This window comes from Sulfitobacter sp. SK025 (assembly GCF_003352105.1).
Taxonomy (GTDB): domain Bacteria; phylum Pseudomonadota; class Alphaproteobacteria; order Rhodobacterales; family Rhodobacteraceae; genus Sulfitobacter; species Sulfitobacter pontiacus.
Genome location: NZ_CP025808.1, coordinates 544016 through 657433 on the forward strand (window position 1 = coordinate 544016; position 113418 = coordinate 657433).

Below are 113418 nucleotides of genomic sequence, written 5' to 3' on the forward strand. Positions count from 1 at the left end.
TTGCGACTGGCTGACTTCGTTGAATTTCCACGACCAGTAGACGAACCAATAGGCGTAGTAGGTGAAATACCACGCAATCGCCGCGGCAAGGCCGAAGCACCATATTTCAAGCAGCCGTTTCGGGCCTGCGGGCAGGGCGTTCAGCAGCACCGACACGCGGATATGCGCGCCACGGTTCAGCGCGTTGGCGAAAGCGAGGAAGCTGGCGGCGGCCATCGCATAGCCGGCATAGCTTGCCGCACCGGGGAAAACCTCGCCGGTCCAGCGGGCAACCATCTGCACCACGATCAGCAGTAGGATCGCGACAAGACTGACGGCTGCCAGGGCACCAGATGCGAAATAGATGAAATCAAGCAGGCGTCGCAGGATGTTCATGGGAAAGGTCTCCGGATTGGCGGATCGAACGTCAAACGGCGGCACCTGTGTGGGACGCCGCCGTTCGTTGATTTACTGCATGGATTTGTAGCTATCGACGATCGCCTGACCGTCCTCGCCCGCATTCTCCAGCCATTCGGAGGTCATGGTGCCGCCAATGTCGCGCAGGCCGGACATCAGCTCTTCGCTCGCGGGTTCCACGGTCATGCCGCCTTCGCGCAGCCCGTCATAGGTGAACTGCGTATAGTCCTTGGAGGCTTGCAGCCCGCGCGTTTCCGCCTCGCTGGAACAGGTGGTGATGATCGCCTTGTTCTCTTCCGAGACATCGTTCCACACGTCATTGTTGATCATGATGTAGTTGCGCGGCAGCCAGGCGTCGACCTCGTAGAAATGGGTCAGGCTTTCCCAGACTTTCTGGTCATAGCCGGTCGCACCGGACGAGATCATGGATTCCGCAACGCCAGTGGCGAAAGCCTGGCTTAGCTCGGCGGCTTCGATGGTGACGGGCAGCATGCCTGTCAGCTCTGCCAGACGGCTGGTGGCGTTGTTGTAGGACCGGAACTTGACGCCCTTCATGTCCTCGATCGTCTTGACCTCTTTCTTGAAGTACAGGCCCTGTGGCGGCCACGGCACGTTATAAAGCAGTGTCAGGTTCTGCTCTGCCAACAGCTCTTCGATCTTGGGTTTCGCGGCTTTCCACAGCTTGTCGGACGCCTCGAAGGACGGCGCGAGGAAGGGGATGGAATCAAAGCCGAAGATCGCGTTTTCGTTCTGGTGCCCCGACAGGATGCGTTCGCCCAGCTGGACCTGACCGGTCTGGATTGCGCGTTTGATGTCGGCACCCGCGATCAGCGACCCGCCGGGGTGCACGGTGATCTCGATCTCGCCCGCGGTGCCTTCGGTCACGCAGTTGGCGAATTCAACGCCGTTCTCGGAATGGAAGTTCGACGCCGAATAGGCCATCGGCATGTCCCATTTTTCAGCCGCGAAAGCGGGCAGGGCGGTGGTAACCGTCAGGGCGGCGGTTGCGACGCCTGTCATCAATGTGGTGGTCCGTTTCATGTGGTTCTCTCCTTGTTGGTATGTCTTTGGTTTGCGGGGTTAGCCCCTGCTAAACCGTTGTGGTGCATAGGGCTGCAGGTCGGTGTTAACGGGTTGCCCCATAACCAATCCTGCGACGAGGCGGCCTGTTTTGGGCCCGCCTGTCAACCCGATGTGGTGATGCCCGAAGGCGGTAAAGACCCGGCTTGTGCCAACCTGTCCGATCAGGGGCAGGCTGTCGCTGGGGGCAGGTCGGTGCCCCAGCCATTCGATTTCACGCGTGGCAGTCAGCTGTGGAAAGGCCGCCTTGGCCTGTCGCCGCAGCAGCGCCAGCGGTGCCTTGGACGGGGCTGCGTCAAGCCCGCCGAATTCCAGAATACCCGCGCAGCGTAGGCCCTGCGCCATGGGGGTGGCAACGAATTTCCCGCTGGCGATCATCACGGGGCGCGCGGGCCCGCCCGTCGCCCCCTCGAATATCACATGATAGCCGCGTTCGCTTTCCAGCGGGACGTTCAGCCCCAGCTTGGCCATCAGCGGTTTCGACCAGACGCCGGTGGCCAGCACGATATCGTCACAGGCCACGCGGCCTTGGGTCGTCTCTACCCCGGAAATCGCGCCGCCGGACAGGTCGAAATCCTTGACCTCGGCCTGCAGGATCGTGCCGCCGCTTTGTTCGAACGCCCGCGCCAGCGCGCCGACATAGCCGCCGGGGTCGCGGATAAAGCCGTGGTCCTTCATGGTGGCAAGCAGGTGTATGTCCGGCCCGAGCGTCGGTTCATACTCGTGTATCTGCGGCCCCTCGATCAGCTCTGGAGCGAACCCCGCCTCCGCTCGCAGCGCCCAGGTGTAGGCTTCGGCGTCAAACGCGGCGCGGTTGCGGTAGGCGAAAACATAATCGCTGTCACTTACCCAGTCGGACAGGCCCAAATCAGCGGTCAGGCTTTTGTGTTGGTCCACACTGTCGCTGACAATAGGCGCGAGCCCCTGCGCAATCCGGCGGGTGTCACGGTCGTTCGCGACCCGCAGATACTTTGCCAGCCAAGGCAGCAGACGCGGCAGATAGGGCAGGCGCAGGTAAAGCGGCACATCCGGGTTCAGCAGCATCGCGGGGGCTTTGGCGATCAGGCCGGGGGCGGTGACGGGTGCCACGGCGCAGGCCGCCAGCACGCCCGCGTTCCCATGCGACGTGCCTGTCCCCGGTGCCGCGCGGTCAATGATCGTGACCTGCGCGCCTGCGCGTTGCAGCCAGATCGCCGATGACACACCGACGATACCCGCCCCCACGACGACGACATGGCGCGTCATGGGCGACCCTTTGGATGAAAGCAAAGACGGTTCGACATGGTTCTTGATTCCTTTCCGCTCACTTTGGCAGGGAAAAGCAATACGTCAACAAAATGTTTACAAATTGTCATCGTTGTTGCCTGCGCAGGCATGTACCGCCAATTCGTTCATCGAAACGGGGTGGGTTAACGAAGCCAGCCGTCTTCGAAGGCGATCTGACTGACGCCTGCCAGACGGATGATGCGGGCCAGCTCTGCCTCAAAGGCGGCTTGTTTGCCTTTGCCCCAACGGCTGCCCGGCTCTGGCCAAAGGGCGCGTACCACCAGCGTATCGCGGTCACGATGCGCTTTCATATCCACCCGCGCGATGATGCTGTCGCCCTGCAGGATCGGAAAAACATAATAGCCATAGACCCGTTTGGGCGCGGGCACGAACATCTCTATCCGGTAGCGGAAGCCGAACAGACGTTCGGCGCGTTTGCGATCGCGCAAGGCCGGGTCAAAGGGGCTGAGCACGCGCAGCCGTGCGGTCGGAGCCATGTCTATCGCGGGGTCGCTTGCCAGTCCGGGACGGGCAAAGCTGCGATGGACTGTGCCGTCGGCGCCCGCGATCTGCACCGGCTCGACACGTCCAGCGGCCTGTTCACGCTGGACCCATGCCTTCGCCTCTGCCGGAGAGATATGCGCCCAGAATGCCGCCAGTTCCCCCGGCGTGGCAAAGCCCAAACGATCCAGCGCGCCGTTGCAGCACCAATCGATGGACTGCGCCGCATCCGGTGCCTGCGACGGGTCGCATAGCGCCGCGTCAATCACCCGCTCTGTCAGGTCATAGCGTTTCTGGAAGCCGTCCCGCCCCACGACGCAAAGCGCTCCGGCGCGCCACAGATATTCCAGCGCGGTTTTGGAGGGATGCCAATCCCACCACCCGCCATTCGAGCGCGGTTCATCCTGCCCGACATCAGACGACGACACCGGCCCCTGTGCGCGGATCTGGTCCAGCACGCTCTGGAACCGCCCCTCGAAATCATGTTGGTGCCAGTTCTTGTACCGCTGGCGCAGCATCTGCGCGTCCCGCTGGCGGCGCAATTCCCAATGGGGATAGTATCCCATCGGGATCACCGCGGCGTCATGGGTCCAGTGTTCAAACAGCGCCCCATCGCGTTCATACAGCGTCTTTAACGCTTGCGGGCGATAGCGTTGGCGGCGCGAGAAAAGGATCAGGTCATGCGCCCGCGCCACGGTATTGATGCTGTCCAACTGCACAAAGCCCAGGCCCTGGATCAGCTGCAACAGGTCGTCCCCACTGGCGGGCCCCTGGGGTGCATCGCTTAGTAGATGGCGATGCAGAAAGATGCGACGCGCGTCGCGGTTGCCGATCAGCGGCAGGGTCATACCTTGCGGTTGCGGCGCAGCGTGTCCCCTAGCGACAGGGTCGGTGTCAGGGTAATCTGCGTTTGCAGGTCGGGGTCCGGTTCATCCAGCGTATCGTTCAGAATGATACGCGCCGCGGCCTGTCCGATCTCGAGCCGACAGGCGTCCATCGTGGCAAGCTGACGGGGCAAGCCCTGCAGCAGTTCGACGTTGTTGAAACCGGCAAGGCCGATCTGGCCCGGAATATCGATGCCCTGATCGATCAGATACAGCAATCCGCCCGCGCCGATCATGTCGTTCGAATAATACAGGAAATCCAGCTCGGGCGACCGCTCAAGCATGTCTTGCGTCATCTCGCGCCCCTTGGCCAGCGCAGAGCCGCCAGAGTAGAACGCGCGGTCCTCGATCTCTATCCCGGCTTTGGCCAGCCCTTCGGTAAACCCTTCGAACCGTTTGCGGGCGCGGTGGTCAAGCGGCATCTTGGTGCCCATGAAACCGATGTGCTCATAGCCTTCCTTGAGGATCGCCTTGGCCATTTCCTGCCCCGCACGGCGGTGCGAGATTCCGACCATCGCATCAATCGGGCGCCCGTCAACATCCATGATCTCGACCACGGGGATGCCCGCGTTCTTGAGCATGGCACGCGTCGCATCGCTATGTTCCAGCCCCGCGATGATCACGCCCGAGGGCCGCCACGACAACATTTCATAGAGAACACGTTCTTCTTTTTCGGGCATATAGTCGGTGACGCCCACGACCGGCTGCAGCGGCGTGTCTTCAAGCACCTGATTGACGCCGTTCAGCACCTCGGGAAAGACCATATTCGACAGCGACGGGATAATCACCGCGACAAGGTTCACCCGTTGGGACGCCAGCGATCCGGCAATCTGGTTGGGCACATACCCCAGCTCTTTCGCCGCAGCCAGCACTCGCCGGCGCGTCGCTTCGGACACGTCGCCGCGTTTTCGCAGAACCCGGCTGACCGTCATTTCCGACACCCCGCAGGCATCGGATACATCACGAAGGGTCAACGGGCGTTTCGGAGGCTGTGTCAAAGGCGCTTGTCCTGCTTGAAAGTGGTATTCTATCAACAGCGTAGTGCGTCGGTCGGGCGCAGGCAATCACCATATCAAGCCCCCCATCACAGCGCCGCCATACCACCGTGCAGTGTGGCTGGATCACCACCCCGTTTTGCGCTAAGCCAAACCCGTGGCCCCGTGGCTCAACTGGATAGAGCAGCCCCCTCCTAAGGGGCAGGTTGCAGGTTCGAATCCTGCCGGGGTCACCATTCCTGCCTGAGAGCGTGGCTTATTTGCGGGGAAAGCCGAACGCGTGGAGGTAAGGGGGCGGCCTGGCTGTATTGGCCAGCTGGATGTATGCGACACGGCGTGCAGCGATTGCGCATTTAATGATGGCAAAGATGCGAGACGTTCTTACGGTCTGCGCGAAACCGGACCTCCACGCCATCAGCGGCGAAGGTCCGGTTCGACCCTTGTGAGCAGGCCGTGCCTTATGCAGGCTGTAACCTGTGCCTCGTGAATGTCAGTCTGCGATTGTCACGCCGATCTTGCCCATATGCGACTTTTCCAGAAATGCCTTCTGCGCCGCGTGCAAGTCAGCCAAGGGATAGGTTTCGGCGACCACGGGCTTGATCTCGCCTGCTTCGATGTAGCTGACCAAATCACTGAATACGCGTGGGTCTTGCCGGGTGCTCCCGATGAGGGTCAGGTCCTTGAGGTAGAGCGTCCTCAGATCAAGTTCGACGATCGGACCGGCAATCGCGCCAGACGTGACGTAGCGCCCCCGTGGCACCAAAGCATCAAGCAGTTCGGGCCAGTGCGGCCCCCCTACAAGGTCGAGCGCGACGTCGAAGGCATCATTCGGATAAGGCTCATTGCGGTCGATCACCGCATCCGCGCCGAGGGTTTTCAGCGCCTCCATTTTCGCCGGGCTGGTAGAGGCCGTGACATGGGCACCGCGCCGCTTGGCCAGTTGCACCGCCGCCGATCCGACGCCGCCGGATGCGCCTGTGATGAGCACACGCTCGTCCCCCAATCCGGCGCGTTGGATCATGCCTTCGGCGGTGGAGAATGCGCAAGGGAAGGACGCGAGTTCGACATCCGAAAGCGGGCTTTCGATCCGTAATGCGTGTTCGTCGCCCACGGTGGTGTATTCCGCAAAGCCGCCATTGCGCTCCGAGCCGAAGGTCACCAGCGCATCTGGTCCGGCACCGGCCGGACGATGCATCGGCCGCACCAGCACGCGCTGACCAATCCGCGCCGCGTCCACTCCGTCACCGACCGCAACGATCTCTCCGCAGCAGTCCGCGCCCTGGATGCGCGGAAAGCTGAGCGCACCGGACCATGCGCCGTCGGCGTCAGAGGCCCCCGCGTAACCCTCGGTTGCGGCCGACCCTGTGTCGCCCCGCACCGCTTTCGAATACCAGCCGGTTCGGGTGTTGACGTCGGTGTTGTTCACCGCCGATGCGCCCACACGGATCAAGACCTCGCCAGCGTCGGGTTGCGGCACCGGAGCGTCGTCACACCATTCAAGCTTGTCCAGCCCGCCATGGCCGGTGAGGCGTACAGCTTTCATCGTTTCAGGAAGCGTCATAGGGGAAAACTCCGATGTAGAATGATTGCTCTACTTGCGTAGGTAGAGGGATCGTTCTACATCGTCAAGCATGACCGATATGATGAGCAAGATATCCGCAGGGCTTGAACGCGCCTTTGCCAATCGGGGCTTTGCCGAGCCCAGCGTCGAAGACCTGCGGGATTCTGCGGGCGTGAGCCTTCGCACGCTTTACAAATACACGCCGTCCCGGGCGGAAATGGTGCTTGCTGCGTTGGAGAACCGGCATCAGCGCTATCTCGCCCGCGTGTTTGATGACCTGCCAGAGGACCCGAGCGAGGCGCTTGATACGATACTGACCCGCGTTGGAAACTGGATGGCGACCGAGAGCGCGCATGGCTGCCTCTTTCATGCTGCAGTGGCCGCTGAACCGGGCAGTCAGCCGCTGCGCGACTTACTGGAACGTCACAAGGCAGAGGTCGCGGAAAGGGCCGCAGCGGCGACCGCGTTGAAGGGGGCCGATACCGCGCTGTTGTTGATCATCGAAGGGCTGACGCAAGCGTGGCCCCTGCATCATGAGGCCGCGCTGGATGCGGCCAAGCGATTAGGTCTGTCGCTGCTGCCACCGGATCATTGACGGCCCACAGCCGGATGTCGTGATGGTCCCACATTCCGGCCCGCGGGTGGGCTGCCCGTAGCTCTGGTGTAAACCTGAATGGCTGGCACCGCTGTGGTCGAGCGACTGTTTTATTCTGCACAACAGATTGGCACATGCGTTTTTTCTGCTCGCTGTTTGGGCTAAGCATGTCGTAAGCCGCTGGCGCACGAGGGATGCCGGATTGAAGTTGCACCGATGATCGCGGATCAAAATGCATGAATGCAGATCTGCGTATCCTGGTTGTAGAGCCAAACCCCGAACGCGTGCGTGACATCGTGGATGCACTGCGCGAAGCGGGTTGGTCTGACGTCAAGGCTTTGCTGCAGATGTCGGAACTGAACCAGACGGTGAGGGAATTTTCACCGGATATCGTTCTTATCGACCTGACAAACCCGGACCGCGATACGCTTGAACATATCTCTCACGCGACCGAGACGACCAAGCGGGCGGTCGCGCTGTTTGTGGACCAGACCGATGAGAACCTGACGCAGGCGGCGCTGAATGCCGGGGTCAGCGCTTATGTGGTGGATGGTCTTCAGATGGACCGGATCAAACCCGTGCTGCAAACGGCCATCGCGCGCTTCAAAATGATGCGTCAATTCCACTTCGAACTGAATGCTGCCAAGCAAGCGCTGGAGGATCGCAAGACGATCGACCGCGCAAAGGGGATCCTGATGCGCCAACGCGGCATGTCCGAGGATGACGCCTATAAGCTGCTGCGCACCACCGCGATGAGCCAGAATCGCAAGGTCATCGATGTGGCACAAGCATTGGTGACGGCAGCGGATCTGTTGTCATGAGCGAGGTTGTTCTGAACTGTGGCTATGTCCCTTTGGTTGATTGCGCCCCGCTGGTCATCGCGAAAGAGCTGGGATTTGCTGCCGAGCAGGGTCTCGCGCTTAATCTTTTGCGTCAGCCTTCGTGGTCCGCGCTGCGCGATATGCTGGCACTGGGGCATCTGGATGCCGCGCATATGCTGTCGCCAATGCCGGTGGCCATGTCCATCGGGATGGGCGGATTACCCGCGCGGGTAGATGCGCTGATGGTCTTATCCGTGAACGGCACGGTGTTCGGCGTCTCTAACGCTGTTGCTTCCGCATTGGAGGATGTGCGCTTTGGGGACACGACTGCATTGCTGTCGGGGCTCAGCGCGCGCGGTGCCAAACCGCTGCGTGTGGGTATCCCCTTCCACTATTCCATGCACCGGTTGCTGCTGTCCTATTGGGCCGCGCAAGCGCCTGACCTGCAGATCGAGGAAGTCACCGTGCCGCCGATGCGTATGGCGGATGCCGTCTCGGACGGGTTTGTCGACGCCTTCTGGGTGGGCGAGCCCTGGGGCGGTGTGGCCGTGCAGAATAATGTGGCCAAGCTGATGATGGCGGGCCGCGATGTCTGGCAGTTCGCGCCGGAAAAGGTGCTTGCCGCGCGCCATGAGTGGGCCTCGCAGAACGAAGACAGCGTGCGTCGCCTGATGCGGGCGATATACCAGGCGTCGGCCTGGCTTGATGCGCCGGGAAACAAACCGCTGGCGGTCGAGATTTTGGGGCGCAGTGAACACCTGAGCATGTCGCCCGATTTGATCGATCCGGCGCTGACCGGGCATATCGTCCCCCGAACGGGGGCCTCTCCGATCACGGTGGATCGTTTCTTGCAGTTCCACAGCCATGCCGCCACTTTCCCGTGGCGCAGTCAGGCGGCGTGGATCGCGCATCACCTAGGTGCCGATGCCGCGGGAATCGAGAAAGCCAAAACCTGTTTTCGCGCCGATCTTTTCCGCCAGAATCTGTCTGATATCGGCGCTGATATGCCCCAATCCTCCGAGAAAACCGAAGGGGCGATGACGTTGCCAACATCTGTAGCATCCGCGCGGGGAGAGATGATTCTTTCGCCTGACGCCTTTTTTGACGGCAGAACGTTTGATTTCACCGCAACTGTGCGATGAATTCTTAAGCGGCTTCTGCATGGGCCTCTGAAAAGCTGCCGCAATGCAGAAAATTCGTTGCGTGAAGCTGCGTCTATGAGCCACCCTTGATGCCAAGGGACAACGTTGTCCGACCTATACCGCTGACCAATGCTGGTCGCACATCACTCAGAGCAATGCCGCTCGTACGGAGCACGGATTTCTTCCCCGTGAACCATACGTGCGGCTTTTTTCGTTTCTGCCCTCCGGGGCCATGAAAGGACATGACCCATGAAAAATACATTCGCACTCCTGCTCGCCTCGACAAGTCTGATGGCGACCGCGGCGTCGGCCGAAATGCTGGCGCTTGAGAAAGAGGAGCTGACCTTTGGCTTTATCAAGCTGACCGATATGGCACCTTTGGCCGTGGCCTACGAGCTGGGATACTTTGAGGACGAGGGGCTTTTTGTCAGACTTGAGGCGCAGGCCAACTGGAAAGTGCTGCTGGACGGCGTGATCGACGGCCAGCTGGACGGAGCGCATATGCTGGCGGGCCAACCGCTGGCGGCAACGATCGGCTATGGCACCAAAGCGCATATCATCACGCCCTTCTCGATGGACCTGAACGGCAATGCGATCACCGTTTCCAATGACATCTGGGACGAGATGAAGCCGAACGTGCCCACGATGGACGATGGTCGGCCGCAGCATCCCATCAGCGCCAGTGCTTTGGCTCCGGTGGTCGAGGGCTATAAGGACCGCGGCGAGCCGTTCAATATGGGCATGGTCTTTCCCGTTTCGACCCACAACTACGAGATCCGGTACTGGCTTGCGGCGGGCGGACTGAAACCCGGCTACTATAGCGCGCAAGATATTTCCGGCCAGATTGATGCGGATGTGCTGCTGTCCGTGACGCCGCCACCGCAGATGCCTGCGACAATGGAAGCGGGGACGATATCGGGCTACGCCGTGGGTGAGCCTTGGAACCAGCAGGCGGTTTTCAAAGGGATCGGCGTGCCGGTGATCACCGACTACGACATGTGGAAAAACAACCCCGAGAAGGTCTTTGGCATTACCGCCGAATTTGCCGAGGACAACCCCAACACCACGCTGGCCCTGACCAAGGCACTGATCCGCGCGGCAATGTGGCTTGATGCCAACGACAACGCCAACCGCGAGGAAGCGGTGGAGATGTTGTCGCGCTCTGAATATGTGGGCGCGGATGCGGATGTGATCGCCAACTCCATGACCGGCTTTTTCGAGTTCGAGAAAGGGGATGTGCGCCCCGCCCCCGACTTCAACGTCTTCTTCCGCTACAATGCGACCTATCCGTTCTATTCAGACGCGATCTGGTATCTGACCCAGATGCGTCGCTGGGGCCAGATCGACGAGACAAAGCCGGATGAATGGTATTTCGAGACGGCTGCAGACGTGTATCGCCCGGACATCTACCTACAGGCCGCAAGGCTGCTGGTGGACGAGGGTATGGCCGACGAAGCGGCGTTCCCTTGGGATAGCGACGGCTTCAAAGCACCGACACCGGCTGCCGATATCATCGACGGGATCAGCTACGACGGACGCGCGCCGAACGCCTATATCGACAGCCTGCCCATCGGTCTGAAGTCCGGTCAAACGGTCGTCGACAGCAAGGTCGAAGGCTAAACCCCGCCCCCGCGCTTTGCCACACCGCAAAGCGGAAGGGGGAGGGAGCCACTTTCATCAAAAGCAGCAATTGGACAGCCGATATGACCGCGATTGACACAAACACACTCGATATCGAAGCCCGCCGCGCGCGGCGCTTTGCCCGGATCAACAAGGCCGATGCATGGTTCAGCGTCTTTGGCCTGTCTTGGATGACACCGATCCTGAAGGCCGCTGCGGGGGATAATCCGCGCGCGCAGGCGGGCGAGATCTGGCGGCTTCTAGGCGTGCCGCTCTTGGCGATTGCGATCTTCCTGACCCTCTGGGCAAGCTTGGCCCCCAAGGTTCAAACCTCGCTCGGGGCTGTGCCCGGCCCTGCCCAAGTCTGGGAGCAGGTGGGCGAGTTGCATCAGGACGCCATCCGAGAGGGCGAACGCGAAGCCGCATTCTACGAGCGGCAAGAGGCGCGCAACGCCAAGCATATCGCAAGTGGCAACACAGATCGTGTGCGTGATCGCGCCTATACAGGCAAGCCAACCTACTACGACCAGATATGGACCTCGATCAAAACGGTGCTTTTCGGTTTTCTCATTGCGTCGATCGTTGCGATCCCATTGGGCATCGCTGCGGGCTTGTCTGTAACAGCGAATGCGGCGCTGAATCCGCTGATACAGATCTTCAAACCGGTCTCGCCACTGGCATGGCTGCCCATCGTGACCATGATCGTATCAGCCGTCTATAGCACCAATGACGGTATGTTCTCCAAGTCGTTCCTCATCTCGGCGATCACCGTGACGCTCTGCTCGCTCTGGCCCACGCTGATCAATACATCCCTTGGCGTCGCCAGCATCGACAAGGATCTTGTCAGCGTCAGTCGCGTGCTGAAAATGAATACCTATACCAAGATCACCAAACTGGTGCTGCCCTCGGCGCTGCCATTGATCTTTACCGGGCTGCGGCTGTCGCTTGGTGTGGGCTGGATGGTTTTGATCGCGGCGGAAATGCTGGCGCAGAACCCCGGGCTTGGAAAATTCGTCTGGGATGAATTCCAGAACGGCAGCTCGCAAAGTCTGGCGCGGATCATGGTCGCGGTGCTGACCATCGGCATCATCGGCTTCCTTCTGGACCGTGTGATGTATGCGCTCCAGTCCATGTTCACCTTCTCGAATAACCGGTGATCGATATGGGTATCTTGAACTTCAACAATGTCACCAAAACCTATGGCACCCAACCCGTTCTCAAGGACATCTCCCTTGAGGTTGCCGAAGGTGAATTCGTCGTCATCCTCGGGTTCTCGGGCACCGGCAAGACCACGTTGATCAATCTGATGGCGGGGCTAGAGCAGCCGACCTCGGGCAGCGTGACCTACAAGGGAAAGCCCATCACCGAACCGGGCCGCGAACGCGGTGTGATCTTTCAGAACTATTCTCTGATGCCGTGGCTGACCGTGCAGGGCAACGTCAGGCTTGCTGTCGATACGATGTTCCCTGATCTCTCCAAACTCGAACGGGCGGCCAAGGTCGATCACTATGTCAACATGGTGGGCCTGTCCCATGCGGCCACGCGCCGCCCTGCTGAATTGTCCGGTGGGATGCGCCAGCGGGTCAATGTGGCACGCGCCCTGGCGATGGACCCCGAAATGCTGCTGCTGGATGAGCCGCTGTCGGCGCTCGACGCCCTGACCCGCGCCAATCTCGCGGATGAGATCGAGGCGATCTGGGACGAAGACAAGAAAACCTGCGTCCTGATCACCAATGATGTGGATGAAGCGATCATTCTGGCGGATCGGATCATCGCCCTTAATCCGGACGGCACGCTTGGGGACGCATTCAAAGTCGACATTCCGCGCCCCCGCGACCGGATTGCGATGAACAATGATGCGGCATTCAAGGCGCTGCGCGGACAGGTCACGACCTATCTGATGGACATCGGCATCGCCGCGAAAGTCGAAGAAACGCGTATGCTGCCCAATGTCATGCCGATCCATTCAGTGCCCGCGGCAGTCTCCAAGGCGCAGGAAGGTGCCATCCAGGAAAAATTCCTGAATTTCTCGCAGCTCGACAAGGTGTATCCGACGCCGAAAGGGCCGCTGACCGTGGTCGAGAACTTTGATCTCAAGATCAACAGGGGCGAATTTATCTCGCTGATCGGGCATTCGGGCTGCGGTAAATCCACTGTGCTGACGATGGCTGCGGGGCTGAACCCGATCTCGAAAGGTGCGATCCGTCTGGACGGGTGGAACGTCCAAGGTGCAGACCCCGAACGCGCCGTCGTGTTCCAGTCGCCCAATCTGTTCCCGTGGCTCTCGGCCAAGGAGAACGTCGCCATTGGTGTCGACAAAGTCTATCCCCGCGCGTCGCAGGCGGAACGTCAGGATGTGGTGGAATACTACCTTGAACGTGTCGGGCTGGCAGACAGTATGGACAAGAATGCCGCCAGCCTGTCGAACGGGATGAAACAGCGCGTCGGCATCGCCCGTGCCTTTGCCCTATCGCCCAAACTGCTGCTGCTGGATGAACCTTTCGGCATGCTCGACAGTCTGACCCGCTGGGAATTGCAGGAAGTGCTGATGGAAGTCTGGTCGCGCACCAAAGTGACGGCGATCTGCGTGACCCATGATGTGGACGAGGCGATCCTGCTGGCCGACCGCGTGGTGATGATGACCAACGGACCCCAAGCCACCATCGGCAAGATCACCGACGTAAATCTGCCGCGTCCACGCACCCGCAAGGCGCTGCTCGAACACCCCGACTATTACAGCTACCGGCAAGAAGTGCTCGATTTCCTCGAGGAATACGAACACGGCAATGCGCCGAAATCACCTGCCTCCGGCGGGACACCGAAACCCAAAGCAATCGCGGCGGAGTGAGACCATGAAACAGAAACTTGTCGTTATCGGTGCCGGTATGGCCTCCGGTCGGGTGCTGGAGCACCTTCTGGAACAGGACCGCGATGCCTATGACATCACCCTTTTCAACGCAGAGGCACGGGGCAACTACAACCGCATCATGCTGTCCCCGGTCCTGTCGGGAGAGAAGACCTATGCCGACATCGTCACCCATGATGATGGATGGTACGCCGAAAATGACATCACCTGCCGTTTTGGCGAAAAGGTGCTGGAAATAGACCGCGCAGCAAAGACGGTAACGGGCGAGAATGGCACGGTGTCCTATGACAAGCTGGTTCTGGGCACCGGATCGAACCCCTTTATGATCCCCTTGCCGGGTCACGATCTGGACGGCGTCATCGCCTACCGCGATCTGGAAGACACCGAACGGATGATGGGGCTGGGCGAAGGCAACAAATGCGTCGTGATCGGCGGCGGGCTGCTAGGGTTGGAGGCGGCGGCAGGCATGGCGGCCCGCGGCGTCGACGTGACCGTTGTGCACATCATGGGGCATTTGATGGAGCGGCAATTGGACGAGGCCGCAGGCTATCTGCTGCGCCGCGCCCTGACGGATAAGGGCATCACCGTCAAATGCGCCGCAAACTCCAAGCAGATCCTGGGCGAGAACGGAAAGGTCCGTGCCCTGCTGCTGGATGTCGGGACGGAACTGCCCTGCGATTTGCTGGTCATGGCCGTGGGCATCCGCCCCAACGTGGCCCTCGGGCAGGGCGCAGGCTTGGCCGTTGGAAAGGGCATCCATGTAGATGACCAGATGGTGACCTCCGACCCTGACGTGCTGGCGGTCGGGGAATGCGTGGAACATAATGGCGCGCTGTTCGGTCTGGTGGCACCGCTGTACGATCAGGCAAAGGTGGCGGCGCAGACCCTGCTGGGGCAGTCATCGACCTTTGTCCCGAAAGAGCTGTCGACCAAGCTCAAGGTGACGGGCTGTGATCTGTTCAGTGCGGGCGATTTTGCCGATGGCGAGGGGCGCGAGGATATCGTCTTTCGCGATCCGGCGCGGGGTGTTTATCGCCGTCTGGTGATCAAGAACAACGTGGTGATCGGGGCGGTGATGTATGGCGACACCGCCGACAGCAACTGGTTCTTTGGCCTGATACGCGACAAGACCGACATCGCGGACATGCGCGATACGCTGATTTTTGGCCCGGCCTACCAAGGGGGGACCCCCCTGGACCCTTTAGCAGCTGTTGCAGCCTTACCGCGTGACGCGGAGATCTGTGGCTGCAACGGTATCTGCAAAGGACAAATCGAAGACGCCATCGCGGCGGGTGCCTCTGATCTGGGCGCGATCAAAGCGACGACCAAGGCCAGCGCATCCTGCGGGACGTGCACCGGGTTGGTCGAACAGGTATTGGCGGTCACGCTGGGGGATGATTTCGTCTTGCCTGCCGCAGCGTCGATCTGCGGCTGCACCGACATGACCCACGAAGACGTGCGGCGGATGATCAAGTCGCAGCGACTGACCTCGATGCCGGCGGTCTGGCAGGAATGCGGGTGGAAGACGCCCGACGGCTGCCATGTCTGCCGCCCCGCGTTGAACTTCTATCTGCTTGCTGATTGGCCGCTGGAATATCGCGACGATCCGCAATCGCGTTTCATCAACGAACGCAAACACGCCAACATCCAGAAGGACGGCACCTACAGCGTCGTGCCGCGCATGTGGGGTGGGATCACCACGCCCGACGAACTGCGTGCCATTGCCGATGCGGCGGATAAATACATGGTGCCGACGGTCAAGGTCACCGGCGGGCAGCGGATCGACCTATTGGGCGTAAAAAGCGAGGATCTGCCCGACATCTGGGCTGATCTGAACGCGGCCGGCATGGTGTCGGGACATGCCTATTCCAAAGGGCTGCGCACGGTCAAAACCTGTGTCGGCACGGATCATTGCCGCTTTGGCACCCAGGACAGCACCGGACTGGGTATCCAGCTTGAGAAAGAACTCTGGGGGGCCTGGACGCCGCATAAACTGAAACTCGGGGTGTCGGGCTGCCCGCGCAATTGCGCAGAAGCGACCTGCAAGGACATCGGGGTCATCTGTGTCGACAGCGGATACCAGATCAGCATCGGCGGGGCGGCCGGTATGGACGTGAGGGAAACCGAATTGCTGATCCAGGTGCCGACCGAGCAAGAGGCGATCAATGTGATCAAGGCGGTGACCCAGCTATATCGCGAGAATGCCAAATACCTTGATCGCATTTACAAATGGATGGCCAAGGTCGGTCTGGACTGGATCAAGGAACGGGTTGCTGCCGAAGGCGACGCTTTGGTTGATCGCTTCGAGCTGAGCCAGACGATTTACCGCAAAGACCCGTGGGCCGAACACGTGACCCAGCTGGCCGAGCGCTACAAACCCCTTGCAACCCTGTCACTGGAGGCTGCGGAATGACCAGCTGGATCGATATCGCAGCACTTGATGATGTGCCACAGCGCGGTGCGCGGATGATCAAGACCACGCTTGGCTGTGTCGCGGTGTTCCGCACGGCCGAGGATGAGGTCTTTGCGCTTGATAATGCCTGTCCGCACAAGGCGGGGCCATTGGCCGAAGGCATCGTGCATGGCAAATCCGTGACCTGCCCGCTGCACAACTGGGTATTCTCTCTCGAGACCGGAGAGGCGCAGGGCGCGGACGCGGGCCGCGTCGCGACCTATCCGGCGCGGGTGGAAGGCGGGCGCATCCTGTTGGACCGGACGTTCCTGCAAGCGCGGAGCGCCGCATGACCCTCACGCGCACCACTTGCCCTTATTGCGGTGTAGGTTGCGGTGTGCTGGCGGCCGCCGATGGTACAATCAAGGGGGATCCGGATCATCCGGCCAACTTCGGGCGGCTCTGCTCCAAAGGCGCTGCCTTGGGGGAAACCATCGATCTGGACGGGCGGCTTTTGCATCCGCAGATCAACGGGGTGCGGGCAGACTGGGATGCGGCGCTGGATATGGTGGCGCAGAGGTTCAGCGATGCCATCGCGCAGCATGGGCCGGAAAGCGTCGCCTTCTACGCCTCGGGCCAGATGCTGATCGAAGACTATTATGTCGCCAACAAGCTGATGAAGGGGTTCATCGGGGCGGCCAATATCGACACGAATTCACGTTTGTGCATGGCCTCCTCTGTCGCGGGTCACAAGCGTGCCTTCGGCACCGATACCGTTCCCGGCACCTATGAAGATCTGGAGCAAGCCGATCTGGTTGTGCTTGTCGGGTCCAATCTGGCGTGGTGCCATCCGGTCCTGCACCAGCGTATTGCCGCCGCAAAACAGGCGCGCCCCCATATGCGGATCGTCAATGTCGATCCGCGCCGGACGGCGACCACCGATCTGGCGGATGTGCATCTGAGGATTTCCCCCGACGGGGATGTTGCCTTGTTCAATGGGTTGCTGGCGTATCTGGCAGAGACCGGAAAACTCGACACGGCCTATACGGAAAACCATGTGAACGGGCTGGACGCGGCGCTGGCGGCGGCACAGGCCAGTGATCCGGCGGACAGCGGGTTGAACGCTCGGGAATTGGCTGATTTCTATGCGCTTTGGGCAAACACGCCCAAAGTCGTCACCGCGTACTCCCAAGGCGTCAACCAATCGGTCTGTGGCACGGATAAGGTAAACGCGATCCTGAATTGCCATCTTGCCACAGGGCGCATCGGCAAGGCGGGGATGGGCCCTTTCTCATTGACCGGCCAGCCCAATGCCATGGGAGGACGCGAAGTGGGCGGTCTGGCCAATATGCTGGCAAACCACCTAGAGATCGGGGATGAAGCGCACCGCAGCGCGGTGCAGGGATTCTGGCAAAGCCCGACGATCTGCACCAAACCGGGACTGAAGGCTGTCGATCTGTTCGAGGCCTGTGCCGACGGGCAGATCAAGGCACTGTGGGTGATCTCGACCAACCCCGCGGTGTCGTTGCCCGATGCCGATGGCGTGGCGGCGGCAATTGCAAACGTGCCCTTTGTTGTTACGTCTGACATCATGGAGAAGACGGATACCAACGCTTTGGCTGACGTCCTGCTACCCGCCACCGGTTGGGGTGAAAAAGACGGCACCGTGACCAATTCCGAACGGCGCATTTCGCGCCAGCGCGCCTTTCTGCCCGCCCCCGGTGATGCGCGGCCCGACTGGAAGATCATCAGCGACGTGGCCACGCGTATGGGGTTTTCGGATGCCTTTTCCTATGGCTCATCCGCGGATGTCTTTGCCGAATATGTCGCGCTTGATCAGGCTGCTTCGGCCTTCCCGCGCGATCTTGATCTGAGCATTTTTGCCGATGCGGATTACGCGACAATGGTGCCGACCCAATGGCCGCGCAATGGGGCGCGTTTCTTTGCGGACGGGCAATATTATCATCCTGACGGCAAGGCGCAGATGGTTGCCGTGACATCCCCTGTATCGCTGAATTCACGCTTTACGCTCAATACCGGACGGAACCGCGACCAGTGGCACACGATGACGCGCACGGGCAAATCGGCGCGGCTTGGGGCACATCTGGCCGAACCGTATGTAGAGATGAACCCAGTTGATGCCGCCGCATTGGGGGCGCTCCCCGGGGCGTTGATCGCGCTGCAAAACAGCCGTGGTCGCGTTTTGATGCGGGCGTTGATCACCCCGCGCGTCGCCCAAGGCGCGTTGTTCGCGCCAATGCACTGGACACGTCAGCGCAGCACCGCGGGCACGGTCAATAGCGTCATGACGCCGCTAACCGATCCGATTTCAGGTCAACCCGCCTTGAAGGCCAGCGCTGTCACTGCCGAGGTTTTCAAGGCGAAATGGTACGGCTTTCTGGCAAGCGTCGCGGAACCCGCGCCGCACACCACCTATGCCGCCGTGGCCCGCACCAATACCGGCTGGCAGGCAGAGCTGGCGGGCAGCAAAAACCCCGAGGATTGGGAGGCCGAGGCCCGCCTTCTGACGGGGCAGGCGGAGGGTGATCTTTCGCTCCAATCCGACGCGGCGACCGGTGGCGTGCGGATTGCGATAACCCAAGGTGGGCGGATCACCGGGCTGCTTTTCGTATCCCCCAATCCGGTGGTTGTTTCGCGCAGTGCGATTATCGCGCTGATCGGGACGGACACATCGGCGTTGGCGGCGCTCGCCGGGCGCAATGCCGCTGACCGGCCGGACCCGGGTGCTACGGTCTGTGCCTGTTTTGATGTGGGGCGCAACACCTTGCTGGCGGCTATCGCTGGCGGGGCCTCTACCGTCGCGGCCTTGGGCGACGCCACCTGCGCGGGGACAAACTGCGGGTCGTGCAAACCCGAACTCGCCGCCTTGCTGGATCAGACCTTGCAACGGATGGCCGCAGAATGAACCTGGCCCCCTATGTCCGGATCGTCGCGCGCGGCAAGGGGCGTGCCCGCGCGATGACCTTGGCCGAAGCTCAGGACGCGATGGCGCTGATCTTACGCGGTGATGCTGCCCCCGAAGCGGTCGGCGCGCTGTTGATGGTCATGCGTCTGCGCGGCGAAACCCCCGAAGAGATTGCCGGTTTCACCGCAGCATTGCGCGCACATGTGGTGGGCAAACTGCCCAAAGCGGATCTGGACTGGCCGTCCTATGCCGCAGGCCGCAGCCGGGGGGTGCCGCTGTTCTTGCTTGCTGCGCGGCTGGTGGGGCAGGCCGGTTACAGCATTTCGATGCACGGGTGGAATTCGCATCAATCGGCCAATGCATCGGTGCGCGAGGTCATTGATCTTGCCGGGCCGCAGGTGGCCTATACCCCGCTAGAAACCCTAAGCCCTGCGGCTTTCGGCATCTTGAACCTGCGCGATACGCTCGGCCTCAGATCGTGCTTCAATACGGTTTTGCGGATGTGGAACCCGTCCGAGGCCCCGGCGACGGTGCAAGGCGTGTTCCACCCGTCCTACCGCAGCCTGCAGGCCCAAGCCGCGCAGCTGTTGGGCCAGCAGGATCTGAGCATCATCAAAGGGGGCGGCGGCGAATTCGAGCGACATCCCTCCAAGGACATCGCCCTGTTCGGCCTGCGCGACGGGGCGCATATCCAGCAGACCGCCGCGTCAATCCTGCATGACACCCGGCGTTTGCATGAAACAGGCGATGTCATCGACCTGCATGGCCTGTGGCAGGGACGCGTGGACGACCCTTTCGCAATCGCCACGGTGACCGGCACTGCGGCACTTGCGCTGTGGACGCTGAAGGCGTCTCCGACGCTCTCTCAAGCCGACCAATTGGCGCGCAGCCTTTGGGACCAGCGACACCAGTCAAAGGAGCAATCCGCATGAAGACATTTCCAATGTTCCTGCAAATGGCGGGCCGCCGCGTCGTGATCATGGGGGGCGGCGAGCAGGCCGCCCAGAAGGCGCGACTGATCCTGAAAACCGAAGCGACGGTCGAGATCTGGGCCGCTACATTCGATGCCGAACTGTCGGACCTTGCTGCATCGGGCCGTGTCACACTTCACGACGGTCCAATCACCCCGAATAGCTTTTCAGACACCGCGCTGGCCTTTATCGCCACTGGCTGCCCTGGTGCGGACATGGCGCTGCATGTTTTGGCCAAAGAGGCCGGGGCGATTGTTAACGTGGTCGACCAGCCACAGCTTTGCGACGCGATCACGCCTTCCATCGTGGACCGTGATCCGGTGGTCGTAGCCATCGGTACCGAGGGGGCAGCCCCGGTGCTGGCCCGCCAGATCAAGACGAAAGTAGAGGAAATGCTGGAGCCGCGGCTGGGGGATCTAGCTGCACTTGCGGGCCGGTTGCGGGGGAAAGCGTCTGCGCGCCTTGATCCGCGCGCGCGTCGCGATCTGTGGCGTTGGGTTTTCAACGACAGCCCGCGCTGGATGTTTGCCGCCGGTGCCGAACGCGCGGCGGCCAAGCGTATCAAGTCGGCCATTGAAACGGGCGACTTCGGCACCGCTGCGGGCGGCAGCGTCAGCCTTGTTGGCGCAGGACCGGGGGCGAAGGATCTGATCACCCTGCGCGGCGTGCAGCGTCTGCAAGAAGCGGATGTGATCTATTATGACCGGTTGCTTGACCCTGAAATCCTTGAATTGGCCCGTCGTGACGCCGAGCGCATTTACGTCGGCAAGGCTCCGGGCTGTCACAGCTGGCCGCAAGAGAAAATCACGCAGACCCTGGTGATGGCTGCCAAACGCGGCCAGCGCGTTGTGCGTCTGAAATGTGGTGATCCGGGGGTGTTCGGGCGCAGCACAGAGGAAGTCGATGCGCTGAAAGCCAGCGGTATCGCATTCGAGATCATTCCCGGCGTCACCGCCGCATGCGCCGCGGCCGCGAGCATCGGTGAAAGCCTGACGGATCGGGGCAAGATCGACACCGTGGTGCTGACGACCGGCCATCGCCAAGATGGATATACGGTGCCCGAACCGATCAAGGATATCAGACCCGGCACATGCGTGGCGCTTTACATGGCCGTGGGGGCTGCGCCACAGATTGTGGATCACCTAAAGACAGCGCATCCGGGGGTTCAGTTCGACCTGCAAATCGCCGCGAAAGCGCAGCGCAAGGATCAGAAGATTTTGCGGTGCTCCCTTCAAGATCTGGAAGCGACGCTGAGCGCTAATAGGATCGCAGGCGAGGCCATGCTGTTCATCCGGTGGCCTCGGGAGGCCCATCAGGCCGATATGCCCTCGGTGCAAAGCGCAGTGGGGCGCGTCGTATCGATGGTGCAAGACTGACCCTTGGTGACGATCCCCGCGGGGATGTTGCGGAATTGACCTATCCGAGTAAATTTGTCAGAAAATGGTTTCAGAATTCTGGAGCTGTCTCAGCGCGTCGTCATGTCATCCGGCCCTCTATCAAAATCCTATGTGCCACAGGTTTTTGTCCCTCGTATGGAGGCGCAGACCCGCAACCTGCGCACGATCAAGCCCTTACGGTTTCGGCCCTTGTCGGGGGCTGTCGCAGATGTCTGGCATGTCGACGGGGACCAAGGGGGCGGCGGGTATTACACCGCGCCGGATCCGCGCCTTGTCGTCTTTCTGGATGACACCCCGCCGCTGATCGCGCTTTGAACGGGCGAGGGGACGACGGCCCAATTCGGAACGCGGGCTTTCTTTGTACCGGCAGGCACCCCGTTGTGGAGCAAGCTGGGCAAGGCCCAAAGGCTCAGCCATATCGATTTCCATTTTGACGCAGCTGCATTGCAGACACGGCTTGGTGCGATCGGTGTATCAGAGCTGCCCCGCCGCGTGATGTTTGCGCCGGAGGATAGCGTGCTGCTGACCCTTGGCCGTCTGGCGGCCCGCGAAGTGGAGACCCCTCAACGCGGGACGATGGTCTTGGAAGGCCTGCTGCAATCGCTTTTGGGCGCAGTGATGGACCCGGCGTCGCAAAACGCCCTGCCTGCGTCCGGCGGGCTGTCGCCTCAGCATATGACGGCGGTTCGGCAGTACATGGCGCAGAATATATTTCGCCCCGTCGGTGTGGGAGAATTGGCCGATTTGGCGGGGCTCTCCGAAAGCTGGTTCAGCCGCGCGTTCAAGCAAACCTCGGGTCTGTCGCCGCAACGCTGGATCGCCGAGTGTCGCGTCGTCGCCGCCAAGGAGATGATGGCCGACCCCGGACGCCCCCTTGCCGACATCGCGGCGGCAACCGGTTTTTCCGATCAAGCCCATCTGTCACGGGTCTTTCGCCGGTCTGTCGGGGTGCCGCCATCGCAGTGGCGACGCGATATTCAGTGATACGTTTACAGCGGATTGGGACAAATGACGGCGGATGCGTTCAAGACGCCGCCTTATAACTGAGTTAAATACTCGGAAAAATAAACAGCGGGACGTATATCCATGAAGTTCACCTTTTTCTTGATGCTGGGGACCAGCGCGCTGGCCCTGTCTGCCGGTGTGGCGATGGCGCAGGACGCCGTTGATCTGGGCGAGATCATTATCCAGTCCGAAGAAGACCCGACCGGCCCGGTGGTGGGCTATGCCGCGGGCACCACGGCGTCGACCAAAAGCGGGCGGTCCTTGCTGGAAACGCCGTCCTCCGTCACGGTGGTCACCACCGACCAGATCGAGGATACGGCCGCCAACAATCTGTCAGAGGCGCTTGGCTATGCGGCGGGTGTCGTGACCGAAGCCTATGGGGCGGACCCGCGGTTTGATTCAATTTCGGTCCGCGGGGCGGACCTGCAAAACCAGATTTACCTCAACGGGTTGCAATTCAGCCGCTCTACGCGCCCGAACTATGGCGCGCCCTCGCTTGATCTTTACGGCATGGAACGGGTGGAGCTTCTGCGCGGCCCCAATTCGGTGCTATACGGGGCAGGGTCGCCCGCCGGGCTGGTGAACCTGATCCAGAAACGCGCGCAATCTGATGGCGACACGACCGAGCTGGGCCTGCATGCGGATGGCAACGGGTCCTATTATGTCTTTGGTGATGCCAACCGCGTGGTCGATGACCGCTTTGCTTACCGCATCGTCGGCAAGGCGGGCAATCGCGTTCTGGGGATCGATGAATACGACAACCCCGGGGCCTATCTGGGCTTTGCCGCGAAATACCACGCGACCGATGCAACGACGGTAGAATTCCTGCTGTCCTATCAGGATGACGACCCGGATTCCCCCTCGGGCGTGCCCAACGGGCTGGTCGGCACCCGTTCCGACGAAGACCTGCGCGACTTCTACTTCGGCAATGAGGCATTGGAGTACGGCGACCGCAAGGTGCTTAATCTGGGCGCGCAGGTCACCCACACGTTTGATAATGGCTGGCGGCTGGTCAGCAACACGGGCGTGACGAAATTCGACTGGTCCTATTCCAACCTTTCTGTCGGCGGCGTGACCGGCCCCGATGTGGCGCGCACACAGCTGTTGCAAGACGAAGATGTGACGTCTTATGCCACGGACCTGCGGCTTGAAGGCTCGGCGCTGACCGGCGATGTGCTGCATAATCTCGCCTTTGGTATCGATGCCAGCCGGTTCGAAGAATCCGCGCTCAGCGTGTTTTACTATGGTCAGGACAGCATTGATGTTGCCGCGCCAGACTACAGCCCGATCACGCCGGTGCGCGACGGGGCAAGCTGGTATGCGAACAAGAATGTGACCGTGGAACAGGTCGGCATCTACGCCAGCGACGAAATCGAATATGGCAATTGGCGCGCTGGTCTGGCCCTGCGCCATGATCGCAACCAATCCGAAGGGCAGTCCAACACGCTCTACACCGTTCCGGGCTCTGGCGGCACGCCCGGCACCGTTGATCTGACACGCGACGACAGCGCCACCACCGGTCAGGCAAGTCTTGGCTATGTCTGGGACAATGGCGTGTCGGCCTACCTGTCCTATGGCACCTCGTTCCAAAGCTTTGCAGAACCGGGCGATACGGGCACAGCGCTTGACCCGACCACGGGCGAGCAATGGGAAGTTGGCGCGAAATACCTGCCCGCCACCCTTGATGCGTATCTGTCGGCTTCGGTCTATCAGCTCGAAGAAAAGAACCGCCCCGTCTATGTACAGAATGGGGCCGGTGTGCGGGCCTATGATCAGGTCGGCAAATCCCGCATCCGCGGGCTAGAGCTGGAAGGCCGTGCCAATCTGGCCGACGGCTGGAGCGTGACGGGCGGCTACTCCTTTACCGACAGCGAGATCATCGGCGGTGACAACAATGGCAACGAACTGGGGCTGACCCCGAAACATACCTTCAAGCTGTGGGCATCAAAAGAGATACAGGGCGGGCCGCTTGCCGGGCTGACCGTGGGCGCAGGCGCGCGGTTCATCGGAGAACGCTATGCGTTCAACGCCAATGCCAATCAGCTCGACTCTGTGACGCTGCTGGATGCGGCCGTGTCCTATGACTTTGACGACGGCACGGAACTGCAGGTCAATGTGACCAACCTGACAGACGAGGCCTATGTGTCGTCGGTGGGCTATTTCTCGACCTACTATGGCGACGGGCGCACGATCTCTGCGACGCTGTCCAAGAAGTGGTAAAGCCCATCACCCTGACGCGCCGCGCGATCATTGCCACAGGAGCCTGCGCTCTTGTGGCATCTCGCGCGCGCGGCGCACGCGGTTGGGGGGGATCGCGCCTCGCCGCGATTGACTGGGCGATGGCGGAAACCGCTGCCGCCCTCGACCTGCCGTTGGTTGCCGTGGCAGAGAAACGTCAATTCCTGCGCGGTACGGCGGTGACGCTGCCCCCGGGCTGTGCGGATGTCGGGTTGCGCGGCAGCCCCAACCTCGAAGCGCTGAGCCTTGTCGCCCCTGACCTGATCCTGTCGTCGAATTTCTACAGTTTCGTTGAACCGCAGCTGGGACGTATCGCACCGGTGTTCACGCAAAATATGTTCATCCCGACCGTACCGGCGCTGCCCAAGGCGCTGTCGGGGCTGGAGACATTGGCCATACAGCTGGACCAAGGAGAGGTTGGCCACCTGGTGCGTCAGGACTTTGAGACCGCTTTCGATGCGCTGCGCGCACGGGTGACAAGCTTTGCCGCGCGCCCCTTTGTGGTGATGACGGTGGGGGATGCGCGTCATGTGCAGATCTATGGCAGCGACAGCCTGTATGGCGGGGCGCTTCGCCGGATCGGCCTGACGAATGCCTGGGACGGCGATACTGAATTCGGATTCAATGCCCCCGTCCCTCTGTCCAGATTGATCGATTTTCCGCAGGCGCATCTGGTCATCGCGGGCGCTTTGCCGGTCACTGCACGGCGCGCGATTGGCCAAAGCGCGCTTTGGTCCGCGCTGCCCCCCGTGCGGGCGGGTCGCGTGTCGTATCTACCCGATCAGATGCCCTTTGGCGGGGCGCCTTCCGGGCTGCGTTTTGCGTCCCATCTTGTGACGGCGCTGGAAGCCGCATGATCCGTCCGCCCTTTTTGACGCTGCCCCTTGTGGCCGCCATCGGCGCGGCGTGCCTATGGACCATCGCAGCCCTTGCCGCCCTGCCCGCGGCGCAATGGGTGCTGCCTATCGCAGGGCCGCAAGACCTGTCGCCCGAACAGATCCTCTTTGCCTTCGGGTTGATGCCGCGGGCGGTGATTGCCCTGCTGATCGGGGCGCTTCTGGGGCTGTCGGGCGCCTTGATGCAGGCGGTGCTGCGCAATCCGTTGGCTGATCCGACGACCCTTGGCGTGGCCTCGGGTGCACAGCTGGCGCTGGTCTGCGCCACGCTGCTATGGCCGAATATGCTCGCCCTTGGTCCCGGCCCTGTCGCATTGGTCGGAGGCGGGCTTGCAGCGCTGATTGTCATGGCGCTTGGCGCGCGGCGTAGCTTTGCGCCTGTTACGGTCACCATCGCGGGGATGCTGGTGGGCATGCTTGCCTCGGCCATCTCTACCGCTCTCACATTGGGGCAGGGGCATTACCTGCTGTCGCTGGTGATCTGGAACGGCGGATCGCTTTCACAAGACAGCTGGCACGGGGTGATCCGACTGACTGTGGTGCTGGTGCTGGGGGCGGCGGGGGCCGCCTTGCTGGTGCGGCCACTGGTGGTCCTAAGTCTTGGCGGAGCCACGGCCAAGGCGCTTGGGACGCAGGTCGGGGCGATACGGGTCGCGGCGCTTGCGTTGGCGGTGTGCGTCTCGGCCATGGTCTCTGCCGAGGTGGGACTGGTCGGGTTTGTCGGGCTGGCGGCACCGGCCTTGGCACGGCGTTTTGGCGCGCGCAGCGTGGCGCAGGTTCTGCTGGCCGCACCACTGGCGGGCGCGCTGCTGCTGTGGCTGGTGGACAGCGCGCTGCTGGCGCTTGCTGCCTTTGGGCTGCCAGAACTGCCGACGGGCGCGCTGACCGGGCTGATCGGCGGGCCGCTTTTGATCGCTTTGCTCCCGCGGTTGCGCAACATTGTCCCGCCTGAGGCCGAGCGTAACGACAGTCTACCACCGCGGGCGCCGCGCCCGTGGCGGCGGGTTGCTCTGCTGGCCTGCGCGACGGTCGCCTTTGCCGTGCTGAGCCTGTTTGGCACCCGCGGGCCTGATGGCTGGGGCGTGATATCGGGCGCGATTGCGGCGAGTTTCGTGCCATTGCGGGCCACGGCCATTCTGGCGGCTGCCGCTGCCGGAGCGCTGCTGGCGCTTTCGGGCGCCGCCCTGCAACGGGTGACGGCAAACCCGATGGCCGCGCCCGAGGTTCTGGGCGTGACCGGTGGTGCCGCGCTTGGCTATGCGGCGACGCTGTTCCTGCTGCCTACCCCGTCGCCCGTGGCGCTGGCGCTCGGGTCTTCTGGCGGGGCGGCGGCGACGCTGATCATCCTGTCCGCCTATGCGGCGCGCAGTGATATGGCATCGGCGCGGCTGTTGCTGGCGGGACTGGCGATCGGAGCCTTCGCCTCGGCCCTGCTGGCGGCGATTATGGCGTCAGGTGATCCCAGAGCATGGTCCTTGCTGGGGTGGCTTGCGGGAAGCGCGACACGGGTCACGGTCGCAGGGGCGATGGCGCTTTCCGCGATGGCGGTGGCGGCGCTTGGCGCGGCGCTTTTGCTGTCGCGCTGGTTCGACATCCTGCCGCTGGGATCGGGTGTCGCGCAGGGTCTGGGGGTGCCGCTTGGCGTCGTGCGGCTTGCAGTTGTGCTGGCGGCAGGGCTGGCCACCGGCGCGGCAAGCGTGCTGGTCGGCCCGGTCAGTTTCGTTGGCCTGATGGCCCCGCATATCGCCCGCAGCCTTGGCCTGCTGCGCCCTGCGCCGTTTCTGGCTGCCAGCTGGTGTCTGGGTGCATTGCTCATGAGCCTCGCGGCCTTTGGCGCGCGCACCGCCAGCTACCCCTACGACCTGCCGCTGGGGCTTTTCGCGACGCTGATCGGCACGCCCTGGCTTTTCATTGCCCTGCTCGGACGGAGACACGCATGACCCTCTTTACGCTTGAAAATGTCTGCTTTGACGTGCCCAAGCGGCGGCTGGTTGATCACCTTTCCTTGGCGATCAAGCCCGGGATCACGGCGCTTGTCGGGCGCAACGGGTCGGGCAAATCAACGCTGCTGAAAATGCTCGCTGCGCAAACCCGGCCGAGCGCCGGAACCATCCACTATGGCGGCCAAGATCTGAGGGACTGGAAGCCGCGGGATTTTGCCCGCGATCTGGCGTTTCTGCCGCAGGTGACGCCCCCGACCGAAGGGCTGTGGCTGGAGGAGCTGGTCGCGCTTGGCCGGTACCCGTGGCGCGGAGCCTTGGGTCGATTGGGCCCCGAGGATCGCTTTATAATTGATACGGCGATTGCGCAATGTGGTCTGGAGCACAAGCGCGGCCAGATGGTCGACACCATGTCGGGCGGGGAAAAACAACGGTCGTGGATAGCGATGATGCTGGCGCAGGGGGCGCGTAGCCTGCTGCTGGATGAGCCGATCTCGGCGCTGGATGTGGCCCATCAGATCGAAGTGCTGGGGCTGCTGCGTGAAACGGTCAACGCCGGGTCGTTTTCTGCCGTGGTGGTGCTGCATGACGTGAATATGGCGGTGCGCTTTTGCGACCATGTTATCGCGCTGGATGCCGGGCGCGTGGCGCTTGAAGGCGCGGCGCACTGCCTGCTTGACCCGGACGCGCTTCAGCGGATCTACGGACTGCCCATGCAGGTCATCGACACAAAGCCCAGCCCGGTCGTTCATCCGATTTGACCCCGACCATATTCATCCGAAAGCCAGCCTTATGCTCCGCCAATTTTTCGAATACTATCGTCCCCACACGCGCCTGTTCTGGGTGGACTTCGGCTCTGCTGTGCTGTCCGGCTTGCTGGAGCTTGCCTTCCCGCTTGCCATCACCGCCTTCATCGATCACCTGCTGCCGCTTGGCGACCTGAGGCTGACCATACTGGCCGCGATTGGGCTGTTGCTGGTGTATCTGGTCAATACCGCGCTGATGGGGGTGGTGATCTATTGGGGGCACCGTCTGGGGATCGAGATCGAGACCGAGATGCGCCGCCGCGCTTTTTCGCATCTGACCCGGCTGTCTTGGCGCTGGTATGACCGTGCGCGTACCGGCAAGCTTGTCGCCCGCGTGACCCGCGATCTGGAAGAGATAGGCGAGGTCGCGCACCACGGCCCCGAAGACCTGTTTATCGCGGTGGTCACTTTTGTTGGGGCGTTTGCGTTGATGATCAATCTGCATGTCACGCTCGCCCTGATTACGGTCGTGATCGTGCCGCTGATGATCTGGGTCGTGGCCGTTTACGGGGCGCGCATGACACGGTCCTGGCGCGATATCTATGCGCGTGTGGGGGCCTTTAACGTGCGCCTGGAGGAAGCCATCAGCGGCATCCGGGTCTTGCAGGCCTTTGCCAATGAAGGTCACGAAGAAACGTTGTTCGCGCGTGACAACGCAGCCTATCGCAGGACCAAACTGTCGGCCTATGCGATCATGGCGAAGGCCAGTGCGATTCATTACATGGGCCTGCGTTTCGTGCAGGTTGTGGTGATGGTGGCGGGTGCGGGTTTTGTGCTGGAAGGGTCGCTGACCACGGGCGGCTTTGTCGGCTTCCTGCTGCTGGTCAGCGTCTTTTTCCGCCCGCTGGAGAAAATTGCCGCTGTGATTGAAACCTATCCCCGCGGTATCGCCGGTTTCCAACGCTACACCGAATTGTTGCAGACCGACCGCGATGTCAGCGATCGGCCGGATGCCGTCGCAGTGACCGTCACGCAAGGCGAGGTCGCTTTTGAAGATGTGTCATTTGCCTATGACAGCCCGTTGCCCATTCTGCACAACGTCACCTTGACCGCCAAAGCCGGTGAGACAGTGGCTTTCGTCGGGCCGTCGGGTGCAGGCAAGACAACGCTTCTGGCATTGCTCCCGCGGTTTTACGACCCTTCCGGCGGGCGGATCACGATTGATGGGATCGACATTGCGGATATGACCCTGAACAGTCTGCGCTCTCAGATCGGGTTGGTCTCTCAGGATGTGTTCCTATTCGGGTCCACCCTGCGCGAGAATATCCTGTACGGCAAACTCGATGCCACGGCGGCGGAACTGGATGCCGCGGTCGAGAATGCCCAGTTGTGCGCGCTCGTCTCCGCACTGCCCGAGGGGCTGGAAACCATCGTGGGTGAGCGGGGTGTCATGCTGTCGGGCGGGCAGAAGCAGCGCGTCGCCATTGCCCGCGCTTTCCTGAAAAACCCGCCGATCCTGATCCTGGACGAGGCAACATCGGCGCTGGATCGCGAGACGGAGCGTGACATCCAGCAGGCGTTGGAGCGGCTTTCAAAGGGCCGCACCACGCTCATTATCGCGCATCGGCTTGAGACAGTGAAACATGCCGACCAGATCATCGTCATGGAGGCAGGGCGCAAGGTCGAAGCCGGAACACACGACAGCCTGCGCGCGCGCAATGGCCTTTACGCGCGGCTGACCTGACACGCATTTTACAACGCGTGGGTCGGTCGGGCGTGCTTCTGGATCAGTTGGGGAAAGTCACCTTAGGCCGTTCGTCGTCTCGGGCAGGCGCAAGACGGCGGCGAAACCGCGCGGGCTCAGTTCCCGGGGTACGTAAATTTCAAGTTGGCATCCGGACTGGGCGCATAGATCTTGTATGATCGACAGTCCCAGCCCGTATCCATCTGACAGCGCGCCACGCCGGTTGAACCGCTGCTTTATGCGGTCGAGGTCCGCGGGTGAGAGAGGGGCGCAATCGTTCACGACGGCAACTCTCCCCGATTGGCTGGCGTCTACAACCGTGGGCAAAGGGCCGCTAGCGTGCTTCAGGGCGTTGTCGAACATATTGTTCAGGATGATCCCAAGGGCATCCGGATCAACGCGCGTTGAAAAATGTGTTTCGGGAAACTTCAATTCGATCTTTTCCGGGGTGCGGCTTCGGCTGCGCATCTCGGACATCAAAAGCGTGATCACCGGGGAAACATCCGTCGCGACCGCATTGAGGCCCAGTCCTGATTGCGCCCTTGATAATTGCAATAGGCGCTCGATCAAGCGCTCAAGCCGCTTCAGACCGGTTTCGATTTCGACGATATTGTCGATCTTTGCGGGGTCGCTCAGCTTTGCCCGCAGCCGCTGCGCCTGCGCCAGACAAATGGCAACGGGGGTGCGCAATTCATGCGCGGCATTCGTGGCAAAGGCACGTTCTGCGGTGATGGCGCGGTCAAGTCGCCCCATGAGCCCGTCAAGCGTATCAATCGCCGGGGTTATTTCGGAAAAGACATTCTCGCGTTCAATCGGGGAAAGGTTGTGTTCGTTCTTTTCTGCGATGTTCCGGCTGAGCTCGGCAATCATCGCGACTGATCGTCGAACCGCCCAGAAGGAGGATAACGCAAATAGCGCCCCCAACAGGCCAAAACCGATCGCCACAGCGATCACCACATCGGTTATCGCCTCATTGCGTTCCACCATCGGCTCGGCCACAACGACGCTGCCCGTCTCGGGCTGATCTGAACGGAGCATGATAAAGCGATGCCCGGCGGCGGTGCTTAGCCCCGTGGCCAATGGCGTGGGAAGCGCAAAAGCACCAACGCTTTTTGACTGCGCGTAGACCTGACCATCCGGATCCAGATACCACATCAACGCGCGTTCATCCGGCTTACGCAGTTTGCTTTCAAAATCCAGCAAGCCGCCCACGTCAAAGCCCGCGTCGCCTTGGGTCGTTTCGATGAACTCCACCAAGAGATGCGCCTTGCCAATCAGGCTGGCGTCAAGCAGCTCGTCATACTCGTCCTTGAAGATATGCTGGACGATCAAAACGCCAATCACCATCACCGCCAGCCCGGGCACAAGCAGCGACCCAAGCAGCGACTGAACCAGACTTTTGTGGCGGAGTGTCATGAGGTCAAGGCGTAGCCTAAACCACGGTGCGTGGCGATAAGGTCTTTGCCTAATTTCGTGCGCAAACGGCTGATATGTGCCTCGATCGCGTTGCTTTCGACTTCTTCGCCGTAGTCATAGATGGCAGCTTCAAGGCTCTCCTTCGGCACGATCTGGGGTTTGCGGCGCAGTAGCGTTTCGAAGACGCCCCATTCCTTAGCGGTCAGACGTACGGGCTGCTCAGCGCGCATGACGGTGTGATCGGACAGATTGACCACCACATCGTGCAGCTGAACCGTTTGGGCAAACTGGTTGGCGCTGCGTCGACAGACGGTATGGATGCGCGCTTTGACCTCATCTAGGTCAAAAGGCTTGATCACATAGTCATCAGCACCTCTGTTCAACCCCTCTATCCGGTCCGACACCTTGTCGCGGGCGGTGAGAATGAGGATCGGCGTGCGTATGGCCTTTGCCCGCAGTTTGCTTAGAAAATTCAACCCGTCGCCATCAGGCAACTGCAGGTCCAGAAGTACGACATCATAGGATAGCGTACGCAGCGCGGCGTCTGCCTCGTCCAGGGTGCAGAACCATTCGACAATGTGGCGATCCGCCTCCAGATGCTCTTTCAGCGGCCGCGCCAAAGCTTTTTCATCCTCGATCAAGAGTATGCGCATAATGTTACTGTCCAGTTCCGAGACGCGGCTTAGCCAATTCGGCTGCCGCTGACATGATCATAGTTTCAGGCTTGGGGCATTCTATTTTCTGCGACCGGCTCATCGGCATATCTCAGGCCATCCCGAAATAGCGCAAAGCGACCACAGCCATGAAAAAACCGTTCGCGAAAAGCAAGCACATGGTTGCGAGCGAACCAAGGTCTTTGGCGTCACGGGCGAAAACCTCCCACTGTGGAGCGAGGTGGTCGACGATACATTCGATCGCCGTATTCAGAGCCTCGACCGCGACAAGAGCCGAAAAGAGGACCAGAAAGACCAGAAAATCAGCGACACCCGCATCCATGATGTAGAGCAGAACACTACCGATTGGCAGCGCCACAATGATATGCCTGAACGCGGTTTCCATCCAAAGACGTCGCAGCCCGCCAATCGAATAGCCCGCAGCGGCAAACAGATGGGCGACCCCCGTAACGCGTTCGGGTTTCTCAAGCGGTTTGATAATTTCCGGCTTCATATCTTGGCCACCTCAGCATTTGTTTTGCAGGAATCGAAGATATCCAGATCGGGGTTACGCTCTGCGGTGTTGATGTCGAGCATCCCAAGTAGGGAATGGAACAGGTTGTCGTGTGACAGCGGCTTGTCCTTCTGTTCCGCCACACAGCTTTCATCGATGCCAAAGCGGGTTCGGAATGCGTCTGACATCCATAGGAGCATCGGAACATGGGTCTGCGTGTCCGGGGCCATGAAATAGGGTGCCCCGTGCAAATACAGCCCGCGTTCGCCAAGCGATTCACCGTGGTCGGACACATAAAGCAGTGACGTGGCCAAAGCTTCATTCGCGGCAAGCATTTTTATCGTCTGGGCAAGGATCTGATCCGTATAGGCGATGGTGTTATCATAGGCATTGGTGATCTCCTGCGGGGTGCATTTCTTGAACTCCGCCGTACGGCATGCGGGTATGAAGCGTTCAAATGCCGCCGGATAGCGCTGATAATAGGTCGGCCCGTGACTGCCGATCTGGTGCAGAACCAGGACCGTGTCCTGCTTGATCGATGCGATGTAGTCTTTCAACGGCTCAAGGAATATGCCGTCGATACATTCACCCGTTGCACAGAACTCCGGGTCGGTCAGATCGTTGAATCTGCGTGTCTTGAACCGTGCGGCAATCGCTTTGTCGCCGGTGTTATTGTCCCACCATTCGACCTGCAGCCCGGCATGCCCGAAGACATCTAGCACATTCTCGGTCGAGGTGCCTTTTTCAAAGCTGTAGTCATCTCGGCTGTATTTTGAGAACATACAAGGCAGTGACACCGCCGTGGCAGTGCCACAGGACTGGATATTGCTGAAGTTGATAATTGGCAGCTTGGACAGCTCTGGGTTCGTGTCGACGCCGTATCCGTTCAAGCTGAAATTCTGCGCCCGCGCGGTTTCCCCCGCAACGACAACGGTCAGCATAGGCTTTTGCGGCGCGTCATAGGCAGAACCGCCCCTTGCATCCGTTCCGGTGCTGGTGAGGACCAGATTGGCCGAACGCGACATCATCTTGGCGTATCGGATCGCGCCTACCAACGGGGCACCGGGCTGGTAGCTGCTCATGAAATCCTTCCGCTCGCGCAGGATCGACGCATAGGATTTCAGGTCTGACATCAGCAATCCTGCGGCCAATGCAAGGCTGACAACAAAGGTCACTATCGGCGTTACAGCCGCCCTGATCCGCGTCTGGGGTCGAATTGGCACCCAGATCACGATGAGCGCGGGCAACACACCGAAGCCAATAATATGGGTGATGTAGCCAGGTGTTATCAGATGCCGGGATTCCGCGACGGTGGTCACCATGACATTTTGGATCATGTCGCGGTCAACGATAATGCCAAGTGTATCGACGTAATAAGACGTCATGGCGGCCAGTATAAGCATCGAGACCAGAAACGGTTTAACCGTCCACGGGTATGCGAACAGGCTGAAGGCGGCCAGCGTCAAACAGAACACAGCCCCCATAAAACCCGCGAGCGACAATAGGTGGCCCGAGAAGACATCCCTTGAGATGTTCCAGAATGTGCTATTATCGACACTGAACACGAATGCGATGGAAAGAACGGTCAGCAGCACGGGGGAGATGCTTATCCGTTCACGCAGAACGGCTAGCCGGGATAAAAGGGTCTTCACAGAGGCCATAATAGAGCTTTCGCAGATTTAGATGCGTGCTCATGACCAGCGTAAGCTTACGAAAAGCTTACGATCGGAATTTTTCATTTCTAAAAGGTAAATTGTACATGGAGAACGAAATCGGCGACGCAGCAGTTCGAGAAAGGCCCGGGCTCGTGCGCCTCCTTGCGTGGTACGCGATATTTGGCTGCATCCTGTTTTCGGGGATGATCCTGATCGCGGATTTTGTTGTTCCGGGCCACGACTGGATCGCCGACACCATCAGCGATCTTGGTGCGGGTGAATATGAATATATCGTCGATATCGGCATCTATGGGTTTTCGGCTTCACTGATATCGGTCGCTTTACTTGCCGCGCATATTCATCTGGGCAATTGGCGCTGGAGCGTCGGGATCGTGGGCTTCACCGTCTTGGGGCTGATTGTCTTCCTTGTTGGCGCGCGGAATGAATACGGCGACAACGACAGCGATGGCGTCGTGATCCATAGCTACCTGGTCTATGCTCTTGGCCTTCTTATGGCGATCCTGCCGTGGTCCATGTCAGACGGGGCGCGCTGCTGCGGTGCGATATACGGCAGACTCCTTGTCGGTCTCTCCGCGCTCTGGACCGTCTCGGCACCGGTCTTTTTCATGCTACCCACCGATGTCGACGGTCTTTACGAACGGTATCTCGGTGTGATTGCCATGGCGACGGTGATCACTCTGGCGGTATTGTTTCTGCGCCGGCAGGGACGCGGATAGGGTCACGGCTGCTGCATTCGCTTATGCCCGCTTCAACGGACGTGGCTGCGGCATGCTGCAGCGCCTGATGCGTCTGGCGAAAGCAAAGCAGCCCCGCCGGTCATCCGGCAGGGCTGCGCTTTATGTCTTACAGGCTCGCGTCCAGGGCGGCGAGGATCGCGTCGCCCATTTCGGAGGTCGAGATGGGTGAGCCGCCTTCGGGGCCCATCAGATCCGCGGTGCGTGCCCCATCGGCCAGCACTTTTTCAACGGCTTTTTCCAGACGCGCGGCTTCATCGCCCTGGTCGAAGGAGTAGCGCAGCGCCATTGCAAAGCTGAGGATACAGGCGATGGGGTTCGCCTTGCCTTGACCCGCGATATCGGGGGCAGAGCCGTGGACGGGCTCGTACAGCGCTTTGGGGCGGCCATCGGCATTGGGCGCACCCAACGAGGCAGAGGGCAGCATCCCCAGCGAACCCGTCAGCATCGCGGCACAATCGGACAGGATATCGCCGAACAGGTTGTCGGTGACGATCACGTCGAACTGCTTGGGCGCGCGCACCAGCTGCATCGCGCCGTTGTCGGCGTACATGTGGGACAGCTCGACATCGGGGTAGTCTTCGTCATGCACCTTCTGCACGACTTCGCGCCACAGGATGCCGCTTTCCATGACATTGGCTTTCTCCATCGAGCAGACTTTGTTGCCCCGACGACGTGCCAGTTCAAAGGCTGACCGCGCGACACGGTCGATCTCGGATTCGGTGTAGCGCTGTGTATTGATGCCGACGCGTTCGTTGCCTTCCTCGAAAATACCGCGGGGTTCGCCAAAGTAGACACCCGATGTCAGTTCGCGCACGATCATGATGTCGAGCCCGGCAACGAGGTCTTTCTTCAGCGAGGAGAAATCCGCCAGCGCGTCAAAACACTGTGCCGGACGCAGGTTCGAAAACAGGTCCATTTCCTTGCGCAGGCGCAGCAGGCCGCGTTCGGGTTTCACGGAGAAATCAAGCTCGTCGTATTTCGGCCCGCCAACGGCACCGAGCAGAACAGCATCCGCCGCCAGCGCTTTGGCCATCGTGTCGTCATGCAGGGGGGTGCCGTGTTTGTCATAGGCGGCACCGCCGACCAGATCGTGATCCACGTCAAAGGCCAGATCGCGCTTGTCGCCAAACCAGTCGATGATGCGAACAACCTGGCCCATGACCTCGGGGCCGATGCCGTCACCGGCGAGGATTAGCAATGTGGGGTTGGCCATGCGATGTCTCCTGAAAAATACGTTGATAGCGGGGTAGCGCGGGGAGGCAGAGGGGTCAAGAACGGCTAGCGGTCAAGATCGACCCAGACCACGCCATGGCGGCTGGCAGCAGGGTCGCGGGCCACGCCAGCGGCGACGACGCGCCAGTCGGTTGAGGGCAGCAAATAGTCGACACGCATATCGCCCAAACCGTCGAAGGTGACGGTGGGCTGACCCTTCAGCGGGTCTTGCAGCGCCGGGTGATCCAACAGCGTCTGGATCGCGACGCGCAGCCCTTCGCCTTTCGCCGGATCAAGATTGGCATCCCCCAGCAGGATAAAACGGTCTGTTGGCGGCGGGTCGAAGCTGCCTGCCAGATAGTGGTCCCAGAACAGGACTTCATCATGGTTGCGTTTGCCGTTGCGGTCCTCTGGTCCGTCGAACACAGGGGGCGTCGCATAAAAGGTCAGCAGGGTCAGGGGCGCTTGGTCCGGGATGTCGAGGGGCACGACCCATGCCCCGTGCGAAGCGAGCCGCTGCACCTCTTGCGCCGCGGCAGAGGGGAAGGGGGCACCGTCCGTCTGCGGCAGCAGCGCATCGGGCAGGTCACGCCACAGAAAATCGCTGTAATCCTGAACATCGGTGCGCAGCACGGGATAGCGCGACAGGATCGCCATCGCGCCCGCGCCGAAGAAGCGGCCATAGCCCTGACCATCGCGCGCGCCGCCCGTTTTACCGTCGCCGTCCATATCCAAACCCGTGGGCCGTCCCGCATTCGGGGGCAGCGCGAAACGGTAGGGGTAGCTGGGGCCAGCCTCGCCAACCCTGTCCGCCAAAGCGCCAAGCGTTGTGCCGCCAAGATCGTAATCCACCCCCTGCAGCACGATGATATCGGCAGCAACATCCGCCAGCAGGCGCGTCACAGCGGTAATCTGCGGGTCCGACCCTTTGGCAATGTCGCGCAGCAGCAGACCCGGTCCGGCCCGCGATAATTCGGTGTTGAAGGTGGCGATGCGCAGAGGCTCTGCCACCGCGGGGGATGCGGCCAGCAGGACGCCTGCGATCAGGCTGGCTGCAAGCCGTGATCTTTCTCCGCCTCGTCGGCATAGGCGCGACGGCGTTTCTCTTCGATCATCTCTGCGATCTTGCCCATGGCAATGCCGCGCATGATGATGCTGGCAGGAAGGAAGGCCCATGCGGCGACTGTCCAGATCTGGGTATGCGGGTTTTGCAGTGTAATCGGGTCTAGCAGATCGGCCGCCGCTTTGACTACTGCGGGGATCAGGAAGGGCAGAAGGAAGCCAAGCGCGATATTGATGCGTGCGTCCCGTTGCAGACGATAGATGACATCGCCGCCCGCGGTCGGGTCGAACAGGGGCAGGTTCACCCAGACGTTAAAGGCCCCCTGACGCACCGGCCAATTCATGATGCGCACCAGCACCAGAAACGCCCCCATCGAGATCAGCGAGATCAGATAGGCCATGCCCGCGGACGTACGGACCGATGTCACCAGCGCGTCGCTGGCGCTTTCGGGCAGCATCAGGACAATCATGCGCACCGGCGAAAAGGGGAAATCCATCGCATTGCCAAGAATCGTCCCGATAGAGGTCATGGCACCGCCCAGAACCGAGGGGCTGACCTTTTGCTTCAGGATCAACGTCAGCAGGATGATGGTGACCAGCAGGCAGACATAGCGCAGCCGGTTGAAGGGGGCCGCGTCGCGGAATTCGATGATGCTGGGGAAGTTCGAGTTGTATTCGATGAACGTGAGGAAACAGGCGATCAGCGCTACCAGCATTGTGATCTGGCTGGAATCGTTCAACGCATCGGGTAACATGAGGGCGGGCGTTGCAATCAACAATGCCACCAGAATGCCACGCGCTGCCGCGCCGGATATACGTGCAATCACAAAACTACCCTTCCAAACTGGCCAGCCACGATTCTTTGCCGCGTGCTTGTTCCAACTTGATGCCCTCGGGTGTCGAAGGCCTGCCTCAGAATTGCCTCAATTGTGTCTTCTTTCGCCACATTCCTCAAGCCCGTTCCTGACGATGCGCGCGGATCTGAGACATTTTGAGCGCAGGTGTGGTGCGATATTGCATCATAGCTGCGGCGAAAATGACGCAACCCGCGGTCTGTTGTGGGCAACAAGGCGGTGCCCACAACCATGTATAGAACTCAACCCGTGGTTAGGTCAAGCGCGCCAGCCCGTCGGGCCGGGCCCGTGGGGGTCAGACCCAGGGGCGTGCCTGTGCAGCGGCAGATTCGAAGCTGTCGATAGAGGCCGCTTTTTCCAGCGTCAGACCAATATCGTCGAGCCCGTTCATCAGGCAGTGCTTCTTGAACGCGTCAACCTGGAAGCTGATGACTTCGCCGTCAGAGCTGGTGATCGTCTGCGCTTCAAGATCCACTTCGATCCGCGCGTTAGAGCCTTTTTCGGCGTCTTTCATCAACAGGTCCACCTGCTCTTGCGGCAGGGCGATCGGCAGGATGCCGTTCTTGAAGCAGTTGTTGTAGAAGATGTCCGCAAAGCTGGGCGCGATGACACAGGTGATGCCGAAATCGGCGATGGCCCATGGCGCGTGCTCCCGCGAAGAGCCACAACCGAAGTTATCGCCCGCCACAAGAATCTGCGCGTCACGGTATTGCGGTTTGTTGAGCACGAAATCCGGTACTTCGTTGCCGTCGCGGTCATAGCGCATCTCGTCAAACAGGTTCACGCCAAGGCCCGACCGTTTGATCGTTTTCAGGAACTGCTTGGGGATGATCATATCGGTGTCGATATTCACCATCGGCATGGGGGCCGCGATCCCGGAAAGTTTGTCGAATTTGTTCATGGTTTTGTTGTCCTTTGATCTGCTGGCCGCTTACGCGTCGAGCTTGCGGATATCGGTCAAACGTCCGGTAAGAGCGGCAGCGGCAGCCATCGCGGGGGACATCAAATGGGTGCGCCCCTTAAAGCCCTGACGGCCCTCGAAGTTGCGGTTCGATGTCGATGCGCAGCGTTCGCCCGGCGCCAGCTGGTCGGGGTTCATCGCCAAACACATGGAGCACCCCGCAAGGCGCCATTCGAAACCGGCATCCTTGAAGATATCGGCAAGCCCTTCTTCCTCGGCCTGCGCCCGCACAAGGCCGGAGCCCGGGACGATCATGGCGCGCATGCCGTCCTTGATCTTCTTGCCTTTCAGAACCGCCGCCGCAGCGCGCAGGTCTTCGATGCGGCCGTTGGTGCAGGATCCGATGAACACGGTATCGATCTCGATATCGGTCAGCGCCATGCCTTCGGTCAGGCCCATGTATTCGATCGCGCGTTTCGCCGCGTCGACCTTGCCGCCGGTGAAGTCGGATGCCGCGGGTACTTTGGCGGTGATGGGCAGAACATCCTCTGGCGAGGTGCCCCAAGTCACGGCTGGCGCGATGTCTTCGCCCTTGATCGTGATGACCTTGTCCCAATGGGCGTCGTCATCGGAATACAGTGTTTTCCACCAATCCATCGCGGCTTCCCACTGGGCACCTTTGGGCGCGTGGGGGCGGCCTTTGCAATATTCAAACGTCTTGTCGTCCGGCGCGATCAGGCCAGCGCGCGCGCCGCCCTCGATGGCCATGTTGCAGACGGTCATGCGGCCTTCCATCGACAGGTCACGGATCGCTTCGCCGCAATATTCGATGACATAGCCGGTGCCGCCCGCCGTGCCGGTTTCACCGATCACGGTCATGGTGATGTCTTTGGCGGTCACACCGGGGGAAAGTTTGCCGGTGATCTCGACCTTCATGTTCTTGGATTTCTTCTGGATCAGCGTTTGCGTCGCCAGCACGTGTTCCACCTCCGAGGTGCCGATCCCGTGGGCCAGCGAGCCGAAGGCACCATGTGTCGCGGTGTGGCTGTCGCCGCAGACAACGGTCATGCCGGGCAGGGTCCAGCCCTGCTCGGGGCCGACGATGTGCACAATGCCCTGACGCACGTCGGACACGGGGTAGTAGTGCAGGCCGAATTCCTTGGCGTTTGTATCAAGGGCGGCCACCTGAACGCGGCTGTCTTCGGTCATCGTCGCGGTGTTGGCGCGGTCCAGCGTGGTCGGCACGTTGTGATCGGGCACAGCGATGGTCTGGTCAGGGCGGCGCACGGTGCGGCCCGTCATCCGCAGCCCTTCAAAGGCTTGCGGGCTGGTCACTTCGTGGACGAGGTGACGGTCGATGTACAGAAGGCAGGTGCCATCGTCGGCCTCGTGCGCGACATGGGCATCCCAGATTTTATCATAGAGCGTTTTGGGGGACATGTGGTCCTCTCCCGTATGTTATGTAAGCGAAGAATAGGGGTGTACGAAAGACGAGCGCCAAGGCGCGGGCGGGCGTTTATAGTCGCGCCAGCACGGTGTGGGTTGCCCCGAAAAAGCGTTCGCGCAAGCGGGCGCGGTCGCAAATGTTGAACAGATCGTCTGAAACATGTGTCATAGCGGCTTAGCTAGACGCTTTCGGTCATGTGATCAAGGATTCTGACGGTGTGCGGTGGTGGCGCGGCTGCATCGGATCACGTGGTTGTGCGTGGGCGCGGGTATCCCTTCTTGCGCGGTGCGCGGGATTGTCCCACCATTGAAGCCCTGTACAAGTTTCTTGCCTTGAAAGTTCATGATGACCCCAGACCCCTTTGCCCATTTCCTTGAGAGTATCCAGGCGTTGATCGCAGGGGGGGGTCGGATTGGCAGAAAGCCTGATGCAGCCCGGCTGGCGTCAGTACCAGATGTTCATCCTGCTCGGGCTTGCGCTGATATCATGGGGGCTGCATCACGCCACGGGCAACTGGCTGCAAAACTGGGTCCGCTCGCGCGAGGGGTGGTCCAAGTGGCAGCTGCGCATGGTGGTGCAGGTCAAGCGGCGTCTGGGGCTGATGTGGTTCGCCCTGCTGGCAGGGACGGTCTATCTGGTGATGCAGAACATCACCTGGCCGTCGCGGTCCTATCTGATCGGCATATTCGCAACGCTGGTGGCGGTTTGGGTCTGTATCGCCTTTGCGGCGCGGCTGGTGCGCAACCGCCCCATGCGGCGGCTGGTGACATGGGGTCTGTGGATCTACGCCACGCTCTATGCGCTGAATGTGGTCGATGATGTCTCGGCGTTTCTGGATTCGGTGGCGCTGTCGATCGGGGATTTCCGGCTGTCGCTGCTGACGGTGATCACCGCGCTGGTGGTGATCGGTCTGTTCTTTTCTGTGGCGCGGATCATCAGCCAGACCAGCGCTGCCACGATCCGCAAGAACGAAGACATCAGCCCCTCTATGCAGGTGTTGGCGGTGAAGGGTGTACAGCTGACGCTTTATGGCATCGCGTTCTTTATGGGGGTCAAGGCCGTCGGAATTGACCTTACCGGGCTTGCGGTGCTGTCAGGGGCGATTGGTGTGGGCCTTGGTTTCGGCCTGCAAAAGGTCGTATCGAACCTTGTGTCGGGGATCATCATCCTCATCGACAAATCCATCAAGCCGGGGGATGTGATCAGCCTTGGCGATACGTTTGGCTGGATCCAGACCTTGGGCGCGCGCTATGCCTCTGTCGTGACGCGGGACGGGAAGGAATATCTGATCCCGAACGAGGACCTGATCACCGGTCAGGTGGTGAACTGGTCCCACTCCAACGATTTTGTGCGGCTCGATATCTATTTCGGCACGGCTTACGGGGATGATCCCCATGTGGTGCGCAAGCTTGCGGTAGAGGCCGCAAGCGGGGTCGAGAGGGTGCTGAGCTTCAAGGCTCCGGTCTGTCATATCGTGGGCTTTGGGGATAGCAGCGTCGATTACATCCTGCGCTTCTGGATCAAGGACCCGACAGGCGGTCTGACCAATATCAGGGGCAATGTTTATCTAGCACTTTGGGATGCGTTCAAAGAGCATGGCATCTCGATCCCCTTCCCGCAGCGCGAGGTCAAGGTTCTGGACGACAGCAAACTCGCCCTGTCCCGCGCCGTCGCAGGTGCCGGATCAACACAGGAATGAGTGGCGGGAATCAGCGGGGCCGTGAGCCTGTCGTGACTGCACCCGAACCGCCATATCCCCCTGTCGCGGGCGCATGGCAGCTTTGTGACGCTGTAGCACGACTGCCAACCCGAGCCGGACAGATGGCATATGCGCCTATCGGCCAGACCTTCATGGCGCTGCGAGGAGGGTGGTCGTCGTACCCCCTGACAACGCCAGTGTCGTCAGCAAAAATGCACAGCGGACAAGAGTTTGCCCGTCAGGGTATGCCATTCTCTCGCCACGTTACGGGCGGCCCGTCAAAGCGGTGGTGTCGCGGCTCTCGGAACGGCCCCGACTGGCGCGCGCCGGTAAATGCCGGTCATGGCCGCTTGTCATTGAAATTTCACTTCGGCGTGCCTATTCTAGGACATCCCCAGCGCCGGGGGACTGTCGGCGCGTCTAAAGGAGGACAATGTCCTGTCAACGCTTTCAAATGCAGTTCCGACTGCTACCCCGCAGGCAGCCCTGATGACTGCTGAACAAAACACAGCCACAAGCGACGCTCTGCTGGCTTCAATCCTTTCCCAACTTGACGACGACAAAGCCGAAGAAGTTGTGCAGATCGATCTGCGCGGCAAAACGGCGATTGGCGACTACATGGTTGTGTGCTCCGGCCGGTCTTCGCGTCAGGTTTCGGCAATCGCTGAAAAGCTGGCCCAGATGGTCAAGGACGACTATGGCCGTTCGCCCAAGGTCGAAGGCAAGGAAACCGGCGACTGGGTGCTGATCGACACAGGCGATGTGATCGTTCACGTGTTCCGTCCGGAAGTCCGCGAATTCTACCAGCTGGAGAAGATGTGGATGACCACAGAAGCCCCAGCCGTGATGCCGCATTAAGCTGCCTTTCAGGCAGGGATCATGCGTGTTCACATCTGTGCGGTCGGGCGTTTGCGCGCCGGACCGGAAAAAGACCTCATTGATGATTATCTGAATCGGTTCGATCGAACCGGTCGCGCGCTGGGCCTTGGGCCCGCGCGCGTGATTGAGGTTGAGGATAAGAAAAATGGCGGTATGCCCGCCGAAGCCGCGCTGTTGCGCCGTGCCATTCCTGCGGGGTCGTTGATCTGTGTGATGGACGAACGAGGCAAGGTCGAAACCTCACCGGATTTCGCCAACCGCCTTGGGGGCTGGCGCGATCAGGGGCGGGGGGATCTGTGCTTTGTCATCGGCGGCGCGGATGGCATCGACAAAGAGCTACGCCGCGAGGCGGATCATGCGCTGTCATTCGGTAAGATGGTCTGGCCGCACATGCTGGTGCGCGTCATGCTGGCAGAACAGCTGTATCGCGCCGCCTCGATCCTGTCGGGCGGCCCATACCACCGCGTATAAATCCGTCAGGTCTGACGTCCGGCAGGGCCCAAACCTTACTTGATCTGGACCTTCTTGATCTCTTTCCCCCAACCGGCCTGCGTATCGCGGGCCTGAATGCCGACCTCTGTCGTGCCTGCGGGCAGCTCAACGCCGGACAGGGAACGAGTCAGCGGTTGTTCGTCCACGTGGGGGTGGATCAATTCGCGGATCGCCAGCTGGTTGCCATCGGCATCCAGAATGCGCCACGCGTCCGAAAAGTGGTCCCAGCCGGTATCATTATGGCTGATCGTCACGTCGAACTTATAAAGGCCGCCCTCTTTCGACACGCGCACCGAGTTGATGGAGGTCGGGTCTGCCGCAGCGACCTGTGCTGCAACCAGCAGCGGAATGGAAAGGATCAATTTGTACATGAATACACCAATGTCTGAAAACAGACATATAGACTAGCCTTGCTCATTTTCCAATAGAATGCGCCGTGACAGTGACGTGAACTCGCGCCGCCAGATGATGATAACAGTGACCATAGCGGCGATGGTGAGGGGGATCGGGCCGACGATCCAGCCCAGACTGGCCAGCGCAAAATAAAGCGATCGCAACCCCCGATTGAAACTGCGCGCGGCGGTGATGTTGATCTCTGCCGCCTTGGATGCCAGCGGGGGTGCGCGGCGGTCCTCGGGGTCATTTGGGACGGCGGCCATGAGCACCGAACAATAGCCAAACAGCCGGTTTGACCAGACGAATTTCAGAAAGCCGTTGGTCAGAAAGAACAGTGGCAGCAGCATTTTGAATTCCCACACCACGGTGGGCAGCTCGGTCAGGGCAAGGTCTTCGACCACCGTCGACAGACGCTCGCTGTTGCCCAAAAGCGCCAGTGTCCCGCCCAAAGCGATCATGCTGGTAGAGGCGAAGAAAGCCGTGCTTTGCCGCAGGGTGCTGATCATCTGCGAATCAAAGATACGCGGCTGACGGGTGATCATCTGGGTCATCCATTCGCGCCGGTATTGCGCCATGATCAGCGACACAGAGGGCTTCGCGGGGTTCGGGTGTTCGATGCGCCAGCCAATGGCCAGCCAGGCGCAAAAGATTATCGCCAAAGCGGCATAATCCAGCGGTTGAAACAGGGCGATGCGATCCATCCAAGTCATGCTAAGCTGCATACGCCGACTGGTTCTATGTTGCCAATGTCTTTAATTGGTCATATTATTTTACCAAACTGGAGGTTCGCCATGGAAATGCCCATTCCCAGCCAAGCCGTGATCGCGCGCAAGACACGTGTGGTTGATCGGCTGCGTCAGGTTTTGCCGGCTGATGCTGTCATCTCGGATGAGCGTGAGACGCGGGCCTATGAATGTGACGCGCTGACCGCCTATAAATGCGCGCCGATGCTGGCGGTGTTGCCCTATACCACACAGCAGGTGTCGGACGTGTTGCGCATCTGCCACGAAGAAGGCGTGCCCGTCGTGCCGCGCGGGTCCGGTACGTCGCTGGCGGGGGGCGCGCTGCCCACGGCGGACTGCGTGATCCTTGGCGTGGCGCGAATGAACGAGGTGATCGAAACCGACTACGCCAACCGCATCATCAAGGTGCAAACCGGACGTACCAACCTGAGCGTCACAGGCGCGGTCGAGGAAGACGGTTTCTTTTACGCGCCCGACCCTTCAAGCCAGCTGGCCTGTGCCATCGCGGGCAATATCGCGATGAATTCGGGCGGGGCGCATTGCCTGAAATACGGCGTGACGACCAACAACCTCATGGGCGTCACGATGGTCTTGATGGATGGCGAGGTGATCGAGGTTGGCGGCGCGCATCTGGATGCGGGCGGGCTGGACCTGCTTGGGCTGATCTGCGGCTCTGAAGGGCAGCTGGGGGTCGTCACCGAAGCCACGCTGCGCATCCTGCACAAACCCGAAGGCGCGCGGCCCGTGTTGATCGGGTTCGACGATAACGAGGTCGCGGGGGAATGTGTCTCTGACATCATCAAGGCGGGTGTCTTGCCCGTCGCCATCGAATTCATGGACCGCCCCTGTATCGAAGCGACGGAGGCCTTCGCCAAGGCTGGTTATCCCATGTGCGAGGCACTGCTGATCATCGAGGTCGAAGGCTCCGACGCAGAGATTGACCACCAGTTGGGTCTGATTTCCGACATCGCGCAGCGGCACAGTCCGGTGGAGCTGCGGCAATCCAAATCCGCAGAGGAAAGCGCCAAGATCTGGCTGGGTCGAAAATCGGCCTTTGGCGCGATGGGGCAGATCAACGACTACATGTGTCTGGATGGCACCATCCCGGTGTCCTCGCTGCCCTTCGTGCTCAAACGCATCAAGGAACTCAGCGATCAGTTCGGGCTGAAGGTCGGCAATGTGTTTCACGCAGGCGACGGTAATATGCACCCGTTGATCCTGTTTGATGCCAACAAACCGGGCGATCTGGAGCTGTGCGAGGAATTCGGGGCCGAGATCCTCAAGCTCTGCGTCGAGGTGGGCGGCTGTCTGACCGGCGAACATGGCGTCGGGATCGAGAAACGCGATCTGATGCATGTGCAATACGCCCCCGACGATCTGGAGGCGCAGATGGCGGTGAAGGATGTGTTCGACCCCGCATGGCTGCTGAACCCCGCCAAGGTCTTTCCGCTGGACGCGTCAGAGACACGCCGCGCCGTGGCGCTGGCGGCGGAATAACCCGCGCCAGATTAACTGCTGATCTTCAACAGATCACACGCACGACGAAGGAGCCGAGATATGGCCATCACATCCGAAGAGGCGCTGATCGAAGCGGTCAAAGGTGCCGCTGGCCCGATCTCGGTTCAGGGGGGCGGCACGCGCGGCCTGCCCGCGACAGGGCAGATCATGCGCGTCGCGGGGCTGCAGGGGATCACGCTGTATGAACCCGGTGCGCTGACGCTGGTCGCGAAACCCGGCACCCCCGTGGCCGAGATCGAAGATGCGCTGGCCGCCGAAAACCAGCGTCTCGCGTTCGAACCGATGGACCATCGCGGATTGTTGGGCACCAGCGGCACGCCGACGATCGGTGGGGTGATGGCAGGCAATATCAGCGGACCGCGGCGGATCTCGGTCGGGGCGGCGCGGGACTTTCTGCTGGGGGTGCGCTTTGTCGACGGGCGCGGTGCCGTGGTCAAGAACGGCGGGCGCGTGATGAAGAATGTCACCGGCTATGATCTGGTCAAGCTGATGGCGGGGTCTTACGGCACTTTGGGTGTGCTGAGCGAGGTATCGATGAAGGTGCTGCCACGCCCTGAAACGCAGGCGACCTTGGTGTTGCACGGGCTGGACGATGGGGCCGCTGTGGCCGCGATGGCCCGCGCCCTTGGCAGCCCGTTCGAGGTGACAGGTGCCGCCCATGACCCTGCCACCCGCGAAACCGCACTGCGCATCGAAGGGTTCGAGGCATCGGTCAGCTACCGTCTGAGCCAGCTTCAATCGTTACTCGCCGGCGCGGGAGGCGAGGTCGAGCAACGCGATGCAGCAGCCACGCAGGCGCTTTGGTCCGGCATCCGTGATGTGGCGGCGTTTCACGACGGGCAGGGTGATGTGTGGCGCGTGTCGTGCAAACCCTCTGACGCGCCGGGAATCGCGGCGCGATCGGGAGCAGAGCGCTGGACCTATGACTGGGCGGGCGGGCTGATCTGGCTGCGCAGCGCCGCGGGCCATGATCTGCGCGCGGCCATCGGGCCGATGGATGGGCATGCAACGCTGGTACGGGCCGATGCGCAGACCAAGGCGCGCTTGGGCGTGTTCCACCCCGAACCCGCCGGTGTGGCGCGGCTGACAGCGGCCCTGCGGGCGCAATTCGATCCCAAGGGCATCTTCAACGCGGGCCAGCTGGACCGCGCGGCATGAGCTTGCTTGCGGTCTTCCTTGTTGTCTTTATCGGCGGGCCGTTGGTGTTCCGCCTCTTGACCCGTGGCAAGCCTGACCGGCGCAGCCTGCGTGCGCTGGTGCTCTTGGCTTTTCTCTGTGCCGTGGCGGGGATGGCGATACGCTATGGCGTGGCGCAGTATTGGGGCGAGAGCCTGCTGGCGTCGATGGGGGCGATTGCCTGTATCTGGCTGGGCTGGATCGCCGTTCTGGCCTTTGTCGCGCAGGTGTTGCGCCGCGCCTATCCCGGCCCCGTTACGCAGCGCTGGACCAATGTGCTGGGGATCTTGGCCACCACGCTGCCCTGGTTCGGCCTGATCTGGGCCAGCACCGTCGCCGCTTAACTCTTTACCTCGTCAGGGTCTCGTGCCCACAACGCCGGAGCTTTCATGCAAACCACATTCACCGCAGAACAGTTGAAAAACCCCGCGACGGCGCGCAGCAACGAGATCCTGCGCGCCTGTGTGCATTGCGGCTTTTGCACCGCCACATGCCCCACGTATCAGGTGTTGGGTGACGAATTGGATAGCCCGCGCGGGCGTATCTATCTGATCAAGGACATGCTCGAGAACGACCGCGATCCGGATGAAAAGACGGTCAAACACATCGACCGCTGCCTGTCCTGTCTGGCGTGTATGACGACCTGCCCCTCGGGCGTGCACTATATGCATCTGGTGGATCACGCCCGCGATTACATCGAAAAACGCTACAAACGGCCCTTCAGCGACCGTGCCCTGCGGTGGATTCTGGCGCGTATCCTGCCCTATCCGACGCGGTTCCGGTTGGCGCTTCTGGGGGCGAAGATCGGGCGGCCCTTCGCGCGGTTGATGCCCGACGCGCGGTTGCGTGCGATGATTGAGATGGCCCCCAAGACGATTCCTCCGGTCAGCCGCAACGACGACCCGCAAAGCTTCCCCGCGCAGGGGGCTCCGCGCAAACGGGTGGCGCTGATGACGGGCTGTGCGCAAAAGGCGCTGAACACCGACATCAACGACGCCACCATCCGCCTGCTGACACGGCAGGGCTGCGAAGTGGTCGTCGCCGAAGGCGCGGGCTGCTGCGGGGCGCTGACCCATCACATGGGCAAAACCAGCGAAAGCCACGCCACCGCGGCGCGCAACATCAAGGCATGGTGCGCCGAGATGGACGGGCAAGGGCTGGACGCCATCGTCATCAACACCTCGGGCTGTGGCACCACGGTGAAAGACTACGGCCATATGTTCCGCAACGACCCGCTGGCGGCAGATGCGGCGCGGGTGTCGGCGATCGCCAAGGATGTGTCCGAGGTGCTGCACGATCTTGCGGGGAACGCAGACCCAGACGCCATGCCCAACCCCGCCAAGGGGAATATCGCGGGCATTGATGCGCCAAAGGCCCCCGCGCCCGCCCATCACGGCCTGACCGTGGCCTATCATGCAGCCTGTTCCCTGCAACACGGCCAGCAGATCAAAAACTACCCCAAGGATTTGCTGAAACGCGCAGGCTTTACCGTGGTTGAGCCTGCGGATTCACACCTGTGCTGCGGGTCGGCGGGGACGTATAACCTGATGCAGCCCGAAATCTCTAAGCAGTTGAAAGACCGGAAGGTCAGAACCCTGCAGGCCAAGAACCCCGACGTGATCGCGGCGGGCAATATCGGCTGCATGATGCAGATCGGATCGGCGGCGGGCGTGCCCGTGGTGCACACGGTAGAGTTGCTGGATTGGGCGTCGGGTGGGCCGAAGCCTCCGGCGTTGTCGCAAGAAAAAGGCGCAAATTTGCAGATTCCTCGCCTCCGCTAGGGTTTTCGCCGCATTTTCGCCTTATCTCGCGGCTAGGAGAGGCTAAAGACCAGACCTCACCGAAGTAGGAGCGATATCCGTGCGCCGTTGGGTAGCCATCTCTATCATGTGCCTGACCGTCGCGACGGCCGGGCTTGCTCAGGATGCGCGGTTGCGCAGGCTGGACACGGGGGTGGATGCCGGTGCGTGGGAGGCCGTGGGCCGTCTGGATATCGGCGGTAAGGGGTTTTGCACCGGCGCGTTGATCGCGCCCCGTTTGGTGCTGACGGCGGCGCATTGTCTGTACGACAAGGAAAGCAAGCAGCGCATTGATCATGGCGAGGTAGAATTCCTTGCCGGTTGGCGTAACGGGCGGGCGGGGGCCTATCGCAATGTGCGCCGTGCGGTGGTGCATCCCGATTATGTCTACGACGGCGTCGTATCCTCGGACCGTGTGCGCAACGATCTGGCCCTGCTCGAACTTGACCGGCCGATCCGCAATACCACGATCAAACCTTTTGACACCGCCCGCCGTCCGCGCCGCGGCGACCAGTTGGGGGTGGTGAGCTATGCCAAGGACCGGTCAGAGGCACCGTCCCTGCAAGAGGTCTGCAGCGTGCTGGCCCGCCAAGAAGGCGTGCTGGTGACCACATGCTCCGTCGATTTCGGGGCCAGTGGTGCGCCGATCTTTACCTTTGAAAACGGGGTGCCGCAGATTGTGTCTGTCGTATCCGCCAAGGCCCATGTCGAGGACAAAGAAGTGTCCCTTGGTACCGCGCTTGGTGCGCCGCTGGCGCGGCTTCAGGCGGATCTGGTGGCAGGCAAGGGGGTGTTCCAGGGCGGAGGTGTTGTAAGTAAGCGCATCACGTCAGAGGATCGCCGCCGCACCACCGGCGCGAAATTCGTCAAACCCTGACCTTGTCATCAGGGGTGATTTTGTCCCCTTGAAACGCGATTTACCCATCCCCACATGCATGTCACCGAAACGCCTGTTGAGGGTTCCGGTAGACAACCCAAGGTCTGTCCATGGTGGAAGGCCTGAATGATTATCGCTCAAACGAGGATGAATACCTATGCGTAGTTTTGATTTTGCACCGCTGCACCGTTCGACTGTCGGCTTTGACCAGATTGCCAATCTGATGGATCGCGTGATGGCCAACGACGCACCGCAGCCAAGCTATCCCCCTTACAACATCGAAAAACTGGACGATGATTCCTATCGTATCAGCATCGCCGTCGCCGGCTTTACCGAAGGCGACCTGAGCGTTGAAGTCCGTGAAAAATCGCTGATCGTCTCGGCGCGTAAAGCTGATGAGGATACGGACAAGACCTATCTGCATCGTGGTATCGCGACCCGCGCGTTCGAACGCCGCTTCCATCTGGCGGATCACGTGCAAGTGACCGGCGCGGCCCATGCCGACGGTATGCTGCACATCGATCTGGAACGTCAGGTGCCCGAAGCGCTCAAGCCGCGCCAGATCCAGATCGCGCGTGCGCCAAAGGCGATTGAAAAGGATGTGGTTGACGCGAACACCGTTAACTAAGCGACATCACTCTGACAGACGAAGCCCGGTGCATTCGCGCCGGGCTTTTTTGTGCGCGCATGGGGGCTAGGTCACAGTTGTTGACTTAAAATAGCGCAATGGGCACAGTGCCCCGATCCAGTCGGGGGAGGAACGCCGGATGTCACTGCAGGAAATATTTGCCACACGCGCCAATCGCATGAAGGCGTCGGAAATTCGCGAGCTGCTCAAGCTGTTGGACCAGCCGGATATCATCTCTTTTGCCGGTGGTATCCCTGACCCTGATCTGTTTCCAAAAACGGCGTTTCAGAACGCTTTTGCCGAGGCGCTGAACGGGCCGATGGCGGCGCAGGGGTTGCAGTATTCCACCAGCGAGGGGCACAAACCTTTGCGCGTCTGGATTGCCGCGCAGATGCAGGCGATCGGTGTTCCCGCGACGCCGGACAACATCCTGATCACCTCGGGCTCGCAGCAGGCGCTGGATTATCTGGGCAAGCTGTTCCTGTCGCCGGGGGATACCGCGCTGGTGGGCTGGCCGACCTATCTGGGGGCTTTGGGCGCCTTTAACGCCTACGAGCCGCGCTATGACAAGCTGGACCCGCTGAGCAACCGCAGTGGTGCTGATTATACCGCCGCCGCGAAAGAGGCAGGCGGCGCGGCCAAGTTCGCCTATCTTTCCGTTGATTTTGCCAATCCGACAGGGGCCACGGTCAGCCGCGCCGCGCGCGAGCGGGTGATTGATCTGGCCGAGGAAATGGACATCGCCGTGATCGAAGACGCGGCCTATCAGTCGCTGCGCTTTGACGGTGACGCGATCCCGCCGATCCTCGCGCTTGAGGCCGAACGCCGGAACGGTGATCTGGAAGCCTGCCGGACGATCTATTGCGGCAGCTTTTCGAAAACACTGTCGCCCGGGCTGCGTGTGGGCTGGGTCTGCGCCGCGATGCCGGTGATCTCGCAACTCGTGTTGATGAAACAGGCGGCGGATCTGCACAGTGCCACATTGAACCAGATTGCCGTGGCCACGGTCGCGGAACAGCAGTTCGACAGCCACATCGACACGATCCGAAGCGCCTACCGTGCACGTCGGGACGCCATGCTGGAAGCGCTGCAGGCACATATGCCCGAAGGGGTGAGCTGGACCAAACCCGAAGGCGGCATGTTCATCTGGGTGACACTGCCCGATACGCTGGACGGGGCCGATCTGCTGAAACAATCGCTGGAAAGCGAACGGGTCGCCTTTGTACCGGGGCACGCGTTTTTCGCGGACGGGTCGGGGCGCAATACGTTGCGGCTCAGCTACTCCACCTCGACCGAAGGCAAGATCGCGGAAGGGATCGAACGCTTGGGCCAGTTGATCACCCGCGCGCTGAACGGCTGATACGAAAACGGGCGGCAGGATGATCCCGCCGCCCGTTTCAAATACCGGATGATCCGCAGGTCAGACCGACATGCAGATGTATTTCATCTCAAGGTAATCTTCGATCCCGTGGTGGCTGCCTTCGCGGCCCAGACCGGACTGCTTGACGCCGCCAAACGGCGCGACCTCGGTCGAGATGATCCCGGTGTTCACACCCACGATGCCATATTCCAGCGCCTCTGCGACCTTGTACACGCGGCTTAGGTCTTTGGCGTAGAAGTAGGACGCAAGACCAAAGATCGTGTCATTGGCCATCTCGATCACGTCGTCTTCGTTATCGAACTTGAACAGCGGGGCGAGCGGGCCGAAGGTTTCCTCTTTCGAGACTTTCATATCCTGCGTCACACCGGTGATGATGGTCGGCGCGAGGAAGTTGCCCTCCATCTTCTCTTCTTTGCTGCCCAGCAGGATTTCGGCACCTTTCGACACCGCGTCCTCGACATGTTCTTTCACCTTCTCGGAGGCATCGCCGTTGATCAGCGGCCCCAGCTCTACGCCGTCTTCAAAGCCGTCGCCGACCTTCATCTTTTCAACGCGCGCTTTCAGCTTTTCAGCGAAGGCGTCATAGACACCGGCCTGCACATAGATGCGGTTCGCGCAAACACAGGTCTGGCCGTTGTTGCGGAACTTGCACAGGATCGCGCCTTCGACGGCGGCGTCCAGATCGGCGTCGTCAAAGACGATGAACGGCGCGTTGCCCCCCAGCTCCATCGAGCATTTCATGACCTGATCGGCAGCCTGTTTCAGCAGGATGCGGCCCACTTCGGTTGACCCGGTAAAGGTCAGTTTACGCACGGCGGGGTTTTCGCAGAACTCCTTGCCCACGGCAGAAGAAGAGGACGACGGCAGCACGTTGAACACGCCTGCGGGGATGCCCGCGCGTTCGGCCAGCACACCCATCACGATCGCCGACAGCGGTGTTTCCGCAGCGGGGCGCGCCACAAAGGCGCAGCCAGCGGCCAGCGCGGGCGCGGCCTTGCGGGTGATCATCGCGTTGGGGAAGTTCCAGGGCGTGATCGACGCGGCCACGCCGATGGGCTGCTTGATCACGGTGATCCGCTTGTCGCGCTGGTGGCCGGGGATGGTCTCACCGTGGACGCGCTTGGCCTCTTCGCCGAAGAATTCGATAAAGGACGCGCCATAGGCGATTTCGCCTTTGGCCTCGCCCAGAGGCTTGCCCTGTTCAGCGGTCAGGATGGCCCCCAGATCGTCTTGGTTTTCCATCATCAGGTCGAACCATTTGCGCATGACGCCGGCCCGTTCCTTGCCGGTCCAGCTGGCCCATTCCTTCTGTGCCTTTTCCGCCTGGGCGATGGCACCGGCCACCTGCGCACGGCTGAGGTTGGCGACCTTGGCAATCACATCGCCGCGGGCGGGGTTCACCACATCAAAGGTGCCATCGTCGCCATCAACCCATTCGCCACCGATATAGGCGCGGGTCTCTAGCAGGCTTGGATCCTTGAGCATTGATTTCAGGTCAGTCTTTGCGTCAGTCATTTTGATCTCTCCGCTTTTGTCTGTGGTTACCCAAAGCAACAAACGCTATGATTGTCTAGTTCCAGTTCGTATCGGGACGCTGACGGAGGACCACATGCAGCTAGACGACGCCTATGCCAACGCCGCTTATATCGATAACGCAGAGGCATATCCGCCCCGCTGGAAAGACGCCGCAGCGGCATTCCGCAAGAAGCTGGGGTTTCGTGCGCAAAAGAATATCTCTTACGGGCCGACCGACCGCGAAATCTATGATCTGTTTGAACCCGAAGGCGTGTCGCGGGGCACGGTGGTCTTTGTCCACGGTGGCTATTGGAAGGCGTTTGCCCCTGCCGATTGGTCCCATCTGGCGGCTGGTCCCCTGGCGCGCGGCTATGCGGTTGCGATGGTCGGCTATGACCTGTGCCCCGATGTGCGGATCAGCCAGATCACCGGACAAGTCGCTCGCGCCATTTCCGAGATCGCCAAACGCACCCAAGGTGCGCTGGCGCTTGTCGGCCATTCCGCGGGTGGGCAGCAGGTTGCCCGCATGACCGACCCGCTGATCCTGTCCGGCGATGTCCGCGACCGGATCGAGAATATCGTGTCCATTTCGCCCGTGGCAGACCTGATGCCGCTGTTGCAGACCTCTATGAACGACATTCTTCAGCTGGACGAAGCCGAAGCGACGGCGGAAAGCCCCGTGAACATGACGCCGCCCCATGGGGTGAACGTCACGATCTGGGTCGGGGCCGATGAACGTCCCGCCTTTCTGGAGCAGGCCGAGCAATTCTCGCGCGTGTGGGGGGCCAAGCAGTTCGTCGTCGAGGGGCGGCACCACTTTGACATTATCGACCTGCTGGAAGACCCCGACAGCGATATGGTGAAAGCGCTGCTTGGCATAAAGTGAGCCTTGATCGGGCCGCGCAAATCGGCGAGACAGGGGGCGGGTTGGGACGATGGCGTCGTCCTGCGTTTCACGGCCCTTGCGTCCTGCACGCCGGGACCTTTCTGAGAAGGAGGGTCTGATATGACCAATACATCCAAAACCGCCCGTCCCGATATGTACCGTTTCCATAACGGCACGAAGTCTCCGCTGCCGTTTGACACCGCTGAATACGAAGCGCGTCTGGAAGAGTTGCGCGAACGGATGGATGCAGCCGGTGCGACGGCGGCGGTCTTCACGTCGATGCACAATATCGCCTATTATTCGGGCTTTCTGTATTGCGCCTTTGGTCGCCCCTATGGGCTGGTGGTGACCGAGACAGACTGTGTGACGATTTCCGCAGGCATCGACGCCGGTCAGCCGTGGCGCCGCAGCTTTTGCGACAACATTACCTATACTGACTGGCAGCGCGACAATTACTGGCGCGCCGTCGCCTCGGTTACGGGCAAGGGCGCGGTGATCGGCTATGAAGGGGACCACCTGACACTGATGCAGCGCGACAAGCTGGAGGATTTCCTTGAGCCGGTGGTGATGATCGACCTGTTCGAGACGACCATGCGCCAGCGGATGCACAAGTCTCCGGCAGAGATTGCGTTGATCCGTCAGGCCGCTCAGGTTGCTGATGTGGGCGGCTATGCGATCCGCGATGCGGTCAAGATCGGCGCGCGCGAGATCGACATCGCAATGGCAGGCCGCGATGCGATGGAGCTTGAAATCGCCAAGCGGTTCCCCGACGCCGAATACCGCGACACCTGGGTGTGGTTCCAATCCGGCATCAACACCGATGGTGCGCATAATCCGGTTACCGCACGGCAGCTGGAGCGCGGCGATATCCTGTCGCTGAACACCTTCCCGATGATCTCGGCGTATTACGTGGCGCTGGAACGCACCATGTTCGCCGGAGAGGTGGACCCCGCCAGCCTAAAAATATGGGAGGCCAATGTCGCTGCCCATGAATACGGGATGAGCCTGCTGAAGCCCGGTGTCAGCTGCGCCGACGTGACCCACAAGATCAACGCCTTCCTTGAAGAGCGTGACCTGCTGCAATACCGCACCTTCGGCTATGGTCATTCGTTCGGCGTGCTGTCGCATTTCTATGGCCGCGAAGCAGGGCTGGAGCTGCGCGAGGACATCGACACGGTGCTTGAACCCGGCATGGTCATCTCGATGGAGCCGATGCTGACCCTTCCCGAAGGTCAACCCGGCGCGGGCGGCTACCGCGAACACGATATTCTGGTGATCACAGAAGACGGTAACGACAATATCACCGGCTATCCTTATGGCCCTGATTTCAACGTCGTAGGCTGATTGCGCTGCCCCCTTTACGGGGGGCAAACGCCCTTTTGGCGGTTGGGGGTGACTGCGAGTACAAACAGGGAGTATGGCTTGACGTACCCTGTCACGTCGATATCTTGACGCATCGCTGTCGCGGGATGGGGGTGTCAGGCCATATCCGTGCCTATCGCCTGCATCCTTAGTCTTGTTAAAAGTGCTTTCCGCACGCTGTTTCGTGAGTGTTCCCGATGAAAGCATCCTTGATAGAACAAGAAGAAATGCGCCTCGCGTTGCTGCGGGGATATAATATTCTGGATACCGCCCCCGAAGAAGGGTTCGACGACATCACGCGCCTCGCGGCAGAGATTTGCGAGGTGCCGATCGCGCTGATCTCTTTGGTGGATGAAGACCGCCAGTGGTTCAAATCCAAGGTCGGGCTTGAAATTGACGGCAGCGACATCACCGACAGTATTTGCGCCCATGCCATCGCGGGCGATGACTACCTGGAGGTGACCGACACCACCGCCGATCCGCGCACCGCTGACAATAATTTCGTCACTGGCGAGGATTCGATCCGGTTCTATGCCGGTGCCTTGCTGGAGGATGACAAGAATCTGCCGCTCGGGACGCTCTGCGTGCTGGACAAGAAACCGCATCAGCTGAATGATTTTCAACGCCGTGCGCTCAAGGTGCTGGCGGGGCAGGCGATGCGGCAGATCGAGCTGCGCAAGGCACTGGCCGATGCCGAGGTGCTGCGCAAAGAGGTCGACCACCGCGTGAAAAACTCGCTCCAGTCCCTAGAGGCATTGATCCGCATCCAGATCCGCAGCGAAAAATCCCCCGAAGCCCGCGCCGCGCTGGACACCATTCAGGGCCGCCTGTCGACCATCAGCAGCCTGCATGAAGCGTTGTACCTGACTGAAACCGGAGCCGCGGTGGATATCGCAGCCTTCCTGAAGAAGGTCGCCCATTCCACCAGTGAACAATTGCCCGACGGGGTGCAGGTGAACATAGAGGTCGATCAGGCGCATCTGTCGTCCCGCTCTGCGTCATCCGTGGGGATGATCGTGAACGAGGCGATGACCAACGCTGCGAAATACGCCTATGAGGGCCGCAAACGCGGGACACTCGACCTGCGCGGCGAACGCAAGGGCGGCTTCTACCACCTCAGCTGCATTGACGACGGCCCCGGTATTCCCAAAGATCGGACCACGGGCACGGGGCTCGGCATGCGCATCCTGCTTGCCGCCGCGCAGCAATTGGGCGGAGAGCTGGAAACCCCAGACCGTGAAAGCGGCGGCGAGATCAAGATCGTCTGGCCCGTCACCGACTGACACCCGGCCCGGGGCACAAGAGAGGTGCAGGGATTATGTTGGCTTTGTTAAGGTTGATCGTCATCGGGTTCGTCGTTCTAACGATCATCTATATCGCCCTGTCGATCTATTCGCGTCGGGTGCGGCGCGGCAAGCTCTACCAGAAGTGGGCGGACGGGCCGCGTCTTGTGGATCGCGATATTTTCGTGCAACGAGGGCTTAAACGATATGACGGGTCGATCCGTCGCAAGTTGATCCTTGGGGTCTATATTGTCCCGGTGGGGCTGGTCATCCTGACCGTCTACCTCACCAACTTTAACTAAGGGGTAACGCCGATGGCGATCATCAAATGGACCTTCTGGGGTGTGATCTGGCTGATCATTGCCGCGTTCTTTCACTATACGCTGCCTCAGGTCGATATCGTACGGATCACCGACACCTATGAAAAGCGCATCGACTTTGGCGAGAACTCGATCTTCTGGTCGCATGCGGATGTGGGCAACAGCACCGCCTTGGGCAACCGCGATGTTTTCTTCATCCAGACGCGTCGCGCCAAAGGCGACGTCATGGTTTATCGCAACGAGGATACCGGCTGGGGCTGGCCGCCGTATTTCAAGTTCGACACGACCAACCTGCAGGCCGAGGCATCTGATCTGAAGTCCGCTGCCGGTACGCCGCAGTATGTCGCGGTCAAGCATTACGGTTGGCGCAACGAGTTCCTGTCGATCTTCCCCAACGCGGTCTCCGTGCGCGTGGTGGACGGCCCGGATGCCAGCAAGGGCATCCCGTTCCTGAATATCATTATCCTGACCCTGTTTGCGGCCGTGGTCTATGCGATCTGGGTCCGCTGGCGTCGGTTCAAACGCGCGCGCATCGATCCGACGTTAGAGCGGCTGGAAGATGACATCGCCGAAAAGCAGGGCCGTTTCGCGCGCTGGCGGGCGGGTCGCAAAAACAAATAAGCGCGGCGCAAGATCACGCCGCGCCTTTTGCGCACTGATTGATGTCCTGACGGGTTAGCTGGGGCGCGCCACCATGCGCCCCATGGGCCGACCGCCCAGAATATGCACATGCAGGTGCGGGACTTCCTGAACCCCATGCGCGCCGGCATTGGCGATCATGCGAAACCCTTCGCCCGCGTCCAATGTAACCCCTTCGGCTTTGCAGACTTCCGAGATGGCGCGTACATAGCCGACGATTTCGGCATCGCTTGCCTCTGCCGCGAAGTGGTCAAAGCTGATGTAGGGGCCCTTGGGGATCACCAGCACATGCGTCGGCGCTTGGGGTTCGATATCGCGAAAGGCAAGCGCGTGATCGGATTCATATACCGTGTTGTTCGGGATTTCGCCGCGCAGGATTTTGGCAAAGATGTTCTGGTCGTCGTAGCTGTAAGCCATGTGATGTCCTTAATCGGTGAAAAGATAATGTGTGTCGGCAATGGGCTGCGCCTGTTCCGGAGAGATGCGCAGGAAAGCGGCCAGCGCCTCGGCATTGTCCTGCGCCGAGGCTGTTTCGCGCATCCGGGCGTAGTTTTCAAACTGCGCGTCGCGGATGCGGTCGGATTCAAGGGTCAGGTCGTTCCGGATGGTGGGCAGCAGCCGTTCCAGCGTGTCAGCCGAGGTGCGTTCGCCCGCCAGCCCCACGCGCATGGCGTGGCCGACCAGGTAGTCATCCGAGAACTGGCATTCGATCTCGAGAACCCGTGTCATCGACCGGTCAGAGGCAAAGTCGTTCAGCAGGTCGATATCGCCGGGGTCCATGCAGACGATCAGCCGGTCGGCCTCGTAATAGTCGAACAGCATCCGCATCAGGGACCGCCGGTGGCGGGTGCGCTTGCCCAGACTGTTCTGGATGCCGCCAAGATCGGGCAGGGGGGTGTCCTGTTCGCTGAAAAGATATTCGATCGCGGGCAGATTGGTGACCTGACGCATCTGCTCTAGCACGCGTTTGGCGACATGCCACTTTTTGCACACGACAATCAGCAACTCGCGCTCGCGCCCCAGCGTGCTCTCCGTCTCCCAGAAACGGGTAGAGAACCGCCGCCCGATCCGACCCCGACCGGTCAGGAACTTGAACAGGTTGCGCCCTTCGTTGCTGATCTGCAGTTCGACATCCTTGGCCGAGTAAAGCAACCCCAACCGGCGCTTGAGGTCCGTCGCCTCGCTGCTGATCTTGCGTGCGAATAGATAGTCTTGGGCCAGCAGCAGATCGTAGTGGTCGTTATAGAAGGTCACCGGCATGCCGTAGTCGGTAAACATCAGGAACGTCAGCGTGCGCGCACGAATTTCATTGTCGGGCACGATATGGCGCACAATGGTCTGAAAAAACGTCTCGTCCGGAATCCAGGTGGTCCTGAAAAACCGCATCACGTCTTTGCGTTTGCGGGTGAAGGCCATCACCGCCTCTATGGTCTGGCGGCGCAGGCACCACCACTGGCTGCCGATCTGGATTTGCAGGTCCGCAGGAATGTCGCGCGTCAGGCCAAGGCGTTTCTGCAGCTCGAACATGCCGTAGAACCGCTTTTTCTGGGTGCGCTCGTTGAACCAGTGACGGTAGATCAGCCGCTCTTCCTTCCAGCCGGTCTTGATCCAGTCGCTTTCGAAGTAGTCAAAGCTTTCGATGAAATCGACGTCGTTATCATCAAGGTAGTCGTGGATGTATTCGGCGGATTTGATCGCCATGCAATCGCCCGACAGCATGTAGAAGTGTGTGGCACGCGGAAAGGCATCAATCGCGCTTTCGACGGCGTTCAGCGTCGCCTGTACCAGCGACCATTCTCCCCAACCGCAGCGGATGCGTTTGCTTGCGAAGGTCACATTGGGGTTCTTGCCAAGCGCTTGGGTGATCTGTGCGAAATCGGTCGGGCTGGCCGAGGCGTCAAAGTGGATCGACATGTAATCGCCAGACGCCGTCAATCTCTCCGCCTGCTTGATGATTGCAACGGGGTCTTTGTGACACAAAAGGATATAGGCAATTCTGGCCATCGCGAAACACGCATCCCCTCTGCTCTGGACGAGTTTGTTAGATAAAGGCGAACAGCGATTGAATAAACCGCGAATATTTGCTTTTTCTATATTTCAGGCCATTCTGTCGCCATAAATGGCAGCATAAGTGCGAAAAAATTTAGGAGGCAGAGCCGATTATGGGTTTTCCAGGGACATGGATGACAGAAAGCGAAAGCGTGGTATACCGCGTGGTGCCCAAATGCGCCTGTTCGACGATCGGGCAGATCATGTTCTATTCGGACCATGGCGAATTCTTTGACGGCGACATCCATGACGCGAAATCGGGCATGCACAAATGGGCGCATGACGACTCTCAGCCGTTGATTACGCGCAATGTGGAAAACCACAAATCCTACGCCTTCACCTGCGTGCGCAATCCATATACCCGCATCCTCAGCTCTTTCTTCGACAAGATTTGCGGCATCCAGCGCAACGGCCGGCGGTATCGCGGCAATCTGGTGCCGCTGCTTGTGCAAAAATACGGGATCGAGGTCGGCGGCGATGACGGCAAGCAAGAGTTTGACCAGATCGCCAGCTTCCGCCGTTTCCTGCTGTTTGCCCGCGACACCATCCGCTGGCGTCGGCCCATGGACCCGGACATCCACTGGTCCGCGCAATCGGGGCATGTCAGCACGTTCATCGTGAACGGCGGCACCTATGACAAGATCATCTGGACAGAGAAGTTCAACGACGGCATGCAAAGCGTGCTGGATGCCATCGACACGCCCCATACGGTGAACCTGTCCGAAATTCCGCGGTTTAACGAATCCGAAGGCCACGGCCCCAAGCGCGCCCACCCGGTAGAGGATTACTTCGACGATCTGTCGATGCATCTGATGCGCGAGATCTTCAAAAAGGATTTCGAGCTGTTCAAATACGATTTCGACAATCCGGCAAACAAGATGCCCACGGGCGAGATCGACCTTGCCGAAGTGCACGCCAAGCTGGGCGACTAAGCGGGCAGGGCCGGCGCGCCCCGCCTGACGGTCCATGCGGTTATGCCCGCTGCGGCATCTTGCGCGCAGGGCCGCAACGCCCTACATCCTTGGCATGTCACAGGTTAAATCATCTTCCAAATCCGACCCGAACTACAAGGTCATCGCCGAAAACCGCCGCGCGCGGTTCGATTACGCGATCGACGATGATGTCGAATGCGGCATCATTCTTGAAGGGTCCGAGGTCAAATCCCTGCGCAACGGCGGTGCCAATATCGCCGAAAGCTACGCCGCCGTGGAAGATGGCGAGCTGTGGTTGGTGAACTCCTACGTCGCGCCTTACACGCAGGCCAAGACCTTCACCCACGAGGAACGCCGTCGCCGCAAGCTCTTGGTGTCCAAGAAGGAGCTGTCGAACCTGTGGAATGAAACCCAACGCAAAGGCATGACGCTGGTCCCGATGGTGATGTATTTCAATCACCGTGGCATGGCCAAGATCAAGATCGGCATCGCCAAGGGTAAAAAGCTGCACGATAAACGCGAAACCGCCGCCAAGCGCGACTGGTCCCGCCAAAAGCAGCGCCTGCTGAAAGACCACGGCTGACGCCCCGTCCCGCTCTCGGGGTCTGAACGGAACACAATATGCCCATTTCCGGCCTGTGCTGCATGCGCACAGTCGCGGGCTCTTGCTTGCGGGGGCCGTCGCGGGTAGGCATTGAAAAACCTGTTCTAAAAGGGGGTGGACCCATGGCTGACAACCCGAAAACGCTTGTTTCAACCGATTGGCTGGCGCAGCACCTCAAGGATCCCGACCTGCGTCTGCTGGACGCGTCATGGTATCTGCCCGATGCAGGACGCGACCCCAAAGCCGAATATAATCAGGCGCATATCCCCGGCGCCCGCTTTTTCGACATCGATGAAATCTCTGATGGGCGGTCGGATATGCCGCATATGGCCCCGCCTGCTGAAAAGTTCATGTCGCGGATGCGCGCTATGGGTGTGGGCGACGGGCATCAGGTGGTGGTCTATGACGGGGCCGGCTTGCTGTCGGCTGCGCGTGTGTGGTGGCTGTTCCGTCTGATGGGGCAGGAAAATGTCGCCGTGCTGGATGGGGGGCTGCCCAAATGGGTCGCCGAAGGTCGCCCCACCGAAGACATGCCCCCGATCCCCCGCGACCGCCACATGACCGTGCGTTTCCAGAACCAACTGGTGCGTGATGTGACGCAGGTCGCTCAGGCGTCCAAGCTCAAGGCACCGCAGATCGTTGATGCCCGCGCAGCGGCCCGCTTTCGCGGCGACGCGCCCGAACCCCGCGAAGGCCTGCGCGCCGGCCACATCCCCGGGTCGCGCAACCTGCCCTACACAGAGCTGTTGAACGACGACAAAACACTGAAATCCGTAGCCGAGACCAAAGCGGCTTTTGAAGCGGCGGGCATTGACCTGTCGCACCCTGTGATCACGACCTGCGGGTCCGGCATCACTGCGGCGATACTCGCGCTGGCACTGGAACGGATGGGCCATACCGATTGGTCCCTTTACGATGGATCTTGGGCAGAATGGGGGATGTTCCCCACCGTGCCCGTTGCGACCGGAGACGCATAATGTTCGAAACCCTACAGGCGCAGCCCGCCGATAAAATCCTTGCCTTGATGCAGATGTACAAGGATGACCCCCGTGAGACCAAGATCGACCTTGGCGTGGGCGTGTACAAGGATGCCACGGGGCTGACGCCCGTCATGCGCGCGGTCAAGGCGGCTGAACACCAACTGTGGGAAGCCCAGACCAGCAAGGCCTATACCGGTCTGGCGGGCGATCCTGCCTTTGGCGATGCGATGGTGCAGATGGTGCTTGGCGATGCGGTCCCCCGCGCACAGGTTGCCGCCGCCGCGACCCCGGGCGGGACCGGCGCGATCCGTCAGGCGTTCGAGCTGATCCAGATGGCCCGCCCGCAGGCGCGGGTGTTTGTGTCGAACCCGACATGGCCGAACCATCTGTCGATCCTGAAATATCTGGGGATGGAGATGGTCCCCTACCGCTATTTCGACGATGAAACCCGTGGCGTCGATTTTGACGGCATGATCGCCGACCTCAAGACCGCGCAAAAAGGCGATGTGGTCCTGCTGCACGGCTGCTGCCACAACCCGACAGGGGCCAACCTGAACGCCGCCGAATGGGACGCAGTGATCAAAGTGTTGCAAGACACCGGTGCCACCCCGATGATCGATATCGCCTACCAGGGCTTTGGCGACGGGCTTGACGCAGATGCGGCGGCCACGCGCAAGGTCGCGGCGGCGGTGCCTGAATGTCTGATCGCGGCAAGCTGCTCCAAGAACTTCGGGATTTACCGCGAACGCACCGGCATCCTGATGGCGCTTTCGGCAGACACCTCGGCGCAAAAGCTGAACCAGGGCACGCTGGCCTTCCTCAACCGCCAGAACTTCAGCTTCCCACCAGATCACGGTGCCCGCATCGTCACCACCATCCTGAACGATAACGCCTTGCGCAGCGACTGGATGGCCGAACTCGAAGACATCCGCAACACCATGCTGGGCCTGCGCAGCCAGCTCGCGGGCGAACTTCAGCGTCTCTCCGGCTCTGACCGCTTCGGTTTCCTTGCCGAACACCGCGGCATGTTCTCGCGCCTCGGAACCTCGTCTGACATGGTCGACAAGCTCCGCGAAGACCACGGCATCTATATGGTGGGTGACAGCCGCATGAACATCGCGGGGCTGAACGCCGAAACCGTGCCGATCCTCGCCAAGGCGATCATCGAGGTCGGCATCTAACCCCGCCGCTTCACCCTTTCAAAAATACTCAAACCGCCGCGCTGGCATCTGGCGCGGCGGTTTTTGTTTGGGTGCATTGCCAGTCCTGCCCAGCATAACACGCGCGCAGCAAAAAGCCCGGGCGCGAACGCCCGGGCCTCTGCCTGCCTGCAGGAGTTTGGACCTTAGCTCTTGGAGAACTCAGGGTAGGCTTCCATGCCCAGTTCGGACACGTCCAGACCAGCGATCTCGGCTTCTTCGCTGACGCGGATGCCGGTGGTGGCTTTCAGGATCATCCACACAATCAGCGACACGATGAAGACAAAGGCACCGATTGAGGCAAAGCCGATGATCTGCGTCACAAAGGATGTGCCGTCGGTGTAGACGGGAACAACCAGCGTGCCCCAGAAGCCTGCGATCAGGTGAACCGGGATCGCACCGACCACGTCATCAATCTTGAGCTTGTCGAGGAAGGGCACCGCGAAGACCACGATCGCACCGCCCACAGCACCGATCCAAAGCGCACCGAAGAGCGTCGGGTCAAGCGGGCCAGCTGTGATAGAGACCAGACCGGCCAGCGCGCCGTTCAGCACCATTGTCAGGTCGGGCTTTTTGTACAGCATCTGGGTCAGGACCAGCGCGGCGATGGCACCGGCAGCAGCAGCCATGTTGGTATTGGCAAAGATCTGCGCAACAGCATCAGCGTCGATCATCGACCCCATGGCCAACTGCGAGCCGCCGTTGAAGCCGAACCAACCCAGCCACAGGATAAACGTGCCCAAAGTGGCGAGCGGCAGGTTCGAACCCTGCATCGGGATCACGCGACCGTCTTTGTATTTGCCGATACGGGGGCCAAGCACCAGCGCACCTGCCAGAGCCGCAAAGCCGCCCGCGGCGTGGACCAGAGTGGAGCCCGCGAAGTCGCTGAAGCCCGCGTCAGACAACCAGCCTGCGCCCCACTGCCAGCTTGCTTCGATCGGATAGATAAAGCCGGTCAGCACGATGGTGAAGATCAGGAAGGGCCACAGTTTGATACGCTCGGCCAATGTGCCCGAAACGATGGATGCGGTGGTTGCGCAGAACATCAGCTGGAAGAAGAAATCCGACGCGTTGGAATAGCCGCCCGCGTCAATCGCCGTCTTGATGTCCTTGGTTGCAAAAGTGCCGAACACGCCGGGGATGATCCACGCGTCGCCGGGGTACATGATGTTATAGCCGACCAGCCAGTAGAGAATGGCGGCCAATGCGAAAAGCGCGATGTTCTTGGTCAGCTGGGTGGTCACGTTCTTGGACCGCACCAGACCGGCTTCGAGCATGGCAAAACCCGCCGCCATCCAGAACACCAGAAAGCCGCCGATCAGGAACAGGATCGTGTTGAAAATGAAAGCAGTATCAGCCGCAGTCGCATACTCGGCCTCCTGCGCGAAACCCAAGGACGGCAGCAGCGTCGCTGCGGCAGCAAGGGGAATAAGAAGTCGTGATGTCATGTCGTCAATTCCTCGGACGTGGGGGTCAGATGGCGTCTTCGCCGGTTTCGCCGGTGCGCACGCGCACGGCTTGTTCAACGTCGAGGACAAAGATTTTGCCGTCGCCGATCTTGCCGGTATGTGCGGTGCGGGTGATCGTCTCGACCATCTGGTCGGCCAGCGCATCTGCGACCACCAGTTCAAGCTTCACCTTGGGTACGAAGTTCACGACATATTCAGCGCCGCGGTAGATTTCGGTATGGCCGGATTGGGCACCGAAGCCCTTGATCTCGGTCACCATCAGGCCACGCACGCCCGCTTCGGTCAGTGCTTCGCGCACCTCCTCGAGCTTGAATGGCTTGATTGTTGCGATAATGAGTTTCACCTATAATCCCTCTTCCAGATGGCAGGTACTTCCTGCGTTATGCCTTGGATAAAAGAGCGGCCGGTGCCCCTTGAAGGAAGGGTGCATCGCGCTTAGTCCCTCTCTGGGCGGGCGTGTTTGCCCGATTATTGGGCGTTGTGGGGGATGTGCCTAATTATTGGGCGTTAATTAGATGGCGCAGCGGGGCGTCTGCGCTAAACAAACCGCGCCGTGCAGGATAGAGTGCGAAAAAAAAGAATGGTTCAGCGAGCAGCATATGAGTGATTCATCCAAACGGAAGCGGCCCTTGGTTGCCGATAAACGCACCGCGGGCAAAGGCGGCAAACCGCCCCGCAAGCCGGTCGCGAAAAAGGCTCCGGCCAAGCGCAAGCCGGCACGTCGTGCGCCTGCGCGCCCCAAGGGGCCTATTGGCTGGCTGGCCGCGCTGGTGCGGTGGGTCTTCCGTTTGATCTGGACGATCGTCTGGCGGGTGACTGCCGTGGCGGTGCTGATGGTTGCCTTGGCCGTCGGCTATTTCTACACCACGCTGCCGCCGCTCGAGGCGCTGCTGGATGGGCGTGCGCGAGGGTCTGTCACGCTCAAGGATCGCTATGGTGATGTCTTTGCATGGCGCGGGGATCAGTTCGGCGGCGTCGTCACCGCAGACAGCGTATCCCCCGCCCTGAAGAACGCGGTGATCGCGACAGAGGACAAACGCTTCTATCGTCACTTTGGTGTCAGCCCGCGCGGTATCGCTTCGGCGGTCAAGATCAACCTGAGCGAGGGTCGCGGGCCCTTGTCCGGTCACGGCGGTTCGACGATCACGCAGCAGGTGGCCAAGCTGCTGTGTCTGGGTGAACCCTATGATGCGTCGTCGGGGCAGACGGAAAAGGAATACGAAGCCGAATGTCGCCGGTCCTCGCTGTCGCGCAAGGGCAAGGAAGCCCTGTTCTCGATGGCGATGGAAGCGAAGTATTCCAAGGATGATATCCTGTCGATCTACCTCAACCGCGCCTATATGGGCGGCGGTGCCTTTGGGGCCGAAGCTGCGGCGCAGCGTTTCTTTGGCAAACCGGCCGCCGCGTTGAAGCCTGCCGAGGGCGCGATGCTGGCGGGTCTGTTGACCGCACCGACCACCCTGTCACCGACCAATAATCTTGATCGGTCGCAAAGCCGTGCGGCAACCGTGATCCGCCTGATGGAGGATCAGGGCTATCTGTCAAAGGTCGAAGCGGATAACGCCATTGCCAACCCCGCCGAGCTGTCAGAAGCCGCAGAGGCCGAGGCGGGTGGCTATTTCGCGGATTGGGTGATGTCGTCTGGGCCGGAGTTCTTTACCCGCAACACGACCGAGGATGTGGTGATCAAGACCACCCTTGACCAAAAGATCCAGCGCGCCGCCGAGGAAGGTCTGAGCTGGGTGTTCGAAAACAAGGTCCGCGAAGGGTCCAAAGCGCAGGCGGCTGTGGTGATCATGTCTGCTGACGGGGCCGTGCGTGGCATGGTCGGTGGGCGCAAGACCAAGGTCGCGGGGGCCTTTAACCGCGCGACACAAGCGATGCGCCAGACTGGCTCTGCCTTCAAGCCGTTTATCTATGCAGCGGCGCTGGATCTGGGGTATTCGCCCAACGATCTGATCGAAGACGCGCCCTATTGTCTGAACGTGCCCGGGTCGGGCGAATGGTGCCCGAAGAACTATACCAACAGCTTCAAGGGTAACGTGACGCTCACCACCGCGCTCAAGGATTCGCTGAACATTCCGGCGGTCAAAGTCTCGGAGAGTGTCGGGCGCGATGTGGTCAGCCAGGTGGCAGAGCAATTCGGCATCAAAAGCGATCTGGCCGTCGGTCCGGCGCTGGCGCTTGGGGCGTCCGAAAGCACGTTGCTTGAAATGACAGGTGCCTATGCCGGCATCCTGAACGGCGGGTCATCGGTCAAACCCTACGGGCTGATTGATCTGACGTTGCAGGGCGACACTGATCCGGTGATGGGCACGGGCGGCGGTATCGGCGAGCGGGTCATTCAGGAAGATGCCGCGCTGCAATTGGTCTATATGATGGAAAAGGTGGTGTCCGAAGGCACGGGGCAGCGGGCGCAATTTGGTGGTCGTGAACTGGCCGGTAAGACGGGCACGACACAGGCCAACCGCGACGCTTGGTTCATCGGTTTCTCTGCCGACTATGTGGCCGGTGTCTGGATGGGCTATGACGACAACACGCCGTTGACCGGTGTATCGGGGGGCGGGTTGCCCACCGAGATCTGGAAGCAGGTCATGATGCGCGTTCACGAAGGGCTGCCGAATACGCCGCTGCCGATGATCGTGCCGGAACCGCCAGTGGTGCAAGCCCCGCCGCAGCCTCAGCAACCGGCGCAGCCGCAGCGAGTGCCGCGTCAGGACAACCCATTGGGCGTCATCGACAGGGTGCTGCGCGATATCTTTGGCGGGTAAAGGCCCTGCCTCTGCCGCAGCACGATGTTTTGGAAACGAAAGAAGGGAGGCCGGATTATTCCGGCCTCCCTTCCTTTTGTCGCATCCCCGAGGGCGGTACGAGGAGACCCGCCCCCGGGGGTTTGACGGTCTGGCTTAGAAGCCCAGAACCAGCGACACACCCAGGGTGTTGTCAGTGGATTTCAGGCCCGCAACCGGATCGGTGTTGTAGTCGGTACGGTAGCTTACGCGTGTCGACAGGTTGTCGGACATCTTGTAGTTGATGCCAGCGTCGTTCGACACGATGGTGTTCACATCAGAGCCGACAATGTCGGTGTCCATGGTGAAGGATACGATGTCGTTGAACGCGTAGAAGTAGCGCGACGAGGCGATAAAGCCGACTTCGGTTTCGGAGGTGCCGGTTGCGTCTTTAAAGTAGCGTACACCGGGGCCCGCTTGAACGCGCCATGTGTTGTCTTCTTTATTGATCGCGCGGTAACCCGGACCAAAGCCCAAGAATGCATCTGTTTCGGAACCGTCAACGGCTGCACCGGATGTGTCGGTCAGGTAACCGTCATATTGGTAACGGGCCAGGCCGAACGTATAGAACTCGGGTGTGAAGTAGCGGCTACCTTCATAGGTACCAAAGAACTTCTCTTCGCTCTTTGTGCCGTTTGCTTCGCCGTATTCTACCGCAAAACCAACCAGGTGGTTCCAGTCGCCGACACCGTATGTCAGGCGGCCAGCGCCCGATACTTCGCCGTTGTCTGTGTTGCCGCTGGTGCCCGATGCGGACAGGGCGAAAGACCCGCGCCAGCCTTGGGCAACGCCATTGGCGCCATAACGTTCTGCGTCGGTGCCGCGGGCCAGGTCGGTGTTCACGTCATCGGTGATGTCTTCGATCTGGTCGTTCAGCGTTTCAATGCCAAGCGCACGTTGCTGCGCGAAAACTGGAGCAGCAGCCAAGAGTGCGATTACGGAAACCGCGGACGCTTTAAGTACTGTATTCATTGGGGAATCCTTTCCCTTAGAAGTGACCCGCCTCGTTGATTGAGGCGAGAGCATCTCTGCTGAGAATGGATTTAAGATAGGGGGTCAGATAAGTGAAATTCGAATAAATCGTGCATGAAGCAAGTATTGCTCGTGTTAACTGCCCTTGAAGCGGAATTAAGGCGTCTTTTGCCCGTTGTCCAAGCTCTCGATCAGGATATTCTGTTGATTTTCAGCCGCTTGAGCGAGCTCCATCAAACTACGCCGTGCGATCGACAGCATCTCGGGGTCCAGATCTTCGCGCCAGACCACCCATGCGGGGTACGCAAAGCGTGGGGAATTTGCCACAACATGCAGTTTTCCAACGTCGAGATACCGTTGCACTGCCCGTGCGGGCAGGTAGGCAGCGGCGCGACGGTTGACGATATAGTCGGCCGCAAGCCCGCCAAGGGCCAATGATCGCCCCGAATTGGTCAGATGGGGCAGGGCGCTGGCGTGCATATGCGTAAACTCCGGCCCCCAGTCGACCGCGACATATTCTTTGCCAAGGTCTTTGACGTCCGTTTCAAAGGACGCGACGAGAATCAGTTCTTCCTCCAGCACGGGTTCGACGCGCAAACCGGGGCGCAGCTGCGGGGTGTAAAGCAAGGCGGCCTGAATAACCCCTTCGACCAGAAACCGCGTCAGCCGGTCGGACATGCCCATTTCGGCGTGAATACTAAGTTCGGGCATCATCGCTTGCATCGTGTCGATCCAGCGAAAGCCAAGCTTGTGCCACAGCGCGTGCTGTGCGCCGAAAGAAAAGCTGCGGCTGTATCCTTCGGGGATCGCGATCTGCTGGCGCGCTTCTTCCCATATCTTGAGAAGGCTCAGCGCGTATGAGGTAAACTGTTCGCCTTCCGAGGTCAGCACCGCCCCCGCTTTCGATCGTTTGAACAGCGGGTGGCCTAGGCTGTCCTCAAGCCGTTGCACGCGCAGGCTGACAGCGGATTGGGTGACAAACAGCCGTTCGGAAGCAGCGACAAAAGAGCCGGTGTTGGCGACTTCGATAAAGGTTTTGATCAGGGTGATATCCATGCCCTGATCATGATCCTCCGCAGGCCCGTTGCCAAGCTGACCTGAATCGCGCGCCCCTATCCGAAAGAGACCGGAAAGGAGGCGCGTGTTATTTGATACTTAGTCAACCATGCGCGGGCCGGTGGTGGCGGCGATGCTGGTGGGGCGCGCCAGATCGGCACGGCGCTTTTGCAGATAGTCCTGACGTGCCTGGGCATAGCTGTCGCCCGATGCGGAGATCGGCACTTGCTTGCCATTCACGATGCGGCGGTTTTTCTCGAATGCGCTATCGGCATAGCCGGTGACGGTGCCGACATAGCTTTCGGGGCTATCAAGCGTATAGGACAGCGGTTTGGTGAACAGGTCCACCACGCGGCCGGCGGTGTCGCGGCGGGTCGATGGGCCGATCAGCGGAAGTTCGATATACGGGCCTTCGCCCACACCCCAGACATACAGTGTTTCGCCAAAGTCGGTATCATGCTCGGGCACTTTGAATTCGCTCGCGACGTCGAACAGGCCGCCCATCCCAAGCGTGCTGTTTACCAAGAAGCGGTAGGTCGACAGGCCAAAGCCCGCGAGATCCGCCTGCAAGGCGCTGTTGACGGCAGCTTGCGGCATCGACAGGTTCTCGGAGACGTTATGCACGACCGTCTGGAATTCGATCGGCACCGCCCCCAGCACGCGGTTGGGTTTGCCCGATCCGCCGATCTTCTGATTGAAGGCGTGGACCTTGCGGTTACCGGCCTCGTGCGGGTCATTGACCCCTGCGGGCTGGGTCCGCGATGCACCGCTACAGGCGGCAAGACCTGCAACCAAAGTGACACCCACAAGGGCGCGCAGCGATGTGGAGAGGGTCGTGGCCTTGAACATGGTATAAATCCCGAAAACGCGTGAAAAACATGGTTTGTTATGCGCAGCGTCCCCGAAATACGCAACATGAGTTTCCTTGGGCATCTCGCGTTGGGGGCAGGTGTTGCAGTTCCTCCCTCTTGGGTCTTTTCGTTTCGCCGTCGCATCGCTATCGTCCCGCCAAAGGCATTCATTCCAAGGAAGTCCCCCATGAGCATCACCAGCCGTCTGAACGATCTTGGCGTCACCCTGCCTGACGCACCTGCCCCTGCGGCGAACTATGTGCCCTTCGTGAAAACCGGCAACACGGTCTATGTTTCGGGCCAGATCTCGAACGGGCCGGACGGGTTCATCACCGGAAAACTGGGCGCGGATATGGATGTCGCCGCGGGTGCCGAAGCCGCCAAGACCTGCGCGATCAGCTTGCTGGCGCAAGTCAAAGCCGCATGTGACGGCGATATCGAACGGCTCAAGCGGGTGGTGAAGCTGACGGCCTTTGTGAACTCCACCGCCGACTTCACCGACCAGCCCAAAGTGGTTAACGGGGCCTCTGACTTCCTTGTCGAAGCTTTGGGGGATGCGGGGCGTCACGCGCGCTCGGCCGTTTCTGCCGCGTCCTTGCCGCTGGGTGTCGCGGTCGAGATCGAAGGCATCTTCGAAATCGAATGACCCTACCGCAGGCGTTTTATACGACCCCTATCGCGCATCGCGGTTTTCATCACCGCGATGCCGGTCGGCCCGAAAACAGCTTTGCCGCCTTTCAGGCCGCGATTGATCGGGGCTATGGCATCGAGCTTGATGTGCAACTGTCACGCGATGGTGTGGCGCTGGTGTTTCACGACTATGCGCTGGATCGCCTGACAGGCCAGACCGGTGCCATCCGGCAACGCGATGCGGATGACCTGTGCCAGATTACGCTCACCGGCGGCAGCGACACTATTCCCACCCTGCCGCAGGTGCTGGAACTGATCGCAGGACGCGTCCCGCTGCTGGTCGAGATCAAGGATCAGGACGGTGCAATGGGGACGGACATCGGGCCGCTGGAAGATGCGGTGGCCGAAGCCCTGCGCGACTATGCGGGCGATGTGGCTATCATGTCGTTCAACCCCAACAGCGTCGCGCGGATGGCAGAGCTGTTGCCGGATGTGCCGCGTGGATTGGTGACCAGCGCCTATCGCTATGTCGAATGGCCGCTGCCCAAAGCCACCTGCGACCGCCTGCGCGAGATCCCCGATTACGACCGCACCGGCGCGTGTTTCATCAGCCACGAGGTCGACGATCTGCCCCGCCCCCGCGTGGCAGAGCTGCGCGAGGCAGGCGCGATGATCTGCTGCTGGACCGTGCGCAGCCTTTCAGTTGAAAACGGCGCACGCGAATTTGCGCATAATATCACCTTCGAAGGCTATGACGCGCCGCTGCAAGGTTGAACCGTCCGGCTTCGGCCACAGATAAGGCCTATGACAACGGGACATCCAGTATGAACGCGCGCGACGTCGAAATCAGAATTGCCTCGCGCATCGCGCAAATCGGTCAGGCGGAATGGGATGCCTGTGCCTGCCCCGAAGCCGCCGGGGGCGCGCGCCCCGCGGACCCTTTCACCACCTTTCGTTTCCTTTCAGCGCTAGAGGAAAGCGGCAGCGTCGGCCCCGGTACGGGGTGGCAGCCACAATACCTCAGCGCTGCCATTGACGGTCAGATCATCGCGGTCGCGCCGATGTACGCCAAGTCACACAGTCAGGGTGAATACATCTTTGACCACAGCTGGGCCCATGCGTTCGAACGGGCGGGCGGGCGCTATTACCCCAAGCTGCAGATCGCCGTGCCCCATACCCCTGCCACGGGTCGCCGTTTCCTGACCCGTCCGGGGTTCGAAGAGACGGGTACCGCGGCCCTCATCCAGGGGGCGGTCCAGCTGACCGATTCAAACGGGCTGTCGTCCTTGCACATTACCTTTTGTACCCAAGACGAGGCCGCCGCGGCAGAGCAACTGGGCCTGCTGGCCCGCAAAAGCCAGCAGTTCCACTGGCGCAACGCGGGCTTTGAGGACTTCGATGGGTTCCTTGCCACGCTCAGCTCGCGCAAGCGCAAGAACATCCGCAAGGAACGCCAGCAGGCACAGGCCTTTGGCGGAGAGATAGAGGTGTTCACCGGTGACGATCTGCAGCCCGAACATTGGGATGCCTTCTGGCAATTCTATCAGGACACAGGTGCGCGCAAATGGGGCACGCCCTATCTGACACGCGCATTCTTCGACATCGCCCAGGACCAGCTACGCGACGACATGGCACTGGTGCTGGCCAAACGGGATGGTGCATGGGTGGCGGGCGCGCTGAACTTTATCGGCGCAGATGCGCTTTATGGGCGCTATTGGGGCTGCACCGAACATCACCCGTTCTTGCACTTTGAATTGTGCTATTATCAGGCCATCGATATCGCGATCAAACTGGGCCTCTCTACCGTCGAGGCAGGTGCGCAGGGGGAACACAAGCTCGCGCGCGGTTACCTGCCACAGGCGACGTGGTCGCTGCATTGGATGCGGGACGAGGGTTTTATGCGCGCTGTTGAAGACTATCTTGTACAGGAACGGGCAGCCGTTGACGAAGAGATAGACATTTTGACAGATTACGGCCCATTCAAAAGGGTCGAGGTTGAGGAACAGGAATGAGCGAAAGATTAAGCGAAGAGACGCGCAAAACCGTATTGGCCCCCTTGTTCAGCACAGGCTGGGCTATGGTGGAGGACCGGGATGCGATCGTCAAAACCTTCAAGTTCAATGATTTCGCGGATGCTTTCGGCTGGATGACCCGCGCGGCGATCTGGGCCGAGAAATGGAACCACCATCCAGAGTGGGAGAACGTCTATAACAAGGTGATCGTCACACTGACGACCCATGACGTGGATGGCCTAAGCTCGCTTGATGCCAAGCTGGCGCGCAAGATGGATGGATTGATGGGCGAAGTCAAAGCGGGCTAAGGCACCATTAACCGTCGCATTATCCAACAAAAACGCAGCCGCAGGGGCACCGCGGCTGCGTTTTTCATTTTCAGGGTCGTGCCGGATTACATGTTGTCCAGCAGCGCCTCGCCGCCCGACATGTCGCAGACACCGGGTTGGACCTCGGCTTGGAACAGCGTGACCTTGCCGTCATCCACCAGCATCGCATAGCGCTTAGAGCGCGAGATCAGCCCCGCGGGCTCGGCCGAGAATTCCATGCCGATGGCTTTGGTAAACGCGCTGTTGGCATCGGCGAGCATGGTGATGCCAGCCGCCGTCGCGCCTGTCGATTTACCCCAAGCGGCCATAACAAAGGGGTCATTGCAGGACACGCAGATGATCTCGTCCACGCCTTTGGCGTCGAACTGGTCCTTGGTGCGCACAAAGCTGGGCACATGGGCGGAATCGCAGGTGGGCGTATAGGCACCGGGCACGGCAAAGACGACGACCTTGCGGCCCTTTAGCTTGTCGGCCATCTGCACAGGCTGCGGGCCGTCCGGCCCCATTTGCACCAGCGTTGCATCGGGCAGCGTGTCGCCTTGGGAAATCGTCATATGCGTGACCTTTCGTGTCATTGCGTTTGTCTTCACGGAAGATATAGGCTTTGCACGCAGGCAGGAACACGGTTTTTTCGAAAGGGGCAAGGATGGGTCATGTGGTGGTGATCGGGGCAGGGCAGGCGGGGTCATCCTGTGTGGCCAAGCTGCGCAACTCCGGCTTTGAGGGAAAGATCACGTTGATCGGGGCCGAAACCGTGCCCCCCTACCAGCGGCCGCCCTTGTCCAAGGCCTATCTGCTGGGCGACATGGCGCTTGAGCGGCTCTATCTGCGGCCCGAGAGTTTTTACGCCGACCACGGGATTGACCTGATGCTGGGCACCACGGTCGACAGCATCGATCCGGCGGCGCAGACCGTGCGGGTCAACGGCGGGGATATGGCCTATGACGATCTGGTGCTGACCACCGGATCGTTCCCGCGTCGTCTGCCCGCGCATATCGGAGGCGATCTGGAGGGCGTGCATGTGGTGCGCGACCTAAGGGACGTAGATACGATGGGCCCGCGCTTTACCAAAGGCGCGCGGGTGCTGATCGTCGGCGGTGGCTATATCGGGCTAGAGGCCGCCTCGGTCGCGGCCAAGCTGGGGTTGCAGGTGACACTGGTAGAGATGGGCGACCGCATCCTGCAACGGGTCGCGGCCCCGCAGACCTCTGACTTTTTCCGCGCGCTGCACGAGGCGCATGGCGTCACCATCCGCGAAGGCGTCGGGCTTGAGCGTTTGACAGGCGACACCCATGTCACCGGCGCTGAACTGTCGGACGGCACGACGCTGGACGTGGACTTCGTGATCGTCGGCGTTGGCATCGGGGCGGCGACGGCGCTGGCCGATGCGGCGGGGATCGTGAATGACAACGGTATCATGACCGACACCCACGGGCGCACTTCTGCGCCGCATGTCTGGGCTGCAGGCGATTGCGCGTCCTTCCCTTATCGCGGCGGGCGCATCCGGTTGGAATCTGTGCCAAACGCCATTGATCAGGCCGAGCTGGTCGCGGAAAACATCATGGGTGCGGATAAGGAATATGTCGCCAAGCCGTGGTTCTGGTCGGACCAGTATGACGTGAAACTGCAGATCGCGGGGCTGAACATGGGCTATGATCGCGTGATCACCCGACGCAGCGACGCCGATAGCGTGGCCTTCTGGTACTATCGCGGGGACGAGCTCTTGGCGGTGGATGCAATGAACGATCCGCGCGGCTTCATGATCGGGCGCCGGTTGATCGAGGCGGGCAAATCCCCCGCACCTGCGCTGATCGAAGACCCGAGCACAGATTTGAAGGCACTGCTGAAGTCATGAGGATCATCGCTGGCAAACACCGTGGCACCCAACTGGCCGACGTGGGCAAGGGCGATGCGGATGCGCATTTGCGTCCTACCTCTGACCGCGTACGCGAGAGCCTGTTTTCCATGCTGACCCATCACAATGTGATCAACGGCGCCCGGGTGCTTGACCTGTTCGCGGGCACCGGTGCCCTTGGGCTAGAGGCGTTGTCGCGCGGTGCGCGCGAGGTGGTGTTTATCGAGAACGGGCGCGTCGGGCAAAAGCTGATCACCGAGAACATCAAGAAGCTGCGGGCCGAGGGCGCGACCACGCTGATGCGCTCCGACGCGACGGCACTTGGGGGTTGGATCGCGGCGCCGTTCGATCTGGTCTTTCTCGATCCGCCTTATGGCAAGGGGATGGGCCAGACCGCCTTGGTCAAGGCGCGGGCGGGCGGCTGGCTGACACCCGATGCCATGATCGTCTGCGAGGAAAACGCCCCGCTTGATCCGCCCCAAGGGTTCACGCGCGAGGACAAGCGCAAGTATGGCGACACCTGGATCACCCTGCTGCGCCAGGACTAGCCCAGTGCCCATCAACAGTTGCCGCTTTGCATTCGCTGCGCTGCGGCCTATGTGCTAACAAAGACGTAAAGGAAAGTAGACCGCCATGAGCCTGAGCATGACCAGCACCTTCATCAAGCCGATGCACCCCGAGGGGCGCAAGTTCGTGGCGATCTTTGCCGCGATCACGCTGGTGCTTTTTATCATCGCTGAACCACTGGGATGGCTGGGGGTGGGCGCAACCGTCTGGTGCTACTACTTTTTCCGTGACCCTGAACGGGTGACACCCAAGGGCGATAACCTTGTTATCAGCCCTGCCGATGGCATCGTATCGCTGATCGAACCTGCCGTGCCGCCGGCAGAGTTGGGGATGCCTGACACGCCGCTGACACGGGTTAGCGTGTTCATGAACGTATTTAACTGTCACGTGAATCGCGCCCCCGTCGCGGGCGAGATCACCGAAATCGCTTACCGTCCCGGCAAGTTTTTCAACGCCTCGCTGGACAAGGCGAGCGAGGATAACGAACGCAACAGCCTGCGCATCAAGATGGCCGACGGCCGCGAGGTCGCCGCCGTCCAGATCGCCGGTCTGGTAGCGCGCCGTATCGTGTGTTTCACCAAGAAGGGCGCGCATACGCAGGCGGGTCAACGCTTTGGTCTGATCCGCTTTGGGTCGCGCGTCGATGTCTACCTGCCCGAGGGGGTCACCCCGCGCGTCAGCATCGGTCAGACGATGGTCGCAGGCGAAACCGTGCTGGCAGAGCTTTCCTGAGATGACCGATCAGCCCCCCGTCGCGCCGGATAAGACGAAAACCGAATTCTCGTTGCTGCAGCTGTTGCCCAACATGCTGACGATTGCCGCGATCTGTGCCGGTATTTCCGCGATCCGTTTCGCCGCCGAGGGGAATATCGCGCTGGCTGTGGCACTGATCACTCTGGCGAGTATCCTTGACGGGATGGACGGGCGCACCGCGCGCTATCTGGGCTTCAACAGCAAGATCGGGGCCGAGCTCGACAGTCTTGCGGATTTTGTGAACTTCGGTGTTGCCCCGCCTTTGGTGGTGTATTTCTGGGGGCTGCAGGATTCCTACCGCGCGGGCTGGCTGGCGGTGCTGGTCTTTGCGATCTGTTGCGTCATGCGGCTGGCGCGGTTCAACGTCGATTCCCGGACCAAAGACCCGCTGGACGATGGCGGCTATTTCACCGGTGTGCCGTCGCCTGCTGGTGCGATGCTGGTGATGCTGCCGATCTATCTGCCCTATGCCTTCGGCCCCGGTGCCGCGCTGCCCGACGTTGTATCCAGCCTGTATATCGTGCTGGTCGGCTGGGTCATGGTCAGCCGCATCCCCACGTGGTCGTTCAAATCGGTCAGCTTCTCGCGCGCCAACGTGACCTATTTCCTGATCTTCTTTACCGGCTTTATCGCCTGCCTGGTCAGCTTCCCCTGGGCCACATTGGTGATCTGCTGCTTTGCCTATGCAGGCAGCGTGCTGTGGGCCGTGATCGAGCTGAAGCTGGCCAAGCGCCGGGGCTGAGGATCAGCCCTGGCTATAGGTCGGGTGGAACATACCGGCGGGGGATTCGGTAAAGATCTCGTATCCGGTTTCGGTCACGCCGATAGAGTGTTCAAACTGCGCTGACAGGGATTTGTCGCGGGTGACCGCTGTCCAGTCATCGGCCAAGACCTTGGTCTCTGCGCGGCCCAGATTGACCATCGGTTCAATGGTAAAGAACATGCCGGGTTCCAGCACCGCACCGGTGCCGGGGCGGCCATAGTGCAGCACGTTTGGCGGTGCGTGGAACACGCGGCCCAGCCCGTGACCGCAGAAATCTGTCACAACGCTCATCCGGTGGGATTCCGCGAAGGTCTGGATCGCATGGCCGATGTCGCCAAAGGTATTGCCGGGCTTCACGACCTCGATCCCGCGCATCAGCGCGTCATGGGTTACGTTGATCAACCGCTCTGCCTTGCGCGACAGCTTGCCTGCGACATACATCCGCGAGGTATCGCCAAACCAGCCATCGACGATCACGGTGACGTCGATGTTCAGGATGTCGCCATCCTTCAGCTTTTTGTCACCGGGGATGCCGTGGCAGACGACATGGTTCAGCGAGATACAGCTGGCGTGTTGATAGCCCTTATACCCGATGGTGGCAGACTTCGCGCCGGCGTCTTCGATCATCTGCGTGATGACACCGTCAATGGCACCGGTGGTCTGTCCGACAAACACATGTTCGGCGATGTCATCAAGGATTTGCGCCGCCAGCTTGCCCGCCGCGTGCATCCCCGCGAAATCCGAGGGGTCGTAAATGCGAATGCCATCTTTGGTCTGGCGTCCTCGGTGTTCGTTCATCACCGCTGTCTCCGTCATATGAATTTGGTGCTGTCTAACCCGCTTGGCCCCCAAGAGCCAGTGCAGGCGGGTCGATTAGGGGGATTGCGCCCGCAACGCTGACCCCAAGGGGGCTGATATGGGTGCCGATGACATGGGTTTCCAGCCCTGCGGCGCGGGCGTCGGCAAAAGCGGCGGCATAGGCGGGATCGATATCGGCAGCCACGCTAAAGGCGCTGCAATCGGTCCGCTGCACCAGATACAGCAGCACGGCGCGGTGCCCGTCCCGCGCCATCTGCGCCAGCTCTCCCAGATGCTTTGCGCCGCGTTTGGTCACGCTATCGGGGAATTCGACCAGCCCCTCGCGGCGCGACAGGGTGGCGGATTTCACCTCGACATAGGCGTCGGGCAGGCCGGGCTCGGCCAGCAGAAAGTCGATGCGCGAGTTTTCACCGTATTTCACCTCGGGCCGCACGCTAGTGTAGCCCGCGAGCGGGGCGATCTGCCGATCCATTAACGCGGCCTTGATCGCACGGTTCGGCAGCGCGGTGTCGACGCCGGTGAAATGCCCGTTCTCGTGGTCAACCAGCCGCCAGCCGTAGTTCAGCTTACGCTTGGGGTCATCATTGGGCTCAAGCCAGATTTTCATGCCCGGTATGGCCAGCCCCATCATCGACCCGGGGTTGGCGCAATGAGCCGTCACCTCGGTGCCGTCCTCAAGCTGGCAATCGGCCAGAAACCGTTTGTAGCGGCGGATCAGGCGGGCGGGGACAAGTTCGGTTTGAAAGCGCATGGGGGGTGACCTATACCTCAATCAACGGCCCCTCAAGGAGACAGCCATGCCTAACCCCACTGCTGCGATGATCGTCATCGGCGATGAGATCCTGTCGGGGCGCACCCGCGATTCAAACATGCACCATTTGGCGGGGCAGTTGACTAGCGTCGGGATCGACCTGAAAGAAGTCCGTGTGGTGGGGGATGAAAACGGCACGATCATTGCCGCCGTGCAGGAACTGTCGCGCGTCTATGACAGCGTGTTCACCAGTGGCGGTATCGGGCCGACCCATGATGACATCACCGCCGATTGCATCGCCGCTGCGTTCAACAAGCATATCGACGTGCGCGAGGATGCCCGCGGCATTCTGGCCGACCACTACGCCAAAAGCGCGACAGAGCTGAACACCGCCCGTCTGCGCATGGCGCGTATCCCCGATGATGCCACGCTGATCGACAATCCCGTGTCGGCGGCACCGGGGTTCAAGCTGGAAAACGTCTATGTCATGGCCGGCGTCCCCGCCGTGTTCGAGGCGATGGTCGCCAGCGTTTTGCCAACCCTGACCGGTGGGGCCCCCCTGATCAGCGCCACCCATCGCATCGAACGCGGAGAGGGCGACATCGCCGGACCGTTGGGAGAGTTGGCGCATAGCTATCCCAACCTCTCTATCGGGTCCTACCCCTTCCAGAAAGACGGCAAATACGGCGCGCATATCGTGATCCGCGGCAATGATCAGGCCGAGGTCGACGCGGCGATGGCAAAGCTCGCGCAGGTGTTCCCGTGACCGATCTGGCGCAGCTTTATCAGGTCGTCGACCACACATGGCCCGCCGCGAAAATCTGGACCGAAACCGGCTGGACCCTGCGGGACGGGCAGGGCGGGGGCAAACGCGTCTCTGCCGCGACGATGGCCGAACCAAATGCGGATATCGGTCAGGCCGAGGCCGCGATGCACGCCATGAACCAGCGCCCGATCTTCATGATCCGCGACGGCGACGACACGCTGGATACAGAACTGGCCGCGCGCGGGTATGACATCGTCGATCCGGTGAATGTCTATATCGCGCCGGTCGGCAAGCTGACCGATGTGCCGATGCCGCGGGTGACCGCTTTCCAGATATGGGAGCCGCTGGCCATCATGACAGAGATTTGGGCCAAGGGCGGCGTGGGCCCTGAACGGATCAACGTGATGCACCGCGCCGCGACCAAAACAGCGATCCTGACCCGCTGGAACGAGATGCCCGGTGGCGTCGCCTTTGCCGCGCTGCATGATGGCGTATGCATGGTCCATGCGGTCGAGGTGCTGGAACACCAGCGCGGGCAGGGTGTCGCCAAATGGCTGATGCGCAGCGCCGGTTTCTGGGCGCAGGCGCAGGGGGCGACGCAGGTGGCGGTTCTTTGCACAAAGGCGAACGCGGCCGCGAACCGCCTGTATCAGGGTCTGGGCTTTGATCTGGTAGGGCACTATCATTACCGTCAATCCCCTGACTAAAGGAGCCGCCCCATGGCGCATGATGCCCCCACTGCCCTGAACCTGCCGATGGTCGATCCGCTGCCCGAGGACACGCAGAAATACTTTGATGTCTGTCAGGAAAAGCTGGGGATGGTGCCGAATGTGCTGCAAGCCTATGCCTTTGACATCGACAAGCTGAACGCCTTTACCGCGATGTACAACGACCTAATGCTGGGCGCGTCGAACCTTTCAAAGCTGGAACGCGAAATGATTGCGGTCGTCGTGTCGTCCGTGAACAAATGCTACTATTGCCTGACGGCCCATGGCGCGGCGGTACGGCAACTGTCGGGCAATCCGATCCTTGGGGAACAGATGGTGATGAACTGGCGTGTCGCCGATCTGGATGCGCGGCAAACGGCGATGCTGGCTTTTGCCGAACATCTGACCGTCGCCAGCGCCAAAACCACCGAGGCGGACCGGCAGGCGCTGCGCGATGTGGGCTTTTCCGACCGCGACATCTTTGACATCGCGTCGGTCACGGGTTTCTTCAATATGACCAACCGCGTCGCCAGCGCGACCGAAATGAAACCGAACGACGCTTACCACGCGCAATTCAGATGATCCTCTGGCGTGCCGGGCTGATCTGGCTTTTACTGGCGGGCACGGCCCATGCGCTGGATCTGTCGCTGCCCGCTGCGGCGCGGCAGACCGTGACGCGCGATACCGACCCTGACAGCTACCTTGCCCCGACCTCTGCCTTCGAGAACGGCGGCTTTGCCAGCGTCAAGATCGAAGGCGCGGTTGCGCGCTCTGCTTGGCGGTTAGAGGCTCCGGGCCTCACGCCCCTACAGATTATGCGGCCCCTGCGCACCCAGCTAGAGGACGCAGGCTACAGGATCGTGCTGGATTGCAGCGCCGAGGTCTGCGGCGGTTTCGATTTCCGCTTTGCGATCGAAACACTGCCCGCGCCGAACATGTATGTCGATCTGCGCCAGTACCAGTTTGTCACTGCCGTCAAAGGATCGCTGCAATCACCTGACGCCGTTGCGACCCTTCTGGTCAGCACAACCGATACCTCTGCCTATCTGCAGATCGTTGAGGCGGATGCGCAAGGCCAGGCGTCCAGCCCGTCGGTGCCAGAGGTGGCGGAAGACACCCAGGCCTTGGCCCCCGATGCCCCCGCACAAAGCCAGTCAGAGATGGCTGCGGCGTTGCAGAATACCGGCCATGTGGTGCTGGCTGCGCTTGATTTCGGCACCGGCACCGCGGCCTTGGGGCAGGGGGAGTTTGATGCGCTGGCCAATCTGGCGGCGGTGCTGAAAGACCAGCCCGATCTGCGGATTGTTCTGGTGGGCCACACCGATAGCGTCGGCGGGCTGCAAAACAATATTGCCCTGTCGCGAAGCCGCGCGGCGGCGGTGCGGCGGCGGCTGATCACGGCGCATGGCATCGCGGGCGACAGGATCGAGGCGCAGGGCATGGGCTATCTGTCGCCAATCGCGTCCAACCAGACCAAAGCGGGGCGCGACGCCAATCGACGGGTCGAGGCCGTGCTTTTACCCGCGCCCTGACCCCGAACAGAAAAATCCCCGCATCCCTGAAAAGGGAGCGGGGGCAGCCACATGTGGGCTCAGTTCACCGAGGGCAGTTGGTGATCTCGTGTTACCAGTCCGTTGGACCTTTTTCGGCAAAGGTATGGGCTAGAAAATCAATGAAGGCGCGCACTTTGGGCTGGGTGAACCGGCCCGGAGGATAGACGGCGTAGATGCCTTGGGTCTCAAGCGGGAGATCGGGGATCGCGTCTTCGACCAGCCCTTTCTCCATCGCGTCGGCATACAGAAAGCTCGGCAGGTAGGCGATGCCAAGGCCAGAGATGGCGGCGTTCAGCAGCGATTGCCCGTCGTTCACCGACAGCCAGCCAGCGGTGCGCACCTGACGCTTTTCGCCCGACGGCGAGGTCAGCTTCCACATATTGCCGCTGGACTGGTTGGAATAATGCAGCAGCTTGTGATCGTTCAGATCGTCGATCTTTTCGGGGCGGCCGTATTTCTCGAAATAGGCGGGGGAGGCGATCATGCGTTTGGTCGTCTCGGTCAGCTTGCGAGCCCGCAGGGTGCTGTCTTCCAGCTCTCCGATACGGACGGCCATATCGAAACCTTCGCTGATCAGTTCGACGTAGCGGTTGTTCAGCACCATGTTGACGGTGATATCGGGGAAATCGGCCAGAAACTCGGACAGGGCGGGTGACAGATGGTTCACCCCAAAATCCGTCGCGACCGAGATCCGCAAAAGGCCCGAGGGCGCGGATTGCATAGAGGTCACAAGCGCATCGGCTTCGCCCGCGTCATTCAGCACGCGCCGGGCACGGTCGTAATAGGCAAGCCCGATCTCTGTCGGACTGACGCGGCGGGTCGTGCGGTTCAGCAACCGCGCCCCAAGCCGCGCTTCAAGCGAGGATACGTGTTTGGATACGGCAGATTTGGAGATACCCATCTTCTTGGCCGCATCGGTAAAGCCACCCTGGTCCACGACCGTGGCGAATGCTTCCATCTCTGTCAGGCGGTCCATACCCGTCCCCTTTCATCATCTGCGTCTGGAAAGGGTATGGCGGCCAAATCAGGCAGGATCACGGCAGCGGTGAGACAGTGGAGAGGTATTTATAGGGATCGTTCGCGGCGGGGAAACAGGGCGCGCCGTGCTGTGGCTAAATCCAGCGAACCAGTTTCAGGACCAGAAACATCAGCAGTGCCAGCCCCGCCATGCCAAGACAGAGGATGGTAAACGCCCAAGGATGGTCCACCCCCGGCATCCCGGCAACGTTGACGCCGAACAGACCGGTCAGAAACCCCAGCGGCAGAAAGATCGCCGCGGCGACCGACAGCACATAGCCGTGGCGCGCTTGGCGCTGCGCGATATTGGCGTCGTGCTCTTCCTGAACCGACACCAGCCGGTCGCGCAGCTCGTCCAGCTCTTCTACCGCGATCAGCGCGCTGTTGGCCTGCTCGCGCAGCTCAAGCTGGCTTTCGTCGGGGATCAGCGGGATGTCAAAGGCGGCCAGCTTGGCCAGCGCCTCGCGTTGGGGGTCAAGATAGCGGCGCAGCCGGATCACGCTGCGCCGGATTTCGGGCAGCTCATGGGGCATCGGGGTGTTCTTGTCCTCTAGGTCGTCCTCGAAGAACTCCGCCTGTTCATCCAGCGTTGCAACATGTTCCTGCACCCGCAGGGTCAAGCGACCCACAAGCGCTTCGAGGAACTCGGCAGGGCTGGGAGGGGCCTTTTGCGCTTCGGCCTCGCGGCGGATGGCGTCTATGGCAAAGACCTTCTTGCGGCGCACGGTGATCAGCAGGTCGGAATCCACATACATCCGCACCGATACCATTTCATCCGCATCCTGCCCCTCGTTCATATTGATGCCGCGCAGGTTCAGGATCAGCCCGCCTTCAAACCGGTCACAGCGCGGGCGGGTCTGTTTCTGGATCAGCGATCCGGCGGGGATTTCATGCAGGTGTTCGCGGACCCAGGGTTCAAGCATCGGGTCGGCCAGATCAAAGTGCCACCAGCGGTAGATGCCCGGCCCCGTAAGATGCGTGTCGGTGGGCACTTGGGTCGTGCCATCGGCAAAGATATCGAAAACGCAAATCGGCATGGCCACACCCTGAAATATCTATTGATCCGGGCATTTTGACAGACCGGCGCGGAGGCGCAAGATGTGCTGCCCTTGTGGCGCGGGCGAAAGACGGGGCAGGCCACGACAGCCTGCCCCATTTTGGTCGACATACCTTACAGCGCAGCGGCCAGACGGGTGCCTTGGTCAATCGCGCGTTTCGCATCCAGTTCAGCCGCGACATCCGCGCCGCCGATAACATGGCACGGGATGCCCTTGACCTCTAGCGCGTCGGCCAGCGACCGGTCCGACAGCTGACCTGCACAAAGCACGATCGTATCCGCCGCGATCACCTGCGGCTTTTCACGCGCTTCGCCAAAGCTGATGTGCAGACCCTCTGCGTCGATCTTCTCGTAGTTGACGCCCGCGATCATCTGCACGTTCTTCATGGTCAGGGACGCGCGGTGGATCCAGCCGGTCGTCTTTCCCAAGCCCTTGCCGACCTTGGTGGTCTTGCGCTGCAGCATGGTAACTTCGCGCGCGGGGGCGTGCGGCTGCGGCCCTTCGGGCGCGAGGCCAGAGCGGTGATCGGCGGGGTCGGTGACGCCCCATTCCTTCATCCATTCGGGCAGGTTGGTGGTGGTGCTGTCCCCGTCATGCACCAGATGTTCAGACACATCGAAACCGATGCCGCCCGCGCCGATGACAGCGACACGCTGACCAGCGGTGGCGGTGCCGTTCAGGATGTCGATATAGCTGACCACATTGCCCGCGTCCTGACCGGGGATTTGCGGGTCGCGGGGGATAACGCCGGTGGCGATAATCACCTCGTCATACTCGCCCAGATCATTGGCCGAGACTTCGGTGTTCAGCTTCACGGTGACGTCGTATTTCTTGACCATCGCCCGATACCAGTCGACGAGGCCCCAGAACTCCTCTTTGCCGGCGACCTGCTTGGCAAGGTTCAACTGGCCGCCGATCTCGGCTGCGCGGTCAAAGACGGTGACCTTATGGCCGCGCTCTGCCGCGGTGATGGCGGCAGAGAGCCCCGCAGGGCCCGCGCCCACCACGGCGATTGTCTTGGCCGCGTCAACAGGATCGACGCGCAGTTCAGTCTCGTAGCAGGCGCGCGGGTTGACCAGACAGCTCGAGATTTTGCCGCCAAAGGTATGGTCCAGACAGGCTTGGTTGCAGGCAATACAAGGCGCGATCTCGGCCGATTTTCCGGCGGCGGCCTTGGCGACGAAATCGGCATCGGCCAGCATGGGCCGCGCCATCGACACCATGTCGGCACAGCCGTCCACCAGCACCTCTTCGGCGACCTCGGGCGTATTGATCCGGTTGGAGGTGATCAGCGGGATGTTCACCTGACCCATCAGCTTTTTGGTGACCCATGCAAAGGCCGCGCGCGGCACCGAGGTCTGGATCGTCGGGATGCGCGCCTCGTGCCAGCCGATGCCGGTGTTGATGATCGTGGCCCCTGCGGCCTCTACCGCCTTGGCAAGCTGCACGACCTCTTCAAAGGTTGAGCCGTTGGGGATCAGGTCGATCATCGACAAACGGTAGATGAGGATGAAATCGGGGCCGACGGCCTCGCGCACGCGGCGCACGACCTCGACGGGCAGCCTCATGCGGTTCTCGTACGACCCGCCCCATTCGTCAGTCCGTTTGTTGGTGTGGGTGACGAGGAACTGGTTCAGGAAATACCCTTCGGAGCCCATCACCTCTACCCCGTCATAGCCTGCCTGTTTGGCACGCAGGGCGCAGGCGGCGATATCGCTGATCTGCTTTTCGATGCCTTCCGCGTCCAGCTCTTTCGGCGCAAACATCGAAATGGGGGATTTGATCGCAGACGGGGCCACGCAATCGGGGCTGAAGGCATAGCGCCCGGCGTGCAGGATCTGCATCGCGATCTTGCCGCCTGCTTCGTGCACGCGGTCGGTGACGATACTGTGGTTGTCCACGTCCTTTTGCGACAGCATCATCGCGGCACCATGCGCGACAGACCCTTCGGGGTTCGGCCCGATGCCGCCCGTGACCATCAGCCCCACATCGCCACGCGCGCGGGTGGCGTAGAATTCGGCGACGCGGTTCCAGTCCTGTGTTTCCTCAAGCCCGGTGTGCATAGACCCCATCAACACGCGGTTCTTCAACGTCGTGAATCCCAGATCAAGCGGGGCAAGCAGGTGCGGATAGTCGGACATTTGGCAAACCTTTCGAGGGCTGAATGTAGGGTACTGGACCGTTCTGTGCGGCAGTTCACCCCAAGCCTGCGGTTCTGTCACGCACAACGCTGCGTAAGCCAATATACATGGGCGCGGGATTCGTGCTAACGCCGGTATGACTTCTCTTGCCGCGAAAGGCCCCCGATATGACGCCAGAAGAAATCGCCCGACTGCCCTATCGCCCCTGTGTCGGGGTCATGCTGGTCAACGCCGACGGGCATGTGTTTGTCGGGCAACGTCGGGACCGGGATCAGGACGCATGGCAGATGCCGCAAGGTGGCGTCGAAAAGGGCGAACACGCCGAAGTCGCCGCCCTGCGCGAGCTGGAGGAAGAGACAGGCATCCCCCCAAGCTCTGTCACCGTGGTGGCACAGACCGAGGGCTGGTTGCCCTATGACCTGCCGATCGAACTGGTGCCCAACATCTGGAAAGGCCGCTTCCGCGGGCAAGAGCAGAAATGGTTCCTGCTGCGCTTTCACGGGTCGGATGACGAGATCAACCTGGATACCGAACACCCCGAATTCTCGGACTGGCGCTGGTTGCCGGTGCGCGAACTGGTCGACAACATCGTCCCGTTCAAGCGCGAGGTCTATACTGCTGTGGTCAACGCCTTTGTGAGCCATTTCGCCGACGCCTGACAAAGGGGCGGGCCGCGTTCACCGTCTGCCCGATTGCATAGCGGATATGGGCCAATGTGCATGATCGGAAACCGATTGTGCTGATTAGACCGGCCGTGCGGGCGTCGCGTGCCTTTTTCGGCCGTCGCGAACTTGACGGGGCGGGGGCGGATAGGAAACAGGTGGCTATCGGCGCGCGACGTCGGACCGCTTTGCCACAGGAAAAATCCCGATGAAGACATATGCCCTGACCGTGACCTGCCCCTCTGCGCGCGGGGTTGTCGCGGCGATTGCGAATTATCTGGCCGATCAAGGCTGCAACATCTCGGACAGTGCGCAGTTCGACGATAAGGAAACCGGCGGTTTCTTCATGCGCGTCAGCTTTGAAAGCGAAGCCGAGGTTGATCTGGCGACCCTGTCAGACGGCTTTGCCGATGCGGCGCGGCCCTTTGACATGGCCTATGAGTTCCACGACGAGGCGGTGAAGATGAAGGTCGTCATCATGGTTTCGCGCTTCGGGCATTGTCTGAACGATTTGCTGTACCGCTGGCGTATTGGCGCGTTGCCGATCGATATTGTCGCGGTGGTGTCCAACCATATGGACTATCAAAAGGTCGTCGTGAACAACGACATTCCGTTCCACTGCATCAAGGTCACGCCGGAAAACAAAGCCGACGCCGAGGCGCGGATCATGGCTGTGGTGGAAGACGCGGGGGCCGAGTTGATTGTGCTGGCGCGCTACATGCAGATCCTGTCGGACGAGATGTGCCAGAAGATGTCGGGGCGGATCATCAATATCCACCATTCTTTCCTGCCCAGCTTCAAGGGGGCGAACCCGTATAAGCAAGCGTTCCAGCGCGGGGTCAAGCTGATCGGGGCAACATCGCATTACGTGACCGCCGATCTGGATGAAGGGCCGATCATCGAACAGGACATCGTGCGCGTCACCCATGCGCAATCCGCCGAAGACTATGTCTCGCTCGGGCGGGATGTCGAAAGTCAGGTATTGGCGCGGGCCATTCACGCGCATATCCACCGGCGCGTGTTTGTGAATGGCAACAAGACGGTGGTCTTCCCCGCCTCGCCGGGGTCTTACGCCTCTGAACGGATGGGGTGAGCCACGGGGGCGCTAGCCGATGGTCGGCACATGCGCCCCTGCGTCCTTGTCCAGCAGATCGATCAGCCGCGGATCATCCGCGACCTCGACCTGCCGCTTGAACGGGGTAAACCCGCTGCGGATGTAAAAGGACAGCGCCTGCGGACTGTCGAGCGTGCAGGTATGTAGATGAAACCGCGAGATCGGCCGCGCCCAAGCCGTGCGGATCGCGTGGTTCATCAGGTAGCGCCCGGCACCCGATCCGATCAGCGCGGGCGTCAGTCCGAAATAGGCCAGCTCGCACGTGCCATCAGCCGTGAACTTGAGCTCGAGCAGCGCCTCGTCGCGACCGTCCTTGGTCAGCGTGAAAAACTGCGTGTCCGCATCCGACAACAGCGCCTGCAATTCGGCGTCGGTTTTTGTGAGCCGTCCGAACCACAGCCAATCCTGTCCGACCCGCCGAAAGATATCACGGTACCAGTCCAGTGTCGGGGTCAACGCGCGCAAGGTCACGCCCTCGGGGGCGGGGACATCCCGCAGGGGGGCGGCCTCGCGCATCTCAAGATGTGTGACAACCATCGCCAGCTTGCCAAGCGGTACGTCGTGATATCCGTCGGTCAGCATCAGACCAGCCCTTTTTCCTTGAACAGATCCATCATCGAGGTCTGCGGGCGCGGGCCGATGTGGCTGATCACCTCGGCTGCGCAGATGTTGCCCATCTTGCCGCATGTCTCGAGGTCGCGACCCGTGGCCATGCCATAGAGGAACCCCGCCGCGAATTGATCGCCGGCACCTGTGGCATCCACGGGGGTCACCTTGGTCACGGGCACGTCGACACGTTCGCCCTTGCGGATCAGCGTCACGCCGTCGCCGGAACGGGTGCAGACGACCGTGTCACAGATCGCCGCCGTGCGGGTCAGCGCGTCTTCCAGATCGTCGGTTTCCCACAGGGCGCGGATCTCGGCCTCGTTGCCGATGACATAGCCCAGATCGTTTTCGATCAGCGCGAGGAAGTCATCCCGGTGGCGTTCTACGCAGAAGGGGTCGGAAATCGCGATCCCCGCCATGCCGCCGCCCGCCGTGGCCGCGCGGGCCGCTTCGCGGAAGGCGGTTTTGCCGGCGTCGTGGTCAAAAAGGTAGCCTTCGAGGAACATCAGCTTGGCGCTGGAGGCCACCGCCTGCGGAACGTCGTCCGAGGTAAGCCCCGTGGAGATCCCAAGATAGGTGTTCAAAGAGCGTTCCCCGTCCGGGGTCACAAAGATCATGCAGCGCGAGGTCGGGTTCTCGCCCCCGGTCACAGGCGCGTTGACAAAATCAATGCCGATGTCTGTCATCGCCTTGGCATAGAACTGCCCCAGATCATCGTCATTCACCCGCCCGATAAAGGCCGTGGGCAAGCCAAGCGCGCCGATGCCCGCAATGGTATTGGCGACCGACCCGCCGGGGGTCTGAAGACGGTCTTGCATTGTCGCATACAGGTTTTCGGCGCGGTCACGCTCGATCAGCTGCATAATGCCTTTTTCGATGCCGTTATCTTGCAGAAACGCGTCATCCGCATGCGAGATCACATCGACAACAGCGTTGCCGATGCCAACCACTTCGTATTGGGTCATTCGGTTTTTTCCTCATAGGGGCAAAGGTCACGGATGATGCAGGTTCTGCATAGGGGTTTGCGTGCTTTGCAATGGTATCGCCCGTGCAGGATCATCCAGTGGTGGGCATGGTGTTGGAAATCGACAGGGATATTATCCTCGATCGCGCGTTCTACTGCATCGACGGTTTTGCCGGGGGCGATGCGTGTGCGATTGCCGACGCGAAAGATATGCGTGTCCACCGCCTGCGCCGGATAATGCCACCACATGTTCAGCACAACATTCGCGGTCTTGCGGCCCACGCCGGGCAACGATTGCAGCGCCGCGCGGCTGTTGGGAACGACCCCGTCATAGTCATCCACCAGAATCTGGCTCAGCTTCATCACGTTCTTGGCCTTCTGGCGGAACAGGCCGATCGTCTTGATATGTTCGGTCAGCCCCTCCAGCCCGAGGTCCAGCATCTGCTGCGGGTGCTCGACAATCTCGAACAGGGATTTGGTGGCCTTGTTTACCCCCGCATCCGTGGCCTGCGCGCTCAGCGCGACAGCGACCAGCAACGTATAGACGTTGGTGTGATCCAGCTCGCCTTTCGGTTCCGCCTCGGCGTCCTGAAAGCGGGTGAAAATCTCGCGGATCGTGTGGTAATCAAGGGTTTTGGCCATGCGCCAAGGGTATGCGTGGTTTCGCCTCTCAGGGCAAGCCGCGCGCGGCGGATTTTACGGGCGTCGCTGCGGCAGGGGGCTGCGTCATTTGGCGCATGTTTCGGGTCGCGCGGGGGCGGGGCCTGCCGTAGTCTGCCCCTATGACACATGTACCACAGCACACGCCCCAAACCACCGCCCCCGAAGATGCCGCCACTGCAGACAGCAGCGCCTATCACTACGGTGTGATGCGGCGGGCGATTGATCTGATCGATGCCGCCGCCGACCCGCTGGCGCTGGATCAGATCGCGGGTGAAATGGGGATGAGCCCGGCGCATTTCCAGCGGCTCTTCTCGCAGTGGGTGGGGGTGTCGCCGAAACGCTATCAGCAATATCTGATGCTGGATCACGCCAAATCGCTGCTGCGCGACCGCTTTACCACGCTCGACACGGCGCACGAGCTGGGGTTGTCCGGCTCTGGCCGGCTGCACGACATGTTCCTGCGGTGGGAAGCCATGAGCCCCGGCGATTTCGCCCGCAAGGGCGACGGGCTTGTGATCTCGTGGGGGTGGTTCGACAGCCCCTTTGGCCCGGCGCTGGTTATGGGCACGCCGCGGGGGATCTGCGGGCTGGCTTTCTCGGCCGAGATGGGCACCGGTGCCGCGATGGAGGATTTGTGCCGTCGCTGGCCGGGTGCGACATTCCGCGAGGATCCGGCGGTGCTGCGCGACTGGGTGCAGATTGCCTTTGGCCTACAGGGAGACGGGACCGACAAAGCCCCGATGTATCTGATCGGCGCGCCCTTCCAGATCAAGGTGTGGGAGGCTTTGCTGGCGATCCCGTCGGGTCATGTGACCACCTATTCCGAGATCGCCCAGACCATCGGCACGCCCAAAGCGGTCCGCGCTGTGGGCACGGCGGTGGGGCGTAACCCGATCAGCTGGTTGATCCCCTGCCATCGCGCCCTGCGCAAATCCGGTGGGTTAGGGGGGTATCACTGGGGGCTGCCGGTCAAACGCGCCATGCTGGCCTTTGAATCCGCCCGCGTCGACGCGTGAGGGTATCGGCGGGTTGCTGCCTATGGGTTTGAAGCTGCCGGTTCAACGGGAACAAAGGCTGGTGTAAAGCGTTATGTGACGATTGCCTCGCCCGAACGGGGCCACAACTTAAAGGCAGAATAAGATATGACACTTTCGAAAACCTCCATTGCTGTAGCTCTGACAAGCGTTCTGGCGCTGGCTGCTTGTGAACCCGGTCCGATTGGCGGCAACCCCAACGACCCGAACGCCAACACACGTAACGGTGCGCTGATCGGTGCAGGTACCGGTGCTGTGATCGGTGCGCTGTCCAAAGGCGACGGCAACCGTGCGCAAGGTGCCTTGGCCGGTGCGGTCGCTGGCGGTGCATTGGGTGCTGGCTATGGCTATTCGCTGGACAAGCAAGAGGCCGACCTGCGCCGTCAGCTGGATTCCGACGTGATCATCACCAACACAGGTGACCGCCTGATCGTGACCCTGCCGCAGGACATCCTGTTCGCGACAGACAGCACGCAGGTTCAGGCCGGTATGCAAAACGATCTGGCCGCACTGGCGCGGAACGTGAACGTCTACAGCAACTCCACGCTACAGATTGTCGGTCACACCGATAGCGATGGCGAAGCGTCCTATAACCAGCAGCTGTCCGAAGGCCGTGCGCGCGCCGTCGCGAATGTGCTGGTGTCGAACGGCGTTCCCGGCAGCCGCATCCAATCCGTGGGCCGTGGCGAAAGCCAGCCGGTGGCAAGCAACCTGAACGCAGCGGGCAAAGCGCAAAACCGCCGCGTTGAAATCGTGATCCTGCCAAACGCTGCCTAAGCGTTAGCGACATGAACGTGAAAGGGCCTCGGCATCTGCCGGGGCCCTTTTGCGTTTGAGGGATGCCTTAGGGGGCTGACGGGCCGCCGCGGCGCTAGAGGTTGTCTTCGACGCGGAACCCATCGGGGATGGTATCGCGCCCGTCCAGCATCAGATCGGCCATGACCTCGGCCACTTTGGGGGCCATGCCGAACCCGATCTTGAACCCGCCATTGGCCACGAACTGCCCCGGAGCGCCGGGCAAGGGCCCCAGCATCGGGGCACGGCTGCGGCTGCGCGGGCGCACGCCGGCCCAGCGGGTGATCACCGGCGCATCTTGCAACACGGGCACTGCAGCGCGTGCGGCGGCGATCACGTCATCAAGCTGCGCGTCCGTCTCGGTGGGCGAGGTATACGCGCGCTCTGTCGTTGATCCGATGGCGGTGGTGCCGTCGCTATGCGGGATGATATGCACACCGCCCGCGAAAAGCTGTGGCAAGCCGCGCGCGTCATAGTCCAGCAGCGCGGCCTGACCCTTGACGCCTGCGCCGACCAGACGGCTATGATTGGCGGTCATATGCGCCAGCCCCGCGACGCCCGTCGCCCACAGCACCTGTCCGCGATCTTCGCCCTCCGCCTGCACCGTCACGCCTTTGGCCGCCAGTGCCCGCACCAGCGCGTCGCAGGCGTGGCGGGGGTGGATCAGACCGCTTAGCGTGTCGTGGATCAGCCAGCCGGTGGGGCTGTCAGGCTGCCACGGCGTGTCACTCGCGCGGATCACGGACCATGTGGCCTGACCCTGCCACAGCGCCTTGGCGGTTTCGGCCCGCTGCTGTGCCAGTGCCAATGTCGCGTCATCGGCTACGGGTTGCAGGCGCCCCTTGCGGGCATAGCCCGCGTTGCCACCGCCTGCCTGTTCAACCGCTTGCCAGAACCCTTTGGCCATCAGCAGGCTGTCGCGTTGAAAGGCTTTCTTGGCGTTCCAGTTTTCAGGCACATGCGGGGCCAGCGCGCCGACGATACCGCCGCTGCTGCCTGCGGCGGGCCCATTCGGGTCGATCACTTGCACCGTCGCGCTGCGTTGCACGCAGGCCCATGCCACGGATAGCCCGAATATCCCCGCGCCGCGTATCGTGATTTCGGCCATTGCCAATCCTTGCCCTTTTTGCGCAGTGTTCGGCAACGCCCATAGCACAAGGCCATCCCATGGAGAACCAGACAGCTGATATCGAATGGAAAGACAGCGGTGTGCCTGTGTCCTCCAAGTTCGACGACCCGTACTTCAGCCTCGACAACGGGGTAGAGGAAACGCAGCATGTCTTTATCGACGGGAATGACCTGACCAACCGCTTCCGTGACGGGTTCCGCATCGGAGAGTTGGGGTTCGGCACGGGGCTGAATTTTCTCGTGGCGTGGGACGCGTGGGCGCGGCAGGGCGCGAAGGGCACGCTGCATTTCACCTCGTTCGAAGCCTTTCCGATGTCGTCCGAGGATATGGCCCAAGCGCATCGGTCCTTTCCTGACTTCGACGGCAAGCGCGACGCCCTGCTGGACGCCTGGTCGCCCGAGGGTGGAGAGATGCGCTTTGGCGATGTGGTGCTGACCGTGGTGATCGGCGATGCGCGGCGTGCGGTGCCCGCGTGGGACGGGCTGGCGGATGCGTGGTTTCTTGACGGGTTTTCCCCCGCTAAAAACCCCGAGTTGTGGGAGCCGGAGCTGCTGCACGATGTAGCACGGCACACGGCACCGTTTGGCACGGCCGCGACCTATACCGCCGCTGGCGCGGTCCGTCGCGCGCTGGAAAGCGCGGGCTTCGCGGTCGAGCGCACGACCGGTTATGGACGCAAGCGGCACATGACGCGGGCTGTGCGCGTATGAGCATGGCCACCAACCGCGCGGCGGCTGCGGCGCAGTCGAACAATATCCCGCTTGGTATCACCTTGATGGTGATCACGACCCTTGTGTTTGCGGTGCAGGACGGGCTGTCGCGGCATCTGGCGTCAGAATACAACGTGATGATGGTGGTGATGATCCGCTACTGGTTCTTCGCGGCCTTTGTGATCGCGCTGGCCAAGCGCCATGCGGGCGGGTTGCGGGCGGCGGCGCGGACCAGCCAGCCGGTGCTCCAGATATTCCGCGGGCTGCTGCTGGCGGCCGAGATCTGCGTGATGATCGTCGCCTTTACGATCCTTGGCCTTGTGGAAAGCCACGCGGTCTTTACCTGTTATCCGCTGCTGGTTGCCGCCCTGTCCGGCCCCGTCCTGGGGGAGAGTGTCGGCTGGCGCAGATGGGCGGCGATCGGGGTCGGCTTTATCGGGGTGTTGATCATTCTGCAGCCGGGGATGAGCGTCTTTGACCCCGCCGCCGTAATCCCGCTGGTGGCGGCCGCGATGTTCGCGGTCTACGGGCTGCTGACCCGCTATGTCGGGCGCAAGGACAAGACCGCCACCAGCTTTTTCTGGACCGGCGTCACGGGGTCAGTGGCGATGACAGCCACGGGGCTGTGGTATTGGGAGCCGATGATCGCCAGCGACTGGCTGATCATGGGGTGCCTGTGCATCTCCGGTGTCACGGGCCACTGGCTGTTGATCCGCTGCTACGAAGTGGCCGAGGCGAGCGCGGTGCAGCCCTTTGCCTATTTGCAACTGGTCTTTGCCGCGATCATCGGCATCAGCGCCTTTGGCGAAACCGTGCGCCCCAATGTCGCCATCGGGGCGGCGTTGATCGTCGCGGCCGGGCTATTCACCTTTTGGCGCGAACGGCAGAAGGGTCGTGCCCGTTAGTTCCTCGGTAAAGGGTTGGGGCAGGGGGTCTTTGCCCATGCGCGCGCGGTAAACGGGCAGGCTTTCGGTCACCCGCATCACATAGTTCTGCGTCTCGCGAAAAGGGATCATCTCTATCCAGTCGACGATATCAATGTCGCCCTCGCGCGGGTCGCCATAGGTGTCCATCCAGCGCGTCGGACGCGAGGGGCCCGCGTTATACGCGGCTGATACCATGACCACATTCCCGTTAAACCGGCCCGCCATCTGCGACAGGTATTCGGACCCCAGCAAAGCGTTGTATTCGGGGTCGGCGGTCAGCCGGTCGGTGGTGTGCAGCGCGCTGATCTCCAGATCGCGCGCGACATCCTTGGCCGTGGCGGGCATCAGCTGCATCAGACCGCGTGCGCCCACATGGCTTTGCACCACGGGATCGAATTCGCTTTCGCGGCGGGCGATGGCCAGCACCATCTCGGGGGCCATGTTCAGGTCCAGCTTGATCGCATCATGCAGTGCGTAATAGGGGCCGGCGATGGTGATGCCCCGTTGCGCCACACGTTTGCCGATCATCACGGCCAGATGCGGCTGGCCCACGTCAATCGCGGCCTGTCCCAGAAGGGCAGCGTCTTCGGTGATCAACTGCTCTGCCAGATGGGTCCAGAACCGTTCCGCGGTCGACAGCTCGCCCGAGGCTTGCAGCAACAGTCCCGCCTGAAACAGCGGTGCCTGTGCCAGCGCCGATGTGCGCCAGTCCTGTTCAGGGGGCGCGCCTGCAAGGCTTGTGTCGAACGGCAGATTGCCCCGCTCTGCCGCAAGCAGACCGTAGAAAGAGGATTGGAACTTCGCGCCTTGGGCATAGGCTTTGGCCGCGCCCTCGGCATCGCCCATGGCCTGATACGCGCGGCCCTGCCAATAGCCCGCACGCCCTTGGCTGATGGGGGATTCGACCGCGCCGTCATGGGCCTGAAAGTGACCAAGCGCCAGCTTGGGGTCTTTGAGAAACCGCAGCGCGATATAGCCCGACAGCCATTCAAGGTCCGCGAAATGTGACCCTTCGGACAGGAAGTGTTTCGACGCCATCTGATAGGCCCGCGCCGGATCGCCATTGCGCATTTCATCCCGCGCCAGCGCGCGGCGGCGGTTGGCCCATGCGGCGGGCTGACCAAGGGCCGCAGCGCTGACCGATTGCGACAGCATCAGATCCTTGGCGCTGTCGCCGTAGCCTTTGCGGATACGCCATTCGAAGCGGTCGGCCTGTAGCCCCGGATCACCGGCCTTGCTGGCGGGCAGCGCGTCGATCAGGGCGTTTACGTCGCCGTCCAGATTTTGCAAGGCGATGCGGGTTTCGGCCAGCGCCTTGTCGGCATCACTGACCAGATCGAACATCTGGCGGGCTTCGGCGTGTTCCCGTTGCCATAGCATCTCGTCCAGGCGGGCGGCGTGGTGCGGTTTCAGCAAAGGTCCATGCGCGTCAATGAACTTTGCCTGATCGTTCCCGCTCATGGGCAGGGTACGCCACGCCAGCACCAGCCGCGCCTGCGCCTCGCCCAGACGATCCGCACGCAGCAGCGCTGCGGCATGGGCCAGCACACCCTCGGGCGTCTGCGGGCGCTGACCGGTAAAGAAATCCAGTATCGCCTTGTCACCCTCGCGGATCACGGCCTCTTCGGACTGTCTGCGCAGATAGGCCTCGCCCGGCCAATCAGGGCGGCGGCGCAGGAAATCTGTCACCTCGGCATAGGTGCCCCGACCAGCGCGCAGGCGGTGCCATTCGATCACATCTACCGCAACGGCCCCGTCACGGCGCGCGATCAGGGCGGCATTATCCCAGCTGCCCGCGCGCATGGCGTCCATCGCCCATCCCAGCGGACGCGGCCTTTCGGCGTGGGCCGGAAGGGCGAGGGCAAAAACCATCGTCAGCGTCGCCAAGGCGCGTCTCATCACTTGCATTTCCTACTGGTCAAAGGCTACAGCCTTGCAACATACGGCGCGGCGCGGGGGTTTCAACTCAACTTGCCGCTATCAGCAATTGGGCGCTTGCCCAGCAACGCAAGAATAGGAGCGTGCATATGCTACAAGGTTCACTACCTGCACTCGTCACGCCGTTCACGGACGGCGCGCTGGATTTGGCCACGCTCAAGAAGCTGGTGGAATGGCACATCGCGGAAGGATCGAACGGGCTGGTGCCTGTCGGGACCACCGGTGAATCGCCCACCCTGACCCATGCCGAGCATGAAACCGTTGTCGCCGAAGTCGTCAAAGCCGCCGCGGGTCGTATCCCCGTCGTTGCAGGTGCCGGTTCGAACAACACGACCGAAAGCATCCGTCTGGCCAAACACGCCGAAAGCGTCGGTGCCGATGCGGTTCTGGTGGTCACGCCCTATTATAACAAGCCGACCCAAGCCGGTCTGATCGCGCATTTCACCGCGATCCACGAGGCCTGCGGTCTGCCGATCATCATCTACAATATCCCCGGCCGTTCGGTCGTTGATATGCTGCCCGAAACCATGGCGGAGCTGGCCAAGCTGCCGCGCATCATCGGTGTCAAGGATGCCACCGGCGATCTGGCGCGGGTCTGTGACCAGCGGATGCTGTGCGGGCCGGATTTTGTCCAGCTCTCGGGCGAGGACGCCACAGCGCACGGGTTCAACGCCCAAGGCGGCGTTGGCTGTATCTCTGTCACCGCGAATGTCGCGCCCAAACTGCTAAGCCAGATGCAGGCGTTCTGCCTTGCGGGGGACTATGCGTCGGCGCTGGAAATCCAGGACAAGCTGATGCCGTTGCACAATGCGATCTTCACCGAGCCGGGCCTGGTGGGTGTGAAATACGCGATGGCGCGTCTGGGATTGTGTTCGGACGAGGTGCGCCTGCCACTGGTGCCGCTGACCGATGCCACCAAAGCGCTGGTGGATCACGGGTTGAAGCACGCGGGTCTGCTTGACTGATCACGCGGTAAAATCACGGTTAAGACGGGGCGGCATCTAGCCGCCCTTTTTTATGGGCAAGACCCAGCCAATCGGTCAGCGCATAAAAAAAGGCCCCGGCGAAACGCCGAGGCCTAATGTGAATATCTGCCTTCGGGAGCAGAAAACGCTTATGGGCAAGCAGCCGTGTAACGCTGACCTGCGGAGTTCTGGTAGACACACTGGCCGTTTTTGCCGCGGCCCAAGTATGCACCTGCAGCAGCGCCAGCCAAGCCACCCAGAACGGCGCCTTTGGTTTTGTCATCGTCGCCCGAGACGACAGCACCCAGAGCCGCACCAGCAGCAGCGCCGGTTACAGAAGATTGAGTCTGCGTTTCGCAAGCGGCGAGTGCGCCAACCATAGGCAGGACCAAAAGTAGCTTTTTCATGATATACTCCATACTAGCTTCAGTACTTAACGCTATGTGACGGGTTTGGTTCCAGCAAGATTTCTTTGATCGGCAATAAAGTGCCGGAGCGGCAGCTTATTTGCTGCCGAACACCCGACCCATTGCCCCATCCACAGCCGCGATGATCTGATCAATATCGTCCTTCTTCGCGATCAATGCAGGGCTGAAGCAGAGCGTGTTGTTCTTACCCGGCACCGACCGGTTGGTCGCCCCGATGATCACGCCCTGCGCCATGCAGTCTGCGACGACCGCCTGAATCTGCGCTTCGACAACGGGAACGCGGGTGCTGCGGTCCTGGACCAGCTCTGCGCCAAGGAACAGACCCTTGCCACGCACCTGACCGATCACGTCATATTTGTCCGACAGCTCTTCAAGCTCTTCGAGCATGTACTGCCCCATGTCGCGGGTGTTTTGCAGCAGGTTTTCGCGCTCGATAATCGCCATGTTTTCAATCGCGGCGGTGGGGCCCGCGGTGCAGCCCCCGAAGGTAGAGATATCGCGGAAGTAGTTCAGCGGGTCGCTGGCGTCATCCTTGAACAGGTTAAAGACCTCTTCCGTCGTCACCAGACAGGCAATCGCCGCATAGCCCGAAGCCACACCCTTGGCCATCGTAACCATATCGGGCTGGACGCCGAAATGCTGGTAGCCGAACCATTCGCCGGTGCGCCCGATACCGCAGACGACCTCGTCGATGTGCAGCAGTACGTCATACTTGCGGCAAATCTCTTGCACCCGTTCCCAGTAGCCGTCCGGAGGCGTGATAACTCCACCGCCCGCCGTGACGGGTTCAAGACACAGCCCGCCCACGGTGTCGGGCCCTTCGGCGAGGATGATCTTCTCGATCTGATCCGCAGCCCAAACGCCGTAGTTATCCTCTGGCGCGCCGTCTTGCTCGAACTTGCGATACTCCAGACAGTGGGGCACGCGGACGAACCCGTCGGTGAAGGGGCCGTATTGCGCATTGCGTTCTTCCTGACCGCCCGCAGACAGACAAGCGATGGTCGTGCCGTGGTAGTCGCGGTCGCGATACAGGATTTTGTGCTTCTTGCCGCCATAGCGTTTGTGGGCGATCTGGCGGATCATCTTGAAGGCTTTCTCGTTCGCCTCGGAGCCGGAGTTGCAATAGTACAGGCGGCTCATGCCCGGCATCTTGTCGATCAGCTTTTCCGCAAAATGCGACCCCGGAATAGACCCGGCAGACCCCGCAAAATAGTTCAGCTTGATCAGCTGGTCGCGCACGGCGTTGGCAATGCTTTCACGGCCATAGCCGACGTTGACGGTCCAGACACCACCGGACACCGCGTCCAGATGCTCTTTGCCCTTCTGGTCCCAGACACGCATGCCTTTGCCTTCGACAATGATCCGTGGGTCCGTGGTTTCATAGGCTTTGTGCTGGCTGAGGTGGTGCCAGATGTGCGCGCGATCTGCCTCGACCACACGGGAGATATCGTTTTCGCTAAATGTACCATCCATGTGCGTGACCTTTCCGAGGTTGGGATTGGGGGCGGGTGGCAAAGCACCCTGTTTTCAAGGCCCCATCGCAAACGCGTCTCGCGTCTGTTTCGGCCCATGTGCAGTGATTGTTAGGAGCAACTTCCCCCTCTGAAAAGGAAAAACCTGCCACATAGGGGGGCGGGACGGGGAAGATAGACGCAAAAAGGGCCGGAATTGATTAAAATTCCGGCCCCTAAGCGATTGATTGATCTGTATTTCCCCGTTTTCAGACCGGGGGTAGGTCTTGCGGCTTATTTCGGGCGAAAGCTCGACTTGCCGCGTTTGGGGGCGGCATCGCCGCCACCGGCTTTGCCCGAGGGTTTGCCACCCTTGGGTTTCGCGCCCAGTTTGCCCGGTGGGACAAAGCGTTTCGACGGGTCAGCGGCGCGGGCCTTGAACGGTTTATCCGCTGGTTTGCCGTCGCCACGGGGGCGGTCCGCCCCACGATCCGCTGGCTTTTCCTTTTTCCAGACGGCTTTGGCTTTGGGCTTGCCGCCGGGTTTGTCAAAGCTGTCGGGCTTGCCCGCAGACTTGGGTTTAGGCGTGGCACCGGGCTTCATCGGAGACCGTTCGGTCTTGTGCGACTTGGGCGGGCGTTCGCCTTTGGGGGCTTTGGGCTTGTCAAACTTCGGCTTGTCGCCGCGCGGTTTGTCGAACCCTTTGTCGGGGCGCGGGCCGCGAGGTTTGTCGTAGGTAACCGATGGTTCTTCGGTGCTGGCCGCACGTGGTTTGCGCGGTGCACGTGGTGCGTCGGGGTCATAGGGTGCGCGGTCGGGGCGTGGGCCACGATCGGGGCGCGGGCCGTTGTCAGAACGGGGGCCGCCACGGTTCGGTTTGGGGCCACGGCCGCCGGGCTTGGGCCCGCGCGACAGATCGGGGGCTTTGTCCAGCTTGGTCACAACCGCGCCGTCTTCGACCTTCATGTCGGGGCCAAGCGCGTTGATGAATTTATCTGCCGAGGTCGCGAGGATCTCGACAAAGGTATGGCTGGGCTGCACGCGGATCGCGCCCACGTCATCCTTGGTCAGATCGCCCATGCGACAGATCATCGGCAGGATGGTGCGGGGTTCGGCGTCATCATTGCGCCCGATCGAGATCGAGAACCAGACCGACGGGCCAAAGTCGCCACGGGGGCGTTCGTCGGCAGGGGTGCCGGGCTCTGCCAGCTGCTCGGGCGCGGACTGGCGTGCACGGTACAGGTTCACAAAGGCCGTCGCCAGTTGCTCGGCGCTGAACTGTTCGACCAGATTGGCAACAAAGCCCGCTGCATCATCGGGGATCGGGTCAGACCATGCGGAATCGGCCAGCAAGCGCTTTTCGTCTTCGGCGTTCACTTCTTCAGCAGAGGGCGGGTTGGCCCATTCGACCTTCAGCTTCGCGCCGCCCAGCAGACGGTTTGCCTTGCTCCGCATCTTGGCGGGAACGATCAGCGCGGACACACCCTTGCGACCGGCACGACCGGTACGGCCCGAGCGGTGCAGCAACGTGTCAGAGTTCGACGGCAGATCGGCATGCACCACCAGTTCGAGGTTGGGCAGGTCGATCCCGCGTGCGGCAACATCTGTTGCAATACAGACGCGCGCGCGCCCGTCGCGCAGCGCTTGCAGCGCGTTGGTGCGTTCGGATTGCGTCAGCTCGCCCGACAGTGCCACGACTGAAAAGCCGCGGTTGGTAAAGCGGGTGGTCAGGCGTGCGACGGCGGCGCGGGTGTTGCAGAAAACGATGGCGTTTTTCGCCTCGTAAAAGCGCAGCACGTTGATGATCGCGTTTTCAGTGTCGCGCGGGTGCACGTTCAGCGCACGGTATTCGATGTCGGCGTGTTGTTTCTTTTCGCCCACGGTTTCGACGCGCTGCGCATCACGCTGGTAGGATTTGGCCAGCTTGGCGATCGCCGCAGGCACGGTGGCCGAGAACAACAGTGTGCGGCGCTCTTCCGGCGCTTCGGAGAGGATGAATTCCAGCTCTTCGCGGAAACCCAGATCAAGCATCTCGTCCGCTTCATCCAGCACCACGGCACGAATGTCGGACAGGTTGATGTTGTTGCGTTTGATGTGGTCGCACAGGCGGCCCGGTGTCGCGACGACGATATGGGCACCACGGTCCAGCGCACGGCGTTCGGTGCGTGTGTCCATCCCGCCAACGCAGGTGGTCACGACCGCACCGGCCTTGCCATACAGCCACGTCAGCTCGCGGCTGACCTGCATGGCCAATTCGCGGGTCGGTGCGATGATCAGCGCCAGGGGCGCACCGGCGTGTCCGAATTTTTCATCGTCGCCCAAAAGGGTCGGTGCGATGGCCAGACCAAAGGCCACTGTCTTGCCGGACCCCGTTTGGGCTGACACCAGAAGGTCGGCTTCGACCAGATCTGGGTTGGTAACCGCCTCTTGGACGGGGGTAAGCGAATCATAGCCTTGGGTGGCAAGCGCGTCTGCGATGGTTTGGATCAAGGGATTGTCCTGTCTGAGAAAATGTCGCGCTACAAATACGCGCGTCGCGGCAAAAGCGGATACGCCAGCCACGTGTTGCGCCCGTCCCTAGTCGGTTGTGACGCAAATGTACATCTCTTTGTCAGATGCGCAGGGCAAGGCAGCTATGCTTGCCCGTGGCTCTTTCAGGCGCTGACGGCATCCCCCCAAGCGGACATCACCTCTGTCACGCCGGTATTTTCGTCGCCTGCGCGCCCGACAGCAGAGGGGCAAGCGAAGTGATAGGGGAAGATCGTGCGCGGCGCGGTCACCACATTGTCCAGCGTGTCCTGCAGCGTCGCGATCACCTGCGGCGGCAGCGCCTGATCCACGATGGTCACATCGGCAAGGCTCATATCCGTGCGCGGCGCATGAAAGGCGGTTTCCAGATCCATCCCGTAGTCCAGCAGCAGTGAGGTCAGTTCGACCACAGCGGGCATGATCTTGCGCCCGCCAGACGCCCCAAGCGCGAATTGCGCACCGTCGGCACGCTCCAGCAGGGTGGGGCACATATTCGCAAGGCAACGTTTATCCGGCCCAAGCGAGTTCGGCTTGCCCTGTTCAGGGTCAAACCACATGATGCCATTGTTCATCAGGATGCCCGATTGCGGCAGCATCATCCGCGAGCCAAAGATCGACAGCAGCGTTTGGGTGACAGCGACCATATTGCCCGCCGCATCAACGACGCTGAAATGTGTGGTGCAGGACGGATCGGGTTCATGTTCGATATCGCCCATCGTGTCATAGCGTTCTTGGTTGGCCTGCCGGATGGCACGGTCATAAGCGATGAACGCCTCGGCGTCGGGGGCGTCTGTGCCAGGCTGCCAAGCGGTCATGAGATCAAGGGCGCGGCGCATGGTCGGGCCAGCGGTCAGGGTCGGTGTGGCGATGACCTCGTGCCCGCGGTAGGCATAGTGCATCGCGTCGACCAATGTCGCCTGATACTGCGCCAGATCCTCGGCCGTATGGTGGCCGCCCGCGGCTTGCAGATCGGCGACGATGGATTGCGCCAATGCCCCTTCGTAAAACGCGCGCGGTCCGTCCTTGGCCACGGTGCGCAGCGACGCGGCAAGACGGCCAAGGTCGCATTTTGTCTCGCCCAAGGCGGTCCAGCCAGAGGATTTGGGAAAGCCGTCTGCGTCCAGAAACGTCTCGGCCGAGGCGGGGAAGGGGGCGAGGTCTTTGGCCGAGCCACCAAGGATCAGCTGCGTGTACCAGTCCACAGGCAGACCATCATCGGCAAGCTTGATCGCAGGGGCCAGCAGATCGGCCCAAGGTTTCGTGGCAAAGCTTTCATGCGCCAGACCCATGCCCGCGACCTGACCGGGAATGGCAATCGCCTTGGCCCCAAACACATTGCGGTCATCCAGCACCGAAGGCCAGGGGAACAGATCGCCCGCCTTGCCGCCGACGATGGGGTAGTCCGCGATATCCAGCCCCTTGGGGGATTTCATCCCGAATTCGATGACCTTGGCCGTCTTGTCGCCCGCCATGCGCACGACCATAAAGCCGCCGCCGCCCATACCGCTCATCCAGGGTTCAGCCGCGCCAAGCGCAAAGGAGGTGGCAATCGCCGCATCCACCGCATTGCCGCCCTGCGCCATGACATCCGCCCCGACCTGCGCCGCGACACGGCTTTGCGAGGCGACGATCCCCTTGCGGCTGCGGGTCGCGGGTTTGGTGATTTGCCAAGAGGCATTCTGCTGCTGGGTCATTGGGGGCATCCTGATGTTTAGATGTGCCTACCCAACGCCAGTGTCAGCAGATTTGCAACCTTGAGGGGCACCGCGGCCCCATTGGTCAGTTGCTTTGTGTCGGTGCCGCTGAAAATGCGAACACGGGGGGCTGTGTCATCTCGTTCGACGGCGCGGATTTCGCATCGGGATAGATGAAGCCGTTGATCGGATAGACGCTGCCGTAAGACCCGGCCTGGCTTTCAAGGCGCACATCGGACCAGTCGTTCAGCGGAGATACGTCTTGCACGCTCATCCCAAGCGAGATCTTGTTGCGCTTCCAATTGGCGTGATCGACCTTGATCTCGCGCGGGGAAACGACTTCGGAGACGACGGCAACATGGCCCATGGGGTTCCGGCTGGTGCCTTTGAACGCCATGACCGACCCGACGACGGGTTCTTTGCCGCGCTCGTACAGGCCGTTGGCTTGCGCCCACCACGTATTGGCATTGCCGCGGATTTGAACGCCGCTGGCATTGCGTGCGAAAGGCACGCACCAGACGCGCTGACCTTTGGATTGCAAAACGCGCACCTCGCGGATTGCCATGGCGTGCAGGTCGGGGTTGATACCCGCCTGACCAATGGTCTGAATTTCAGACGGGCCGCGGGCGCAGGCTGCTGTCATCAGCAGGGCCACACACAAAAAAGGAATTCCGACTTTCGATGACCACTGGCGTTTCACGCTCATTTATCTGTCCTGCTGCCCGTTTCACTCACCTTACTGTCCCAGTAAAGTCCGGCAGACATTCCGCGATTCTCGGCCAAAAACAAAGCGTCAGGATTTTCGTGGGCAAAATTCCGCCGCTATTATTGCAAATTGTTAATTTTCGGGAACCGGGCGGAGGCCGCCGATTTCGACAATCAGGTCCAGCAGCTCTGCCACACCCTTATCGTGTTTCATCTCGGCAAAGAGATAGGGCAGAACGCCGCGCATCCGTTTGGCGTCACGGTCCATCACCTCTAGCGACGCGCCCACATGCGGGGCGAGGTCGGTCTTATTGATGATCAGGATATCCGACTTGGTGATCGCTGGCCCGCCCTTGCGCGGGATCTCTTCGCCCGCTGCAACGTCGATGACATAAAGCGTCACATCCGCCAGTTCGGGGCTGAAGGTCGCCGACAGGTTATCGCCACCGGATTCGATCAGCACGCAGTCCAGATCGGGGTGGCGGTCGCGCATCCGTGCGACGGCGGCAAGATTGATCGAGGCATCCTCGCGGATGGCGGTATGGGGGCAGCCGCCGGTTTCGACCCCGATGATCCGGTCCTGCGGCAAGACCTGAAGCCGCATGAGCGCTTCGGCGTCCTCTTGGGTGTAGATATCATTGGTGATCACGCCGATCGACCAGCGGTCGCGCATGGCACGGCACAGGGCGGCGGTCGTTGTCGTCTTGCCCGCGCCAACGGGGCCACCAATGCCAATACGAAGCGGTCCATGGGGGGAGGTCATGTCTGGAACATCCTTGAGTAAAGCGTTTCATGTCGCATCGACGCGATATCGGCCAGAAAGCAGGCGCTGCCGATGTCGTCGATGGTTTGGGTCAGGGCAAGCGTCACCGTGTGGTGGCACAGCGGGGCAAGGGCGGTGATCACCCGCTGCCCGTCCGTTTGCCCCAAGGGCACCGCGCGGATCGCGGCAGACACCAGTGCGCTGACGAAGGCGTGCAGGAACAGCTGCGCGCCTTGTTCCACGGGCAGCCCCTGCGCCGCGCAGGCCGCGCCAAAGGCGACGGGCAGCGTCAGGTCGGGGAGGTCATGCCCCCAGACGTCATTGACCACCCGCACAAAGGCCGCGCCCTGTTGGGTCATCTCGGTCAGCCGCTCTGACGAGGGGGCCAGCGCGCGCGCCAGCGCATCCACCTCGTCCATCCCCTTGCCCGCAAAGCCAGCGTTCAGCAGGATCGCATCGGTCCGGCCCGCACCGTGGGTGACGATGTCCGACAGCCACGCCTGAAGGCTGGCCGCATCGTGAATGGTGCCGTCCTGCACGGCCATTTCCAGCCCGTGGCTATAGCTGAACGCGCCGATGGGAAAGCTGGGCGACAGCCATTGCGCGAGCGTGATCAGAGCTTGGGTTTGCATCGTCCGGCGGGCCTAATGTGCGTGGCTGTGGGTGCGCCCGTGGCCATAGGCCCCGCCTTCGGGAATGAACGGTTCGGACACATCCCGCAACGTCGCGCCGAGCTTGGTCAGCATGTCGCGGATCACGTGGTCGTTCTGGATCAGCAGGCGGGCGGGTTCAAGCTGGCAGGGGCAGTGCCGGTTGCCGATATGCCATGCCAGCCGCACCAGATCGTCGCCGGTGATTTCCAGCAAGGCTTCCTTGGCCGCGATGACCTCGATGATCTGCCCGCCTTCAAGCTCGAACGCATCGCCGTGGTTCAGCGATTCCGTATGGGCGAGGTCCACCAGGAACCCGCGATTGTGGCTGGTCAGCAGGCGTTTGCGGCGCAGGAAGCGGTTGTCATAGGTCAGCACGCAGCTGTCATCCGCATGGTCCCACTGGCCGTGGCGCTTGATCGTATGGGCGGGGGAAAGGTCGGTCATCTAAGGGCCTCAGAACATGAAATAGCGTTGCGCCATGGGGACGGTCTCAGCGGGCGCGCAGGTCAGCAGCTCGCCATCTGCGCGGACTTCGTAGGTTTCGGGGTTCACCTCTACCTTGGGGGTGGCCGCGTTGTGGATCAGATCGGATTTGCCGATATTGCGGGTGTTTTGCACGGCGATGGTCTGTTTGCGCAGACCTAGGCTGTCGCGCAGCCCGTTCGATTGCGCGGCTTCCGAAATAAAGGTCACCGCGCAATGTTGAAGCGCGCTGCCATAGGCCCCGAACATCGGGCGGGTATAGACCGGCTGCGGCGTTGGGATCGACGCATTCGGATCGCCCATCTGCGCCACGACGATCATGCCGGACATCAATACCATTTCGGGCTTCACACCAAAAAAGGCGGGGTTCCATAGCACCAGATCGGCCTTCTTGCCCACTTCGATCGACCCGACCTCGCGGCTGACACCATGGGCGATGGCGGGGTTGATCGTATATTTCGCGATATAGCGTTTGACGCGGAAGTTATCGTTGTCGCCGGTTTCTTCCGGCAAGCGCCCGCGCTGCTTGCGCATCTTGTCAGCGGTTTGCCATGTGCGGATCAGCACCTCGCCCACACGGCCCATGGCCTGACTGTCAGAGGCGATGATAGAGAATGCACCGATGTCATGCAGGATATCCTCGGCGGCAATCGTCTCGCGTCTGATCCGGCTTTCGGCAAAGGCGACGTCTTCGGGGATGGATTTATCAAGGTGGTGACAGACCATGAGCATGTCCAGATGCTCTTCGAGCGTGTTCACCGTGAAGGGGCGTGTCGGGTTGGTCGAGGACGGCAGCACGTGCTCTTCGCCGCAAATCTTGATGATGTCGGGGGCGTGGCCGCCGCCTGCGCCCTCGGTGTGGAAGGCGTGGATGGTCCGGCCTTTCATCGCGCCAAGCGTATGTTCGACAAAGCCGGATTCGTTCAGCGTGTCGGTGTGGATCATCACCTGCACGTCCATATCGTCGGCGACCGACAGGCAGCAGTCGATAGCGGCAGGGGTGGTGCCCCAATCTTCGTGCAGCTTCAGCGCACAGGCCCCGCCGTTCACCATCTCGACCAGCGCGCCGGGTTGGCTGGCGTTGCCCTTGCCCGAGAGACCGATGTTCATCACCACACCGTCCATCGCCTGCAACATGCGCCCGATATGCCACGGGCCGGGGGTGCAGGTGGTGGCAAGCGTGCCATGCGCAGGGCCGGTGCCGCCGCCAAAGCATGTGGTCACACCGGAATGCAGCGCGTCCTCCATCTGCTGGGGCGCGATAAAGTGGATGTGGCTGTCGAAACCGCCCGCGGTGAGGATGCGGCCTTCGCCTGCGATCACCTCGGTCCCCGGTCCGATGATGATGTCGACGTTGGGTTGGGTGTCGGGGTTGCCCGCCTTGCCAATCGCCGCGATGCGCCCGTCTTTCAGCGCCACATCCGCCTTGTAGATTCCCGAATGATCCACGATCAGCGCGTTGGTGATGACAGTATCCACCGCACCGTTTGCCCGCGTGACCTGCGACTGGCCCATCCCGTCGCGGATCACCTTGCCGCCGCCGAACTTCACCTCTTCGCCATAGGTGGTCAGATCGCGTTCCACCTCGATGATCAGATCGGTGTCGGCCAGTCGCAGCCGGTCCCCCGTGGTGGGGCCATACATCGCTGCATATTCAGAGCGGGGGAGTGTGGTGGTCATAGGTCTCTCTTTCCTCGAAGCGCCTTAGAGCGCGCCCATCACTTCAGCGTTGAACCCGTACACCTTGCGGTCTCCCGCGAGCGGGATCAGCTGCACCTCGCGGCGTTGACCGGGTTCAAAGCGCACGGCGGTGCCAGCGGCGATGTCCAGCCGGTGGCCACGCGCGGCGGCGCGGTCAAAGTCGAGCGCGGGGTTGGTTTCGGCAAAGTGGTAGTGACTGCCGACCTGCACGGGCCGGTCACCGGTATTGGCAACCATCAGGGTGATGGCCGTGCGATCGGCGTTCAGGGTGATGTCCCCCGCGGCGCACAGCACCTCTCCGGGGATCATTTGCGCGCCTTGCGGGGGGCCTTGACCCGCCCGCGCAGGGCGATGGCCGCGGCGGTTGCGATGACGGCAAGCCCCATGAAGACAGGCATCCATTCGGCCCCGTGGGGGGCGATATGCACACCGGGGTGGGCAAGTGCAGGGCCGGCCATCAGGGCGGCGGGCAGGATCATCAGATGTTTCATAGCAGGGGCCTTTCTTGCGAATGGGGTCTAGCGGATAGGGTTGTGCACGGTGACCAGCTTGGTCCCGTCGGGGAAGGTGGCTTCGACCTGCACGTCGTGGATCATCTCGGCGATGCCCTCCATACAGTCGTCGCGGGTGATGACCTGGGCACCGGCCTGCATCATCTCGGCCACGCTACGGCCATCGCGCGCGCCTTCGACGACGGCGTCGGTGATCAGGGCAATCGCCTCGGGGTGGTTCAGCTTGACGCCACGGGCCAGACGCTTGCGCGCGACTTCGGCCGCCATGGCGATCAGCAGTTTGTCTTTTTCACGGGGGGTCAGCTGCATGTCAAAGCATCCATGTTTTAGGAGGGGCCGCGCCGTGCAGGCGGGCGATGATCGGCACCAGAGACTGGCGCAGGATGTAACTGTCGGGCGCGAGGAGCCGCGCATAAAGCACGCCGTCGCGGATCAGGCTGGCACCGGCGCTGGCAGGTAGCAGCGCGCGCAGGGGGGCAAGCAGCGCCTCGGCATCGGGGGCGGCGTAGATCAGGCTGGCCATGGCGCAGTTGCCGCCCGCCGTGGCGGTGCCTGCAAGCTGTGCATGGATATCGCCGGACAGACGCACGGCATCGGCAAAGATAGGGTGCCCGTCGCGGCGGATCGTGATGTTATCGGCAAAGCGCGCGTCGCGCAGCGTCTCGCCCATGGAGACGCGGCCAAAGACCAGCGGCTCTACGCCGAAGAAACAGGCATCGCCCGTCAGGTCCACCTCCAGATTGCGGCGCAGGGCGGAGCCGTTGAACAGGATCGTTTCCTGCGGCAGCCAATCGACCCGTGCCCCCGCTTCGGCATCCAGCCGCGTGGTCATCTGCGCCATGGGGCCGGGTTGCGCGAGATAGACGCGCTCGGCCGCTTGGCTGGTCAGGGTCAGCCGGCTGCCCGCACCCGCCGTGGCGGTGATCGACAGTTCATCGCCGCCCGTCATCCCGCCCGAGGTATTGAGGAAAACCCCCGTCAGCCCGCCCGCCGCCGCGCGCGGAAACAGAGCCTTGAAGCAGCCTTGCTGGTAGAGATCGCCAATCACGGACGCGCCGCCATAGGTCTTGCTGCTGATGCGCAGCGCCCCGCGGGCGCGGGGTTGCATCGGCACGGCAAGAGCCTGATCGGTATGGGCGGCGATGTTGATGGGGGGCCTCGTCCAGCTGAAAATAACTCCCATCTGGATAGCGTGATTCCCGTCGGGTGCGATCCGAAACGGGCATTTTTGGCGCAATTTCAGGCTGTATCTCGACGGCTGCCTAATATTTGAGCATATCCCGTCAGGGGCTTTGACCCGCAGCCGTGCCGCGGGTCAAGGCAGGTGTTTACAGGTCTACCCGTAGAAATACTTGGGCAGATAGGTCGCGATCTCGGGGATTAGAATGATCAGCAAGACCCCGATCAGCGTCACGATCACGTAAGGCGTCACAGAAGCATAGATATCGCCCATTGTGACATCCGGCGGGGCCACCCCTTTGAGGTAAAAGAGGTTAAAGCCGAAGGGCGGGGTCATATACCCGACCTCCATCATGATGATGAAGAGGATGCCGAACCAGATCGGATCAAAGCCATAGCTCTGCACAACGGGCAGGAACACAGGCAGGGTGATCAGCATGATCCCCACCGGATCCAGCACCATCCCAAGGATGAAAAGCACTGCCAGCATAAACACCAGCGACCCCCAACGCCCACCGGGCACAAGGTTCATCATATCCTGGATCAGGCTTTGGGCCCCAAGCGCGGTATAGGCCGTGCTGAAGGCATGGGCCGCGAAAAGGATCCACATGATCAGCGCGGTCAGTTTCAGCGTCGCGAACGAGGCGTCGCGGATCACGGCCCATGACAGCTGCCGGTTCACGCCCGTAGCGACCATCGCGCCAAAGACGCCGATGGCGGCGGCTTCGGTCGGCGTCGCGTAGCCGCCAAAGATGGCCCCCAGCACGATCACCACGATCAGGATCGGCAGGATCACCGCCTTGAGAGACCGCAGCTTCTGCCCCCAGTTCGCGCGTTCCTCTTTCGGGAGGGCGGGGCCCAGTTCCGGCTGCATCCAGCACCGCCCGCCGATATAGACGGAGACGAGGAAGAACAGCAGCAGCCCTGGCCCGATACCGGCCGCAAACAGACGCCCGACCGACACTTCGGTCAGCAGCGAATACAGTACCATCAGGATCGACGGCGGGATCAGGATGCCCCAGCCCCCGCCCGCGTTGATCGCCCCAAGCGCGAGCTTCTTGTCATAGCCGCGTTCCAGCATTTTGGGCAGCGCGATGGTCCCCATTGTCACAACCGCCGCACCCGAGATGCCCGACATGGCGGCAAAGATCACGCAGATCAACACCGTGCCGATGGCCAGACCGCCGCGCAGCCCGCCCCACCATTCGTGCATCATATCGTAAAGGTCATTCGCGACCCCCGATTTTTCAAGCAGGATCGCCATGAAGACAAACAGCGGAATTGCCATCAGCGTGGGGGATTGCATCGTTTCCCACATTTTGGAGGCGAGCAGATAGAACCCCAGATCGCCCATTTCCGCATAGAGGAAGATGACCGATATTCCACCAAGGGCAAAGGCCAGCGGCGTGCCGAGCATCACGAACAACAGCAGCGCGCCAAAGAACAGCATGGTCAGGATTTCAACGCTCATGACTGGCCTCCTGCGGCTTGGGTGTCGCCGGTGGCCGGTTGTCCAAAGATCGCGGGATCATTGGGCAGCCCCATCAGAGTGCGCACATCGGCCCAAAGGCGTACGAAGCCTTGCAACAACAGCAGCAAGGCGGCGACGGGGATCAGCGATTTTGTCGGCCACAGCGGGGCCTTCCAGACAGAGTTCGACCGCTCCATATCCGCGATGGCCTCGGACGCGATGTCATAGCCTTGCCACAGCAGCACGCCGACAAAGATCAGGAACAGCGGCCATGTCACGATGTCCACCAAGGCTTTGCGTTTGGGGGAAAACTGGCCGTAGATGATATCGACGTTCACGTGACCGCGTTCGGTCAGCAGATAGCCGCCCCCGATGATCGCATAGACACCAAAGATCAGCGTCGCCAGCTCGGCAGTCCAGATCGCGGGCTGCCCGATCAGATAGCGCATGACCACATCGGCCAGCAGCAGGGCAAAGATGATCAGCACGCAAAAGCTGATCCAATAGCCGATCATGCGGTTCAATTGCGTGATGAAGCGCGCAAGTTTAAACAAAACGTTTCTCCCTCAAGACATAAAAGAAGCCGCCCGAAATGCAGGGACATGTCAGGCGGCTACATTGATTTTCACTGTGGCATCACCGGGGTCGAGCCCCCGGATCAGGCCCCTAGAGGTAGCCGAGGTCGGTCATCAAGGTTTTGTAGATATCCGCCGCCTTCGCCGCGCGTTCGCCTTTCTGCGCCTCTGTGTCGAGGATCTTGGCCGAGGCATCGGCAAGGATCGCCAGAACGTCGTCGGGCAGTTCGGACACCTCGATATCGTTCTCGGCGATGCCCGAAGAAATCGCGATGGCTTCGGCGTGCTGGTATTCGGCCGACCGCTGGAAGAAGCGCGTCTCCATCGTGTCGAGCAGGGCAGTGCGCAGATCGTCCTCCAGCCCGTCGACGGCCTCCATATTCAGGATGAAGGCGTCGGTGGTCTGACCAAGCGCGGGTTTGTAGTGGTATTTGCAGACCTCCCAGAGGGACATGGACTTCGCCCCCACAGCAGCGCCCCAATGCGCGCCATCCACAACGCCCGAGCTGAGCGATTGATAGAGTTCGGACCCGGGGATGTATTGCGGCGCGGCACCAGCGGATTGCAGGTAATCCAGCATCGTGCCCGACGACCGCAGCTTGAGCCCTTTGAAGTCTTCGGCGGATTCGATCTTTTTCGACACGACGATTTCGACGGGCAGAACCTTTTCCGTCTTCATCATTACACCATCGGCGTTCAGGTCTTCGTTCACCAGCGCCTCAAGGCCAAGGTTCTTGACCGCGTGCTCCATTTCCCAAGCCTGACGGAAGGTGCCGGGGATGCCGAACAGGAAGGACGCGGCCTGCGCCTGATCTTGCACATAGGACGGGCTGACCGTCCCCATCGGCACCACGCCCTTGCGCACGATATTGTAGATGTCGGGGCCTTTGGCGAATTCGCCGGCACCCAGCAGATCCATCTTGAACGCGCCTTCGGTGCGCGTCTCAAGCACTTCGGCCAGTTTGCCAAGGCTGTCGGTGAAAGAGCTGGACGCTTTGGGCCAATGCGCTTGCACGCGCCAGTTGACCTTGCCCTGCGCGATCCCTTTGCCGACCAGCGCCGGTGTCGCCAACGCGCCAAGAGCAGCGCCGCGCAGCAT

111 protein-coding genes and 1 tRNA gene (2 of these 112 only partly in view) are annotated in these 113418 nt (G+C 61.3%); 59 read left to right on the forward strand and 53 right to left on the reverse strand.

What is annotated here, in order from left to right; translation table 11 throughout:
* From C1J04_RS02520 to C1J04_RS02540, 5 genes are all read right to left on the reverse strand, one after another.
* On the reverse strand, positions 1-375 hold the 5' portion of the coding sequence (locus tag C1J04_RS02520) for a TRAP transporter small permease (protein WP_005850973.1). 150 nt of this gene lie to the left of the window's left edge; the window shows 375 of its 525 coding nt (coding positions 1-375); it begins with the start codon at positions 373-375; the stop codon falls past the left edge of the window.
* Positions 376-447: 72 nt separating this feature from the next.
* Complete coding sequence (locus tag C1J04_RS02525) at positions 448-1437, reverse strand: TRAP transporter substrate-binding protein (RefSeq protein WP_009825821.1); 990 nt, start codon at positions 1435-1437, stop codon at positions 448-450.
* A 39-nt stretch (positions 1438-1476) separates the two neighbouring features.
* The gene (locus C1J04_RS02530; RefSeq protein ID WP_009825822.1) at positions 1477-2721 is read right to left on the reverse strand and encodes an NAD(P)/FAD-dependent oxidoreductase; all 1245 of its coding nucleotides are present in this window, start codon (positions 2719-2721) and stop codon (positions 1477-1479) included.
* Between the two features lie 164 nt (positions 2722-2885).
* Positions 2886-4091 (reverse strand): winged helix-turn-helix domain-containing protein, encoded by a 1206-nt coding sequence (locus C1J04_RS02535; RefSeq protein WP_009825823.1) that lies wholly within the window; start codon positions 4089-4091, stop codon positions 2886-2888.
* A complete protein-coding gene (locus C1J04_RS02540) occupies positions 4088-5125 on the reverse strand; it encodes a LacI family DNA-binding transcriptional regulator (RefSeq protein WP_037942958.1) in 1038 nt (345 codons plus the stop codon). The genes C1J04_RS02535 and C1J04_RS02540 overlap by 4 nt, the downstream gene beginning before the upstream one ends.
* 156 nt (positions 5126-5281) lie before the next feature.
* Here C1J04_RS02540 and C1J04_RS02545 point away from each other — a divergent pair.
* A tRNA-Arg gene (locus C1J04_RS02545) sits at positions 5282-5358 on the forward strand.
* A gap of 254 nt (positions 5359-5612) precedes the next feature.
* On the opposite strand, the gene C1J04_RS02550 is transcribed toward C1J04_RS02545, so the two are convergent.
* Entirely contained in the window at positions 5613-6683 is a 1071-nt protein-coding gene (locus C1J04_RS02550; RefSeq protein WP_009825825.1) for an alcohol dehydrogenase family protein, read from the reverse strand.
* A gap of 82 nt (positions 6684-6765) precedes the next feature.
* Here C1J04_RS02550 and C1J04_RS02555 point away from each other — a divergent pair, with 82 nt between their 5' ends.
* The 18 genes from C1J04_RS02555 (at position 6766) to C1J04_RS02635 (ending at position 29982) form a co-directional block, all read left to right on the forward strand.
* Positions 6766-7278, forward strand: coding sequence for a TetR/AcrR family transcriptional regulator (locus tag C1J04_RS02555; RefSeq protein ID WP_254655139.1), 513 nt, complete (start codon positions 6766-6768; stop codon positions 7276-7278).
* A gap of 236 nt (positions 7279-7514) precedes the next feature.
* Positions 7515-8099, forward strand: coding sequence for an ANTAR domain-containing response regulator (locus tag C1J04_RS02560; protein ID WP_009825827.1), 585 nt, complete (start codon positions 7515-7517; stop codon positions 8097-8099).
* Complete coding sequence (locus C1J04_RS02565) at positions 8096-9241, forward strand: ABC transporter substrate-binding protein (RefSeq protein WP_009825828.1); 1146 nt, start codon at positions 8096-8098, stop codon at positions 9239-9241. The genes C1J04_RS02560 and C1J04_RS02565 overlap by 4 nt, the downstream gene beginning before the upstream one ends.
* 249 nt (positions 9242-9490) lie before the next feature.
* Positions 9491-10861, forward strand: coding sequence for a CmpA/NrtA family ABC transporter substrate-binding protein (locus tag C1J04_RS02570; protein ID WP_009825829.1), 1371 nt, complete (start codon positions 9491-9493; stop codon positions 10859-10861).
* Between the two features lie 83 nt (positions 10862-10944).
* The gene (locus tag C1J04_RS02575; RefSeq protein WP_009825830.1) at positions 10945-12018 is read left to right on the forward strand and encodes an ABC transporter permease; all 1074 of its coding nucleotides are present in this window, start codon (positions 10945-10947) and stop codon (positions 12016-12018) included.
* A 5-nt stretch (positions 12019-12023) separates the two neighbouring features.
* Positions 12024-13709 (forward strand): ABC transporter ATP-binding protein, encoded by a 1686-nt coding sequence (locus C1J04_RS02580; protein ID WP_174226593.1) that lies wholly within the window; start codon positions 12024-12026, stop codon positions 13707-13709.
* Positions 13710-13713: 4 nt separating this feature from the next.
* Positions 13714-16140: a nitrite reductase large subunit NirB gene (nirB, locus tag C1J04_RS02585; protein ID WP_009825832.1), complete on the forward strand. Its 2427-nt coding sequence runs from the start codon at positions 13714-13716 to the stop codon at positions 16138-16140.
* On the forward strand, positions 16137-16472 hold the full coding sequence (gene nirD / locus C1J04_RS02590) for a nitrite reductase small subunit NirD (RefSeq protein WP_009825833.1): 336 nt from the start codon (positions 16137-16139) through the stop codon (positions 16470-16472). Before nirB ends, nirD begins: the two co-directional genes overlap by 4 nt.
* Positions 16469-19045 carry a nitrate reductase gene (locus C1J04_RS02595; RefSeq protein WP_083779627.1) on the forward strand — a complete coding sequence of 859 codons (2577 nt, stop codon included), beginning with the start codon at positions 16469-16471 and terminating at the stop codon, positions 19043-19045. Before nirD ends, C1J04_RS02595 begins: the two co-directional genes overlap by 4 nt.
* The gene (locus tag C1J04_RS02600) at positions 19042-19977 is read left to right on the forward strand and encodes a glycosyl transferase family protein (RefSeq protein WP_009825835.1); all 936 of its coding nucleotides are present in this window, start codon (positions 19042-19044) and stop codon (positions 19975-19977) included. Before C1J04_RS02595 ends, C1J04_RS02600 begins: the two co-directional genes overlap by 4 nt.
* On the forward strand, positions 19974-21392 hold the full coding sequence (cysG, locus tag C1J04_RS02605; protein WP_037954074.1) for a siroheme synthase CysG: 1419 nt from the start codon (positions 19974-19976) through the stop codon (positions 21390-21392). The genes C1J04_RS02600 and cysG overlap by 4 nt, the downstream gene beginning before the upstream one ends.
* 132 nt (positions 21393-21524) lie before the next feature.
* Positions 21525-21728: a hypothetical protein gene (locus tag C1J04_RS19520; RefSeq protein WP_254655140.1), complete on the forward strand. Its 204-nt coding sequence runs from the start codon at positions 21525-21527 to the stop codon at positions 21726-21728.
* Positions 21729-21791: 63 nt separating this feature from the next.
* Positions 21792-22397: a helix-turn-helix domain-containing protein gene (locus C1J04_RS02610; protein WP_009825838.1), complete on the forward strand. Its 606-nt coding sequence runs from the start codon at positions 21792-21794 to the stop codon at positions 22395-22397.
* 102 nt (positions 22398-22499) lie between these two features.
* A complete protein-coding gene (locus C1J04_RS02615) occupies positions 22500-24638 on the forward strand; it encodes a TonB-dependent siderophore receptor (RefSeq protein WP_009825839.1) in 2139 nt (712 codons plus the stop codon).
* Between the two features lie 53 nt (positions 24639-24691).
* Positions 24692-25513: an ABC transporter substrate-binding protein gene (locus C1J04_RS02620; protein ID WP_114865397.1), complete on the forward strand. Its 822-nt coding sequence runs from the start codon at positions 24692-24694 to the stop codon at positions 25511-25513.
* On the forward strand, positions 25510-27492 hold the full coding sequence (gene fhuB, locus C1J04_RS02625; RefSeq protein WP_009825841.1) for a Fe(3+)-hydroxamate ABC transporter permease FhuB: 1983 nt from the start codon (positions 25510-25512) through the stop codon (positions 27490-27492). Before C1J04_RS02620 ends, fhuB begins: the two co-directional genes overlap by 4 nt.
* Positions 27489-28253: an ABC transporter ATP-binding protein gene (locus C1J04_RS02630; protein WP_009825842.1), complete on the forward strand. Its 765-nt coding sequence runs from the start codon at positions 27489-27491 to the stop codon at positions 28251-28253. Before fhuB ends, C1J04_RS02630 begins: the two co-directional genes overlap by 4 nt.
* 31 nt (positions 28254-28284) lie before the next feature.
* The gene (locus C1J04_RS02635; RefSeq protein WP_009825843.1) at positions 28285-29982 is read left to right on the forward strand and encodes an ABC transporter ATP-binding protein; all 1698 of its coding nucleotides are present in this window, start codon (positions 28285-28287) and stop codon (positions 29980-29982) included.
* A gap of 57 nt (positions 29983-30039) precedes the next feature.
* Here C1J04_RS02635 and C1J04_RS02640 read toward each other — a convergent pair whose 3' ends face one another.
* The 4 genes from C1J04_RS02640 to C1J04_RS02655 form a co-directional block, all read right to left on the reverse strand.
* Entirely contained in the window at positions 30040-31398 is a 1359-nt protein-coding gene (locus tag C1J04_RS02640) for a sensor histidine kinase (protein ID WP_009825844.1), read from the reverse strand.
* A complete protein-coding gene (locus tag C1J04_RS02645) occupies positions 31395-32051 on the reverse strand; it encodes a response regulator transcription factor (RefSeq protein WP_009825845.1) in 657 nt (218 codons plus the stop codon). The genes C1J04_RS02640 and C1J04_RS02645 overlap by 4 nt, the downstream gene beginning before the upstream one ends.
* Positions 32052-32163: 112 nt before the next feature.
* The gene (locus C1J04_RS02650) at positions 32164-32565 is read right to left on the reverse strand and encodes a diacylglycerol kinase (RefSeq protein WP_009825846.1); all 402 of its coding nucleotides are present in this window, start codon (positions 32563-32565) and stop codon (positions 32164-32166) included.
* On the reverse strand, positions 32562-34160 hold the full coding sequence (locus C1J04_RS02655; RefSeq protein WP_009825847.1) for a phosphoethanolamine transferase: 1599 nt from the start codon (positions 34158-34160) through the stop codon (positions 32562-32564). Before C1J04_RS02655 ends, C1J04_RS02650 begins: the two co-directional genes overlap by 4 nt.
* Before the next feature lie 164 nt (positions 34161-34324).
* On the opposite strand from C1J04_RS02655, the gene C1J04_RS02660 reads away from it, so the two are divergent.
* Positions 34325-34957 carry a DUF998 domain-containing protein gene (locus tag C1J04_RS02660; protein WP_009825848.1) on the forward strand — a complete coding sequence of 211 codons (633 nt, stop codon included), beginning with the start codon at positions 34325-34327 and terminating at the stop codon, positions 34955-34957.
* A gap of 127 nt (positions 34958-35084) precedes the next feature.
* On the opposite strand, the gene leuB is transcribed toward C1J04_RS02660, so the two are convergent.
* The 6 genes from leuB to C1J04_RS02690 all read right to left on the reverse strand — a co-directional run bounded on the left by leuB (position 35085) and on the right by C1J04_RS02690 (position 40622).
* Entirely contained in the window at positions 35085-36191 is a 1107-nt protein-coding gene (gene leuB, locus C1J04_RS02665) for a 3-isopropylmalate dehydrogenase (protein ID WP_009825849.1), read from the reverse strand.
* A 65-nt stretch (positions 36192-36256) separates the two neighbouring features.
* A complete protein-coding gene (locus C1J04_RS02670) occupies positions 36257-37201 on the reverse strand; it encodes an endonuclease/exonuclease/phosphatase family protein (RefSeq protein ID WP_009825850.1) in 945 nt (314 codons plus the stop codon).
* Positions 37202-37233: 32 nt separating this feature from the next.
* Positions 37234-38079 (reverse strand): hypothetical protein, encoded by an 846-nt coding sequence (locus tag C1J04_RS02675; protein ID WP_005851026.1) that lies wholly within the window; start codon positions 38077-38079, stop codon positions 37234-37236.
* A 322-nt stretch (positions 38080-38401) separates the two neighbouring features.
* Positions 38402-39007: a 3-isopropylmalate dehydratase small subunit gene (gene leuD, locus C1J04_RS02680; RefSeq protein ID WP_005851028.1), complete on the reverse strand. Its 606-nt coding sequence runs from the start codon at positions 39005-39007 to the stop codon at positions 38402-38404.
* Positions 39008-39037: 30 nt separating this feature from the next.
* Positions 39038-40447 carry a 3-isopropylmalate dehydratase large subunit gene (gene leuC / locus C1J04_RS02685; RefSeq protein ID WP_114865241.1) on the reverse strand — a complete coding sequence of 470 codons (1410 nt, stop codon included), beginning with the start codon at positions 40445-40447 and terminating at the stop codon, positions 39038-39040.
* 76 nt (positions 40448-40523) lie between these two features.
* Positions 40524-40622, reverse strand: coding sequence for a hypothetical protein (locus C1J04_RS02690; RefSeq protein WP_037954076.1), 99 nt, complete (start codon positions 40620-40622; stop codon positions 40524-40526).
* Positions 40623-40866: 244 nt separating this feature from the next.
* Between C1J04_RS02690 and C1J04_RS02695 the strand changes: the two genes are divergently transcribed.
* From C1J04_RS02695 to rlmH, 3 genes are all read left to right on the forward strand, one after another.
* Entirely contained in the window at positions 40867-42153 is a 1287-nt protein-coding gene (locus tag C1J04_RS02695; protein ID WP_009825852.1) for a mechanosensitive ion channel family protein, read from the forward strand.
* A 489-nt stretch (positions 42154-42642) separates the two neighbouring features.
* Entirely contained in the window at positions 42643-43011 is a 369-nt protein-coding gene (gene rsfS, locus C1J04_RS02700; RefSeq protein WP_005851034.1) for a ribosome silencing factor, read from the forward strand.
* Positions 43012-43032: 21 nt separating this feature from the next.
* Entirely contained in the window at positions 43033-43503 is a 471-nt protein-coding gene (gene rlmH / locus C1J04_RS02705; RefSeq protein WP_009825853.1) for a 23S rRNA (pseudouridine(1915)-N(3))-methyltransferase RlmH, read from the forward strand.
* A 35-nt stretch (positions 43504-43538) separates the two neighbouring features.
* On the opposite strand, the gene C1J04_RS02710 is transcribed toward rlmH, so the two are convergent.
* Entirely contained in the window at positions 43539-43895 is a 357-nt protein-coding gene (locus C1J04_RS02710) for a hypothetical protein (protein WP_005851038.1), read from the reverse strand.
* 33 nt (positions 43896-43928) lie between these two features.
* On the reverse strand, positions 43929-44630 hold the full coding sequence (locus C1J04_RS02715) for a DUF599 domain-containing protein (protein ID WP_037954554.1): 702 nt from the start codon (positions 44628-44630) through the stop codon (positions 43929-43931).
* 81 nt (positions 44631-44711) lie between these two features.
* Here C1J04_RS02715 and C1J04_RS02720 point away from each other — a divergent pair, with 81 nt between their 5' ends.
* From C1J04_RS02720 to C1J04_RS02750, 7 genes are all read left to right on the forward strand, one after another.
* Complete coding sequence (locus tag C1J04_RS02720; RefSeq protein WP_009825855.1) at positions 44712-46160, forward strand: FAD-linked oxidase C-terminal domain-containing protein; 1449 nt, start codon at positions 44712-44714, stop codon at positions 46158-46160.
* Between the two features lie 60 nt (positions 46161-46220).
* Complete coding sequence (locus tag C1J04_RS02725) at positions 46221-47339, forward strand: FAD-binding protein (RefSeq protein ID WP_009825856.1); 1119 nt, start codon at positions 46221-46223, stop codon at positions 47337-47339.
* On the forward strand, positions 47336-47701 hold the full coding sequence (locus tag C1J04_RS02730; RefSeq protein WP_009825857.1) for a hypothetical protein: 366 nt from the start codon (positions 47336-47338) through the stop codon (positions 47699-47701). Before C1J04_RS02725 ends, C1J04_RS02730 begins: the two co-directional genes overlap by 4 nt.
* A gap of 45 nt (positions 47702-47746) precedes the next feature.
* Positions 47747-49138, forward strand: coding sequence for a glycolate oxidase subunit GlcF (gene glcF, locus C1J04_RS02735; protein ID WP_009825858.1), 1392 nt, complete (start codon positions 47747-47749; stop codon positions 49136-49138).
* Between the two features lie 106 nt (positions 49139-49244).
* A complete protein-coding gene (locus tag C1J04_RS02740) occupies positions 49245-50033 on the forward strand; it encodes a trypsin-like serine peptidase (protein WP_005851046.1) in 789 nt (262 codons plus the stop codon).
* A gap of 157 nt (positions 50034-50190) precedes the next feature.
* Complete coding sequence (locus C1J04_RS02745; protein WP_005851048.1) at positions 50191-50661, forward strand: Hsp20 family protein; 471 nt, start codon at positions 50191-50193, stop codon at positions 50659-50661.
* A 139-nt stretch (positions 50662-50800) separates the two neighbouring features.
* Positions 50801-52021 carry an aminotransferase-like domain-containing protein gene (locus C1J04_RS02750; RefSeq protein ID WP_037954078.1) on the forward strand — a complete coding sequence of 407 codons (1221 nt, stop codon included), beginning with the start codon at positions 50801-50803 and terminating at the stop codon, positions 52019-52021.
* Between the two features lie 60 nt (positions 52022-52081).
* Here C1J04_RS02750 and C1J04_RS02755 read toward each other — a convergent pair whose 3' ends face one another.
* Positions 52082-53557, reverse strand: coding sequence for an NAD-dependent succinate-semialdehyde dehydrogenase (locus tag C1J04_RS02755; RefSeq protein ID WP_009825860.1), 1476 nt, complete (start codon positions 53555-53557; stop codon positions 52082-52084).
* 94 nt (positions 53558-53651) lie between these two features.
* Here C1J04_RS02755 and C1J04_RS02760 point away from each other — a divergent pair, with 94 nt between their 5' ends.
* From C1J04_RS02760 to C1J04_RS02780, 5 genes are all read left to right on the forward strand, one after another.
* Positions 53652-54443 carry an alpha/beta hydrolase gene (locus tag C1J04_RS02760; RefSeq protein WP_009825861.1) on the forward strand — a complete coding sequence of 264 codons (792 nt, stop codon included), beginning with the start codon at positions 53652-53654 and terminating at the stop codon, positions 54441-54443.
* A 120-nt stretch (positions 54444-54563) separates the two neighbouring features.
* Positions 54564-55787, forward strand: coding sequence for an aminopeptidase P family protein (locus C1J04_RS02765; protein WP_009825862.1), 1224 nt, complete (start codon positions 54564-54566; stop codon positions 55785-55787).
* A gap of 245 nt (positions 55788-56032) precedes the next feature.
* A complete protein-coding gene (locus tag C1J04_RS02770; RefSeq protein ID WP_254693846.1) occupies positions 56033-57088 on the forward strand; it encodes a histidine kinase dimerization/phosphoacceptor domain -containing protein in 1056 nt (351 codons plus the stop codon).
* Between the two features lie 35 nt (positions 57089-57123).
* The gene (locus C1J04_RS02775; protein WP_005851057.1) at positions 57124-57390 is read left to right on the forward strand and encodes a hypothetical protein; all 267 of its coding nucleotides are present in this window, start codon (positions 57124-57126) and stop codon (positions 57388-57390) included.
* Between the two features lie 12 nt (positions 57391-57402).
* Complete coding sequence (locus tag C1J04_RS02780; protein ID WP_009825865.1) at positions 57403-58029, forward strand: DUF1523 family protein; 627 nt, start codon at positions 57403-57405, stop codon at positions 58027-58029.
* Positions 58030-58083: 54 nt separating this feature from the next.
* Here the strand turns inward: C1J04_RS02780 and C1J04_RS02785 are convergent, their stop codons facing one another.
* The gene (locus tag C1J04_RS02785) at positions 58084-58464 is read right to left on the reverse strand and encodes a histidine triad nucleotide-binding protein (RefSeq protein WP_005851062.1); all 381 of its coding nucleotides are present in this window, start codon (positions 58462-58464) and stop codon (positions 58084-58086) included.
* Positions 58465-58473: 9 nt separating this feature from the next.
* Complete coding sequence (locus tag C1J04_RS02790; RefSeq protein WP_009825866.1) at positions 58474-60051, reverse strand: DUF5928 domain-containing protein; 1578 nt, start codon at positions 60049-60051, stop codon at positions 58474-58476.
* 158 nt (positions 60052-60209) lie between these two features.
* Here C1J04_RS02790 and C1J04_RS02795 point away from each other — a divergent pair, with 158 nt between their 5' ends.
* The 4 genes from C1J04_RS02795 to C1J04_RS02810 all read left to right on the forward strand — a co-directional run bounded on the left by C1J04_RS02795 (position 60210) and on the right by C1J04_RS02810 (position 63793).
* On the forward strand, positions 60210-61028 hold the full coding sequence (locus tag C1J04_RS02795; protein ID WP_037954079.1) for a sulfotransferase family protein: 819 nt from the start codon (positions 60210-60212) through the stop codon (positions 61026-61028).
* 94 nt (positions 61029-61122) lie between these two features.
* Entirely contained in the window at positions 61123-61611 is a 489-nt protein-coding gene (gene smpB / locus C1J04_RS02800; protein WP_009825868.1) for an SsrA-binding protein SmpB, read from the forward strand.
* A gap of 143 nt (positions 61612-61754) precedes the next feature.
* The gene (gene sseA, locus C1J04_RS02805; RefSeq protein ID WP_009825869.1) at positions 61755-62609 is read left to right on the forward strand and encodes a 3-mercaptopyruvate sulfurtransferase; all 855 of its coding nucleotides are present in this window, start codon (positions 61755-61757) and stop codon (positions 62607-62609) included.
* Positions 62609-63793: an amino acid aminotransferase gene (locus tag C1J04_RS02810; RefSeq protein ID WP_009825870.1), complete on the forward strand. Its 1185-nt coding sequence runs from the start codon at positions 62609-62611 to the stop codon at positions 63791-63793. The genes sseA and C1J04_RS02810 overlap by 1 nt, the downstream gene beginning before the upstream one ends.
* 164 nt (positions 63794-63957) lie before the next feature.
* Here the strand turns inward: C1J04_RS02810 and C1J04_RS02815 are convergent, their stop codons facing one another.
* Positions 63958-65259 (reverse strand): ammonium transporter, encoded by a 1302-nt coding sequence (locus tag C1J04_RS02815; RefSeq protein WP_005851078.1) that lies wholly within the window; start codon positions 65257-65259, stop codon positions 63958-63960.
* Between the two features lie 25 nt (positions 65260-65284).
* Complete coding sequence (locus C1J04_RS02820) at positions 65285-65623, reverse strand: P-II family nitrogen regulator (RefSeq protein ID WP_005851080.1); 339 nt, start codon at positions 65621-65623, stop codon at positions 65285-65287.
* A gap of 256 nt (positions 65624-65879) precedes the next feature.
* Here C1J04_RS02820 and C1J04_RS02825 point away from each other — a divergent pair, with 256 nt between their 5' ends.
* Complete coding sequence (locus C1J04_RS02825; RefSeq protein ID WP_174226594.1) at positions 65880-68051, forward strand: transglycosylase domain-containing protein; 2172 nt, start codon at positions 65880-65882, stop codon at positions 68049-68051.
* Positions 68052-68186: 135 nt separating this feature from the next.
* Here C1J04_RS02825 and C1J04_RS02830 read toward each other — a convergent pair whose 3' ends face one another.
* The 3 genes from C1J04_RS02830 to C1J04_RS02840 all read right to left on the reverse strand — a co-directional run bounded on the left by C1J04_RS02830 (position 68187) and on the right by C1J04_RS02840 (position 70946).
* The gene (locus C1J04_RS02830; RefSeq protein ID WP_037954081.1) at positions 68187-69041 is read right to left on the reverse strand and encodes a DUF481 domain-containing protein; all 855 of its coding nucleotides are present in this window, start codon (positions 69039-69041) and stop codon (positions 68187-68189) included.
* A 156-nt stretch (positions 69042-69197) separates the two neighbouring features.
* A complete protein-coding gene (locus C1J04_RS02835; protein WP_009825873.1) occupies positions 69198-70097 on the reverse strand; it encodes a LysR family transcriptional regulator in 900 nt (299 codons plus the stop codon).
* Between the two features lie 99 nt (positions 70098-70196).
* Entirely contained in the window at positions 70197-70946 is a 750-nt protein-coding gene (locus C1J04_RS02840; RefSeq protein WP_009825874.1) for an MlaA family lipoprotein, read from the reverse strand.
* Positions 70947-71135: 189 nt separating this feature from the next.
* Between C1J04_RS02840 and C1J04_RS02845 the strand changes: the two genes are divergently transcribed.
* From C1J04_RS02845 to C1J04_RS02860, 4 genes are read left to right on the forward strand one after another with little or no spacing between them, the layout of a single operon-like run.
* On the forward strand, positions 71136-71594 hold the full coding sequence (locus C1J04_RS02845; RefSeq protein ID WP_009825875.1) for a RidA family protein: 459 nt from the start codon (positions 71136-71138) through the stop codon (positions 71592-71594).
* The gene (locus tag C1J04_RS02850; protein ID WP_009825876.1) at positions 71591-72352 is read left to right on the forward strand and encodes a glycerophosphodiester phosphodiesterase family protein; all 762 of its coding nucleotides are present in this window, start codon (positions 71591-71593) and stop codon (positions 72350-72352) included. The genes C1J04_RS02845 and C1J04_RS02850 overlap by 4 nt, the downstream gene beginning before the upstream one ends.
* A 50-nt stretch (positions 72353-72402) precedes the next feature.
* On the forward strand, positions 72403-73590 hold the full coding sequence (locus C1J04_RS02855) for a GNAT family N-acetyltransferase (protein ID WP_037954084.1): 1188 nt from the start codon (positions 72403-72405) through the stop codon (positions 73588-73590).
* Positions 73587-73898, forward strand: coding sequence for a 4a-hydroxytetrahydrobiopterin dehydratase (locus tag C1J04_RS02860; protein ID WP_005851091.1), 312 nt, complete (start codon positions 73587-73589; stop codon positions 73896-73898). The genes C1J04_RS02855 and C1J04_RS02860 overlap by 4 nt, the downstream gene beginning before the upstream one ends.
* 86 nt (positions 73899-73984) lie before the next feature.
* Here C1J04_RS02860 and C1J04_RS02865 read toward each other — a convergent pair whose 3' ends face one another.
* Entirely contained in the window at positions 73985-74473 is a 489-nt protein-coding gene (locus tag C1J04_RS02865) for a peroxiredoxin (RefSeq protein WP_037954087.1), read from the reverse strand.
* A gap of 92 nt (positions 74474-74565) precedes the next feature.
* Here C1J04_RS02865 and C1J04_RS02870 point away from each other — a divergent pair, with 92 nt between their 5' ends.
* The 4 genes from C1J04_RS02870 (at position 74566) to pssA (ending at position 77836) form a co-directional block, all read left to right on the forward strand.
* A complete protein-coding gene (locus tag C1J04_RS02870; RefSeq protein WP_009825879.1) occupies positions 74566-75774 on the forward strand; it encodes an NAD(P)/FAD-dependent oxidoreductase in 1209 nt (402 codons plus the stop codon).
* Entirely contained in the window at positions 75771-76322 is a 552-nt protein-coding gene (rsmD, locus tag C1J04_RS02875) for a 16S rRNA (guanine(966)-N(2))-methyltransferase RsmD (RefSeq protein ID WP_005851097.1), read from the forward strand. The genes C1J04_RS02870 and rsmD overlap by 4 nt, the downstream gene beginning before the upstream one ends.
* Before the next feature lie 91 nt (positions 76323-76413).
* Complete coding sequence (locus C1J04_RS02880; protein ID WP_174226618.1) at positions 76414-77073, forward strand: phosphatidylserine decarboxylase; 660 nt, start codon at positions 76414-76416, stop codon at positions 77071-77073.
* A gap of 1 nt (position 77074) precedes the next feature.
* Positions 77075-77836 (forward strand): CDP-diacylglycerol--serine O-phosphatidyltransferase, encoded by a 762-nt coding sequence (gene pssA / locus C1J04_RS02885; protein ID WP_005851102.1) that lies wholly within the window; start codon positions 77075-77077, stop codon positions 77834-77836.
* A gap of 3 nt (positions 77837-77839) precedes the next feature.
* Here the strand turns inward: pssA and map are convergent, their stop codons facing one another.
* The gene (map, locus tag C1J04_RS02890) at positions 77840-78655 is read right to left on the reverse strand and encodes a type I methionyl aminopeptidase (RefSeq protein ID WP_037954559.1); all 816 of its coding nucleotides are present in this window, start codon (positions 78653-78655) and stop codon (positions 77840-77842) included.
* A gap of 34 nt (positions 78656-78689) precedes the next feature.
* Positions 78690-79427 (reverse strand): DNA/RNA nuclease SfsA, encoded by a 738-nt coding sequence (sfsA, locus tag C1J04_RS02895; RefSeq protein ID WP_009825882.1) that lies wholly within the window; start codon positions 79425-79427, stop codon positions 78690-78692.
* Positions 79428-79473: 46 nt separating this feature from the next.
* Between sfsA and C1J04_RS02900 the strand changes: the two genes are divergently transcribed.
* Genes C1J04_RS02900 through C1J04_RS02915 form a run of 4 tightly spaced genes read left to right on the forward strand, consistent with a single transcriptional unit; the run spans position 79474 to position 82432 of the window.
* Positions 79474-80193, forward strand: coding sequence for a competence/damage-inducible protein A (locus C1J04_RS02900; protein ID WP_037954089.1), 720 nt, complete (start codon positions 79474-79476; stop codon positions 80191-80193).
* The gene (locus C1J04_RS02905) at positions 80190-80900 is read left to right on the forward strand and encodes a GNAT family N-acetyltransferase (RefSeq protein ID WP_009825884.1); all 711 of its coding nucleotides are present in this window, start codon (positions 80190-80192) and stop codon (positions 80898-80900) included. The genes C1J04_RS02900 and C1J04_RS02905 overlap by 4 nt, the downstream gene beginning before the upstream one ends.
* A gap of 12 nt (positions 80901-80912) precedes the next feature.
* Positions 80913-81482 carry a peroxidase-related enzyme gene (locus C1J04_RS02910; protein ID WP_009825885.1) on the forward strand — a complete coding sequence of 190 codons (570 nt, stop codon included), beginning with the start codon at positions 80913-80915 and terminating at the stop codon, positions 81480-81482.
* Positions 81479-82432: an OmpA family protein gene (locus tag C1J04_RS02915; RefSeq protein WP_009825886.1), complete on the forward strand. Its 954-nt coding sequence runs from the start codon at positions 81479-81481 to the stop codon at positions 82430-82432. Before C1J04_RS02910 ends, C1J04_RS02915 begins: the two co-directional genes overlap by 4 nt.
* A 91-nt stretch (positions 82433-82523) precedes the next feature.
* Here C1J04_RS02915 and C1J04_RS02920 read toward each other — a convergent pair whose 3' ends face one another.
* The 3 genes from C1J04_RS02920 to C1J04_RS02930 all read right to left on the reverse strand — a co-directional run bounded on the left by C1J04_RS02920 (position 82524) and on the right by C1J04_RS02930 (position 86669).
* Positions 82524-83429, reverse strand: a complete 906-nt coding sequence (locus C1J04_RS02920; protein ID WP_005851116.1) for a LysR family transcriptional regulator — start codon at positions 83427-83429, stop codon at positions 82524-82526.
* Between the two features lie 136 nt (positions 83430-83565).
* Complete coding sequence (locus C1J04_RS02925; protein ID WP_009825887.1) at positions 83566-84507, reverse strand: zinc transporter ZntB; 942 nt, start codon at positions 84505-84507, stop codon at positions 83566-83568.
* Between the two features lie 134 nt (positions 84508-84641).
* The gene (locus tag C1J04_RS02930) at positions 84642-86669 is read right to left on the reverse strand and encodes an NADPH-dependent 2,4-dienoyl-CoA reductase (protein WP_009825888.1); all 2028 of its coding nucleotides are present in this window, start codon (positions 86667-86669) and stop codon (positions 84642-84644) included.
* Between the two features lie 167 nt (positions 86670-86836).
* On the opposite strand from C1J04_RS02930, the gene C1J04_RS02935 reads away from it, so the two are divergent.
* Both C1J04_RS02935 and purU read left to right on the forward strand, forming a co-directional pair.
* Positions 86837-87328: an RNA pyrophosphohydrolase gene (locus C1J04_RS02935; protein ID WP_009825889.1), complete on the forward strand. Its 492-nt coding sequence runs from the start codon at positions 86837-86839 to the stop codon at positions 87326-87328.
* A gap of 211 nt (positions 87329-87539) precedes the next feature.
* The gene (gene purU / locus C1J04_RS02940; RefSeq protein WP_005851123.1) at positions 87540-88424 is read left to right on the forward strand and encodes a formyltetrahydrofolate deformylase; all 885 of its coding nucleotides are present in this window, start codon (positions 87540-87542) and stop codon (positions 88422-88424) included.
* A 12-nt stretch (positions 88425-88436) separates the two neighbouring features.
* Here purU and C1J04_RS02945 read toward each other — a convergent pair whose 3' ends face one another.
* From C1J04_RS02945 to nth, 3 genes are read right to left on the reverse strand one after another with little or no spacing between them, the layout of a single operon-like run.
* Positions 88437-89027, reverse strand: coding sequence for a GNAT family N-acetyltransferase (locus C1J04_RS02945; RefSeq protein ID WP_037964746.1), 591 nt, complete (start codon positions 89025-89027; stop codon positions 88437-88439).
* Positions 89027-90016 carry an adenosine kinase gene (locus C1J04_RS02950; RefSeq protein ID WP_009825891.1) on the reverse strand — a complete coding sequence of 330 codons (990 nt, stop codon included), beginning with the start codon at positions 90014-90016 and terminating at the stop codon, positions 89027-89029. The genes C1J04_RS02945 and C1J04_RS02950 overlap by 1 nt, the downstream gene beginning before the upstream one ends.
* Positions 90013-90657: an endonuclease III gene (gene nth / locus C1J04_RS02955; RefSeq protein ID WP_005851129.1), complete on the reverse strand. Its 645-nt coding sequence runs from the start codon at positions 90655-90657 to the stop codon at positions 90013-90015. The genes C1J04_RS02950 and nth overlap by 4 nt, the downstream gene beginning before the upstream one ends.
* A 140-nt stretch (positions 90658-90797) precedes the next feature.
* Here nth and C1J04_RS02960 point away from each other — a divergent pair, with 140 nt between their 5' ends.
* Positions 90798-91694: a methylated-DNA--[protein]-cysteine S-methyltransferase gene (locus C1J04_RS02960; protein WP_009825892.1), complete on the forward strand. Its 897-nt coding sequence runs from the start codon at positions 90798-90800 to the stop codon at positions 91692-91694.
* 126 nt (positions 91695-91820) lie between these two features.
* Complete coding sequence (locus C1J04_RS02965; RefSeq protein WP_005851133.1) at positions 91821-92489, forward strand: OmpA family protein; 669 nt, start codon at positions 91821-91823, stop codon at positions 92487-92489.
* Positions 92490-92583: 94 nt separating this feature from the next.
* On the opposite strand, the gene C1J04_RS02970 is transcribed toward C1J04_RS02965, so the two are convergent.
* A complete protein-coding gene (locus C1J04_RS02970; protein ID WP_009825893.1) occupies positions 92584-93615 on the reverse strand; it encodes an NAD(P)/FAD-dependent oxidoreductase in 1032 nt (343 codons plus the stop codon).
* A gap of 59 nt (positions 93616-93674) precedes the next feature.
* Between C1J04_RS02970 and mnmD the strand changes: the two genes are divergently transcribed.
* Positions 93675-94346 (forward strand): tRNA (5-methylaminomethyl-2-thiouridine)(34)-methyltransferase MnmD, encoded by a 672-nt coding sequence (gene mnmD / locus C1J04_RS02975; protein WP_009825894.1) that lies wholly within the window; start codon positions 93675-93677, stop codon positions 94344-94346.
* Positions 94343-95251 carry a DMT family transporter gene (locus tag C1J04_RS02980; RefSeq protein ID WP_114865242.1) on the forward strand — a complete coding sequence of 303 codons (909 nt, stop codon included), beginning with the start codon at positions 94343-94345 and terminating at the stop codon, positions 95249-95251. Before mnmD ends, C1J04_RS02980 begins: the two co-directional genes overlap by 4 nt.
* Here C1J04_RS02980 and C1J04_RS02985 read toward each other — a convergent pair.
* On the reverse strand, positions 95207-97180 hold the full coding sequence (locus C1J04_RS02985; protein ID WP_009825896.1) for a transglycosylase SLT domain-containing protein: 1974 nt from the start codon (positions 97178-97180) through the stop codon (positions 95207-95209). The two genes, C1J04_RS02980 and C1J04_RS02985, sit on opposite strands and share 45 nt — an antisense overlap.
* 119 nt (positions 97181-97299) lie before the next feature.
* On the opposite strand from C1J04_RS02985, the gene dapA reads away from it, so the two are divergent.
* Positions 97300-98175: a 4-hydroxy-tetrahydrodipicolinate synthase gene (dapA, locus tag C1J04_RS02990; protein WP_009825897.1), complete on the forward strand. Its 876-nt coding sequence runs from the start codon at positions 97300-97302 to the stop codon at positions 98173-98175.
* A gap of 149 nt (positions 98176-98324) precedes the next feature.
* On the opposite strand, the gene C1J04_RS02995 is transcribed toward dapA, so the two are convergent.
* The 16 genes from C1J04_RS02995 to C1J04_RS03070 all read right to left on the reverse strand — a co-directional run.
* A complete protein-coding gene (locus C1J04_RS02995; RefSeq protein WP_037944890.1) occupies positions 98325-98582 on the reverse strand; it encodes a glycine zipper 2TM domain-containing protein in 258 nt (85 codons plus the stop codon).
* Positions 98583-98678: 96 nt separating this feature from the next.
* Entirely contained in the window at positions 98679-100076 is a 1398-nt protein-coding gene (locus tag C1J04_RS03000; protein WP_009825899.1) for an aminotransferase family protein, read from the reverse strand.
* Between the two features lie 272 nt (positions 100077-100348).
* Positions 100349-102544, reverse strand: a complete 2196-nt coding sequence (locus C1J04_RS03005) for a DEAD/DEAH box helicase (protein ID WP_009825900.1) — start codon at positions 102542-102544, stop codon at positions 100349-100351.
* Positions 102545-102708: 164 nt separating this feature from the next.
* A complete protein-coding gene (locus tag C1J04_RS03010; RefSeq protein ID WP_009825901.1) occupies positions 102709-104277 on the reverse strand; it encodes a gamma-glutamyltransferase in 1569 nt (522 codons plus the stop codon).
* A gap of 85 nt (positions 104278-104362) precedes the next feature.
* Positions 104363-104983, reverse strand: a complete 621-nt coding sequence (locus tag C1J04_RS03015; protein WP_005851155.1) for a CHAP domain-containing protein — start codon at positions 104981-104983, stop codon at positions 104363-104365.
* A gap of 132 nt (positions 104984-105115) precedes the next feature.
* A complete protein-coding gene (gene ureG / locus C1J04_RS03020; RefSeq protein ID WP_009825903.1) occupies positions 105116-105745 on the reverse strand; it encodes an urease accessory protein UreG in 630 nt (209 codons plus the stop codon).
* A complete protein-coding gene (locus C1J04_RS03025; RefSeq protein WP_009825904.1) occupies positions 105742-106377 on the reverse strand; it encodes an urease accessory protein UreF in 636 nt (211 codons plus the stop codon). The genes ureG and C1J04_RS03025 overlap by 4 nt, the downstream gene beginning before the upstream one ends.
* 12 nt (positions 106378-106389) lie before the next feature.
* The gene (locus tag C1J04_RS03030) at positions 106390-106842 is read right to left on the reverse strand and encodes an urease accessory protein UreE (protein ID WP_009825905.1); all 453 of its coding nucleotides are present in this window, start codon (positions 106840-106842) and stop codon (positions 106390-106392) included.
* Positions 106843-106851: 9 nt separating this feature from the next.
* Positions 106852-108561: an urease subunit alpha gene (gene ureC, locus C1J04_RS03035; protein ID WP_009825906.1), complete on the reverse strand. Its 1710-nt coding sequence runs from the start codon at positions 108559-108561 to the stop codon at positions 106852-106854.
* A 24-nt stretch (positions 108562-108585) separates the two neighbouring features.
* Positions 108586-108891 carry an urease subunit beta gene (locus C1J04_RS03040; protein WP_009825907.1) on the reverse strand — a complete coding sequence of 102 codons (306 nt, stop codon included), beginning with the start codon at positions 108889-108891 and terminating at the stop codon, positions 108586-108588.
* Positions 108888-109073 (reverse strand): hypothetical protein, encoded by a 186-nt coding sequence (locus C1J04_RS03045; RefSeq protein ID WP_005851166.1) that lies wholly within the window; start codon positions 109071-109073, stop codon positions 108888-108890. The genes C1J04_RS03040 and C1J04_RS03045 overlap by 4 nt, the downstream gene beginning before the upstream one ends.
* A gap of 27 nt (positions 109074-109100) precedes the next feature.
* Positions 109101-109403: an urease subunit gamma gene (locus tag C1J04_RS03050; protein WP_009825908.1), complete on the reverse strand. Its 303-nt coding sequence runs from the start codon at positions 109401-109403 to the stop codon at positions 109101-109103.
* 1 nt (position 109404) lies between these two features.
* Positions 109405-110277, reverse strand: a complete 873-nt coding sequence (locus C1J04_RS03055; protein WP_009825909.1) for an urease accessory protein UreD — start codon at positions 110275-110277, stop codon at positions 109405-109407.
* Between the two features lie 153 nt (positions 110278-110430).
* Positions 110431-111744 (reverse strand): TRAP transporter large permease, encoded by a 1314-nt coding sequence (locus C1J04_RS03060; RefSeq protein ID WP_009825910.1) that lies wholly within the window; start codon positions 111742-111744, stop codon positions 110431-110433.
* On the reverse strand, positions 111741-112298 hold the full coding sequence (locus C1J04_RS03065) for a TRAP transporter small permease subunit (RefSeq protein WP_009825911.1): 558 nt from the start codon (positions 112296-112298) through the stop codon (positions 111741-111743). The genes C1J04_RS03060 and C1J04_RS03065 overlap by 4 nt, the downstream gene beginning before the upstream one ends.
* A 112-nt stretch (positions 112299-112410) precedes the next feature.
* Positions 112411-113418, reverse strand: the 3' portion of a protein-coding gene (locus tag C1J04_RS03070) for a TRAP transporter substrate-binding protein (protein WP_005851174.1). The gene runs 30 nt beyond the window's last position; 1008 of the gene's 1038 nt are visible here — the last part of the coding sequence; the start codon falls outside the window, past its right edge; its stop codon occupies positions 112411-112413.

Bases quoted from the DNA above. Each gene is read 5' to 3' on its own strand.
- C1J04_RS02525 (WP_009825821.1), bottom strand. From the start codon at position 1,437: ATGAAACGGACCACCACATTGATGACAGGCGTCGCAACCGCCGCCCTG.
- C1J04_RS02530 (WP_009825822.1), bottom strand. From the start codon at position 2,721: ATGACGCGCCATGTCGTCGTCGTGGGGGCGGGTATCGTCGGTGTGTCA.
- C1J04_RS02535 (WP_009825823.1), bottom strand. From the start codon at position 4,091: ATGACCCTGCCGCTGATCGGCAACCGCGACGCGCGTCGCATCTTTCTG.
- C1J04_RS02550 (WP_009825825.1), bottom strand. From the start codon at position 6,683: ATGACGCTTCCTGAAACGATGAAAGCTGTACGCCTCACCGGCCATGGC.
- C1J04_RS02555 (WP_254655139.1), top strand. From the start codon at position 6,766: ATGAGCAAGATATCCGCAGGGCTTGAACGCGCCTTTGCCAATCGGGGC.
- C1J04_RS02560 (WP_009825827.1), top strand. From the start codon at position 7,515: ATGAATGCAGATCTGCGTATCCTGGTTGTAGAGCCAAACCCCGAACGC.
- C1J04_RS02565 (WP_009825828.1), top strand. From the start codon at position 8,096: ATGAGCGAGGTTGTTCTGAACTGTGGCTATGTCCCTTTGGTTGATTGC.
- C1J04_RS02570 (WP_009825829.1), top strand. From the start codon at position 9,491: ATGAAAAATACATTCGCACTCCTGCTCGCCTCGACAAGTCTGATGGCG.
- C1J04_RS02575 (WP_009825830.1), top strand. From the start codon at position 10,945: ATGACCGCGATTGACACAAACACACTCGATATCGAAGCCCGCCGCGCG.
- C1J04_RS02580 (WP_174226593.1), top strand. From the start codon at position 12,024: ATGGGTATCTTGAACTTCAACAATGTCACCAAAACCTATGGCACCCAA.
- nirB (WP_009825832.1), top strand. From the start codon at position 13,714: ATGAAACAGAAACTTGTCGTTATCGGTGCCGGTATGGCCTCCGGTCGG.
- nirD (WP_009825833.1), top strand. From the start codon at position 16,137: ATGACCAGCTGGATCGATATCGCAGCACTTGATGATGTGCCACAGCGC.
- C1J04_RS02595 (WP_083779627.1), top strand. From the start codon at position 16,469: ATGACCCTCACGCGCACCACTTGCCCTTATTGCGGTGTAGGTTGCGGT.
- C1J04_RS02600 (WP_009825835.1), top strand. From the start codon at position 19,042: ATGAACCTGGCCCCCTATGTCCGGATCGTCGCGCGCGGCAAGGGGCGT.
- cysG (WP_037954074.1), top strand. From the start codon at position 19,974: ATGAAGACATTTCCAATGTTCCTGCAAATGGCGGGCCGCCGCGTCGTG.
- C1J04_RS02615 (WP_009825839.1), top strand. From the start codon at position 22,500: ATGAAGTTCACCTTTTTCTTGATGCTGGGGACCAGCGCGCTGGCCCTG.
- fhuB (WP_009825841.1), top strand. From the start codon at position 25,510: ATGATCCGTCCGCCCTTTTTGACGCTGCCCCTTGTGGCCGCCATCGGC.
- C1J04_RS02630 (WP_009825842.1), top strand. From the start codon at position 27,489: ATGACCCTCTTTACGCTTGAAAATGTCTGCTTTGACGTGCCCAAGCGG.
- C1J04_RS02635 (WP_009825843.1), top strand. From the start codon at position 28,285: ATGCTCCGCCAATTTTTCGAATACTATCGTCCCCACACGCGCCTGTTC.
- C1J04_RS02640 (WP_009825844.1), bottom strand. From the start codon at position 31,398: ATGACACTCCGCCACAAAAGTCTGGTTCAGTCGCTGCTTGGGTCGCTG.
- C1J04_RS02645 (WP_009825845.1), bottom strand. From the start codon at position 32,051: ATGCGCATACTCTTGATCGAGGATGAAAAAGCTTTGGCGCGGCCGCTG.
- C1J04_RS02650 (WP_009825846.1), bottom strand. From the start codon at position 32,565: ATGAAGCCGGAAATTATCAAACCGCTTGAGAAACCCGAACGCGTTACG.
- C1J04_RS02660 (WP_009825848.1), top strand. From the start codon at position 34,325: ATGGAGAACGAAATCGGCGACGCAGCAGTTCGAGAAAGGCCCGGGCTC.
- leuB (WP_009825849.1), bottom strand. From the start codon at position 36,191: ATGGCCAACCCCACATTGCTAATCCTCGCCGGTGACGGCATCGGCCCC.
- leuD (WP_005851028.1), bottom strand. From the start codon at position 39,007: ATGAACAAATTCGACAAACTTTCCGGGATCGCGGCCCCCATGCCGATG.
- leuC (WP_114865241.1), bottom strand. From the start codon at position 40,447: ATGTCCCCCAAAACGCTCTATGATAAAATCTGGGATGCCCATGTCGCG.
- C1J04_RS02690 (WP_037954076.1), bottom strand. From the start codon at position 40,622: ATGACACATGTTTCAGACGATCTGTTCAACATTTGCGACCGCGCCCGC.
- rsfS (WP_005851034.1), top strand. From the start codon at position 42,643: ATGACTGCTGAACAAAACACAGCCACAAGCGACGCTCTGCTGGCTTCA.
- rlmH (WP_009825853.1), top strand. From the start codon at position 43,033: ATGCGTGTTCACATCTGTGCGGTCGGGCGTTTGCGCGCCGGACCGGAA.
- C1J04_RS02710 (WP_005851038.1), bottom strand. From the start codon at position 43,895: ATGTACAAATTGATCCTTTCCATTCCGCTGCTGGTTGCAGCACAGGTC.
- C1J04_RS02715 (WP_037954554.1), bottom strand. From the start codon at position 44,630: ATGACTTGGATGGATCGCATCGCCCTGTTTCAACCGCTGGATTATGCC.
- C1J04_RS02720 (WP_009825855.1), top strand. From the start codon at position 44,712: ATGGAAATGCCCATTCCCAGCCAAGCCGTGATCGCGCGCAAGACACGT.
- C1J04_RS02725 (WP_009825856.1), top strand. From the start codon at position 46,221: ATGGCCATCACATCCGAAGAGGCGCTGATCGAAGCGGTCAAAGGTGCC.
- C1J04_RS02730 (WP_009825857.1), top strand. From the start codon at position 47,336: ATGAGCTTGCTTGCGGTCTTCCTTGTTGTCTTTATCGGCGGGCCGTTG.
- glcF (WP_009825858.1), top strand. From the start codon at position 47,747: ATGCAAACCACATTCACCGCAGAACAGTTGAAAAACCCCGCGACGGCG.
- C1J04_RS02740 (WP_005851046.1), top strand. From the start codon at position 49,245: ATGTGCCTGACCGTCGCGACGGCCGGGCTTGCTCAGGATGCGCGGTTG.
- C1J04_RS02745 (WP_005851048.1), top strand. From the start codon at position 50,191: ATGCGTAGTTTTGATTTTGCACCGCTGCACCGTTCGACTGTCGGCTTT.
- C1J04_RS02750 (WP_037954078.1), top strand. From the start codon at position 50,801: ATGTCACTGCAGGAAATATTTGCCACACGCGCCAATCGCATGAAGGCG.
- C1J04_RS02755 (WP_009825860.1), bottom strand. From the start codon at position 53,557: ATGACTGACGCAAAGACTGACCTGAAATCAATGCTCAAGGATCCAAGC.
- C1J04_RS02760 (WP_009825861.1), top strand. From the start codon at position 53,652: ATGCAGCTAGACGACGCCTATGCCAACGCCGCTTATATCGATAACGCA.
- C1J04_RS02765 (WP_009825862.1), top strand. From the start codon at position 54,564: ATGACCAATACATCCAAAACCGCCCGTCCCGATATGTACCGTTTCCAT.
- C1J04_RS02770 (WP_254693846.1), top strand. From the start codon at position 56,033: ATGCGCCTCGCGTTGCTGCGGGGATATAATATTCTGGATACCGCCCCC.
- C1J04_RS02775 (WP_005851057.1), top strand. From the start codon at position 57,124: ATGTTGGCTTTGTTAAGGTTGATCGTCATCGGGTTCGTCGTTCTAACG.
- C1J04_RS02780 (WP_009825865.1), top strand. From the start codon at position 57,403: ATGGCGATCATCAAATGGACCTTCTGGGGTGTGATCTGGCTGATCATT.
- C1J04_RS02785 (WP_005851062.1), bottom strand. From the start codon at position 58,464: ATGGCTTACAGCTACGACGACCAGAACATCTTTGCCAAAATCCTGCGC.
- C1J04_RS02790 (WP_009825866.1), bottom strand. From the start codon at position 60,051: ATGGCCAGAATTGCCTATATCCTTTTGTGTCACAAAGACCCCGTTGCA.
- C1J04_RS02795 (WP_037954079.1), top strand. From the start codon at position 60,210: ATGGGTTTTCCAGGGACATGGATGACAGAAAGCGAAAGCGTGGTATAC.
- smpB (WP_009825868.1), top strand. From the start codon at position 61,123: ATGTCACAGGTTAAATCATCTTCCAAATCCGACCCGAACTACAAGGTC.
- sseA (WP_009825869.1), top strand. From the start codon at position 61,755: ATGGCTGACAACCCGAAAACGCTTGTTTCAACCGATTGGCTGGCGCAG.
- C1J04_RS02810 (WP_009825870.1), top strand. From the start codon at position 62,609: ATGTTCGAAACCCTACAGGCGCAGCCCGCCGATAAAATCCTTGCCTTG.
- C1J04_RS02815 (WP_005851078.1), bottom strand. From the start codon at position 65,259: ATGACATCACGACTTCTTATTCCCCTTGCTGCCGCAGCGACGCTGCTG.
- C1J04_RS02825 (WP_174226594.1), top strand. From the start codon at position 65,880: ATGAGTGATTCATCCAAACGGAAGCGGCCCTTGGTTGCCGATAAACGC.
- C1J04_RS02830 (WP_037954081.1), bottom strand. From the start codon at position 69,041: ATGAATACAGTACTTAAAGCGTCCGCGGTTTCCGTAATCGCACTCTTG.
- C1J04_RS02835 (WP_009825873.1), bottom strand. From the start codon at position 70,097: ATGGATATCACCCTGATCAAAACCTTTATCGAAGTCGCCAACACCGGC.
- C1J04_RS02840 (WP_009825874.1), bottom strand. From the start codon at position 70,946: ATGTTCAAGGCCACGACCCTCTCCACATCGCTGCGCGCCCTTGTGGGT.
- C1J04_RS02845 (WP_009825875.1), top strand. From the start codon at position 71,136: ATGAGCATCACCAGCCGTCTGAACGATCTTGGCGTCACCCTGCCTGAC.
- C1J04_RS02850 (WP_009825876.1), top strand. From the start codon at position 71,591: ATGACCCTACCGCAGGCGTTTTATACGACCCCTATCGCGCATCGCGGT.
- C1J04_RS02855 (WP_037954084.1), top strand. From the start codon at position 72,403: ATGAACGCGCGCGACGTCGAAATCAGAATTGCCTCGCGCATCGCGCAA.
- C1J04_RS02860 (WP_005851091.1), top strand. From the start codon at position 73,587: ATGAGCGAAAGATTAAGCGAAGAGACGCGCAAAACCGTATTGGCCCCC.
- C1J04_RS02865 (WP_037954087.1), bottom strand. From the start codon at position 74,473: ATGACGATTTCCCAAGGCGACACGCTGCCCGATGCAACGCTGGTGCAA.
- C1J04_RS02870 (WP_009825879.1), top strand. From the start codon at position 74,566: ATGGGTCATGTGGTGGTGATCGGGGCAGGGCAGGCGGGGTCATCCTGT.
- rsmD (WP_005851097.1), top strand. From the start codon at position 75,771: ATGAGGATCATCGCTGGCAAACACCGTGGCACCCAACTGGCCGACGTG.
- pssA (WP_005851102.1), top strand. From the start codon at position 77,075: ATGACCGATCAGCCCCCCGTCGCGCCGGATAAGACGAAAACCGAATTC.
- map (WP_037954559.1), bottom strand. From the start codon at position 78,655: ATGAACGAACACCGAGGACGCCAGACCAAAGATGGCATTCGCATTTAC.
- sfsA (WP_009825882.1), bottom strand. From the start codon at position 79,427: ATGCGCTTTCAAACCGAACTTGTCCCCGCCCGCCTGATCCGCCGCTAC.
- C1J04_RS02900 (WP_037954089.1), top strand. From the start codon at position 79,474: ATGCCTAACCCCACTGCTGCGATGATCGTCATCGGCGATGAGATCCTG.
- C1J04_RS02910 (WP_009825885.1), top strand. From the start codon at position 80,913: ATGGCGCATGATGCCCCCACTGCCCTGAACCTGCCGATGGTCGATCCG.
- C1J04_RS02915 (WP_009825886.1), top strand. From the start codon at position 81,479: ATGATCCTCTGGCGTGCCGGGCTGATCTGGCTTTTACTGGCGGGCACG.
- C1J04_RS02920 (WP_005851116.1), bottom strand. From the start codon at position 83,429: ATGGACCGCCTGACAGAGATGGAAGCATTCGCCACGGTCGTGGACCAG.
- C1J04_RS02925 (WP_009825887.1), bottom strand. From the start codon at position 84,507: ATGCCGATTTGCGTTTTCGATATCTTTGCCGATGGCACGACCCAAGTG.
- C1J04_RS02930 (WP_009825888.1), bottom strand. From the start codon at position 86,669: ATGTCCGACTATCCGCACCTGCTTGCCCCGCTTGATCTGGGATTCACG.
- C1J04_RS02935 (WP_009825889.1), top strand. From the start codon at position 86,837: ATGACGCCAGAAGAAATCGCCCGACTGCCCTATCGCCCCTGTGTCGGG.
- purU (WP_005851123.1), top strand. From the start codon at position 87,540: ATGAAGACATATGCCCTGACCGTGACCTGCCCCTCTGCGCGCGGGGTT.
- C1J04_RS02945 (WP_037964746.1), bottom strand. From the start codon at position 89,027: ATGCTGACCGACGGATATCACGACGTACCGCTTGGCAAGCTGGCGATG.
- C1J04_RS02950 (WP_009825891.1), bottom strand. From the start codon at position 90,016: ATGACCCAATACGAAGTGGTTGGCATCGGCAACGCTGTTGTCGATGTG.
- nth (WP_005851129.1), bottom strand. From the start codon at position 90,657: ATGGCCAAAACCCTTGATTACCACACGATCCGCGAGATTTTCACCCGC.
- C1J04_RS02960 (WP_009825892.1), top strand. From the start codon at position 90,798: ATGACACATGTACCACAGCACACGCCCCAAACCACCGCCCCCGAAGAT.
- C1J04_RS02965 (WP_005851133.1), top strand. From the start codon at position 91,821: ATGACACTTTCGAAAACCTCCATTGCTGTAGCTCTGACAAGCGTTCTG.
- C1J04_RS02970 (WP_009825893.1), bottom strand. From the start codon at position 93,615: ATGGCCGAAATCACGATACGCGGCGCGGGGATATTCGGGCTATCCGTG.
- mnmD (WP_009825894.1), top strand. From the start codon at position 93,675: ATGGAGAACCAGACAGCTGATATCGAATGGAAAGACAGCGGTGTGCCT.
- C1J04_RS02980 (WP_114865242.1), top strand. From the start codon at position 94,343: ATGAGCATGGCCACCAACCGCGCGGCGGCTGCGGCGCAGTCGAACAAT.
- C1J04_RS02985 (WP_009825896.1), bottom strand. From the start codon at position 97,180: ATGCAAGTGATGAGACGCGCCTTGGCGACGCTGACGATGGTTTTTGCC.
- dapA (WP_009825897.1), top strand. From the start codon at position 97,300: ATGCTACAAGGTTCACTACCTGCACTCGTCACGCCGTTCACGGACGGC.
- C1J04_RS02995 (WP_037944890.1), bottom strand. From the start codon at position 98,582: ATGAAAAAGCTACTTTTGGTCCTGCCTATGGTTGGCGCACTCGCCGCT.
- C1J04_RS03000 (WP_009825899.1), bottom strand. From the start codon at position 100,076: ATGGATGGTACATTTAGCGAAAACGATATCTCCCGTGTGGTCGAGGCA.
- C1J04_RS03010 (WP_009825901.1), bottom strand. From the start codon at position 104,277: ATGACCCAGCAGCAGAATGCCTCTTGGCAAATCACCAAACCCGCGACC.
- C1J04_RS03015 (WP_005851155.1), bottom strand. From the start codon at position 104,983: ATGAGCGTGAAACGCCAGTGGTCATCGAAAGTCGGAATTCCTTTTTTG.
- ureG (WP_009825903.1), bottom strand. From the start codon at position 105,745: ATGACCTCCCCCCATGGACCGCTTCGTATTGGCATTGGTGGCCCCGTT.
- C1J04_RS03025 (WP_009825904.1), bottom strand. From the start codon at position 106,377: ATGCAAACCCAAGCTCTGATCACGCTCGCGCAATGGCTGTCGCCCAGC.
- C1J04_RS03030 (WP_009825905.1), bottom strand. From the start codon at position 106,842: ATGACCGACCTTTCCCCCGCCCATACGATCAAGCGCCACGGCCAGTGG.
- ureC (WP_009825906.1), bottom strand. From the start codon at position 108,561: ATGACCACCACACTCCCCCGCTCTGAATATGCAGCGATGTATGGCCCC.
- C1J04_RS03040 (WP_009825907.1), bottom strand. From the start codon at position 108,891: ATGATCCCCGGAGAGGTGCTGTGCGCCGCGGGGGACATCACCCTGAAC.
- C1J04_RS03045 (WP_005851166.1), bottom strand. From the start codon at position 109,073: ATGAAACATCTGATGATCCTGCCCGCCGCCCTGATGGCCGGCCCTGCA.
- C1J04_RS03050 (WP_009825908.1), bottom strand. From the start codon at position 109,403: ATGCAGCTGACCCCCCGTGAAAAAGACAAACTGCTGATCGCCATGGCG.
- C1J04_RS03055 (WP_009825909.1), bottom strand. From the start codon at position 110,277: ATGGGAGTTATTTTCAGCTGGACGAGGCCCCCCATCAACATCGCCGCC.
- C1J04_RS03060 (WP_009825910.1), bottom strand. From the start codon at position 111,744: ATGAGCGTTGAAATCCTGACCATGCTGTTCTTTGGCGCGCTGCTGTTG.